The organism is Geodermatophilus sp. SYSU D01106 (assembly GCF_054049995.1).
In genome coordinates, this window is sequence record NZ_JBJGYM010000012.1 from 1 (window position 1) to 115,343 (window position 115,343).

Below are 115,343 nucleotides of genomic sequence, written 5' to 3' on the forward strand. Positions count from 1 at the left end.
GCCCCGCCCCCCCCGCACGCCGCCCCCGGCGCGGCGCTCCCCACGCGCCCGGCGGGGCCCGCGCGCCGCCCCCCCCGCGGCGGGGGCCGCCCGCCCCCCCCCCCCCCCCTCGGCGGGGCGTCGGTGGACTACTGGGCGGCGATCGCCGAGCGGCACCGGCTCGACCTCACCGTCGTCAACCCCCTGGTCGACCCCACGTGGCGGTTCATGACGCTCGACTGGGACGGCAAGATCCGGATGGACTGCTCCTCGCCGTCGGCGATGGCCTCGCTCATCGGGAAGCGGTCGGAGTACCAGGTGGCCACCGGCAACGACGCCGACGCCGACCGGCACGGCATCGTCACCCCGGACGCCGGGCTGATGAACCCCAACCACTTCCTCGCCGTCGCCATCTCCTACCTGTTCAGCCACCGCCCGCAGTGGGCCGACGACGTCGCCGTGGGCAAGACGCTGGTGTCCTCCTCGCTGATCGACCGGGTGGTCGAGGGCATGGGGCGGCGGCTGGTCGAGGTGCCGGTCGGCTTCAAGTGGTTCGTGCCCGGCCTGCTCGACGGCAGCGTGGGCTTCGGCGGCGAGGAGTCGGCCGGGGCGTCGTTCCTGCGCCGCGACGGCGGGGTGTGGACCACCGACAAGGACGGCCTGCTGCTGGCGCTGCTGGCGAGCGAGATCCAGGCGGTCACCGGGAGCTCGCCGTCGCAGCTGCACGCCGAGCTGGTGTCCCGCTACGGCGAGTCGGCCTACGCGCGGGTGGACGCCCCGGCCAGCCGCGAGCAGAAGGCGGCACTCGGGAAGCTGTCGCCCTCCGACGTCACCGCCACCGAGCTGGCGGGCGAGCCGATCACCGCCAAGCTCACCGAGGCGCCCGGGAACGGCGCGGCCGTCGGCGGCCTCAAGGTGGTCACCGAGAACGCCTGGTTCGCCGCCCGCCCCTCGGGCACCGAGGACGTCTACAAGGTCTACGCCGAGTCCTTCCGCGGCCCCGAGCACCTGGCCCGGGTGCAGGAGGAGGCGCGCGCCGTCGTCTCCGCCGCGCTGGGCGCATGACCCTCGACGCGGCCGGGCTGCTGCGGGAGCTGGTGCGCCGGCCCACGGTCTCCGGCGACGCCGCCGCCCAGCGCGACCTCCTCGGCCTGCTCACCGACGTGCTGCGCGAGCGGGCGCCGCACCTGCAGGTGACCGAGGGGCGCGACCGCGACCAGCCGTGGACGCTGCTGCGCACCCCCGCCGACCCCGGCCGGCCGGTGCTCCTGCTGGCCTGCCACGTCGACACCGTGCCGGTGCCCGACCCCGGCGCGTGGACCCGCGACCCCTTCGGCGCCGACCTCGACGACGGCCGGGTGTGGGGGCGCGGGGCCAGCGACATGGAGGCAGGGGTGGTCGCGGCCGCCCTGGCGCTGGCCGCCGCCGACCCGCAGACGCCCGCCGCGCTGCTGCTCACCAGCGACGAGGAGACCGGCTCGCGGGGCGCCGCCGCCGCGGCCGCCACGGTCGCCGAGCTGCCGGTGGGCGCCGTCGTCGTCCCCGAGGCCACCGGCAACCAGGTGGTGCTCGGCCACAAGGGCGCGCTGTGGCTCGCCGTGCGCACCGCCGGGCGGGCCGCGCACGGCAGCACGCCCGAGCGCGGGCACAACGCCGTCCTCGACCTCGCGACGCTGCTCGGCCGCGCCGCCGCCGGCCTGCCCTTCCGCACCGACCCGTTCCTCGGCACCGAGACGTGGAACCCCGGCGTCGTCAGCGGCGGCACCGTGCCCAACGTCGTCCCCGACCGGGCCGAGGTCGTCGTCGACATGCGCACCGTCGCCGACGGCGGGGACCTGCTGCGCTGGTGGCGGGAGCAGCCCGAGGCCGCCGACGTCGAGGTGCGCGTCGACCTGCCGCCGGTGGGCACGCCGGCCGACGACCCGTGGGTTGCCACGCTGCCCGCGCCGGTGCTGCCCACCCCGGCCACCTACTTCACCGACGCCTCGGTGCTCGGCCAGGTGGTGGGCGGCGCCCCGGTCGTGGTGTGGGGACCGGGCACCCCGGCGGTCATGCACGCCGCCGACGAGTACGTGGAGCTGGCCGAGCTCGAGCAGGCGGCGCAGGCCTACACCGCCGTGCTGGCCCGCTGGGGCGGCTGACCCCTGCGGGGGGCGACACGCCCCCGGACGGCAGCGCGGGACGGCGACGGCCCCAGACTGGGGGCATGACCGACCAGCCGTACGAGCAGGAGTGGGACGCCGTCCCGCCGGGGTCCGCGCCGCCCTCCGGCGCTCCCGGGCAGCCGTACGGCGCCGCCCAGCCGTACGGCGCCGTGCCCCCGTACGGCGCCGCTCCCCCGTACGGCGCGGCTCCCCCGTACGGGACGCCGCAGTACGGGGCGCCGTACGGGGCCCAGCCCTACGGGGCGGCTCCGTACGGTGCACCGACCGCTCACGGCCAGCCCGCCTACGGGCCCGCGCCCGGCTACGGCCCGCCGCCGGGGTACGGCTGGGGCGTCCCGCCGACGCCGGTCTGGCCGGCCGGTCCCGGGCGCCCCGGCGTGGCCACCACGGCCGGCGTGCTCGGCATCGTCACCGGTGCGCTGTCCGCGCTGGTCGCCCTGGTCTTCACGATCGCGGTGCTCAGCGGCGAGGAGGACGGGCCGAGCGTCGTGCTCATGCTCGGCCTGCCCGTCGGGGCCGCGCTGATCGCGGGCGGCATCCGGCTGCTCGGCCGGCGCTCCCCCACGTTCGTCTTCGCCGCGGCGCTCGCGGCGGTGGTCGTGCTCTTCCTGACGTTGGTGGTCGCGGCGACCACCCTCGACAGCAGCGGCGTCGTCGGGGTGTCGGTGTTCCTCGTCTTCGCGCTGCCGCTGCCGGTGCTCACCGCCGTCTTCGCCCGCCTGCCCGCGACCGTCGGCTGGGCCGCCGCCCGCACCTGACGCCGGCGGGCGGGCCGGCTCAGCGGAGCCTGGCCTTGTCGGCGTACATCGCGGTGTCGGCCTCGCGGACCACCGCCTCCTGCGCGTCCTCGGGGTCGGTGCCGCCGTCGACCGAACCGATGCCGATGCTCAGGCCCACCTCGACGGTCGTCGTCCCCAGCGTCAGCGTGCCCGGCAGCGCCTCCCGCAGCCGGTCGGCGAGGTGCTCGGCGGCGTCCCGCTCGGTGTTCTCGCAGACGACGGCGAACTCGTCGCCGCCCAGCCGGGCCGCGGTGTCGCTGGCCCGCAGCACCGACGTCAGCCTCGCCGCGACGGCGACCAGGACCGCGTCGCCGGTCGGGTGACCGAAGCGGTCGTTGACCGCCTTGAAGCCGTCGAGGTCGAGCACCAGCACGCAGGTGGGCGTGTGCTCGCGGTGCCCCCGCTCGAGCGCGTGCCGCAGCCGGTCGCGGAACAGCAGCCGGTTCGGCAGCCCGGTGAGCGGGTCGTGCGCCGACAGGTGCAGCAGCCGCGCCTCCAGCGCCTTCCGGTCGGTGACGTCCTCGACCACCATCACCAGGTGCTCGGGCGGGCCGTCGACCCACGACGTCGTCACCTGCACCGGGACCACGGTCCCGTCGGGGCGCAGGAGCCGGCACTCGTGCCGCGCCCGCCCGTGGCTCTGCTGCAGGGCGGTGCACGTCGAGACGGCGCCCGCGACGTCCTCGGGGTGCGTGACGTCGAACAGCGTCGTCCCGCGCAGCTCCTCCGGCGCCCGGCCGAGCAGCTCACCGAGGGCGTGGTTCGCCGCGAGGAGCCGGCCGTCGGGCGTGCAGAGCGCGACGCCCATGGGCGAGTTGGTGAACGCGCTGCCCAGGTCGGGGACGGGCACCGTGCCCACGCCTCCGCCGTCGTCCACCGACCACCTCCGATCCTCCCCCGTCGGTCCGCCTGACCTGCTCATTCCCTCCCGGTTCCACGTGGAACCCCTGATCGGGGCAGGATGACCCGGGAGAGTGGGCGAGAGGGAGGGCTGTCATGCCGTCGGACTTCGACCTGGTGCTGCCGACGGAGATCGACGTCCGCGAGGTCGGCATGCGCGACGGCCTCCAGCTGGAGGCGCCGGTCCCCCTCGAGGGCAAGCTGGCGATGCTCGACGCCCTCGTGGCCACCGGGGTGCGCCGCATCGAGGTGACGTCGTTCGTGTCCCCGAAGGCCGTGCCCGCGCTGGCCGACGCCGACCGCGTGGCCGCCGAGCTGTCGCGCTGGCCCGACGTGCACTGGTCGGCGCTCGTGGCCAACCCGCGCGGCGCGGTACGCGCGGTCGACGCCGGCATCGCCGAGCTGGAGCTGGTGGTGTCGGCCTCCGACGGGCACAGCCGCGCCAACGCCGGCCGCTCGACCGCCGAGGCCCTCGCCGGCGTCGGGGAGGTCGCCGACCTCGCGCACGGCGCCGGCGGGTCGCTGGAGGTCGTCGTCGCCACCGCCTGGGACTGCCCGTTCGACGGCCGCACGCCGATCGCGCGCACCGTCGACGTCTGCCGGGCCGCCGTCACCGCGGGCGCCGACGCGCTGTGCCTCGGCGACACGATCGGCACGACGACGCCGGCGCGCGTCGTGCGGCTGCTCGACGCCGTCCGCCGCGCCTGCCCCGGGACGCCCGTGGCCGTGCACTTCCACGACACCCGCGGCACCGGCCAGGCCAACGCGCTGGCCGCGGTGCAGGCCGGCGTCACCCAGCTCGACGCCTCCGTCGGCGGGCTCGGTGGCTGCCCGTTCGCGCCCGGCGCGAGCGGCAACATCGCCACCGAGGAGCTCGTCTACTGGCTCGAGGAGGCCGACGTGCGCACCGGCATCGACCTCGACGCGCTGCTGGCCGCGGCCCGGGTCACCGAGGAGGCGGTGGGCCACCCGCTGCCGAGCTCGCTGTACCGCGCCGGCGGCCGGTCGGTGCCCCGCACGGCTCTGGGCACGCCCGCGTGACCGGACCGGTGGAGGTCATCGACCCCCGGGTGATGCGCGACGTCCTCGGCCACTTCGCCTCCGGCGTCACCGTGGTCACCGCCCACACCGGCGAGGAGCCGATCGGGTTCACCTGTCAGTCGTTCAGCTCGCTGTCGCTCGACCCGCCGCTGGTGGCGCTGGCGCCGGCCCGCACGTCCACCACGTGGCCGCGGCTGCGCGACCTCGGCCGGTTCTGCGTCAACGTGCTCGCCGAGGACCAGTCGGGCCTGTCGGCGGCGTTCGCCCGCTCGGGCGCCGACAAGTTCGCCGGCGTGGGCTGGCGGCCGAGCCGGCAGGGCTCGCCCGTCCTCGACGGCGTCGTCGCCTGGATCGACTGCGCGCTGTGGGCGGAGTACGACGGCGGCGACCACACGATCGTCGCCGCCCGCGTGCTCGACCTCGGCGCCGACCCCGGCCGCCGGCCGCTGCTGTTCCACCGCGGCAGCTACGGCCGCGCGGAGACCCCGGCCGGCTAGGACCGGCCGAAGCGGACGGCGATGAGCGCGACGTCGTCGCGGCCGTCGAGGGTGCCGCTCACCGCGGCGTCGCACAGGTCCCGCGGCGCGGCGTCGGCCGGGGTGCCGGCCAGCCGCCCGACCAGGTCCCCGATGCCCTCGTCGAGGTCGCGGCCCGGGGTCTCCACCAGCCCGTCGGTGTAGCCGAGCAGCGTGGCGCCGGCGGGCAGCTCGACGGTGTGCACGACGCGGTGGGCCTCGACGTCGACGCCGACGAGCATCCCGGTGGCCCCGTCGACCGGGCGCACGTCGCCGTCCGGCGAGCGCAGCAGCAGCGGCGGGTGGCCGGCGCTCGCGACCTGCGCCGTCCACGTGCCACCCGGCTCCGCCGGCGGCAGGGCGCGGACGTAGGCCAGCGTGGCCATCGGGGTGACCTGCAGGCCCTGCACGAGCCGGTCGATGCGGGTGAGCACCGCCGCCGGGTGCGGGTCGGGCGCCTCCCAGGCGCAGGCCCGGATGAGCCCGCGGAGGTGGCCCATGACGGCCGCCGCGGCGACGTCGTGACCGACGACGTCGCCCACCACCAGCGCCACCGACCCGTCGGGCAGCTGCAGGAGGTCGTAGAAGTCGCCGCCGACGTCGGCCGCGGTCGAGGCGCTGACGTAGTGCGCCGCGACCTCGATGCCCGGGATGTCGGGCAGCTCGGGCAGCAGCGAGCGCTGCAGGGTGTCGGCCACGGCGTGCTCCTGCTGGTAGAGCCGCACGTTGTCCATGGCCATCGCCGCCCGCCGGGCGAGGTCCTCGACCAGGCTGACGTCGTCGGGCGTGAACGGCTGCTCGGGCGAGGAGCGCACCAGCGCGATCGAGCCGCGCGTGCGGCGCCGGGCCACCAGGGGCACCGCCAGCGCCGACGCCGCGCCCAGCCGGCCGGCGACCTCCTGCGCGACGGGCCCGGCGACCGTGCCGTCGAGGCGTTCGGGCAGCTGCTCGACGAGGACCGTCCGGCCGCCGCTGATGCTGCGCTGGCTCGGCGAGTCCGGCGGCAGCCGCAGCGCGTGCCCGGCGTCGTAGCGGCGCAGCTCGGTGCGGTCCCGCTCGCGGTCGCGGGACACCAGCTCGCGCACCTCGCCGCTCTCGTCGACGAGCGTGACGACGACCCAGTCGGCCAGCTGGGGCACGCAGAGCACCGCGAGCCGGTCCAGCAGGTCGCCGACGTCGAGGGTGGCGACCAGCGAGCTGGTGGCCTCGGCCATGAGCGCCAGGCGGGCCTGCGCCCCCTCGGCCTCCCGCTGGGCCCGCTCGGCGTCGGTCTTCGCCTGCTCGGCGATCGACCGGGCGAGCTCGGCCTCCTCGCGCGCGGTGCGCTCCGCGGCGAAGGCAGCCTCGCGCTCGGCCTCCACCCGCACGCGCTCGGTGACGTCGGTCTGGACGCCGACGAAGCTGACGAGCTCGCCCTCGCCGTCGAAGACCGGGCTGATCGCCAGCTGGTTCCAGAAGGCGGTGCCGTCGCGGCGGTGGTTGAGCAGCGTCACGGTGATCGCCTGCTGGTCCCGCAGCGCCTCGCGCAGCTCGGCGAGCGCGGCGGGGTCGGTGTTGGGGCCCTGCAGGAACCGGCAGTTGCGGCCGACGGACTCCTCGTACGAATAGCCGGTGATCCGGGTGAAGGACGGGTTGACCCAGACCAGCGGGTCGTCCTCCTGCCGGGGGTCGGTGATGGTGAAGGCGATGTCGGTGGCGACGACGGCGCGCTCGCGCAGCGCCTGCAGCTCTGCGTCGGCGTCGGCGGTGCCGCTCACGCCCTCCACCTCGAGCAGCACGACCAGCGCCAGCGACTGGCTGCTGCCCGGCTGCGACAGAGGAAAGCCGGTGACCCAGAGCAGCCGGTCGCCGTCGCCGTCGTCGTCCTCCGCGCGGCCGGCGTCGGTGCTGCGGCCCGGGGAGAGCCGCACGGCCTCGCCGGTGACCGGCTGGCCCTGCGCGACCAGGGACAGCGGGCCGCTGGTGCGCGCCAGCGGCGCGCCCGCGAGGTCGGTCAGGCCGGCGGCCGCACCCCACGCGTCGACCTCGACCGGCAGCCGCACGTTGCCGGCCATCTCCACCGCGGCGGTGTTGGCGTAGGTGACGGCGCCGGACTTCTGGTCGATGAGCAGGACGGCGACCGGGACGTCGGCGAGGACGGCGGGCAGCGCCTGGGAGGCCGCCGCGCCGCCGTGCTCGGTGACGACGGCCTCGGCGGCGGTGACGATCCCGGCCTGCCGCCCGCCGGCTGCCTCGCCGTCGACGGCGGTCCGGGACACCGCCGCGCGGGCCTCGGGAGGGACTCCGGCGTCAGCGGGTGTCGGCCGCTGCTGCGGCTGGGTCCCTTCCGGTCGCACGCAACGAATCTAACCGTTGGTGCTGGTCCGGTGCCCGCGGTCCCCGGCTTGCCTCCCCTGGACGGAGGGGAGGTGTGCCCGGCGCCCGTGCGGGCACCCTCCTGGCCAGCCACCCCGGAGGGAGACGTCATGGGACTGCTCGACCGGCTCCTCGGCCGACGCCGCGCACCGGAGCCCGCACCGTACGACGGCTACGCGTCACTGCCCCCGCCGCAGGCGCCGCCCGCGCGACCGGCAGCCGGGCAGCGCGCCCCGCTCACCGACCAGCAGGCCGTCGAGCGCTACCGCTACCTGCTGCGGACGGCGCCCCCGGACCAGATCGAGCAGGCGCACGCCGAGGCGTTCGGCCGGCTGACCCCGCAGCAGCGGCAGGAGGTGCTCACCCAGCTCGCGGCCGCCGTGCCGGCGTCGGAGCGGCCGCGGTCCGACGACGCGCAGACCCTCGCCCGGGTGGCCACCCGCGCCGAGCTGCGCCAGCCGGGGACCCTCGAGCGGACCTTCGGCGGCTTCGGCGCGGGCCCCGGCGCCGGCTACGGGCCGGGCTACGGCCCCGGGTACGGCCCGGCCTACGGCGGCGGGTACGGCGGCGGCTACGGGCCCGGCTACGGCTCGCGGATGGGCGGCTTCGGCGGCTTCGGCGGCTCGCTGGGCGGCAGCCTGCTCGGCACGATCGGCGGCCTGGTGGTGGGCACCGCGGTGGCCGACGCGCTGTTCGACACCGGGCTCGGCGACGGCGGCCTGTTCGGCGGCGGCGACGAGGAGGCCTACGCGGAGGGCTACCAGGACGGCGCCGAGGGCGGGGACGGCGGCGGGGACTCCGGCGGGGACTCCGGTGGCGGCGACTACGCCGCGGCCGGGGACGGCTACGGCGGCGACCCGGGCGCGGACTTCGCCGGTGGCGCCGACAACGGCTACGACGGCGGGGGTTACGACGGCGGCTTCGACGGCGGCGGCGGCGACTTCGGGGGCGGCGACTTCGGTGGGGACTTCGGCGGCGGGGACTTCTGACCGCTCAGCCGCCGGACCCGGGCGTCCCCCCGGCCGCCGGGGTCCGGCGGCGCAGCCACAGCAGGCCCAGCACCGGCAGCACCAGCGGCACGAAGCCGTAGCCGCGGCCGAACGCCGACCAGACCGTCTCGTCGGGGAAGGCGGCTGGGTCGGCCAGGGACAGCGTGCCCACCACGAGCACCCCGGCCAGCTCGACGACGATGGCTCCCAGCGCCGTCCGGCGTCCGGTGCGCCCGCCCCGGGCCAACCCGACGGTGGCCACCACGTAGACGGCCGCGGCCAGCGCCGACAGCAGGTAGGCGACCGGCGCCTCGGAGAAGCGGGTGGCCAGCTGGACGGCGGCGCGGGCGCCCGCGGCCAGGGCGAACACCGCGTAGACGGCGACCAGCACCCGGCCCGGACCCGCCGCCGTCCCGCCCGGCGCGGCGCCGGCCGGCTCGCGCTCAGACACCGGGCGCCTCCCAGAGCTGCACCAGCCGCCAGACCATCACCGCGGTGACCAGGCTGGCCACCGCGAGCACCGTGCCCGCCCAGCGGCTGGGCTCGGTGCGCGACCACAGCACGCCCGCCACCGGCAGCAGCACGACGCCGCCGAGGTAGCCGAGGAACGTCGCCGTCTCCGGCGGCCGCTCCCCGCCGGCCAGGGCCACCCCGGCGACGACGGCCTGCACCACGAGCAGCACCTCGAGCACCGCGGCGCCGGCGAGGTGGACCAGGCCGATCCGCCGCCGGGCGAGCGTGGAGGCCAGGCCGGCGAGCGCCACGGCCACCGCGACGGCGGTGGCCGACCAGACGAGGACGTCGTTCATCGCGCCCATGATCGCGCGCCCGGCGGGCGAGCCGGTTGCGGACCCGGGGTAAGGAGGAGGCATGACCGTCCGGGACCTCGTGGTCGACCTCTGCGCCGAGCACCTGGACGCCGTGACCGCGGAGCCGGTGCCCCTGCAGGCGCTGGTCGGCCTGCTCGCCGCGTGCGGCGTCGCCGAGCCCAGCGCGCGCCTGGCCGCCGCGGCGCTGCGCCGCGCCGGGTGGCTGAGCGGGTCGCGGCGCGGGCGGGAGACCCTGCTGGCCCCGGCCGCGCCGCTGCGGGCGTCCGTCGTCGCCCGTGCCGAGCGGATCGAGCGGCGGCTGGGCCCGTGGGACGGCCAGTGGCGGATGGTCGTCTACGGCGTCCCGGAGGCCGACCGCGCCGCCCGCGAGCGGGTGCGCCGCGGGCTGGTCCGCGCCGGGTTCGGCCCGCTCGCGCCGGCCACCTGGGTGTCGCCGCACCGCGACGCGCTCGACGAGGTGCACGCGGAGCTCGCCGGGGAGCCGACGTCGCGGCTGGACCTGCTCACCGCGCACGTCACCGACCCGCGGCTGTCCGACGGCGAGCTCGCGGCCCGCTGCTGGGACCTCCCCCGGCTCGCCGCCGGCTGGTCGCGGGTGCTCGAGCGGCTGCGCGGGGCCGCCGCGGACGCGCCGGAGGGGGTCGCCGCTCTGGCGGCGCACCTGCGGCTGCGCGCGGAGATGCGCGCCGTGCTGGCCGGCGACCCGCTGCTGCCCGCGGCGCTGCAGCCGGAGGGGTGGCCGGGCCGCGACGTCCGCGACGCCTGGGCCGACACCGGCGCCCGGCTGGCCGCGGCCGCCCGCGCGCACGTCGCCGACGTCCTCGGCGTCGTCCTCCCGCGGGCCGCCGTCGCCTAGGAGGGCCTTTGTAGCGCTATTGGCCGCCCGAGGGGGGCGGGTGCCCCCGCACCGCCGCCCCCGAGGGCCTGTGTCCCTCTGTCAGTCCGCCGTCAGCGGTGGACGGTGGACATGTCCGGGTAGCGGTCGCCGGCGGCGGCACCGACGGGAGCGGCCTCGTCGAGCCGGTGCAGGTCGTCGTCGGTGAGCGCGACTTCCGCGGCCGCCGCGTTCTCCTCCAGGTAGCGCACCCGCTTGGTCCCCGGGATCGGGACGACGGCGGGGTTGCCCGCGCGGCCGCTCTGCGCGATCACCCAGGCCAGCGCCAGCTGCGAGGCCGTCACGCCCTTCTCGTCGCCGATCTCGCGCACCCGGTCGACCAGCCGCAGGTTCTGCTCGAACGCCTCGCCCTGGAACCGCGGGTTGGACCGGCGGAAGTCGTCGGGCGCGAGGTCGTCCACGCTGCGGATCTGCCCGGACAGGAAGCCGCGGCCGATCGGCGAGTAGGCCACGAAGCCGATGCCGAGCTCCGCGCAGGTGGCGAGGACGCCGTCCTCCTCGGGGTCGCGGCTCCACAGCGAGTACTCGGTCTGCACGGCGGCCACCGGCTGCACGGCGTGCGCGCGGCGGATGGTCTCGGGCGCGGCCTCCGAGATGCCGGCGGCGCGCACCTTCCCCGCCTCGACCAGCTCGCGGATGGCGCCCCAGGTGTCCTCCACGGGCACCGTGGTGTCGACGCGGTGCTGGTAGTAGAGGTCGATGACGTCGACGCCGAGCCGCTGCAGGGAGGCGTCGCAGGCCTGCCGCACGTACTCCGGCCGGCCGTTGATGCCGCGGAAGGAGCCGTCCTCGCCGCGCTCGTTGCCGAACTTGGTGGCCAGCACGACCTCGTCGCGGCGACCGGCGATCGCCGCGCCGACCAGGCGCTCGTTGGTGAAGGGGCCGTACATGTCGGCCGTGTCGAGGAAGGTGACGCCGAGGTCGAGGGCGCGCCGGATGGTCGCCTCGGCCTCGGCCTGGTCACCGGTGCCGTAGAACTCACTCATCCCCATGCAGCCCAGCCCCATGGCCGGGACGGACAGGGACCCCAGGGTGCGTGTCTGCATGGCACCGAGCCTGCCCCTGCGGAGCGCGGCGCGAACCCCCTGAGGGTGGGGCTGCCGACCCCCCGCTCCGCTGTTCCGGAACCCGTGTGACAGGTTAGGGCCGCCTAACTCAGGGCAGCCTTGCCTCACCACCTGGAGAACCATGCGCACCGCGTCCCGGCCGCTGGCGGCCACCTCCCTGTCCCTCGCCGCTGCGCTGGCGCTCACCGCCTGCGGTGCCGACGAGCCCGCCGCCGAGGCCGCCACCGGCGCCGGCACGGTCACCTGGACCTGGGACCGCAACGTCGCCGCCGAGGACGCCGAGCCGGAGTTCGAGGAGACGTCGGTCGAGGTGCCGGTCGACCCGCAGCGCATCGTCGTCTTCGACATGGCCGCCCTCGACACCATCGGCGCCCTCGGCGGGGAGATCGCCGGCGCACCGCTGGACTCGGTGCCCGACTACCTGCGGGACCACCTGGCCGACGACGCCTTCGACGCGGGGACGCTGTTCGAGGCCGACCTGGTCGAGATCGAGTCGCAGCAGCCCGACCTCATCGTCATCGGCGGCCGCTCCTCGGCGCTGTACGAGGACCTCAGCGAGATCGCGCCGACCGTCGACCTGAGCATGCGCGGCACCTACACCGAGACGCTCGACCGCAACGCCACCTTCCTCGGCGAGGTGCTCGGCGCGGAGGACGAGGCGGCCGCCGCCGTCGCCGACCTCGAGGCGGGCATCGAGGAGGCGCGGGCCGCCACCGCCGACGCGGGCACCGGCCTGGGCCTCATGGTCTCCGGCGGCGAGCTGTCCGCCATGGCCCCGGCCGGCGAGGGCTCCGACGCCCGCGGCGCGCGCGGCGGGCTGATCTACGACGCGTTCGGCGTGCAGCCCGTCGTCGACGACCTCCAGGCCGCCACCCACGGCGAGCCGGTCTCCTTCGAGTTCCTGCTCGAGACCGACCCCGACCACCTGTGGGTCGTCGACCGCGACGCCGCCACCGGCGAGGAGGGCGCGCAGGCCGCCGCGGCGGTGCTCGACAACGACGTCGTCGCCCGCACGACCGCGGCCCGGCAGGACCAGGTCCACTACCTGGACCCGGTCGCCTGGTACGTCGTCTTCGGTGGCATCGACACCACCCGGATCATGATCGACGACGTCCTGCAGATCGCGGAGTGACCGTCCCGGTCCCCCGCTGCCCGTGACGGTGCTCTCCGCTCCCCCGGCGAGCACCCCCGCCCCGGCGCGCCCCCGGCGCACCGGGCTGGGGGTGCTCGCCGGCGTGCTGCTCCTGCTCCTCGCGGGGGCGAGCCTGTTCGTCGGCGTCTCCGACGTCTCCCCCGTCTCGGTGTTCAGCGACGGCCCGGCCGCGTTCCTGCTGGTCGCCAGCCGCGTCCCGCGGACGGTGGCACTGGTGCTGGCCGGCGCCTCGCTCGGCATCGCCGGGCTGATCATGCAGATGCTCGTGCGCAACCGCTTCGTCGAGCCCAGCACCACCGGGGTCACCGAGTTCGCCACCCTCGGCATGCTGGGCACGATCGTGCTGGCGCCCGGGATGCCCGTCGTCGGCAAGACCGCCGTCGCCGCGCTGTCCGGACTGCTCGGCACGTGGGTGTTCCTGCGGGTGGTGCGGGCGGTGCCGGTCCGCTCCCTCGTCCTCGTGCCGCTGGTCGGGATCATGCTCGGCGGCGTCGTCGGCGCGGTGACGACGTTCGGCGCCTACCGGCTGGACCTGCTGCAGTCGCTCGCGCAGTGGTCGCAGGGCAGCTTCGCCGGCGTGGTGCAGGGCCGCTACGAGTTCGTGTGGCTGGCCGGCGTCATGGTCGTCGTCGCGTGGCTGGCGGCCGACCGGTTCAGCGTCATCGGCCTCGGTGAGGAGTTCGCCACCAACCTCGGGCTGCACCACCGCCGGTGGGTGGCCGTCGGGATGGTCGTCGTCGCCGTCATCACCGCCTCGGTGCTGGTGACGGCGGGGCTCATCCCGTTCCTCGGGCTGGTCGTGCCCAACGTCGTGAGCCTGGTGGTCGGCGACAACGTGCGCCGGTCGATCCCGTGGGTGGCGGTGCTCGGGGCGGTGTTCGTGGTGGCCTGCGACGTGCTGGCGCGGGTCCTGCGCTTCCCCTACGAGATCCCGCTGTCGGTCGTCGTCGGGATCATCGGCGCCGCGCTGTTCCTCTGGCTGCTGCTGCGGAGGCGGAGCCGTGCTCACTGATCCCGCGCTCTCCGGACCCGCCCCGGCCGCCGTCCGCCCGCGGCCCCGCCTGCGCGGTTCCGTCCGCCGCGCCGGGCCGGGCGCCCGGCTGGCCGCGCTCGGCGGCCTCGTGCTGGCGCTGGCCGCCGCCTACCTGTTCACCGACGTGCCCGGGTCGCTGGCGTACGCGCTGGAGAAGCGCAGCCTCACTGTGGCCGCGATGGTCGTCGTCGCGGCGGCGGTCGGGGTGTCCACGGTCGTCTTCCACACGATCACGCAGAACCGCGTGCTGACGCCGTCGATCATGGGGTTCGACGCGTTCTACGTGCTCGTCTCGACCGCCGTCGTCTTCACCGCCGGCTCCGCCGCGTTCCTGGCCGCCGACCCGCTGGTCCTGTGGGCGGTGCAGGTGGCCGTGATGGTCGGCTTCAGCGTCGTGCTGTTCACCTGGCTGTTCGGCGGGAAGCGGCGCTCGATCCACCTCATGCTGCTGGTCGGCATCGTGCTCGGGACGTTCTTCCGCTCGTTCAGCGAGTGGATGCAGCGGATGCTCGACCCGCTGGACTTCCAGGTGCTCTCCGACGCGTTCTTCGCCTCGCTGACCCGGCCCGACGAGACCCTGCTGGCGCTCACCGCGGCGCTGGTCGCGCTGGGCTGCGCCGTCGTCGTGCCGCTGCTGCGCACCCTCGACGTGCTGACCCTCGGCGAGCCGGCCGCCGTCGGGCTGGGCGTCGACCACCGGCGGGTGGTGCTGACGCTGTTCGCCGTCGTCTCGGTGATGGTCGCGGCGTCGACGGCGCTGGTGGGGCCGATCCTGTTCCTCGGCCTGATCGTCGCCAACCTCGCCTACGCGTGGGCCGGGTCCTTCCGGCACGCGTGGACGGTGCCGACGGCGGTGCTGCTCGGCGTGGTGTGCCTGCTCGGCGGCCAGCTCGTGCTGGAACGGGCGCTCGGCTACGGCGGCACCCTGTCCACCGTCGTCGACTTCGCCGGCGGGCTGTTCTTCCTGTACCTCGTCCTGCGGAAGGGGGCGCGGTGATCGCGCTCGAGGGAGTCTCCAAGCGCTACGGCGGCCAGACGGTGGTCGACGACGTCTCCATCGCCTTCGGCGGCGAGGGGGTGACGGCGCTGATCGGCCCGAACGGTGCCGGCAAGTCGACGCTGTTCTCCCTCGTCGGCCGCCTCCTGCGGCCCGACACCGGCCGCGTGACGGTCGACGGCCTGGACGTGGCGACGACGCCGTCGGCGGAGCTCGCGCGGCGCCTGGCCGTGCTGCGCCAGGACAACCACGTGGCCGCCCGGCTCACCGTGCAGGACCTCGTGGAGTTCGGCCGCTTCCCGCACTCCCGCGGCCGGCTCACCGTCGACGACCGCGACGCCGTCGAGCGCGCCCTCGTCCACCTCGGGCTGGAGGGGTACCGGCGGCGGTTCCTCGACGAGCTGTCGGGCGGTCAGCGGCAGCGGGCGTTCATCGCGATGGTGCTGGCGCAGGACACCCGGTACGTGCTGCTCGACGAGCCGCTGAACAACCTCGACCTGCGGCACATGACCGAGATCATGCGGCTGGTGCGCGAGATGGCCGACGGGCTCGGCAAGCGGGTGGTCACCGTGCTGCACGACGTCAACTTCGCGGCCACCTGGGCCGACCGGATCGTGGCGATGCGCGACGGCCGCGTGGTGGCCGACGCCCCCGCCCGCGAGGTCATGCGCCCCGAGGTGCTGGCCGCCGTCTACGACACGACGGTCGACGTCCGCGAGATCGACGGCCGCCCGGTGGCCCTCTACTACTCCTGACGACGCGCGGCGGTGTGGTCGGCTGGACGTGGGCGATCCGGCCGCTGACCTGCCGTTTCTGTCGTACCCCGGCCGTAGGTTCGGGTCATGTCGGCGAACGCGGAGCACGTGTCGCCGATCGAGCGCGCGCTGGCCGGGTGGCTGATCGAGCAGCCGGTGGCGATTGAGCGGCTGCCGGTCGGGGTGCTGTCCGACGCGCAGGCCGCCGCGGAGCTGGCGCGGGTGCAGGCGCGCAAGGCGATGGACGCCGCCTACGAGGCCGAGCTGGTGCTGCGGCTGGCCGCGACCCGCCCCGCCGACCTCGACCCCCCGCCGGGCACGCCGGGTGCGCGGTCGGGGTCGTGGGCGCCGGACCCCGAGTTACCGGGGGTGTCGGAGTTCTTCACCGCCGAGCTCGCGGTCGTGCTCAACGTCGGCCGGCCCACCGCCTCCACGCTGGCGAAGCGGGCGTGGACCTACCGGGAGAGCCTGCCCGCCACGTGGGCGGCGCTGGCCGCCGGTCAGCTCGACGAGCGCCGCGCCATGGTCCTCGTGGACGTGCTGCAGTGGACCGCCCCGGCGCTGGCCCGGCGGGTCGAGTCCCGCCTGCTGCCTCGGGCTGCGGAGTGGACACTGCGCACGCTGCGGAAGCGCGCGGTCGAGGCGCTGCTGGAACTCGACCCCGACGCCGCCGAGCGGAAGAAGGACGACGCCACGCGCACCGCCGACGTCCGGATCGTGCCCTCGGCGCAGGACGGGATGGCGGTGATGATCGCCGAGCTGCCCGCCGAGGTCGCCGCGATGTGCATGGAGGTGGTGGAGCGGCTCGCGCGGCTGGCCGTGGACGCCGGTGACCGGCGGCCGATCGGGGTGATCCGCACCGAGGTGTTCACCGCCCTGTTCCTGGGCGCCGGCGACCCGACCCGGCCGCCGGTGACCGCGCACCTGCAGATCATCGCCACCCTGTCCGCGCTGGCCGGCCGGTCGGCCGAGCCCGGTGAGGTCAACGGTCTGCCGATCACCGCCGCGGTGCTGCGGGCGCTGCTCCGCGAACTCGACGCCCTCGGTGTCGGCGTGCCCGACGGCGGGTCGGTCACCGTCGCGGTCACCGACGACGACGGCACCCTGCGCGCCACCACGACCCTCGACCAGGCCCGCACGCTCGCCCGCCGCGGCTGCCCCGACCACCCGCCGACCGACGAGCATTCCGACGGCGACTGCGGCTGCCCGGTCCTCGACCGGCCCGAGCCCACCGACCGCTACACGCCCACCCGGCCGCAGCAGCGGTTCGTCCGCACCCGCGACCGCACCTGCCGCTTCCCCACCTGCGGCCAACGCGCCGGCTGGGCCGACGCCGACCACGTCATCCCCCACGCACACGGCGGCGCCACCGACTGCGCCAACCTCTGCTGCCTGTGCCGCAGCCACCACCGCCTCAAGACCTTCGCCCGCGGCTGGCACTTCTCCCTCTCACCGGACGGGGTGCTCACCGTGACCACGCCGTCCGGCGTCACCCGCACCACCCGCCCACCGGGCATGCGCCCACCACCGGAGCGCGACCCACCACCCGGCGCGATCGGGACACCCCCACCGGCCGACCCGGCCGACGACCCGCCACCGTTCTGACGCGCCGCCCGCTGGGTGCCCGCTACGCCCAGCGGGCCAGCGCGGTCGTCGTGCCCGGCTCGACCACGGTGAACCCGGCGTCCACGACCGCCACCGGGGCCGCCGCGCGAAGCCGCGCCCACCGCGTGACGTCGGGGTGCTCCACCGCCACCGGGTACCCGGCCGCCGCCCACGCCTCCAGCCGGCGGGGCGGCATCCGCAGCGCCGACAGCTGCGCGGCGTGCCCGCACGCGGCGGCCGCCTTGCCCAGCGGCAGGAACGGCTCCGGGCAGACGGAGACGACGAGCGGGCCGCCGGGCACCGGGTCGACGACCGGGAGCGAGTCCGGGTCGTGGAGCTCGCTGCCCGTCAGCTGCAGCTTCGCGACGTCGCGGGGCAGCGCGTCGAGCGCGGTGGGCACGAGGGCCCGCACCTCCGCGCCGGCCACCGAGGCGGTCACCCCCGGCAGCGCCCCGGCCCGCTCCCAGGCCACGCCGCGGGCCCGGCGGCAGTGCTTGCGGATCGCGCCGTCGGTCCAGCGCCGGACCGACGCCGACCACTCGCCGCCCTCCCCGGCCCGCTCGTCGCCGAGCAGCCGCACCACCGCCACGGCGGCCGCCGAGCACACCGCGGACCGGGACGGCGGCGACGTCCGTTCCACGCGCGCCACCAGCTGCATCGCCCAGGGCGACTCCCCCGCCGGGTCCTCGTACACGCGCCCACCCTGACCGACGGCCCGTGGCCACGGCCGGCGGGTCCCCGGGCGGCCGACGGCCGGCACCGGGGCGCACACGGGCCGGTTCCACGTGGAACCGGGCCGTGTGACCTTCCTGTGAACTGCGCCGACCCCGTTAGCGGAGCCCGTCGGCCCGGGGTTGGATGGACGCCATGTGCGGCCTCTCCGGCGAGATCAGGTTCGACGGCTCCCTGGCCGACACCACCGCGGTGGCGCGGATGGTCGAGGCGCTGGTCCCCCGCGGGCCGGACGGCCAGGGCCAGTGGAGCGCCGGCCGGGTGGCGTTCGGTCACCGCCGGCTGTCGGTCATCGACCTCTCGGCCAGCGGCTCCCAGCCGATGGTCGACAGCGAGCTCGGGCTCGAGGCGGTCTTCAACGGCTGCATCTACGACTACAAGGAACTGCGCGCCGAGCTCGAGGGCCACGGCTACCGGTTCTTCTCCACCAGCGACACCGAGGTGCTGCTCAAGGGCTACCACCACTGGGGCGTCGACTTCGTCGACCACCTGCACGGCATGTTCGTCGTGGTCATCCACGAGCGGGACACCGGCCGGGTCGTCATGGCCCGCGACCGGCTGGGCATCAAGCCGCTCTACCTGTCCGAGACGCCGGGCCGCCTGCGCTTCGCCTCGTCGCTCCCGGCCCTGCTGCGCGCCGGCGACGTCGACACCTCCATCGACCCGGTCGCGCTGCACCACTACCTGACCTGGCACGCCGTCGTCCCCGCGCCGCGCACGCTCCTCAACGGCGTCCGCAAGCTGCCCCCGGCCACCGTGCGGGTCATCGAGGCCGACGGCACCAGTCGCGAGCACCGCTACTGGGAGCCCACGTACGAGCGGCGCGCCGAGCACTCCGGCTGGTCGAACCGGGACTGGGAGGACGCGATCGAGGAGGCGCTGCGGGTCGCCGTCCGCCGCCGCCTGGTCTCCGACATCCCGGTCGGCGTGCTGCTGTCCGGCGGGCTGGACTCCAGCCTGATCGTCGGCCTGCTCGCCCAGGAGGGGCAGAGCGACCTCGCCACCTACTCGATCGGCTTCGAGACCGTCGGCGGGCACGCGGGCGACGAGTTCCGCTACTCCGACGTCATCGCCGAGCGGTTCGGCACTGACCACCACCGCATCCGGGTGTCCTCCGACGAGCTCGCCGCGGCCCTCGGCCACGCGATCGGCGCGATGGCCGAGCCGATGGTCAGCCACGACGTCGTCGCCTTCGACCTGCTGTCGGAGCGGGTCAGCCAGACGATCCGCGTGGTGCAGTCCGGGCAGGGCGCCGACGAGGTGTTCGCGGGCTACCACTGGTACCCGCCGCTGGCCGACGTCGACCGCGAGGAGGCCGTCGAGCGCTACGCCGCGGCTTTCTTCGACCGGGGGGCGCAGGACATGCGCGCGCTGGTCGGGGAGCGGTACGCCCTCGACGGCGACCCGAGCCTGGACTTCGTCCGCGACCACATGTCCCGGCCGGGCGCGCAGACCGCCGTCGACGCCGCCCTGCGCCTCGACAGCGAGGTCATGCTCGTCGACGACCCGGTCAAGCGGGTGGACAACATGTCCATGGCGTGGGGCCTGGAGGCCCGCGTGCCCTTCCTCGACCACGACCTGGTCGAGCTGGCGGCGCTGTGCCCGCCGGAGCTCAAGCTCGCCGACGGCGGCAAGGGCGTGCTCAAGGCCATCGGCCGCCGGATCATCCCGCCGGAGGTGATCGACCGGCCCAAGGGCTACTTCCCGGTGCCGGCGATCACCCACCTCGAGGGCAAGGTCCTCGGCCTGGTGAAGGACGCGCTGTCCAGCGAGGCGGCGCGCGAGCGGGCGCTGTTCCGGCCGGAGTACGTCTCGCGGCTGCTGGACGACCCGAACGCCGAGCTGACGCCGCTGCGGGGCAACAAGCTGTGGCAACTCGGGCTCCTGGAGCTGTGGCTGCAGAACCACGGGGTCTGAGGGGCACCCCGTGGCTCCTCCGCGGCTCGCGGGGCTGCGCCGCCGTCCGTCGGCGGCCGGCCCCACCCCCGACCTGACCCGGCGTTCCTGGGCCAAGCCCTCCGAGCACGAGCTCGAGGGCATGGACACCGACGTCGTCCTCGACCTGGCGTGGGGCCGGCTGGTGTTCGGCCAGACCTTCGCCGAGATGCGCGACATCCTCACCGCCCTGCGGGCGGAGGGGACCGGGCAGCGCGACATCTGCGTCTACGCCCGCGACCCGCACGTCCTGGTGGGCCTGGCGCCCGACGAGCTGTTCATCGACCCGAGCTACACCTACCGCCTCGACCTGTACCGCTACCGTCCCCGGCCCGAGCTCATCCGCGGCGTCTTCGTGCGCACGGTGACCGCGCTGGAGGAGATGCAGGCGATCAACCGGATCTACGCCCGCAACCGCATGGTCACCGGCGACCCGGAGACCATGTGGGCCAACCACCGGACCCGCTGCTTCACCTACCTGGTCGCCGAGGACCGGCGCACCGGCGAGATCGTCGGCACCGTCACCGGTGTCGACCACGTGCTGGCCTACGGCGACCCGGAGGGCGGCACCAGCCTGTGGTGCCTCGCCGTCGACGCGCAGGACGCCCCCGCCGGCACCGGGGAGGCGCTGGTGCGGGTGCTCGCCGAGCGCTACGTCGGCCGCGGCCGCTCCTACGTCGACCTCTCGGTCATGCACGACAACTCCGGGGCGATCGCGCTGTACCGCAAGCTCGGCTTCGCCCGGGTGCCCGCCGTCTGCGTCAAGCGCAAGAACCCGATCAACACCCCGCTGTTCGCCGCCCGCCCGCCGGGCCTGCAGCAGCTCAACCCCTACGCGCGGATCATCGCCGACGAGGCGCTGCGCCGCGGGATCCGCGTCGAGGTGACCGACGCCGAGTTCGGCGAGATGCGGCTGTCGCTCGGCGGCCGGCGGGTGCTCACCCGCGAGTCGCTGTCGGAGTTCACCACCGCCGTCGCCATGAGCCGCTGCGACGACAAGCGGGTCACCCGTCGCATCGTCGAGGCCGCGGGGGTGCGGGTGCCCCGCGGCGTCGCCGTCCCCGAGGGCGACCTGGGGCCCGCGCTGGAGCTGCTCGCCGAGGCCGGCGAGCTGGTGGTCAAGCCCGCCCGCGGCGAGCAGGGCAAGGGCATCACCGTCGGCGTCACCGACGAGGAGCAGCTCGAGCGGGCCGTGGCCGCCGCCCGGCTCTTCTGCCCCGACGTGCTGGCCGAGCAGCTCGTGCCCGGCGAGGACCTGCGCGTGGTGGTCATCGACCACGAGGTGGTCGCCGCCGCGGTGCGCCGGCCCGCCGAGGTGGTCGGCGACGGCCGCCGCACGGTCACCGAGCTGGTCCGCGAGACCAGCCGGCGCCGCGAGCGCGCCACCGGCGGGGAGTCGCGCATCCCGCTCGACGACGTCACCGCCGACGTCGTCCGCGCGGCCGGGCGGTCGATGGACGACGTCCTCCCCCACGGCGAGCGGCTGCGGGTGCGGCGGACGGCGAACCTGCACACCGGCGGCACCATCGACGACGTCACCGACCGGCTGCACCCCGAGATCGCGCAGGCGGCGATCCGGGCGAGCCGCGCCATCGGCATCCCGGTCACCGGCATCGACTTCCTGGTGCCCGACGTCGAGGGCCCCGACGCGGTGTTCGTCGAGGCCAACGAGCGGCCGGGGCTGGCCAACCACGAGCCGCGGCCGACCGCCGCGCGCTTCGTCGACCTGCTCTTCCCCGAGACCCGCCGGCGCTGAGCCGGGCTCAGTCCGGCCGGAAGAGGGCGAGCAGCCCGTCGACGTCGCGGTGCGCCGTGGCGGGGTGGCGGAACGGGCGGTGCGGCCGCACCTCGTAGTGGGTGCGCCGGCCGCGGCGGGCGCGGGTGACGTACCCGGCCTCCTCCAGGTCGGCGAGGATGCCGAGGGTCGCGCGGGTGCTGATGCCCACCCGCGCCGCGACGTCGGCCACCCGGGCGTCGGGGTCGGCGGCGACGGCGAGCAGCACGTGGCCGTGGTTGGTGAGGAACGTCCAGGACGGCCGCTCGTCGCTCACGGGCTCCTCCGGGTGGCGCGGACAGGTGAACCCTGCTTCACTGGTTACCGGGAGGGGAGTATCCCCACACGCTCCCGTCGTCAGTACGGCCCCTCGGGCGGGGTCCGGCGGAGCGGGCCCCGTGCGGGCCGGGAGAGACCTCCGGTTGGGAACCACCGACTGGAGGCCTGCTCGTGGACGTCCCCTTCTGGCTCTGGCTCGCCGTGCTCGGCGTCATCGTCGCCATGCTCGCCGTCGACCTGTTCGCCCACCGCCGGGCGCACGTGATCGGCGTGCGCGAGGCCGCCGCGTGGTCGGCGGTGTGGGTGGCGCTCGGCGTCGGGTTCGGCGCCTGGGTGTGGGCCGCGTACGGCGCCGAGTACGGCCAGCAGTACTACGCCGGCTACCTGATCGAGAAGTCGCTCGCCGTCGACAACGTCTTCGTCTGGGCGATCGTCTTCACCTTCTTCGCCGTGCCGCGGGAGTACCAGCACCGGGTGCTGTTCTACGGCGTGCTCGGCGCGCTCGTGCTGCGCGGAGCGTTCATCGCCGGCGGCGCGGCCCTGATCGAGGACTTCTCCTGGGTGCTGTACCTGTTCGCCGCGTTCCTGCTCGTCACCGGCTGGCGGATGCTCCGGCAGCGCGACGAGCACGTCGACCCGTCGCGCTCGCGCACCCTGCGGCTGTTCCGCCGCCTGGTGCCGATGACCGACGCGTACCACGGCCAGCGGTTCCTGGTCCGGCGCGGCGGCGTCCTGCTCGCCACTCCCCTGCTGGCGGTGCTGGTGCTCGTCGAGGTCACCGACGTCGTCTTCGCCGTCGACTCGATCCCGGCGATCTTCGCCGTCACCGACGAGCCGTTCCTCGTGTTCACCGCCAACGCCTTCGCGATCCTGGGGCTGCGGGCGATGTACTTCCTGCTGGCCGACCTCATCCACCGCTTCGTCTACCTGAAGACCGGCCTGGCGCTGGTGCTCATGTGGGTCGGCGTGAAGATGCTGCTCAAGGTCGACCTCTTCTACGTGCCGACCACGGTGAGCCTCGCGGTGATCACCACCATCCTCGCCGTCTCGGTGTGGGCCAGCCTGCGCGCCACCCGCGGGCAGGGCCGCCGCGCCGTCGAGGCGCCGGCCGAGCCGCCGTTCCGGACGGCCACCGAGGAGGAGTTGGCCGCGGTGGAGCCGCTGTGGCGGCGCCACGGGCGGGCGCGCACCCCCGCCTGACCGTCCCGCGGCGGCCAGGCATAGGAAGCTCTACGCACGTCCTGGGCGCCAGGACGTGGGTAGAGCTTCCACTGCCTCGGGGGACGGGTGACGTATCTGCTGGCGGCGCTCGGCGGGGCGCTCGGCGCGCTCGCGCGGTGGGGCGTTGCCGCGGCGCTCCCCTCCCCCGCCGGCGGCTGGCCGTGGGCCACGCTGCTGGTGAACCTCACCGGGTGCCTGCTGATCGGCGTGCTCGCCGGCGTCCTCGCCACCCGGGACCCCGAGCCCGCGTGGGCCCGGCCGCTCCTCGCCGTCGGCGTCCTGGGCGGCTACACGACGTACTCGGCGTTCGCCGTCGAGGTCGTCGCCCTGACCGACGCCGGCGCGCTCGCCACGGCGGGCGGCTACGTGCTCACCTCCGTCGTCGGCGGGGTGCTGGCCGTCGCGGCCGGCGTCACCGCCGTGCGCAGAACGCTGCGGACGGCGGCCCGGTGACGCCGCTGCTGGTCGTCGCGGGCGCCGTGGCCGGTGCCCCGCTGCGCCTGCTCGCCACGCGGCTGGCCGCCCGCGGCGGGCGCGACCCGGCGCTCGGCACGCTCGCCGTCAACGTCGCCGGCTCGGCGCTGCTCGGGGTGCTGCTCGGGCTCGGCGACGTCCCGGCGCCGGTGCTCGCACTGGTCGGCACCGGGTTCTGCGGCACCCTGACCACCTTCTCGAGCGCCGGGCTCGACGTCGTCCGGATGGTCGAGGAGCGCGCCGTCGCCCGCGCCGCGGCGTACCTGGCGGCCACCCTGGTGCTCGCCCTGGGGGCGGCCGCGGCGGGCTGGCTGCTGGCCCGCTGACCGCCCCTGCGGGTGCCGGTCCGGCGCCGTCTGGATAGGGTCGCCTCGGTATGGCCGGGAGCGACGCGGGAGACGTGCAGGCGGACAGCCCCGTCGTCGTCGTCGCCAACCGGCTGCCGGTCGACCAGGTCACCGACCCGGACGGGACGACGCGCTGGCAGCGCTCCCCCGGCGGCCTGGTCACCGCCCTGGAGCCCTTCGTCGCCGGCCGCGGCGGCGCCTGGGTGGGCTGGTCCGGATCAGCCGGCGAGGCGCCCGAGCCCTTCGAGTCCGGCGGCATCTCGCTCGTCCCGGTCGAGCTCTCCGAGGAGGAGGTCGACCGCTACTACGAGGGCATGTCCAACGCCTCGCTGTGGCCGCTGTACCACGACGTGGTCGAGAAGCCGGAGTACCACCGCACGTGGTGGGACACCTACGTGCAGGTCAACAAGCGCTTCGCCGACCGGGCCGCCGAGGTCGCCGCCGAGGGCGCGATCGTGTGGGTGCACGACTACCAGCTGCAGCTGGTGCCGGCGATGCTCCGCCAGCGCCGCCCCGACCTGACCATCGGCTTCTTCCTGCACATCCCGTTCCCGCCCTACGAGCTGTTCACCCAGCTCCCGTGGCGCTCGGCGATCGTGGAGGGCCTGCTCGGCGCCGACCTCGTCGGCTTCCAGCTGCCCAGCGCGGCGGCCAACTTCGTCCAGCTCGCCCGGCGTCTGCACGAGCTGCCCACCCGCGGCGCCACCGTCGAGTACGACGGCCGGGTGGTCACCGCCCGCGCCTTCCCGATCTCCATCGACGTCGCGTCCTTCGACGAGCTGGCGAGCTCGCCGGAGGTCGTGGCCCGCGCCAAGGAGATCCGCGCCGAGCTCGGCGACCCCGAGAAGATGATCCTGGGCGTCGACCGGCTCGACTACACCAAGGGCATCAGCGTCCGGCTCAACGCCTTCCAGGAGCTCCTGGAGGACGGCGTCGTCGAGGCCCCTGGCACCGTCATGGTGCAGGTGGCCACGCCCAGCCGGGAGCGCGTCGAGCACTACGTGCACATGCGCGAGACGATCGAGCAGCAGGTCGGGCACATCAACGGCGTCTTCGGCTCGATCGGCGGCCCGGCGGTGCACTACTTCAACCAGTCGATGCCGCGCGAGGAGCTCGCCGCCCTCTACCGCGCCGCCGACGTCATGCTCGTGACGCCCTACCGCGACGGCATGAACCTGGTGGCCAAGGAGTACGTGGCCGCCCGCGCCGACCTCGGCGGCACCCTCGTCCTGTCGGAGTTCGCCGGCGCCGCGTCGGAGCTCAAGCAGGCGTTCCTGGTGAACCCGCACGACATCACGGGCGTCAAGAACCAGCTGCTGCGCGCGCTGCGGGTCGAGCCCGCCGAGGGCGCCCGCCGCATGCGCGCCATGCGCCGGTACCTGGCCAAGCACGACCTCGACCACTGGGCGACGTCGTTCTTCGACGCCCTGCGCGCGCAGGCGTGACCGCCGACGCCGACGCGGGCCTCGACGGGGCGCTCGCCGCGCTGGCCGCCCGCCGACCGCTGCTCGTGGCGTCGGACTACGACGGCGTGTTCGCCCCGCTGGTCGACGACCCCTCCGCGGCGGTCCCCGCCCCCGGCATCGCCGAGGCGCTGGCGCGGGTCGCCGCCGCGGGCGGCGACGTCACCGTCGCGCTGGTGAGCGGGCGCGGCGTCGAGGACCTGCAGCGGGTCAGCGGCCTCACCGGCCCCTACCGCTGGGTCGGCAGCCACGGCGCCGAGTTCGGCGGCCCGCTCACCGGCGAGCTCGCCGGCCGCCGCGACGCGCTCGCCGAGGTGCTGGCGCCGCTGGTCGCCGCCGTCCCCGGGGCGCGGCTGGAGGTCAAGCCGGTCAGCGTCGCCGTCCACGTGCGGCAGGTCGCCGATCCGGCCGCGGCCGCCGAGCTGCTGGCGGCCGCCGATGCGGCGGCGGATCCGTCACTGACGAAGAAGCCGGGCAAGGCGGTCCTCGAGCTCGTCCTCGTCGACGCCGACAAGGGCAGCGCCGTGCAGCGCCTGCGCGAGGAGCTCGGCGCCGCCGCGGTGGTCTACCTCGGCGACGACCTCACCGACGAGGACGTCTTCCGCCTCCTCGGCCCGGGCGACGTCGGCATCAAGGTCGGCGAGGGCCCCACCGCCGCGGCGCACCGCGTGGCCGACCCGGACGCCGTCGTCGGCGTCCTCGGCCGGCTCGGCGACCTGCTCGCCTGACCTCCGCCGCGGCGCGTCGCGCCGGGCGCCCGGGTGACCGTCCGGCCCCGGGACGCCCACCCTGCCCTGCCGCGTCGACACGGCGACCCTCCCGCGCGTGCGCGCCCCGCCGGGGCCGCCGGTGACCGCGGGCGGGCGTCGACTCGGCGACGGCGCTGCGGGCGGTCACCGCCGGGTCCGCAACGATCCGCCCGCGGGTGTCCGACGAGCGCGGGCGCCGGGTCGCTGGAGCCACACCATTCTCCTCGCACGCCACCTCCCCGTCGACGCGTGCACGCAGCCCAGGAGGCCCCCGTGTCCGACCCGTCCCCCCGCAGCGGCGGCTGGTTCGCCGACCGCCCGCTCTCGGTCAAGTTCGGCGCGCTCGTCGCCGTCGGGACGCTGTCGCTGGGCGGGCTGCTCGGGGCGACGCTGCTGGGCAACGCCGCCGTCCGCGACGCCGACGAACGGTCCCGGGCGCTCAACGACGCGCAGGAGCTGGTGCTGCAGCTCGACACCCGGGCCAGCGAGCTCAAGGTGGACGGCTTCAAGGCGCTCGTCCGCCCGGTGCCGGCCGAGCAGCTGCCCGAGCTGGCCGACGACATCGCCACCCCCGAGGCGCTGCTCGACGAGCTGGCCGGCATCGAGCTGACCGGTGACAGTGCGGCGGCCGTGGCCGAGCTGCAGGACACCTACGGCGACTACACCGACGCCATCACCGCGTTCGTGAACACGGCGGTCGCCGACCAGGCCGGCGCGCGGCTGCGCTGGGAGGACATCCAGGTCGCCAACGACCTGACCGACGCCGCCGTCGGCACCGCCAAGGACACCCTCGCCGCGGAGGCCGAGGCGGCGGCCGCGGGGCTCGAGGACACGATCGCCCGCTGGGAGACGACGGCGATGGTGGTCGCCGTCCTCGGCTTCCTGCTCCTGGCGGCCCTCAGCTGGCGCACCGCCCGCTCGGTGATCCGGCCGGTGCGCAGCGTGCAGGCCTCGCTCGAGGCGCTGGCGCAGGGCGACCTGACGCACGCCTCCGGGGTCTCCTCCCGCGACGAGGTGGGCCGCATGGCCGACGCCCTCGACCGCGCCCAGGCCGGGCTGCGTGAGGTCCTCGACTCCGTCGCCGCCTCCGCCGACGCCGTGGCCGCCTCCAGCGAGGAGTTGTCCGCGTCGGCCGCGCAGATCTCCGCCTCCGCCGGCGAGACGTCCGCGCAGTCCGGCGTCGTGGCCGGCGCCGCGGACGAGGTGTCGCGCTCGGTGCAGACCGTGGCCGCCGGTGCGGAGCAGATGGGCGCCTCCATCCGGGAGATCGCCACCAACGCCGCCGAGGCGTCCGCCGTCGCCGCCCGCGCCGTGACCGCGGCCGAGACCACCACCGCGACCGTGGCGAAGCTCGGCGAGTCCTCGGCCGAGATCGGCAACGTGGTCAAGGTGATCACCTCGATCGCCGAGCAGACCAACCTGCTGGCGCTGAACGCGACCATCGAGGCCGCCCGCGCCGGCGAGGCGGGCAAGGGCTTCGCCGTGGTCGCCAACGAGGTCAAGGAGCTGGCGCAGGAGACCGCCAAGGCCACCGAGGACATCGCCCGCCGCGTCGAGGCGATCCAGAAGGACACCGGCGCCGCCGTCTCGGCGATCGGGGAGATCAGCTCGATCGTCGCCCAGATCTCCGACCGCCAGACCACCATCGCCTCCGCGGTCGAGGAGCAGACCGCCACCACGGCGGAGATGTCCCGCTCGGTGAGCGAGGCGGCCCAGGGCTCCGGCCAGATCGCCGACAACATCTCCGGCGTCTCGGCCGCCGCGGACTCCACCACGCAGGCGCTGTCCCAGACCCGGATGGCCGTCGACGAGCTGTCCCGCATGGCCGCCGGCCTGCGCACCAGCGTCGCCCGCTTCACCCACTGACCCCCTCCCTCCCCCGTACAGGAGCACCACACCCGTGAGCACCTCCCGAGCCGGACGACCCGGCGGCTGGTTCGGCGACCGGCCGCTGGGCGTCAAGATCGGCGCCGTCGTCGGCCTGCTGGCCGTCGTCGTCCTGGCCACCAACCTGCTGGCGGTCGTCCGCATCCAGGAGATGCGCGCGGACCAGGAGCGCATCTACACCGAGAACCTGGAGCCGCTCAACGCCCTGTCGGCGGTCCAGCGGGCCACCGCGGCGCACCGCGCCCGGGTGCTCGAGTACGCCGTCTCCGACCCGGCCCGCCGGGTGGAGCTGCGCGGCGAGATGCAGGAGAAAGACGCCGACATCGTCGCCGCGCTCACCGAGTACGAGCCCCACGTCGTCGACCAGGCGGCCATGGACCTCTACCTCGGGGCGCGTGAGCAGTTCCTCGCCACCAACGACAGCCAGCTCTTCCCGGCCGCCGACCGCGGCGACCTGGCCGGATACGCGCTGGTCTACCGCGAGGTGTCCAGCCCGCTGCTCACCGACATCGCCGACGGCCTGGAGGCCGAGGGCGTCGCCCAGTCGGCGCAGGCCGCCGCCCGCAACGCCGCGACCGACGAGCAGGCGGGCGGCGCGATCACGCTGCTGGTCACGACCTCGCTGGCCGCCGTCCTGGTCTCGATCGGCCTCACCGCGTGGGTGGTCCGGCGCATCCTGCGCGGCGTGCGCTCGGTGCAGCGCTCCGCCGAGGCGATGGCCGCCGGCGACCTGACTCTCACCCCGGAGGTGACCTCCCGCGACGAGGTGGGCCGCATGGCCGCCGCCCTGGGCGAGGCCCAGGGGAACCTGCGCGAGGTCCTGGCCTCCGTCGTGTCCTCGGCCGACGCCGTCGCCGCATCCAGCGAGGAGCTGTCGGCGTCGGCCGCGCAGATCTCCGCGTCGGCGGAGGAGACCTCGGCGCAGTCGGGTGTGGTGTCGGGTGCCGCGGAGGAGGTCTCCCGCAACGTGCAGACCGTCGCCGCGGGTGCGGAGGAGATGGGCGCCTCCATCCGGGAGATCGCCACGAACGCCGCGGAGGCGTCGGCGGTGGCCGCGCGGGCCGTGACCGCTGCGGAGACCACCACCGCGACCGTGGCGAAGCTCGGCGAGTCCTCGGCCGAGATCGGCAACGTGGTCAAGGTGATCACCTCGATCGCCGAGCAGACCAACCTGCTGGCGCTGAACGCGACCATCGAGGCGGCCCGCGCGGGCGAGGCCGGCAAGGGCTTCGCGGTCGTCGCCAACGAGGTCAAGGAGCTGGCCCAGGAGACCGCCAAGGCGACCGAGGACATCGCCCGCCGCGTGCAGGCCATCCAGGGCGACACCACCGCGGCCGTGACGGCGATCAGCGAGATCAGCTCGATCGTCGCGCAGATCTCCGACCGGCAGACCACCATCGCCTCGGCGGTGGAGGAGCAGACGGCCACGACCAACGAGATGTCCCGGTCGGTCCAGGAGGCCGCGCAGGGCTCCGGTCAGATCGCCGACAACATCTCCGGCGTCTCGACGGCGGCGGACTCGACCACGCAGGCGCTGACCCAGACGCGCACCGCCGTCGACGAGCTGTCCCGGATGGCCGCGGACCTGCGCAGCACGGTGGGCCGCTTCTCCTGGTGACCTCGACCATTCTGAGAATGGTCACCGGCGCGCGCTGACGCCATTCCTCCCGGCCCCGGCCCGGTCGTCGTCCCTCGACGTCCGGTTCCGGGGCCGGTGACGTTGCGCCGGCCAGCGACGATGCGATGACCACCGCCTCGACCAGCCAAAAGGCCCTTGTCGACATGTCCGTGGGGGCGATCCGGTGACCTGTGGGGCATTGTCGACAAAGAGCGATGAATGGTCCTGCCCGTTGCGCTCCGCAATCATTCCGCCCGTTTCCGGATCGTTACGGACACGCCATTTCCGGACGGCGTCAGTTCCTTTTCCGATGCGCCACTCTTCTCGGCGACGGCGCGACCAGCAGCCGCCGCACACGAGATGTGGAGAGACCCGATGACCGACCCGACCGACGCCCGCCCGACCGGCACCTCCTGGTGGGGCGACCGCGGCGTCACCACCAAGGTGCTGAGCACCGTGGCGCTCGGCGCGGTCGTGACCGGCACCGTCGGGCTCCTCGGCCTGCAGGCCCTCGGCGACACCGCCGACTCCGCCGACGCCCTGTACGAGGCGAACCTCCAGGGCGCGGTCGCCGCGGCCGACGTGGACGGGATCCTGAGCGACATCCGCGTCGCCTCGCGCAACGCGCTGCTGGTCGCCACCCCGCAGGAGACCCAGGAGACGCTGGCCGGCGTCGAGGCGCTCCGCGACGACTTCGGCACCGCGCTCGAGGCCTACGCGCAGGGAGACCTCGACCCGCAGCGGCAGGAGCTCGTGGACGGGATCGAGGCCACCATGGCCGACTACGCCACGTTCCAGGACACCGTCCTCTCGCCCCTCGCGCTGGCCAACGACGTGCCCGGCTGGATGGCGGCGAACAACGCCCAGGGGACCCCCGTGGTCACCTCGCTCACCGAGGACATCCAGGCGCTGCGCGACCTGGAGATGGAGGAGGCCGCCGCGGCCGCTGCCGCCATCCGCGCCGACTACGAGTCGCAGCGCACGCTGGCCCTCGTCCTCATGTTCGCGGGCATCGTGGTGACGGCCGGCCTGGGCTGGGTCGTCGCCCGGGGCCTGGCGCGCGGCGTGGCGCGGGTCCAGCACGTCGCCGAGGGCCTGTCGGCCGGCGACCTCACCCGCGCCGCCGGGCTGACCACCCGCGACGAGCTCGGGCGGATGGGCCAGGCGCTCGACACGGCGGTCGTCGAGCTGCGCGGCGTGATGGCCTCCGTGGTCGGCGCGGCCGACGCGGTGGCGGCCAGCTCGGAGGAGCTCAGCGCGTCCTCGGCGCAGATCTCGGCGTCGGCCGAGGAGACCTCGGCCCAGTCCGGCGTCGTGTCGGGCGCCGCCGAGGAGGTCTCCCGCAACGTGCAGACCGTCGCCGCGGGCGCCGAGCAGATGGGCGCCTCGATCCGGGAGATCGCCACCAACGCGGCCGAGGCCTCGGCCGTGGCCGCCCGCGCGGTCACCGCCGCGGAGACCACCACCGCCACCGTCGCCAAGCTCGGCGAGTCCTCGGCCGAGATCGGCAACGTCGTCAAGGTCATCACGTCGATCGCCGAGCAGACCAACCTGCTGGCCCTCAACGCCACCATCGAGGCCGCGCGGGCGGGCGAGGCCGGCAAGGGCTTCGCGGTCGTCGCGAACGAGGTCAAGGAGCTGGCGCAGGAGACCGCGAAGGCGACCGAGGACATCGCCCGGCGGGTGCAGGCGATCCAGGCCGACACCGGCGCCGCGGTGGGCGCCATCGGCGAGATCTCCCAGATCGTCGCCCAGATCTCCGACCGGCAGACCACCATCGCCAGCGCCGTCGAGGAGCAGACCGCGACGACGAACGAGATGAGCCGCTCGGTGCAGGAGGCCGCGCAGGGCTCCGGCCAGATCGCCGACAACATCTCCGGCGTCTCCTCGGCCGCCGACAGCACCACCCAGGCCCTGTCGCAGACCCGCGTCGCCGTCGACGAGCTCTCCCGCATGGCCGCCGACCTGCGCACCAGCGTCGCCCGCTTCACCTACTGATCCCCCGGCACGAGACCCCAGGAGCACACCCATGTCCACCACCCGTGCCGGCCGTTCCGGCGGCTGGTTCGCCGACCGCCCGGTCGCCGTCAAGATCGGCGCCGCCGTCGCCGTCCTCGCGGTCGTCGCCGTCGCCATGACCGTCCTCGCGGTCAACCGGCTGTCGGCCGTCGAGGCGGCCGCCGCCCGGATCAACGACAACGTCGTCCGGCTCGCCGACCTCGCCAACATCCAGCGCTCCTGGCAGGGCGACCGCTCGCGCTACAACAGCTACGCCCTGGTGGACCCGCAGACCCGCGTGGAGCTGCGCGCCGACCTGGCCGAGCGCCGCGAGACCATCGACGGCCAGCTCGACGCCTACGCCGAGGTGACGGTCAACAAGACCGCCTTCGAGGAGTTCCGCGCCACCGTCGAGGGCTACTACGCGGTCGCCGACACCCAGCTGCTCCCGGCCGCCGACGCCGGCCAGCTGCCCGTGGCCGCCGCGGTCGTCACCGGCCCGCTGCAGGACGCCTCCGACTCGATCATGGACCAGTACAACGCCATGCAGGAGCGGCGCGTGGCCGCCGGCCAGACCGACACCGACGACGCCGTCGACATCGTCTCCTCGGCCACCGTGACCCTGTGGACCTCGCTGGCGATCGGCATCGCCCTGGCCGGCGGGCTGACCCTCCTCGTCGTGCGCCGCCTGGTGGGCACCGTGCGCTCGGTGCAGGCCTCGGTCGAGGCGCTGGCCGCCGGCGACCTGACCGTCACCCCCGACGTGCGGGGCCGCGACGAGCTCGGCCGCATGGCCGCCGCGCTGGGCGACGCCCAGGTGACGCTGCGCGGCGTCATGTCCTCGGTGGTCGGTGCCGCCGACGCCGTCGCCGCGTCCAGCGAGGAGCTGTCGGCCTCGGCCGCGCAGATCTCCGCGTCGGCGGAGGAGACCTCCGCGCAGTCCGGCGTCGTGTCGGGCGCCGCGGAGGAGGTCAGCCGCAACGTGCAGACCGTCGCCGCGGGTGCGGAGGAGATGGGCGCCTCGATCCGGGAGATCGCCACCAACGCCGCCGAGGCCTCGGCCGTCGCGGCCCGCGCGGTCACCGCCGCGGAGACCACCACCGCCACGGTCGCCAAGCTCGGCGAGTCCTCCGCCGAGATCGGCAACGTCGTCAAGGTCATCACCTCGATCGCCGAGCAGACCAACCTGCTCGCGCTCAACGCCACCATCGAGGCGGCCCGCGCCGGCGAGGCTGGCAAGGGCTTCGCCGTGGTCGCGAACGAGGTCAAGGAGCTGGCGCAGGAGACCGCGAAGGCGACCGAGGACATCGCCCGCCGGGTGCAGGCCATCCAGGGCGACACGACCGCGGCCGTCACGGCGATCGGGGAGATCAGCTCGATCGTCGCCCAGATCTCCGACCGGCAGACCACCATCGCCTCGGCGGTGGAGGAGCAGACCGCGACGACGAACGAGATGTCCCGGTCGGTCCAGGAGGCCGCGCAGGGGTCGGGCCAGATCGCCGACAACATCTCCGGCGTCTCCTCCGCGGCCGACAGCACCACCCAGGCGCTGACCCAGACGCGCACCGCCGTCGACGAGCTGTCCCGGATGGCCGCCGACCTGCGCACCAGCGTCGCCCGCTTCACCTACTGAGCAACGCCCCGCCCGGAGCCGGCGCACGGTCGGCTCCGGGCGCGGGACTGCCGATGACACGACCCGACGACCGGCGACGCCCGGGGTTCGCCTCAACACGGACCGGGCCGACGTCGAAGACCCAGCGGGGCACCCGCCCCGGACAGCGAGAGAGAAGGCAAGCGGTGGACGGTCTGGACGACATCGTCGAGGAGTTCCTCGTCGAGAGCCACGAGAACCTCGACCAGCTCGACACGGACCTGGTCGCCCTCGAGCAGGAACCCGACTCCCGCGAGCGGCTCTCGAGCATCTTCCGCACGATCCACACGATCAAGGGCACCAGCGGCTTCCTGGCGTTCGGGCGGCTCGAGGAGGTCACGCACGTCGGGGAGAACATGCTCTCCCGGCTGCGCGACGGCGTCCTCGCGCTGACCCCCGAGCGCACCAGCGTGCTGCTGCGGATGGTCGACACGGTGCGCTCGCTGCTCGCCTCGATCGAGGCCACCGGTGGCGAGGGCGGCGTGGACGTGTCCGCCGTCGTCGCCGAGATCAGCGCCGCGATGGAGGACCGCCCCGCGCCCGCCCCCGCTCCGGCGCCCGTCGCCGCGCCGGCCGCCGTCGAGCCCGTGGCCGCCCCCGCGCCCGTCGCCGTCGAGCCCGTCGCCGGGGCCGCCGTCCTGGAGGCCGCCGAGGCCGTGGTCGAGGCCGCCGTCGAGGCCGCCGCGGAGGCCGTCGTCGAGGACGCCGCCGAGTCGGCCCACGACGACGCGCACGACGAGCACGCCGACGAGCACCCGGCCGACGAGCACCCCGCCGAGGACCACCCCGCCGAGGACCACCACGAGGACCAGCCCGCGGGCGCCGCGCGCGCCGAGGGCCAGGGCGGCCAGCAGGCCCGCCGCGCCGTCGCCGACTCGACCATCCGCGTCGACGTCGACCTGCTCGACTCGCTCATGCTGCTGGTCGGCGAGCTGGTGCTGACCCGCAACCAGATCGTCCAGTACGTGGGCCGCTCCACCGACACCGACCTGGTGCGCGCCTCCCAGCGGCTCAACCTCATCGCCAGCGAGCTGCAGGAGGGCGTCATGAAGACGCGCATGCAGCCGATCGACCACATCTGGTCCAAGCTCCCCCGCGTCGTCCGCGACCTCGGCATCCAGTGCGGCAAGACCGTCCGCCTGGAGATGGAGGGCAAGGACACCGAGCTCGACAAGACGCTGCTCGAGGCGGTCAAGGACCCGCTGACCCACCTGGTCCGCAACTCCGTCGACCACGGCATCGAGGCCCCCGACCGCCGTCGTGCCGCCGGCAAGCGCGCCGAGGGCGTGCTGACCCTGCGCGCGAGGCACGAGAGCGGCCAGGTCGTCGTCGAGGTGGCCGACGACGGCGCCGGCATCGACCCGGCCAAGATCGGCGCCAAGGCCGTCGAGCGCGGCCTGGTCACCGCCGACCAGCTCTCCCGCATGGGCCCGCAGGACGTCCTGCAGATGATCTTCGCGCCCGGCTTCTCCACCGCCGCCGCGGTCACCAACGTCTCCGGCCGCGGCGTCGGCATGGACGTCGTCAAGACCAACATCGAGTCGATCGGCGGCACGATCGAGGTCGAGTCCGAGCCGGGCCGCGGGACCGTCTGCCGGCTGCGCATCCCGCTGACCCTGGCGATCGTCCCGGCGCTCACCGTCGAGTGCGCCGGCGACCGCTACGCCATCCCGCAGATCAGCCTGCAGGAGCTCGTCAGCCTCGACGCCGAGAAGGCCGCCAACGCCGTCGAGGAGGTCGGCGGCGCGCCGGTCTACCGCCTGCGCGGCGAGCTGCTCCCCCTCGTCCGGCTCACCGACGTCCTGGGCCTGGCCTCCGACCGGCACGACGGCCACGTCGTCATCGCGGTGCTGCGCTCGGAGGGCCGGCGCTTCGGCCTCGTCGTCGACCGGGTCATCAACACCGAGGAGATCGTCGTCAAGGCCGTCGGTGGCCAGCTCAAGGCGATCGGCCTGTACTCCGGCGCCACCGTCCTCGGCGACGGCGCCGTCGCGCTCATCCTCGACGTCCAGGCGCTGGCCCGGCGGGCGCTGCGCACCGAGACCGCCGAGCGGCAGGAGGCCCGCGAGGCCGCGGCCCGCACCGTCGCCGTCGAGACCGACCGGCAGCGGATGCTGCTCGCCGCGATCGGCGAGGGCCGGCGCGTGGCCATCCCGCTGGACACCGTCACCCGCCTCGAGCAGGTGCGCACGGAGTCCGTCGAGCGGGTCGGCAACCGCGAGGTCGTGCAGTACCGCGGCGCGATCCTGCCGATCGTCCGCCTCGACCGGCACCTGGGCGCCTACGGCACCAGCGACCGCGAGGTGCTCGAGGTGATCGTCTACAGCGACCACGGCCGCAGCGTCGCGATCGTCGTGGAGGAGATCCTCGACATCGTCGACGGCGGGGCCGCCGTCCGCAGCGACATCGACGACCTGGGCCTGCTCGGCTCCGCCGTCCTCGGCGACAAGGTGACCGAGCTCCTCGACGTCCGCGCCGCGATCCTCGCGGCCGACCCGGCCTTCTACGCCACCGACCACTCCCCGTCCGCCCTGCTGGAGGTCTGACGTGACGACCGCGACCGACACCCCCGCCCGCGCCACCAGCGGGCAGCTGGCCACCTTCCGGCTCGACGGCGACCTCTACGGCGTCGAGGTGGAGCACGTGCAGGAGGTGCTGCGCAGCCAGAAGCTCACCCGGGTGCCGCTGGCGCCGCCGGCCGTCGCCGGCCTGATCAACCTGCGCGGGCAGGTGGTGACCGCGATCGAGCTGCGCGAGCGCCTGGGCCGCCGGCCCCGCCCGGCCGACACCGACGCCGTCGTCATCGTCGTGCGCCTGCACGGCGAGGCGGTGAGCCTGCTGGTCGACTCGATCGCCGACGTCGTCGACGTCGACGCGGCCGACTTCGAGGCCCCGCCGGACACCCTCGACGGCCAGGCCCGCGAGCTCATCCGCGGCGCCTACAAGCTCGACGGGCAGCTGCTGCTCGCCCTCGACGTGCAGAAGGCCGTCGGTGCGTGACTGAGAGTCACCTACGGTTCACCTGACGGAGCACGACACGCGGCCGTCACCCTCCGCCCCTCCGGCGATCGGGTGACGGCCGCGTGGCGTCGCGGGGTGATCACCTCCACCCTGGACGCGCTGCCCCCTTCCCGGGCGGCGCCGTCGGAGGGGGAGACGTGCCGTACACGCTGGTCAGTGCCGCCACGCTGGGCTTCGACCTGGTGCGCCTGCCCGGCGGCCGCGCCGCTGCCGACGTCCTGCTCACCGGCCTCGCCGCCGGGCCCGCCGAGCTGACCGCGCTCGCCGCCGGCGCCCGGTCCCGCGACGCCGACCGCGACCAGCGCGCCGTCCTGGCCGTGCGCTCGCGCCGCGCCCGCGAGCTCGCCGCCACCGTGCCGCAGCTGCGCTCGGTGACGCCCTCGGCCGGCGACCGCGCCGCCGTCCTCGTCACCCAGCTCGAGCGCGGCACCATCGGCACGGTCGCCGCCGTGGAGCGGGTGCTGCGCGAGGACGTGCTCGGCCCGGAGCACCGCGCCTACGCCGAGGCCGACCCCGAGGTGCGCGAGCGGGCCGCCGAGGTGCTCGCCGACGCCGTGGTGGGGGAGTGGGCGGCCGGGGTGCTGCCGCCGCTGGTGCGCCGCGAGCTGGTGACGCCGTTCGCCACCGCGGTCCCCGACGCCGCCGTGCGCGGTGCCGGCGCCGACCTCGGCCCGGCCACGCCCGAGCTGTCGTCGCTGCTGGCCACGTTCTCCTCGCTGGACGCCCGCGGCCGCGACCGCTGGCGCGCCGCCGTCGACGACGGGCGGCCCGAGCAGCGCCCGTGGGCCACGGCCATGCACGAGGCCTCGTGGGCCGCGCACGTCTCCGGCCGCACGCGCGCGCTGGCCACCGCCCAGCTGCTCGCCGTCCGCGCCTTCGCCGCGGGCGGCCTCGACGCCCGGGACGGCGCCTCCGGCTCGTGGAACGCCCTCGCCGGCGTCGTCCAGGGGGTGGCGATGGGCGACCTGCTCGACAGCAGCGCCCTCGGCGTCCTCCTGGCGCCCTGGCACCGCGTCACCGGCCGCTGACCCCGCCGCCGACGCCCCGCGCCGGCCCTCCCGCGCCGCCCCCCAGCGCCGCCGCCCTGTCGATCATCGGCTGCGTGCACGGGACACGCGTGGACACGCCGGGCCGGGCGGCAACCACCCGCATCTCGGGGCCCTCGGCGCCCCGCCGCGTTGATCATCGGCTGCGTGCACGGGACACGCGTGGACACGCCGGGCAGGCGTGCACGCATCCGATGATCACGACGGCGGCCGGGTCGTGGGCGGCCGTCCCGCGGGCTCCCCGTGACCGCCGGCAAGACGTGCCCCGTCCGGCGCACCCGCACGCGACCGTGCAGGTCAGCGCCGTGCCCACCGCCCCGCCCGCCGGCGGCCCTGTCGACATGGGAACGCCCGCCCGCCGCTGACCCGCCACCGCCGTAACGGTTGCGCGGGACGCGTCAACACGACGGGTGGGGCGGCCGACAACTCCTGGGACAGGCGATGCGGGTGGGATGCCCGAGGCCGTTCCGGATCAGCTCCGGAAGTGACCTTGACCCCCTCTCCCGCGGTGCCGAGACCCCGAGGAACGGCTCCCCCGCCGTTGCCGGCCGAGCAGGAGGACGTGTGGACCCGATCCGGGTGCTGGTGGTCGACGACTCGGTCGTCGTCCGCAAGATCGTGACGGACGTGCTGTCCTCCGATCCCTCCATCGAGGTCGTCGGGACGGCGGTGAACGGCAAGCTCGCCCAGGGCAAGGTCGACGCGCTCAAGCCCGACCTGATCACGATGGACATCGAGATGCCGGAGATGAACGGCATCGAGGCGGTGCGCGCGATCCGCGCCCGCCGCAACCGCGTGCCGATCGTCATGTTCAGCACGCTGACCGAGCGGGGTGCGTCGGCCACCCTCGACGCCCTCTCGGCCGGCGCGAACGACTACGTCACCAAGCCGGCGAACGTCGGCAGCGTCGCGCAGTCGATGGAGAGCGTGCGCGAGCAGCTCATCCCCAAGATCAAGGCGCTCACCGGGCGTCCGGTGGGCCTGCCCGGCCTCGCCGCCCGCCCGGTCGCCGCCCCGGTGGCCCCCCGCCCGCCGGCGCCGCGCACCGCCCCGCACAAGGCGCCCGCGGTCCTGGTCATCGGCTCGTCCACCGGCGGCCCCGAGGCGCTGGCCAAGGTCGTCCCCGCGCTGCCGGCGACCCTGCCCGTGCCCGTGCTCCTGGTGCAGCACATGCCGCCGGTGTTCACCCGCCAGTTCGCCCAGCGCCTGGACCGGCTGAGCGCCCTGCGCGTCGTCGAGGCCGTCGACGGCTCACCGCTGCTGCCCGGCACCGTGCACCTGGCCCCCGGCGACCACCACCTGACCGTGCGCGGCACCGGCCGTGGCGCCGTCACGATGCTGTCCCAGGGCCCGCCGGAGAACTTCTGCCGCCCCGCCGTCGACCCGCTGTTCCGCTCCGCGGTGGCCGCCTACGACGGCGCCGTCCTGTCGGTGGTGCTCACCGGCATGGGGTCCGACGGCCGCGCCGGCGCGGCCGTCATCCGCGACGCCGGCGGCACCGTGATCGCGCAGGACCAGGCCACCTCCGTCGTCTGGGGCATGCCCGGCGCCGTCACCCAGGCCGGCCTCGCCGACGAGGTCCTCCCGCTCGACCGCGTGGCCGAGGCCATCACCCGCCACCTGGCCTCCGCGCAGGCCCGCGCCCTCCCCGGCACCCCGCCGCAGCCCGCCCACCTGACCCTCGCGACGGGAGCCCACCGATGACCCTCACCGCCACCCGCTTCGACTGGGTGCGCCAGCTGGTGCACCGGGAGAGCGCCATCGTGCTCGCGCCCGGCAAGGAGTACCTCGTCGAGGCCCGCCTCCTCCCGCTGGCCCGCAAGATGGGCCTGTCCGACGTCGACCAGCTCGTCGACGCCGTGCGCAGCCGCCCGCGGCCCGACGACACGCGCCAGATCGTCGAGGCGCTCACCACCAACGAGACCTCGTGGTTCCGCGACGGCGACCCGTTCACCGCGCTGACCTCCACCGTGCTGCCGGCGCTGCAGTCGGCGCGCGGCCCGGCCGAGCGGCTGCAGATCTGGTCGGCCGCCTGCTCCAGCGGGCAGGAGGCCTACACGATCGCGATGCTGCTCGAGGACGCGATGCCGAACGCGGCGACGCGGGTCTCGATCACCGCCACCGACATCTCCCGCGAGATGGTCGAGCGCACGCGCGCCGGCCGGTTCAGCCAGCTCGAGGTCAACCGGGGGCTGCCCGCGCCGATGCTGGTGCGCCACTTCCAGCGGGCCGGCAGCGAGTGGGAGGTCTCGCCGACCCTGCGCCGCATGGTCGCCACCCGCGAGTGCAACCTGGCCGCCCCGCTGCCGCGGATGGGCCCGTTCGACGTCGTCTACCTCCGCAACGTCCTCATCTACTTCGACCTGCCCACCAAGCAGGCGATCCTCCGCCGGGTGCGCGAGCTCATGCGCCCCGACGGGTGGCTGTTCCTCGGTGCCGCCGAGACCACCCTCGGCGTCGACGACTCCTGGAGCCGCGTCGTCATCGGCCGGACCTCCGCCTACCGCCCGCTGAAGGGGGCATGACCGTGCGCGCTCTGGTGATCGACGACTCCCGCGCCATGCGGCGCATCGTGACCGGGACCCTCGAGGGGTTCGGCTACGAGACGCGGCAGGCCGGGCACGGCCAGGAGGCGCTCGACGTCCTCCACGAGGGCTGGGTGCCCGACCTGTGCACCATCGACTGGAACATGCCGGTGATGGACGGACTGCAGTTCGTCAACGCCGTCCGCACGAACCCGGCCTGGCGGGCGGTGACCCTCATGATGGTCACCTCCGAGAGCGAGCACGGCCAGATCGTGCGCGCGCTGGCCGCCGGCGCCCACGAGTACGTCATCAAGCCTTTCACCGCCGACGCCATCCGCGACAAGCTCGCGCTGCTCGGCCTGCTCCCGCAGGAGGTCTCCCTGTGACCGCGATCGACGCCGGGCCGCGCCGCCGCGCCGGCGACCGCCCGCCGGCCGTCGCCGAGCTGATCGACGAGGCCACCGTCACCGAGATCACCGAGCAGGCGTGGCTCGCCCTCGTCGGCGAGGACGAGGTGCTCGTGCCGCTCCCGGCGCCGCTGCCGGCCGACACGCTGAGCTCCTGGGTCGGCATCACCGGCCCCTGGACCGGCACCGTCGTCCTCACCACCGGCCGCGACACCGCCGTCGAGCTCACCCGCGCGCTCCTGCGCGAGCACGCCCCGGAGGTGCTCGAGGACGAGGACGTCGACGACGCCCTCGGCGAGCTCGCCAACGTGGTGGGCGGCAACGTCAAGGCCGTCCTCCCCGGACCGTCCGCCCTCGGCCTGCCCGAGGTCGGCGCCACCCCGCCCGCCGGCTCCCCAGCCGACACCCTCCGCGTCGACGTCCTGTGGCGCGGACAGCCGCTCACGGTCTCCGTGCAGTCCCCCCTGCACACCGAGGAAGAGAACGAGGTGCCCCTGTGAAGATCCTGGTCGCCGACGACAGCCGCGTCATGCGGCAGATCGTCATCCGCACCCTGCGGCAGGCCGGTTACGACGACCACGACATCGTCGAGGCCGAGGACGGCCGCGACGCCTACGAGAAGGTGCAGTCCGAGGGCCCCGACCTGGTCCTGTCGGACTGGAACATGCCGAACATGACCGGCCTGGAGTGCCTGCAGGCGCTGCGCGGCGCGGGCTCCTCGGTGCCGTTCGGGTTCGTCACCTCGGAGGGCTCGGCCGAGATGCGGGAGAAGGCCGCCGACGCCGGCGCGCTGTTCCTCATCGCCAAGCCGTTCACCGCCGACACCTTCTCCGAGCACCTCGACGCGGTGCTGGCATGACCGCCCCGCTCACGGTCGTCCTGCCGGACGCCAAGGCCGTCAAGGACATGCTCTCGGGTCTGGTCGGCAAGCCGGTCTCGGTGACGCCGGGCGCCCCGGTCACGCCCACCGAGAAGGACCCGGTCTCGGTCGCCGTCTACGTCAGCCCGACGATGGCCGTCAACGCCCTCTGCGTCATGGACCTGCCGCTCGCGGCGTGGACCGGCGGCGCGCTGGCCCTGCTCCCGCCCGGCGGCGTCCAGGACGTCGTCGAGGAGGACGGCGAGCTCACCGCGATGCTCACCGAGGCCCTGCACGAGGTCGTCAACGTCCTGTCGGCCCTGTTCAACGTGCCCGGCGCCCCGCACTCGAAGCTCTACTCGTCGTACGCCCCGGGCGACGACCTGCCGGGTGACATCGCCGGCATGCTCGCCGCCTTCAACCGGCTCGACCTCGCCGTCGAGGTCCCCGGCTACGGCAAGGGACGCCTCTCCCTGGTGATCCCGTAACCACGTCGTCCTACCGGACGACACCGCGGCCAGGAGCCGTCCCCGTCTGACGCGGAGCACCACCGTCGCGTCCGGCGGGGACCCTCCGGGCCCGCCACCGGCCACGACACCGTGACCGGTCGACATCGAGACTGCCCCGGGGCGGCGCAGGGACTCCCGTCCCCGCCGCCCCGGGCGCACCCGGACCCGCCGTCCGCCCGGACGGCACACTCCCCCCGTGACCCGGGACCTGCGCCTCTGCCTCGTCGGGGACTCCTTCACCGCCGGCGTCGGGGACGAGACCGGCGCCGGGTGGGTCGGGCCCGTGCTCGCCGCGCTGCGGGCCGACGGCACCGACGTCACCGGCTACCCGCTCGGGATCCGCCGCGAGACCTCCCTCGACATCGCCCGCCGGTGGTACCCCGAGGTCCGCGCCCGGCTCCGCGACGGCACCGACCACCGCGTCGTGTTCTCCCTCGGCGCCAACGACGTCTCCGCGCCCGCCGGGCGCCGCCGCGTCCCGCAGGAGCGCACGCTCGAGGTGGTCGCCGGCATGCTCGACGAGGCGCACGCCGCCGGCTGGCCCGCCTTCGTCACCGGACCGCCGCCCGGCGCCGACGCCGGCTGGACCGACCGGGCGCTGGCCCTGTCGGCCGCCATGGCGGAGGTGGCCGCCTCCCGCGCGGTCCCGTTCGCCGACCTCGCCGCCCCGCTCGCCGGCGACCCCGCCTGGGCGGAGGCCGTGCGCGCCGGCGACGGCGTCCACCCCGACGCGCGCGGCTACCGGCTGCTCACCGACGTCGTCCTGCCCCCGCTGCGCGCCTGGCTGACCTGACCGGCCGGCGTGGTCAGGCGGTGCTCAGTACGGCAGACGAGGGTGACGGCATGGGTCCTCATGCCCGCTCGAGCCTGGCTGCCCCGGGCGGCGGAGTCCCGGACGACGGCGGCTGCCGGCACGGGCGGTCGAGGAGGAGTGGGACGGCATGGACGGCGTGAGACTGCTCGAGACCGCGATGGAGAGCGCCGCTCAGCTCCCGGCGGTGACGCACGAGCACCCGTTCGGGCCCGAGTGGGAGGTGTTCAAGGTCGTCGGCAAGGTGTTCCTGCTCGCGACCGAGATGCCCGGCGAGCCGGTCGTGACCCTGAAGTGCGAGCCCGAGCACAGCAAGGCGCTGCAGCAGCAGTACGAGGAACTCGTCCCCGGCTACCACATGGACAAGCGGCACTGGCTGACCATCCGCGTCGGTGATGCGGTGACGCGGGAGCTCGTCGATGAGCTGGTGCGCAACTCGTACGAGCTGGTGGTGGAGGGGCTCCCCAGGGCGAAGCGCCCGACCGGTGCGAGGCAGGCGGACGGCGAGCCGTCAGGTGCCTGAACGAGGACGAGATGGACCCATCCGCCACCGCCGGCCGGCGTGGTCAGGCGGTGCTGACCGCGTGCTCCTCCATCGACGTCGGCAGGCACGCCCACACGTGCTTGCAGCCGTCGTCGACGTACCAGCCGTGGGCCACCGACAGCCGCGCCACGAGGTAGAGGCCCAGGCCGCCCTTCGCGGGGTCCCGGCCGACCGCGGGCGCCGGCATGGTGTCCGGGTCGCGGTCGCTGACGTCGAGCAGCCAGCCGCCGGTGCCGGCCACCACGGTGGCGACGACGGGCGACAGGCCGTGCCGCAGCGCGTTGGACGCCAGCTCGTCGAACGCCAGGATCAACCGGTCCGACGCCGCGTCCTCCGGGTCGCGCGGGAAGCCGAGCGAGCCCAGGTGGTCGCGCAGGCCGGCGCGCGCAGCCGGGAGCTCGGCGATGTCGCCCAGGTCCCAGCGCCACAGCTCACCGCGCCCGTCGGGCAGCGGTCGCAGGGGCCAGCTCGCTCGCGCCATGTCCTCTCTCCGCCGTCGTCCCGTTCTCGGACGGTCCCGGGGGTGCCCAGCCGGTGCGCTGCCCAACCGTTCCCGCCCCCGTGGTGTGAGGCGTCTCCCCCTCAGACGGGCGGCCGCACGGTGAACGCCACCACGGCGACGTCGTCCTGCGGAGTGCCCTCCAGCAGCCGGGCCAGCAGCTCGTCGCACAGCTGCGGCAGCGGCGCGCCGGCCAGCTCGGCCAGCGCCGCGTGCAGCCGCTCCGTGCCCTCGTCGAGGGTGCTGCCGCGCCGCTCGACCAGCCCGTCGGTGTGCAGCAGCACCGTCGTCCCGGGGGCCAGCGCCACCACGTCCTCCCGGCGCTCGGCCTCCGGGTCGACGCCGAGCAGCAGGTCGGCCTCCTCGTGCGCGAGCGCCTCGACCCGGCCGCCGGGCCACAGCAGGACCGGCGGCGGGTGCCCGGCGTTGGCCCACCGCAGCCGGGTGCCGCCGCGCTCCAGCCGGGCGACGGCGGCCGTGGCCAGCGTCCCGGCGTGCATGGTCGCCATCGCCTCGTCCAGGCCCCGCAGGACCTCGGCGGGGCCACCGCGGCTGGAGTGGGCGATGCCGCGGACCAGCCCGCGCAGCTGCCCCATCGCCGCGGCCGCCGCGGTGTCGTGCCCGACGACGTCGCCGATGACCACGACGGCGTCGCCGTCGGGGTGCCGGAACGCGTCGTACCAGTCGCCGCCCACGCGCGCGGCCTCCGCGGCCGGCACGTAGCGCACCACCACCTCGACGCCGGGGAAGTCCGGCGGGTCGGTGAGCAGGCTGCGCTGCAGCGCCTCGGCGAGCTGGATCTGGCGGCTCTGCCGGCCCACCCGGTCGATCGCGCGGCCGGCCTGCACGGCGACGGCGCGGGCGGTGGCGAGGTCCTCGGCCGACACCTGCCGGCCGGCGTCGAGGTAGAGCGACAGGACGCCGACGGTGCGCGACTCGGCCGGCAGCGGCAGCACCACCACCGACTCCGCCCGCAGCGCCCGCAGCATCTCCCGCGTGCCGTCGTCGGACATCAGCGCCAGGACGTCGGTCACGGCGGAGGACACCGGCTCGCCGGTGCGCAGCGCCCGCCCGACCGGCGACGACGGCGGCAGCGTGTCCAGCCGCACCCTGGCGTAGCGGGCGAGCAGGTCGCGGCGGTCGGGGTCGGCGTGCCAGGACCCGACGTCGCGGGCGCGGCCGTCCCGGTCGACGACGGTGACCACGCAGCCGTCGGTGAGGACCGGCACGACCAGGCGGGCGAGCCGGCCGAGGGCGGAGACGCCGTCGAGGGCGCCCGACAGCTCCGCGGCGACCCGCACCAGCAGCGTGGCGCGGGCGGCCGACCGGTCGGCGCGCTCCTGCACCGTGCGGCGGCGGGAGACGTCGGAGACGGTGAGCGCCAGCCCCTCCTCGGCCCGGGCGGCGCGCACCTCGTACCAGCCGCCGGCCGCCTGCACCGTGACCGGCTCCCCGGTGTCGGCGGCCTCGGCGCCGGCGGAGGCCAGCGCCCGCCCGGCGGTCCCCGGCACCTCGGCGAGCACCCGGCCCAGCAGCAGGGGCGACAGCGCGCCGAGCAGGCGCTCGGCGGCGGCGTTGAGCCAGGTGAGCCGGCCCGCGGGGTCCAGCGCGAGGACGGCGGCCGGCAGCCGGTCGACCAGCGCCGCGAGCGCGGCCGGGTCGCCCGGGGTGCGCCGGGTGAGCGGGACGGTGGGGAACGGCCCCGCGACGGGTTGGTCGGCCATCGCCCCTGGACCTCCCGGTGCCCTCCGGGGCGCTGCTGGCTCCCGCGGCCTCGACGGCGATCATGGCCCCCGCCGGCGCTCCTGCCAACGGTCCGGCGCGCGCGCCGCCTCACCGGGAGGGGGCGGGTCGGTACGGCAACCGAGACCGGGCCGCTCCGATGGGGCAGCATGTGTCCCCATGACCCCGGACGGCGCGGCCCCGCCGCCCGGCGACCTGCTCGTGCAGGCCGTCGAGGGCATGGACCGGCCGCTGTTCGTCCTCGACGGCGACTGGCGGTTCAGCTACGTCAACCCGGCCGGTGCCGCCGTCCTCGAGCGCACCGTCGCGGACCTCGTCGGGCACGCCATCTGGCAGGAGTTCCCCGAGGCCGTCGGCGGGCCGTTCGAGGAGCTGTACCGCCGGGTGCGCGCGACCGGCGTGGCCGGCGGCACCGAGGCCTTCTTCGCTCCGCTGGACCGGTGGTTCCGCGCCGACGCCTTCCTCACCCCCGCCGGCCTGGTGGTCACCTACGACGACGTCACGATGCGCCGGCGCACCGAGGAGGAGCGCGCGGCGGCGGTCGCGGCCCGCGAGCGGGCGGCCGCGGAGGCCGCCGCGTCCGCGGTGCTGGCCGCGACCTCGGCGCGGTACCTCGCCCTGCTCGGCGACATCAGCCAGGCGATGACCTCCACCACCGACGTCGACGAGGCGGTCGCCCGCTTCGCGTCCACCGTCGTCCCGGTGCTGGCCGACTGGTGCCTGGTGAGCGTGGTCGACCCCGACGGGACCCGCCGCGACGTCGGCCGCGCGCACAGCGACCCGGCGATGGTCGGGGCGATGCACCGCTACGCCGACCTGCGGGTGCGCACCAACCGGCCCAACGCCCCCGTGCCGACGGCGCTGTCGCAGGGCCGCCCGGTGGTCATCCCGCACCTCACGCCGGAGGACGTCGTCGCGATGACGGCCGACGAGGAGAGCCGGGCCGCCCTGGCGCCGCTGCGCCCCTCCGCCGTCGCCACCTTCCCGCTGCTCGCCCGCGGCGAGCTGTTCGGGGCGTTCACGCTGGTCAACGGGCCCGAGCGCGGGCCGCACACCGAGGCCGAGCTGCGCACCGCCGACATCGCCTCCCGCCGCGCCGCCCTCGCCCTCGACAACGCCCGACTGGCCACCGCCGCGCAGCAGGTGGCCGAGCGGATGCAGCACAGCCTGCTGTCCCCGCCGGTACAGCCCGACCACCTCGAGCTCGCCGTCCGCTACCGCCCGGCCACCCGCGGGGTGGCGATCGGCGGCGACTGGTACGACGCCTTCCTGCAGCCCGACGGCGACACCGTGCTGGTGATCGGCGACGTCATGGGCCACGACATCGAGGCCGCCGCGGCCATGGGCCAGGTGAAGACGCTGGTCCGCGCGATCGCCTTCGACCGGCTCGAGGAGCCCGCGGGCGTGCTGCGCCGGGTCGACCACGCGATCGTCGGGCTCGACGTCCCCGCGATGGCCACCGCGCTGGTCTGCCGCGTGGAGCAGGACCCGGCCGAGCGGGACGCCGGGGTGCGCCGGCTGCGCTGGTCGTCGGCGGGGCACCCCGACCCGATGCTGCTGCTGCCCGACGGCACCGTGCAGGACCTCAGCGCCCCGGTGGGACCGCCGCTGGGCATCGGCTGGCGCGGGCCGCGGGCCGACGGCGAGGCGGTCGTCCCCGAGGGCGCCACGCTGCTGCTGTTCACCGACGGGCTCTTCGAGCGGCGCGGCGTCCCGCTGGACGAGGGCCGCGACCGGGTGCGGGCGCTGCTGGCCGACGGCGGCGACCGGCCGCTGGCCGAGCTGTGCGACGACCTGCTCACCGAGATGCTCGCCGACGGCGCCGAGGACGACGTCGCGGTGCTCGCGGTGCGCGCCCACCCGATGCGGGAGGAGCGCCCCGCGGAGGCCGGGCCCGAGGTGCTGCCCCCGGTGGTCGGGCGCCCGGCCTAGCCGACGGTCCGCCTAGCCGCCGGTCCTCCTAGCCGACCGTCGCTGCCGCGGCCACCGCCGCGGCGATCTCGGCGACCCCCTCCTCGCTCCACAGGATCGAGTAGTGGTTGGTGCCGGGGACCTCCTGCGCGGCGATGCCGAGCCCGTCGAGGCCCATCCCGGCGAGCCGGGCGTCGTCGTAGAGGCCGGGCGTCTGGTCGAGCAGCCCGCGCGTGGCCCACAGCAGCGTGGCCGGGACCGGCAGCGCCCCGGTCGCCTCCAGCACCCGCTCGTTGAGCAGGACGTCGCCGCCGTCGACCCGGACCGCCTCGGGCACGCAGGCGCTGCGCAGCGGCGGCTCGCCGGGCGCGAGGTCGCGGGCGAGGTACGCGGCCACCGCGGGCTCGTCCACCCACGGGCCGACGGCGGGGTGCCCGGCCCAGAACGACCGGACGGCGGCCAGGTCGGGGAACGTGGTGCCGAGGCGGCCCAGCGACGGGCCGAGCAGCGCGGCGAGCTTCGCGTCGACGTCGGCCCCGGGCGGCTCGGGCAGCGCCAGCCCGCCGTCGACGAGCACCAGGCCGTGCACCCGGTCGCGGGCGGGGCCGGCGGCGGCCAGCGTGGCGACGAACGCGCCCATCGAGTGGCCGACGAGCACCGTGGCGTCGGCTCCGGCGTCGTCGTCGGCGCCGTAGCGGTCCAGCAGCGCGGCGACGTCGTCGGCGTGCCGCTGCAGGCCGTAGGGGCCGGGCAGGCCGGCGGAGCCGGCGCGGCCGCGCAGGTCGGGCGCGACCACCTCGAACTCGCCGGCGAGGGCGGCGGCCACCGGCGCCCAGACCATCGCGTTGGCGGTGATCCCGTGCACCAGCACGACGATGGGGGAGCCGGGGGCGTCGGCGGCCCAGTGCAGGGCGGAGAGCTCCCCGCCGTCGACCGGGACACGGACCTGCACGGGCTCGACCACGTCCCCAGCCTGCCCGGTCACGCGCCGAGCCGCTCGATGCCGAAGGCGACGAGGAAGCCGACGGTGGTGATGACGCCGGTCCAGGTGCGCGTGCGCTCGAAGGCCTCCGGGATCATCGTGTCGGCGATCATGGTGAGGATGGCGCCGGCCGCGACGGCGGTGATGACGGCGACCACCTCGGGGGACGCGCTGCCCAGCGCGACGTAGCCGAGGGCCGCGGCCAGGCCGCTGACCACCGCGATCCCGCCCCAGACGCCGAAGACGTAGCCGGCCCGCCGCCCGCTGGCCTTCATCCCGGCCGCGCTGGACAGGCCCTCGGGCACGTTGGAGATGAAGACCGCGGCGAGCACCGACGGGCTGACCGCGCCGCCGCCGAGCAGCCCGAGGCCGAGCACGACCGACTCGGGGACGCCGTCGAGCAGCGCGCCGACCGCGATGGCCGCGCCGCTGCCGGACTGCTCGTCCTCCGAGGGCTGCTGCTCCCCGCCCGCGCCGGAGCGCTTCCGGTGGCGGGCGCCGCGCCGGGCCAGCAGCGCGTTGGCGCCGACGTAGGCCAGCGCGCCGCCGAGGAAGCCGACGGCGGTGGCGGTGAGCCCGCCGGTGTCGGCGGCCTCGGCCATGAGGTCGAAGGCGACGGCGGAGATGAGGACGCCCGAGCCGAACGCCATCACCGAGGCGATGACCGCCTGGGGGACCCGGACGAACCAGGCGACCAGCGCCCCCAGCACGAGGGCCGCGCCGCCCAGCAGCCCCCACAGTCCCGCCTCGACAGCTCCCGGCACGGGCGTTCGGTGCCCCCGGTTGCGCCGCCCAACCGTCCGCCGACGACGAGGCATGGGATCCGATCCCCACGTCTCGGCGCCCAGGACGTGGGGAGAGGATCCGATGCCCGGGGTCCTAGTCGGGGTGGCGGAGCAGGTAGCGGCCGAAGTGCGGCACCGTGAACGCGATCTGGCCGCGCTCGGCGGAGTAGACGAGGCCCTTCTTGATCAGCGAGTCGCGCGCCGGGGACAGCGACGCCGGCTTGCGGCCCAGCGCCGCGGCCACCTCCGACGTCGCCACCGGGGTGCCGGCCGGCCCGCCGAGCTCCGCCATCGCGTGCATGTACTCGCGCTCCGCGGGGGTGGCGCGGTCGTAGCGGGAGCCGAAGAAGCCGACGGCGAGCTCGGCCTCGGCCACCGGGGCGGCCATGGCGACGTCGGCCGCGGTGATCGGGGAGGCCGCGGCGACGTCCCAGGTGACCTTCCCGTAGGCCTGCACGAAGTAGGGGTAGCCGTCGGCGGCGTCGTAGAGCGCGTCGAGGGCGGCCGGCTCGTAGCTGACCTCCTCGCGCTCGGCCGGCGCCAGCAGCGCGCGGTCGGCGGCGGGCCGGTCCAGGCGGTCGATGCGCAGGTAGCGGAACAGCCGCTCGGAGTAGCTCTTGGACGCCGACAGCACCGCGGGCAGGTGGGGGAGTCCCGCGCCGACGACGATCAGCGGCGCGCCCTGCTGCGACAGCTCGTGGCACGCCGCGCAGATGGCCGAGACGTCGGGGGCCTGCACGTCCTGCATCTCGTCGATGAACAGGGCGATGCCGCGGCCGACGTCGGCGGCCAGCCCCGCGGCGTCGCTGAGCAGCTCGACGAGGTCGATCTCCATGTCGCCGGAGTCGGCGCGGCCGCTGGTGGCCGGGACGTCGATGCCGGGCTGCCACCGGTCGCGCAGCTTCGCGTCGGCCGGCGTCTGCCGCTGCGCGAACGCCTTGAGGACGCCGAGCACGCTGTCCATCGACTCCTGGTCGGGGTGCCGGAGCTCGCGCAGCGCCATGTGCAGCGCCGAGGACACCGGCCGGCGCAGCGACTGGTCCGGCCGCGCCTCGATCTTCCCGGTGCCCCAGCCGCGGCCGATCGCCGCCGACCGCAGCTGGTTGAGCAGCACGGTCTTGCCCACGCCGCGCAGCCCGGTGAGCACCAGCGAGCGCTCCGGCCGGCCGCGCGCGATCCGCTCCAGCACGACGTCGAAGGCCGACAGCTCGTCGTCGCGGCCGGCCAGCTCGGGCGGGCGCTGCCCGGCGCCGGGGGCGTAGGGGTTCCGCACGGGGTCCACGTCGAGCACCGTATGGCCGCGTCTAGCCCGGACCGTAGAGATCCGTAGAACGGCGTAGCGCGTGTCGCGTCAGGCGCCCCCGTCCAGCTCGGCGCGCAGGCGGGCGGCCCGGCGCTCGGCCCGCTCGGCGGCGCGCAGGTGCTCCTCCCCGGCGGGGCCACCGGCGAGCCCGGCCAGCCGGCGGTGCACGGAGGCCGTCTCCAGCAGCTTGGACGCGGCGTTGTACAGCGCGTCCTCGACCGCCTGGCCCTGGGCCTGGAGGAGGCTCTGCGCGGACCACGAGTGGCCGACGTGGCAGGTGAAGCCCACGGCGCCGTCGGCGGTGCTCTCGTACATGCCGCCCTGGCAGTCGGGGCAGCCGAGCGCGGCGGGCGCTCCGAGGTCGGTCGCGGACGTCGGGCTGCTGGACATGAGCGGGCTCCTCGGGTCGGGCGGGGGAGCGGCGCCGGGCGCCGCCGGCAGGGGCCGCCGGACCAGGTCGGCGACCAGGGGGCCCAGCTCGGCGGTGGGCACGGCGCGGGCGCGGCGCACGGTGGTCAGCGCCGCCCGCGGCATGCCCGTCACCCGGGCCTCCGCGGGGTCCTGCACGAGCACGGTGCCGTCCTGTGCGGCGACGGCGGCCGAGCCGACGGCGCCGTCGTCGAGCGCGCCGGACAGCACGACGGCGACGACGCCGCCGGCGTGCGAGCGGGCGGCGCTGCGGAACAGGACGTCGACGGCCGGACGCTGCCGGTTGACCCGGGGCCCGCGCGACAGGTGGACCCGCCCGTCGAGCACCGTCAGGTGCCGGTCGGGCGGGGCGACGACGACGCTCCCGGCGGTCAGCGCCTCGCCCTCGGTGGCGTGCCGGGCGGCCAGCGCCCCGCCGCGGGACAGCAGCTCGGGCAGCCGGCTCTCGCCGGTGGGGGAGAGGTGCAGCACGACGGCGACGGCGGCCGGGAGGTCCCCCGGGAGCGCGGCGAGCAGCTCCCGCAGCGGCTGCAGGCCGCCGGCCGAGGCGCCCACGACCACGAGCCGGTCCACCACGCCGGACCACCTCCCGGGGACTGGTCCCCGTCCAGTGCCCGGATCGGGCCCGCCTACGCCTCTCGAGGTCCGTCTAGGGGGCTCTGCGGCCGACCCGAGAGAGCCCTAGACGGCGTCAGACGACAGGACCTCACAGGTCGCGCCGCTAGCGTGGCGGCCGTGATCAGGTTCGCGCTCAAGGTCGTCGTCATGGCCCTGGCCTTCTACGGCCTCACGCGGCTGCTGTCCGGCATCCAGATCGACGGCAACGAGGACGGGGCGCTGGGCATCAGCGGCACCTTCCTGTGGGTCGCACTCGTCTTCGCGGTGGTCAACGCGATCGTGGGGCCGATCCTGCGGTTCCTCTCCTTCCCGGCGATCCTGCTGTCGCTGGGGCTGTTCCTGCTGGTCGTCAACGCCGCGCTGCTCGGCCTGACCGCGGCGCTGTCGGACCGGCTGTCGGTCGACGGGTTCGGCACCGCGGTGCTCGGCGGCCTCGTGCTCGCCGTCGTCGGCTGGGCCGCCGACCTGGTGCTCGACCGCCGCTGAGCCCGTCCCCGACCCGCCGCAGGACGCGCCGCCATGACGCGGCCTGCCGCCCGCACTAGCGTCGGTGGTCATGAGCACCACCGGCGTGGACACCGTCGTCCCCGGCCGACCGGAGGACGCCGCCCCGCCCGGGCTGGTCGCCCTCGAGGCGGCGAACGACCGCAAGCGGGCACTGCTGGCCGAGGCGGCCGCCGCGGCGGGGGGAGCCCTCGACGGCGGCCCCGCCCTGCCGGCCGGCTGCCAGGTCACCGACCTCCCGGCCCTGCTGCAGCGGTACTACTGGTCCGAGCCGCCGGCCGAGGTCCTCGGGCACGGACCGGGTGACCTCGCGGCGCTGGCGCTGCGGCACCTGCGGGTGGCCGCCGTCCGGCCGCAGGGCTCGGCCACCGTCGTCGTCGAGCGGCTGACCGACGGCCGCGGGCTGCTGCTCGTCGTCACCGACGACATGCCCTTCCTCGTCGACTCCGTGACCGCCGAGGTGGTCCGCCAGGGCGTGGGCCTGCAGCACGTCGTGCACCCGGTGGTGGTGGTGCGCCGCGACGTGTCCGGCGCGCTGCGGGCGTTCTGCGACAGCGGCGGCACCGAGGTCGGCGACTGCGGTCCCGACGCGCTGGCCGAGTCGTGGATGGCCGTGGTCCTCGACGGGCCGCTCGACGACGAGGCCTCCGGGGACCTCGTCGCCGGCCTGCGCACCGCCCTGGCGGACGTGCGTGCCGTCGACGAGGACGCGCCGCGCATCGCCGCCCGCGCCCTGGAGCTGGCCACCCGGCTGGAGGAGATCGGCTCGCAGGCCACCGCCGACCCGGCCGACGACCCCGCCGAGGTGGCCGCGCTGCTGCGCTGGCTGGCCGACGGCAACCTCGTGCTGCTCGGCGCCCGCGAGGTCGAGGTGGGCGGCGACGGCGTGCGCGCCGTCCCCGGCTCCGGCCTCGGCGTGCTGCGCAGCGACTCCGGCGGCGCGCTCCCGGAGGCTGCGGGCGCGCTCGGGCCCGCGCTGGTCACCGTGACCAAGGCCGACATCCGCTCCACCGTGCACCGCCGCGCCTGGCTGGACCTCGTCGCCGTCACCCTCCCCGGCGAGGACGGCGGCCCGGCCCGCCAGCACCGCCTGGTCGGGCTGTTCCCGAGCACCGCGGCGGCCGCCGGCGTGCGCGACGTACCGCTGGTGCGCCGGAAGGTCGACGAGGTGGTCGAGGGCTCCGGCGTGCCCGCCGACAGCCACACCGGCAAGACGCTCGTCGGCGTCCTGGAGACGCTCCCGCGCGACGAGCTGTTCCAGGCGGCGGCCGGCGAGCTGCTGCCGGTCGCGATGTCCGTGCTCTACCTGCAGGAGCGCCGCCAGACGCGGCTGTTCCTCCGCCGCGACCCCTACGGCCGGTTCTGGTCGGCGCTGGTCTACCTGCCGCGCGACCGGTACACGACCGAGGTGCGCCTGGCGATGCAGCAGGAGCTGCTCTCCCGCCTGGGCGGCCGCGACATCGAGTTCAGCGCCCACGTCACCGAGTCGGTCCTCGCCCGGCTGCACTTCGTCGTCCGCGTGCCGGTGGCCCGCGGCGGGGTGCCCGCGCTGTCCGACGTCGACGTCGACGCGCTGCAGCACGGCCTGTCCGCCGTCGCCCGCAGCTGGACCGACGACCTCGCCGACGCCCTGGCCGAGCGCCACGGCGCCGACGCCGAGCAGGTGCTCGCCCGCGTCGCCGACGCCTTCCCGGCCTCCTACCAGGACGACTTCCCGGCGACGACGGCCGTGGAGGACCTCGCCCGCCTCGACGCCCTCGCCCCCGGGGAGCTCGGCCTGCGGCTGCGCCGCCCGCGCGGCGCCGCCGAGGGCGAGCCGCGGCTGACCGTCTACCGGGTGGGGGAGCGGCTGCTGCTGTCCGACGTGCTGCCGGTGCTGCAGCACATGGGCGTCGACGTCGTCGACGAGCGGCCCTACGAGATCGACCGGATCGGTGCCCGGCCGGCGTGGATCTACGACTTCGGCCTGACCGTGCCGCCGGCCACGCTGCCCGGCGGCGAGCTGCCGTTCCCCGGGTCGCTGCCCGAGCGGTTCACCGAGGCGGTCGCGGCCGTCTGGCGCGGCGACGCCGAGGACGACGGCCTGGGCGCGCTGGTGCTGCTGGCCGGGCTGAACTGGCGGCAGGTCACCGTGGTGCGCGCCTACGTGCAGTGGCTGCGCCAGGCCGGCCTGCCCTTCGGCCAGCGCTACGTGGAGACCACGCTGGCCGCGCACCCCGACGTCGTCGCCCGGCTGGTGGCGCTGTTCGAGACGCGGTTCTCGCCCGGTCGCGAGGCCGGCCGGGGCACCCGCCAGGAGGCGCTGGCCGCGTCGCTGCGCGAGGCGATCGGGCGGGTGGACTCCCTCGACGCCGACCGCGTGCTCACCAGCCTGCTGGCCGCCGTCACCGCCACCCAGCGGACCACCTACTACGCGGGCGGCCCGCTGGCCATCAAGCTCGACCCGCACGCCGTGCCCGACCTGCCCGAGCCGCGGCCCGCCCGCGAGGTGTTCGTCAGCAGCCCCCGGGTGATGGGCGTGCACCTGCGCTTCGGCGCGGTCGCCCGCGGCGGGCTGCGCTGGTCCGACCGCCGCGAGGACCTCCGCACCGAGGTGCTCGGCCTGGTCAAGGCGCAGATGGTGAAGAACACCGTCATCGTGCCCACCGGCGCCAAGGGCGGCTTCGTCGTGCGCAACCCCCCGCCCGACGGCGCCTCCCGCGAGGAGGTCCTGGCCGAGGGGCAGGCCTGCTACCGGCTGTTCATCGGCGCGCTGCTGTCGCTGACCGACGACCTCGTGGGCGGGGAGGTCGTGCCGCCGCAACGGGTGGTCCGGCACGACGGCGACGACCCGTACCTGGTGGTCGCCGCGGACAAGGGGACGGCGACCTTCTCCGACCTCGCCAACGCCGTCGCGCTCGAGCGCGGGTTCTGGCTGGGCGACGCCTTCGCCTCCGGCGGCTCGGTCGGCTACGACCACAAGGCCATGGGCATCACCGCCCGCGGCGCGTGGGAGTCGGTGACCCGGCACTTCCGCGAGCTCGACCTCGACGTGCAGAGCCAGGAGTTCACCGTCGTCGGCGTCGGCGACATGTCCGGCGACGTGTTCGGCAACGGCATGCTGCTGTCCGAGCACATCCGCCTGGTGGCCGCCTTCGACCACCGGCACGTGTTCGTCGACCCGACCCCGGACGCCGCGACGTCGTTCGCCGAGCGGCGCCGCCTGTTCGACCTGCCGCGCTCCTCGTGGGCCGACTACGACCCCGCGCTGATCAGCGCCGGGGGAGGGGTCTGGCCGCGCACGGCGAAGGCGATCCCCGTCAGCGGGCCGGTGCGCACCGCCCTGGGCCTGCCCGACGACGTCGACACGCTCTCGCCGGTGGAGCTCATCCGCGCGGTGCTGCTCGCGCCGGTGGACCTGCTGTTCAACGGCGGCATCGGCACCTACGTCAAGGCGGCGTCCGAGAGCCACCTCGACGTGGGCGACAAGGCCAACGACGCCGTCCGGGTCGACGGCCACCAGCTGCGCGTGCGCGTGGTGGGGGAGGGCGGCAACCTCGGCCTCACCCAGCGCGGGCGCGTGGAGTACGCGCTGGCCGGTGGCCGGGTGAACACCGACGCGATCGACAACTCCGCCGGCGTGGACACCTCCGACCACGAGGTGAACATCAAGATCGCGCTCAACGGGGTGGTCGCCGCCGGCGCCCTGGACGCCGACGGCCGCGCCGCGCTGCTGGGCGAGATGACCGACGAGGTCGCCGCCGCCGTCCTCACCGACAACCACGCCCAGAACGCCACCCTCGCCGCCGAGGTGACGTCCTCGCGCAGCCTGCTCGACGCCCACGAGCGGTTCCTCCGGCACCTGGAGCGCACCGGCCGGCTGGTGCGCGCGGTGGAGGCGCTGCCCGACGACCGCGCGCTCGCCCAGCGCCGCCGCGACGGGCACGCGCTGACCAGCCCGGAGCTGTCGGTGCTGCTCGCCTACGCCAAGCTCGAGGTCAACGACGCCGTCCTGCACGGCGACCTGCCCGACGACCCGGCGCTGGCCCGGCTGCTGCGCGACTACTTCCCGGCGCCGCTGCGCGAGCGGTTCGCCGCGGCCGTCGACGGCCACCCGCTGCGGCGGGAGATCATCGCGACCGCGCTGACCAACCGGGCGGTCAACACCGCCGGGGTCACGGGCCTGTACCGGCTCGCCGAGGAGACCGGCCTGGACCTCGCCGCCGTCGTGCGGGCGCACGCGGTGGCCCGGGCGGTGTTCGACGTCGACGGGCTGTGGGACGCCGTCCGGCCGCTGGACAACCGGGTGCCCGCGCCGGTGCAGGTGGAGCTGCGCACCGAGGCCACGCGCCTGTCGGAGCGGGCCGCGCGGTGGCTGCTGCGGCTGCCCGAGCTCCTGGTCCACCCGGCCGCGGGGATCACCGCGGTGACCGAGCGGTTCGCCGCGCCGGTGGCGGCGGTGCGCGCCGGCCTGCCCGGGTGGCTGCTGGGCGACGAGGCGGCGTCCTACGCGGCGCGGGCCGAGCGGCTGCGCGCGGCCGGGGTGCCCGAGGCGCTGGCGGGGGAGGTGGCCGCGGCGCCGCTGCTGCCGGCCGCGCTGGACCTCGCCGTCGTCGCCGAGCGCACCGGGGCGCCGATCGAGCTGGCCGGGCGGGTGGCGCAGGAGCTGGCCGAGCGGCTGGCACTGGTGCCGCTGCGCGAGCTCGTCATCGCGCTGCCGCGGGACCGGCGCTGGCCGTCGATGGCCCGCGCCGCGCTGCGCGACGACCTGGCCGCCGAGCAGGCCGAGCTCGCCGTCGAGGTGCTGTCCGCGCGGGGGAGCGGCGACGCCGCCGAGCTGGTGGGGGAGTGGGCGGAGGGCTGGGACGGCCCGCAGCGCCGCGCCGCCGCCCAGCTCGCCGACATCGCCGCCGGCGACCGGCACGAGCTGCCCGAGCTGGTGGTCGCGGTGCGCACCCTGCGCGGCCTCCGCCGCCGGTAGGGGTCCGCGCAACCGTCGATCATCGGATGCGTGCCGCTCGTCCCGGCGTGTCCGCGCGTGTCCCGTGCACGCATCCGATGATCGACACGAGAGGCCGCGCAGGCGCGCGTGCACCCGCACGGGTGGTCACCCGGGAGGGAGTGCACGGTCCCGACGGGGGATCTCCGCACGGCCGTCACCCGCAGGACACCTGAGCCGCCGACGCTGGCCCCCGGAGAGACCACACCGGGAGGCCCCGTGGACAACCCGACCGCCACCCTGACGCCCGCCGTCGCGAGCACGGTGGCCCGCACCGCCGTCCGCGCCGCCACCGCCTCGTGGGGCGGGGACCGCCGCCGCCGGCGCCTGCTCGTGTGCACCGCCGCCGACATCCTCTGTGCCCAGGGCGTGCGGGTGCGCGTCGTCTCGTCCCCGGTCGCCTGGCCGCGGGGCCCGCGCCTGGTCGTCGCCAACGCGGCCGGCTGGCTCGACGTGCTGGCGCTGGCCACCGTCGTCCCGGCCACCCCCGTCGTCGACGCCGCCCTGGTCGACACCCCCCTGCTGCGCTCGCTCGCCCGCCGCGGCGGCCTGCTCGTCGACGACGGCAGCGGCGCCGTGCGGGCCGAGGTCACCGCCTTGCTGCGCGCCGGCGTCAGCGTCGCCACGCACCCCGGCGGCGCCGCGGCCGACGGCGAGCCCGGCCGGTTCCGTGCCCGCGCGGTCGCCGCCGCCGTCGACGCGCAGGCGCCGGTCTGCCCGGTCGCCGTGCGGTCCGCGGAGGGCGGCCGCGTCGTCGAGGTGCACCTGCTGCCGACGCTGCAGCCCGGCACCGACGCCCGCCCGCTGGCCGCGCTCGCCGAGTACGCCGTCGCCCACGTGCTGGAGGCCGGCGACCCCGGCCCCGCGCGGCCCACGCCCGCATCCCGGAACAGGACTGTCCGCGCCCGTCCGGGGTACGGCCGCCAGCGTCCCTGACCACTCCCGGGAGGAGACGCCCCCGTGCAGCCCGACACCCTCGTCGACCGCAGCGAGGACGACGCCGACGGCGAGCCGGCCCCGCCGCCGGTCCGCGTGCCCCACAAGGCCGAGGTCCTCGACCTCACGAAGTGGCGGCTCAACTCCCTCCCCGACGAGAACAGCGACGAGGACTGGGACGACGACCGCGAGCTCTTCGGCCCCGACGGCGAGCGCGTCGAGACCTGGCGCGAGGGCTATCCCTACACCGAGCGCATGGAGCGCCGGGAGTACGAGATCGAGAAGCGCCGGCTGCAGATCGAGCTGCTGAAGCTGCAGGGCTGGGTGAAGGACACCGGCCAGCGGCTGGTCATCGTCTTCGAGGGCCGCGACGCCGCCGGCAAGGGCGGGACGATCAAGCGGTTCACCGAGCACCTCAACCCGCGCGGCGCCCGCACGGTCGCCCTCGACAAGCCGTCCGAGCGCGAGCAGAACCAGTGGTACTTCCAGCGCTACGTGCAGCACCTGCCGGCGGCCGGCGAGATCGTGCTGTTCGACCGGTCCTGGTACAACCGCGCCGGCGTCGAGCGGGTGATGGGCTACTGCACCGAGGAGCAGTACCAGCAGTTCCTGCTGCAGGCCCCCGAGCTCGAGCGGATGTTCGTCGACAGCGGGATCCGGCTGTTCAAGCTGTGGTTCTCGGTGTCCCGCGGCGAGCAGCGCTCGCGCTTCATCGTGCGGCAGATCGACCCGGTGCGGCAGTGGAAGCTCTCGCCCACCGACCTCGCCAGCCTCGACAAGTGGGACGCCTACACCGAGGCCAAGGAGGCGATGTTCCTGCACACCGACACCGCCCACGCGCCGTGGACGGTCATCAAGAGCAACGACAAGAAGCGCGCCCGACTCGAGGCGATGCGGCACGTGCTGTGCCGGCTGGACTACCAGGACAAGGACTGCGCCGTCGTCGGCGACCCCGACCCGCTGATCGTGGGCTCGGCGGCCGACGTCCTCGAGGAGCACTCCGACACCCCGGTGGCCCCGCCGCCGCCCCGGACCGGGCGCCGCTGAGGACGTCCATGTGCCCGTCTGTGGCTCTCTAGTCGGGGAACTAGAGAGCCGCAGACGGTCTCAGAGGACCGGGTGGCGGCGGCCGAAGCCGGTGGCCTGCTCGATCGCGTGCGCGACCTCGAGCAGCCGCCGGTCGGCCCGCGGCGCGGTGACGACCTGCAGGCCCACCGGCAGCCCGTCGGCGGTGAACCCGCCGGGCAGCGACAGCGCGGGGCAGCCGGTGGCCGACACGAGCGTGCAGGCGCGCATCCAGCCGAGGTAGTCGGCCTGCGGCACCCCGGCGACCTCCGTGGGGTACTCCTGCTCGACGGGGAAGGGCAGCACCTGCGTGGTGGGCGCGAGCAGCACGTCGTAGCGGTCGAAGAACCCGACGACGCGCTCGTACAGCCGGGTGTGCGCCACCTCCGCCCGGCCGACGTCGGCGCCGGTGAGCGCGGCGCCGATCGCCGCGTTGCCACGGATCGCCGCCTTCACCTTGTCCGGCGAGCGGCGCACGGCCTCGCCGAACGTCGCCTCGAACAGCCAGGCGCGCAGCGTGCCGAACACCTCGTCGGCCTCGCGCAGGTCCGGGCAGGCCTCCTCCACGGTGGCGCCGAGGGACTCCACCACCGGCAGCACCCCGCGCAGCACGGCGGGGATCGCCGGGTCGACCGGAACCAGCCCGCCGAGGTCGGGCGCCCAGGCCACCCGCAGGCCCCGCAGGTCCTCCGGCAGCGGCGCGGCGAGGCCGGCCGGGTCGTCGGCCAGCGAGATCGGCACCCGCGGGTCGGGCCCGGCGATCGCCGAGAGGGTCAGGGCGACGTCGGCCACCGTGCGCCCCATCGGCCCCTGCACCGACAGGGTCGAGAACCCCATCGCCGCGGGCCAGGTGGGCACCCGGCCGGGGGTGGGCCGCAGCCCGACGACGTTGCAGAAGGCCGCCGGGTTGCGCAGCGAGCCGCCCATGTCGCTGCCCTCGGCCAGCGGCACCAGCCCGGCGGCGAGCGCGGCCGCGGCGCCGCCGCTGGACCCGCCGGCCGACAGCCCGTGCCGGTAGGGGTTGTGGGTCGCGCCGAACAGGGTGTTGAACGTGTGCGAGCCCGCGGCGAACTCCGGCACGTTGGTCTTGCCCACCCGGATCGCCCCGGCGAGCCGCAGCCGCTCGACGACGAGCTCGTCGCGCGCGGGGACGGTGTCGGCGTGCAGCGGCGAGCCCCACGTGGTGCGCATGCCGCCGGTGGCGTGGGTGTCCTTGTGGGCCACGGGCAGCCCGTGCAGCGGCCCGACCGGCTCCCCGGCGGCGAGCGCCGCGTCGGCGGCGTCCGCGGCGGCCCGCGCGCCCTCGGCGTCGAGCGTGACGATCGCGTTGACCTGCGGGTCGACCCGCTCGATGCGCGCGAGGTGCGCGTCGAGCAGCTCGCGGGCGGACACCTCCCTCTTCCGCACGAGGGCGGCCAGCTCGGTGGCCGGCCGGAGGCAGAGGTCTGCGTCGGGGGCGGGGTCGGCGGTCGCGGGGGTCACCCGGGGAGGGTGCCACGTCGGGCCGGGCGGGCACATGGCCGACACTGGACGGGTGGACGGCGAGACGAGCGGCCAGGCGACCGAGCACGACGAGCAGGCGGTGACCTTCGCCGACCTCGGGCTGCGCGAGGAGCTGCTGGCGGCGCTGACGCGGCTGGGCTACGAGGAGCCCACGCCGATCCAGCGGGAGGCGGTGCCGCCGATGGCCGCCGGCCGCGACCTCCTCGGCCAGGCGGCCACCGGCACCGGCAAGACCGCCGCCTACGCGCTCCCGGTGCTGCAGCGGCTGCCCGACGAGCGCCCCGGCGGCGACCCGCTGGCCCTGGTCCTCGTGCCCACCCGCGAGCTCGCCATCCAGGTGTCGGAGGCGCTGCACCGCTACGGTCGCGACCTCGGCGCCCGCGTGGTGCCCGTCTACGGCGGCCAGCCGATCCCGCGCCAGCTGCGCGCGCTGGAGGCCGGCGTCGACGTCGTCGTCGCCACCCCCGGCCGGGCGCTGGACCTGCTGCAGCGCGGCAGCCTGCACCTGGGCGGGGTCGCCACCGTGGTGCTCGACGAGGCCGACGAGATGCTCGACATGGGCTTCGCCGAGGACCTCGAGGCGCTGCTCGACGAGGTGCCCGAGGAGCGGCAGACGGTGCTGTTCAGCGCCACCATGCCCCGCCGCCTGGACGCGATGGCCCGCCGCCACCTGCGCGACCCGCTGCGCATCCAGGTGGCCCGCGAGGTGCCCACCGAGGGCGAGGCGCCGCGGGTGCGCCAGACCGCCTTCGTCGTCTCCCGCGCGGCCAAGCCGGCGGCGCTGGGGCGCGTGCTCGACGTCGAGAGCCCGACGGCGGCCATCGTCTTCTGCCGCACCCGCGACGAGGTCGACGACCTCACCGAGACGCTCAACGGCCGCGGCTACCGGGCCGAGGCGCTGCACGGTGGCATGAGCCAGGAGCAGCGCGACCGCGTCATGGGCCGGCTGCGGGGCGGCACCGCCGAGCTCCTGGTCGCCACCGACGTCGCCGCCCGCGGCCTCGACGTCGAGCAGCTCACCCACGTCGTCAACTACGACGTCCCGGCCGCGGCGGAGACCTACGTGCACCGCATCGGCCGCGTGGGCCGGGCCGGGCGCGAGGGCGTGGCGATCACGCTGGTCGAGCCGCGGGCGCACCGGATGCTCAAGACCATCGAGCGCGTCACCGGCGCCCCGATCAAGGTCGAGCGGGTCCCCACCGTCGCCGATCTGCGCGCCCGCCGGCTCGAGCTCACCCGCGCCGCGCTGCGCGAGAGCCTGCTCGGCGACGACCTCGAGCGCTTCCGCGCCGTCGTCGAGACGCTCACCGACGAGTTCGACGTCATGGAGGTGGCGCTCGCGGCGGTCAAGCTCGCCCACGAGGCCACCACCGGCCCGGACGACGACGAGGAGATCCCCGAGGTCACCCTCCGGCCGGAGCGCCCGCAGCGCGACGGCGACCGCGGTCAGGGCCGCGCGCCCAGGTCCCGGTCGGGCGGCTCCGGCGACGGCGTCCGGCTGTTCATCGGCGCCGGCCGCAGCGCCGGCGTGCGGCCCGGCGACCTCGTCGGCGCGATCGCCGGGGAGACCGGCCTGCGCGGCCGCGACGTCGGCGCGATCGAGATCGCCGAGCGCTTCAGCCTGGTCGAGGTGCCCGCCGCCGCGGCCGAGGAGGTCATCGCCGCCCTCAAGGCGAGCTCGGTCAAGGGCAAGAAGGTGACCGTGCGCCGCGACAAGGGCCGCGACTGAGGAGGCGGGCGGTCAGGCCGTGGCGGTCCGCACCAGCCCGACCACCCGCTCCTCCACCGCCGGGCCCCACGCGCGCAGCGCGAACGACACCGGCCACAGGTCGCCGTCGTCCAGGGTCGCGGCGTCGTTGAAGCCGAGGGTCGAGTAGCGGGTGCCGAACTTGCCGGCGTCCTGGAAGAAGACGACGACCTTCCCCTCGGCGTTCGTGTAGGCGGGCATCCCGTACCAGGTCTTCGGCGCCAGGTGCGGGGCGTGCGTGGTGACGACGACGTGCACCCGCTCGGCCAGCGCCCGGTCCTCCGGCGCCATCTCCGCGATCCGGTCGAGGACCGCCGTCAGCCCGTCGGCCTTCTTCGCGCCCTTCCGCCCCTCGGCGCGCAGCTCGGCCGCGCGCTCCCTCATGGCCGCGCGCTCCTCGGCGCTGAAGCCGGTGCTCTCCTCGACGTCGCTTCTGGTCACGTCCCGCTCCCTCTCGTCGTCCGGTGTCCTGGCGACGATCCTGGGGCCCGGCCGGCTCCGGGGGCTTCTCGATTCCTGACCGGTCAGCGGGGGGCCGTACTCGCGGGGTCGTCGGGGACGACGTCGGGCACCCGGTTGGGGCCGGCGTCCAGCGGCCGCGGCCGGTCCTGGCGGTGCAGCCGGACGGCGACCAGCGCGACGTCGTCCTCCGGGCGGCCGTCCACCAGCCGGTCGAGCACCTCGTCGAGCACCTCGTCCAGCGGCCGGCCGGCGAGCTCGCGCAGCGCCTCGCGCAGCCGGGCCATGCCGGCGTCGAGGTCGGCGTCGCGCCGCTCGATGAGCCCGTCGGTGAACAGCAGCACGGTGGCGCCGCGGTCGAGCGTGACCACCGACTCCTCCCGGCGTGCCTCGGGGTCGACGCCGAGCAGCAGGTCGCCGCGCCAGGAGGCCAGCTCGGCCACGCTGCCGTCGGGGTTGATGACCAGCGGCGGCAGGTGCCCGGCGTTGGCCCAGCGCATCCGGGTGACGCCCCGCTCGAGCTCGTCGGCGGTCTGCTCGAAGCGGGCGACGGTGGCGGTCGCCATCACGTGGGTCTGCAGCAGCGCCATGGAGGCGTCCAGGCCGCGCAGCACCTCGCCGGGGCCGGCGTCGCTGTAGGTGGCGATGCCGCGCAGCAGGCCACGCAGCTGGCCCATCGCCGCGGCGGCCTCGGTGTCGTGGCCGACCACGTCGCCGATGACCAGCATCGTGGCGCCGCCGGGCTGCAGGAACGCGTCGTACCAGTCGCCGCCGACCCGCGCCGCCTCGGCCGCCGGCAGGTAGCGGACGGCGATCTCGGCGTGGTCGGGCTCCGGCGGCTCCGTGAGCAGGCTGCGCTGCAGCCCCTCGGCCAGCGCCTGCTGCTGCCCGTAGAGCCGGGCGTTGTCCAGCGCCAGGCCGGCCCGGTCGGCGACGTCCTGGGCGGTGGCGAGGTCCTCCTCCCGCGGGGCCCAGCCCCGGCGGAAGTAGAGGGTCATGACGCCGAGGGTCCGGTCGCGGCCGCGCAGGGGGAGCGCGACGGCGGACTCCGGCGCGAGCGCGGTGAGCAGGTCGCGGGCCTCGCCCTCGGGCAGCAGGTCGACGACCGCGCGGGTGCGCTCCATGACGGCCTCGCCGGTGAGCAGGGCCCGCATGAGCGGCGCGGTGACCGGCATGGCGTCGATCCGGGCGCCTGCGTACCGGTCGACCAGCGGGCGGGCCGCCGGGTCGGCGTGCCAGTGGCCGACGTCGCGGGGGCGGCCGTCGGGGTCGACGACGGTGACGATGCACCAGTCGGCCAGCGCGGGCACGACCAGCCGCGGCAGGTGCGCGGTGGCGGTCTGGGCGTCCAGCGCACCGGCGAGCTCGGCGCTGACCTGGGCGAGCAGCGCCAGCCGCTGCGCGCCCCGCTCGGCGCGGTCCTGCACGCGGCGGCGCTCGGTGACCTCGAGGAAGTACACCGACAGGCCCTCGGGGCTGGGCCACGCGCGGACCTCGTACCAGCCGTGCAGCGGCGCGGGGTAGTGCGCGTCGAACTGCACCGGCTTCCCGGTGCGCACCGCCTCCCGGTAGTGCGTCTCGAAGGCGCCGTCCATGGCCGCCGGGAACGCCGTCCACAGCTCCTGGCCGAGGAGGTCGTCGCGGCCGCGGCCCAGCAGGCGCTCGGCCTCGGCGTTCACGTGGGTGAAGCGCCACTCGCGGTCGAGGGAGTAGAAGCCGGCCGGCATGGCCTCGAGCACGCGGGTGACCCGCAGGCCGGCGGCGCGCTCGGCGGTGGTGTCGTAGGCGGCGCCGAGGACCCGGGCGGCGCCGCCGTCGCCGTCGCGCAGCGTGCGGCCGCGGGCCTGCACCCAGCGCGTCTCGCCGTCGGGCCACACGACGCGGTACTCGGCCTCGTAGTCGCCGAGCGCGGCGATGCTGGCCTGCAGGGCGTCGGTGACGCGCGGCAGGTCGTCGGGGTGCACGCGGTCGTTGAAGGCCTCGATGGTGCCGCCGAAGGACTCCGCGTCGTAGCCGAACATCTCGATGAGCCGGTCGTCCCAGGTGAGCTCGCCGGTGCGCAGGTCCCAGTCGAAGGTGCCGATGCCGGCGGCGTCGATCGCCAGGCCGTAGCGCAGCCGGTCGCCCTCGTAGGCGGTGCGCAGCGCGGCCAGCTCGAGCTCGGTGACGGCGGCGGCGGCGAGCTGGCGCAGGGTGGCGACGTCGGTGTCCGACCACGGCCGCGGCGTCGGGGCGGCCACGCAGACGACGCCGACGACGAAGCCGTCGGAGTCGACCATCGGCGCTCCCAGGTAGGAGCCGACGATGCCCGCCCGCACCTGCGGCAGGTCGGTGGCGCGGGGCTCGGCGTGCACGTCGGGGACGACGACGGGCATGCCCTCGGCGGCCGGGACCGCGCACGCGGTGGCGTCCAGCGGTGCCTCGCGGCCGACCGTGCCCGGGGGCAGCCCGGCGCCGGCGACGATTACCTCGACGTCGTCGAGCAGGGAGATCTGCGCGATGGGGGCGCCGAGCAGCCGGGCGGCGAGCTCGGCCAGCCGGTCGAGGGCGGCGCTGGCGTCCCGCAGGCGGAGCCGGCGCGCCGCGCGCGTGCGGGACCGGTCGGCCTGCAGGACCTCGGCCGCGGCGCGCGTGCTCGCGACCGGCCCCGTGCCGTGGGGCCGGGTCGTGTCGTCCACCGAACCTCTCCGTCCGGCTCGGGGCCGACTCGTACCACCGCGCCTCCGGCCGTGTCTCGGTCCGGGCGCGCGTACATCGTAAGCGCCGCCCGTTGTGGGCAACAGGGCTCACGCGGGGTGCGTCACGTCTCACCCGGCGTGGCGACGCGCGTTCAGGCGGGCGGCAGCACCAGCGTCAGCGCCGTCCCGCCGTCGTGTTCCACGTGCAACCCGGCACGGCGCAGCAGCGCCCGCAGCCGGACGGCGGAGTCCGGCTCGGCGGTGGTGGTGGCCAGCAGCCGCGCCACCCGGCCCTTGTGCGCCTTGTTCGCGTGGCTGACCACGGTGCGGCTGCCGTCGGGTCGCTCGCTGAGGACGTCGACGGTCACCGCGCCGGGCACCGGGGCCAGCGCCTGGTAGGCGCCACTGCGCAGGTCGACGACGAGCTCGCCGCTCGCCGCCAGCACCGGGCCGAGCACCGGCCGCCACAGCGCGCGCAGGGTGGGCAGCCCGGGCAGCGCGGAGCCCGCCGACAGCCGGTACGCGGGGATGGCGTCGCCGGCCCGGACGAGCCCGAACAGCGCCGAGCCGACCGCCAGCCGCCGGTCGGCGCGGGCCCGTTGCGCGCGGGTGAGCGTGCGGATGCCGAGGGCGTCGTAGAGGACGCCGGTGTAGCGCTCGATCGCGGGTTTCGTCGGGCTGGTGCACAGCGCCGCGTTGCGCGCGACCTCGACGTCCTGGGCGGGGGAGAGGCCGAGCGCGGCGCGGGCGGCGGGCGGGTCGGCGGCCAGCCGGACGACCGCGCCGACCAGCCGCTCGCGGACCGGCGTCAGCTCCGGCGTGGACAGCGCGGCCAGGTCCAGCGGGGCGCCGTCGCCGTCGGGCGACTTGGTCTCCGACGGGGGCAGGAGCACGAGCACGAGGGGCCAGGCTACGGAGCGCTCAGGTCCAGTAGAGGAGGCGGGCGCCGGGCAGCCGCTCGGCGACCTCGCGCTCGAACCAGCCGCGCAGCTCGGCCATCGTCTCCCTGGGGTAGACGTGCTTGACCGAGCCGAACCTGCCCCGCTTGGTGGTGCGGCGGGACTCGTCCATGTCGAGCTTGGTGCGCGGGTACCAGTCGAGCAGCGTCTCCTTGCTGCCCGGCGTGAACCGGTGGGTGATGCACTCGACGGTGAGGTCGTGGCCGGCCGGGACGGCGGCGGCGATGCCGTCGAGGAGCTCGGCGTACTGCTCGCGCCAGCCGTCCACCGGCATGATCGGCGCGATGGTGACGCCGACCGGGTAGCCGGCCGCGGCCACCGCCGCGAGCGCGCCGAGCCGGGCGGGCACCTTCGCCGTCGCGCCCTCGAAGCGCCGGTCGACGGCCGTGGCGTTCACCGAGAAGCGCAGCCGGGTGCGGCCGCCGTGGGCGAGGTCGAGCAGGCCCGCGACGTCGTCGAACTTGGTCGTGGCGCGCAGCTGCACGGGGCCGGGCCACGCGTGCGTGCCGAAGTGCTCGACCATGCGGGACAGGCCGCCGGTGAGGTGCTCGATGGCCAGCGGGTCGGTGTAGCAGGACGCCTCGAACGTCGTGCCCTCGCCGCCGCGCTCGAGCGTGCCGGAGGTGACGGTCCCCCGGCCGACGTGGTCGTCGAGGCCCTCGAGCACCTCGTCGAGGTCGGCCCACACGCGGGTGATCGGCGGGCCGGACAGGGAGCCGGCGAGGTAGCAGTACTGGCAGTGCGCGGGGCAGCCCTCGGCCAGGTCGAGGCGGAAGTCCGCCGACGGCGGGATCGGCTGCAGCTTGCGCTTGGACGGCGGCGGGACGACGAGGGCCATCGTGTCCTTGGCGGCCATGAACGCGGCGCGGTCGTCGTCGCCGCGCAGCGACGGGAGCCGGTCGCCGGGGAGCAGCTCGATCGCGTCGACGCCGGCGGCCTCGAGCCGGGACAGCACGCGCCGCCCGTGCGGGCGCTCGGCGGCCGAGCGGGTGACCAGGACGCGCTTCGGCGTCCACAGGCGGGACGGGGCGGGGACGGCGGGCGCGGCGGCGGTGTCGGGCGCGGTGAGGAGGGCTGGCGCGGTCATCACCAGGGAGAACGCCGGGCCGGGGCTCCCGCTGCCCCGGCCCGGCATGACGACGGTCACGGTCAGACGACCGCGGCGAGCCCGCCCAGGCCGCAGTAGACGACGGCGGTGGTCCGCTGCAGCACCGGCCGCCCCGACGCGGGCCGGGCGACCCGGTTCCGCAGCGCCGCAGCGGTGAGCGCGTAGGCGCTGTCGGTCGCCGTCGCCATGACCACGAAGAGCAGGCCGAGGACCAGCACCTGGAGTGCCACCGGCCCGGCGGCCGGGTCGACGAACTGCGGGAGGAAGGCCAGGAAGAACAGCCCGGTCTTCGGGTTGAGCAGGTCGACCAGCACGCCGTCGCGGAACAGCCGCCGGCGGGACGCCGGGGTGGCCGCGGGGCCGGCGCCGGCCGGGCGGCGGCGGGACAGCAGCTGCCGCACGCCCAGCCACAGCAGGTAGGCCGCGCCGCCGTACCTGAGCACCGCGAAGGCCCACTCGGAGGAGGCCAGGACGGCGGTCACGCCGCCCGCGGCGAGCAGCACGTGCAGCAGGGCGCCGGTCTCCAGGCCGAGGACGGACACCAGGCCCGCCGCGCGGCCGTGCTCGACGGCCCGGGCGACGACGTAGACGACCGACGGGCCGGGGACGGCGAGCAGCGCCGCGGTCGACAGCACGTACAGCAGCAGGGTGGCGGAGGCGGGCATGCAGCGGAGGCTGCTCGGCGTGCGTGCGGGCAGCGTGCGTCCCGCGTCAGTGCACCGTGGGGACCGCGTGCGCGCTGCGTGCGAACAGCTCCGGGTCCGCGCCGAGGGCCCGCAGGGCCGCGCGGGCGGCGGCGCGGTGGGCGGCCGCGGCGCCGGGGCGGCCGGCGGTCTCGGCGAGCTCGGCGAGACGGGCGTCGGTGGTGCCCCAGACGGCACCGCCGGCCCCGAGGACGACGGTGCGCCCGGCCAGCGGCTCCAGCAGCCGGTACAGGTGCGCGGCCCGCTCGCGGTCACCGAGCGCCGTGACGGCCATCGCGAGGAAGACGAGGCCGGGGAGCAGGACGGCGTCCACGGGCAGCCGCTCCTCGGGCGGCCACAGCGCGTCGACCTCCGCCTGCGCCTCGTCCGTCCGGCCGGCCACGGCGAGCGCGTAGGCGGCGGCGCCGCCCCAGGCCGGCAGCGCGGGGTAGGCGCGGGCGAAGCCGAGCAGTGGGTCGGCCATCGCGGCGAGGCCGCCGGCCAGGGAGGCCAGCGTCAGCGCGTGCACCCCGCCGAACTGCACCGCGTCCGCGCCGCCGCGCAGCTCGGCGAAGGTCCGCACGTGCTCGGCGGACGCCTGCGCGTCGGCGAGCCGGCCCTCCAGCAGCGCGCGCATCGTCGTGAAGACGGCGACGTACATCAGCTCGTAGGGCATCCGCAGCCGGCCCGCCTCCTCGGCGTGCCGGGCGGTCTCCGGCCACACCTCCTCGATGCGCCCGGCCTCCAGCAGTGCGACCACCCGCCAGCGCCGGGCGACCGCGGCCGTCTCGGGGGCGTCCTCCCGCCGGGCGACGTCGAGCAGCTCGTCGGCCAGCGCGATCCGCTCGGCCACCCCGTGCGGGTGCCAGGTCGCCCACAGGCGGGCCTCCAGGGCGGCGGCCAGCACCGGGCCCTCGCCGAGGCCGCGGGCGGCGTCGAGGGCCGCGGCGGTGAGCTCCTGCACGCGCTCGGGGCGGCGCGCGAAGGACAGGGCCACCGCCAGCCGCGCCTGCAGCCGCGCGCGCAGCGCCGGCCGGTCGGGCGGGACGACGGCGAGGGCGTCCTCCAGCAGGCCGATGACCTCGGCGTCGACGGTGCCGAAGCCCTGCCAGGAGGGGCCGGCGAGCCCGAGGGCCGCGGTACCGAGCCAGGCGGGGTCGCCGACGGCGCGGGCGGCCTCGGCGGCCTCGGTGAACGTCTCCCGCGCCGCGGCGGTGTCGGCGGCGCGGGACAGCGCCTCGCCCAGTTCGAGCAGCAGGGGGCCGAGCCGGTGCGGGTCGGCGCCCAGGACGGCGGTGACGGCGTCGACGGTCCGCCGCAGCACGGCGGCGGCCTCTGCGTAGGCGGCCTGGGCCACGGCCTCGGCGGCGGCCTGCCGGGCATAGCCGACCGCGCGGTCGACCGAGGCGGGGTCGCCGGCACCGAGGAGGTGGTGGGCGATCTCGGCGGCACCGGCCGCACCGCGTCGCTCCAGCGCGTCGGCCACGCGGGCGTGCAGCCGGGCGCGCCGGGTGCGCGAGAGCCCGTCGGAGAGGGCGGAGCGGACCAGCGCGTGCGGGAAGGACCAGCGGCCGATGCCCTGCTCGGTCAGCAGGCCGGACGCGGTGGCGGCGTCCAGTGCGTCGACGAGGTGGTCCGGGGCCCAGGTCCCGACGGCCTCCAGGGTCCCGAGGTCGACGTCGCGGCCCACGACCGAGGCGAGCGTCAGCACGTCCTGGGCCACCGGGTCCAGCCGCCGCAGCCGGCGCTGCAGCAGCTCCCGCACGCCGTCGGGCACGTCGAACCCGCCGGCCGGCGGCAGCGGCGCGCTGTCGGGCGTGGTCGGCAGGTTGCGCAGGATCTCGCGCACGAAGAACGGGTTGCCCTCGGTCTCGGCGTGCAGCGCCCGCACGAACCGCGACCAGTCGCTGCCGCCGCGGTGCCGGCGGGCCAGCCGGCCGACGTCGGCCTCGCTCAGCCCGGCGAGGTCCACCTCGGTGAGCCGCCGTTCCCGGCGTTCCTGGGTCAGCAGCGCCGGGAGCAGCGCCTCCTCGCCGGCCTCCTCCGGGCGGGCCGTCACCAGCACGGCGCAGGCCGTCTCCTGCGAGGTGCGCAGCACGTGGCGCAGGAGCAGCAGGGTGGAGCGGTCGGCCCAGTGGACGTCCTCCAGGACCAGCAGCACCGGCGCCCGGGCGGCCAGGCCGGCCAGCAACCGGGCGACGGCCTCGAAGAGCCGCCAGCGCTCGGTGTCGGCGTCCTCGGTGACCTCCGGTCCCTGCCGCCCCCGCCGCAGCCGCGGGAACAGCCGCACCAGCCCGCCCCCGCCGTCGTCGACGACCCGGGCGGCGGCGCGGTCGTCGAGTCCGTCGACCACCGGCCCGAGGGCCTCGACCCACGCGCAGTAGGGGACGATCGACTCCTCGTCGCAGCGGCCGTGCAGCACCGTCCAGCCCTCGGCGACGGCCTCGCGGGCGGTGACGGCGGCCAGCGCGGTCTTGCCGATGCCGGCCTCCCCGCGCACCAGCACCATCGCCGGCAGCGGGGCGCGGCGGGCGGCGCGCACGGCGGCCAGCGGCCCGTCCCGCCCGACGAACTCCGCCGGCGCGAGGTCGCCCAGCGCCGGGGCGGTCGGCCCGGAGACGGCGTCGTCACCGGCCGGGGCGGCCCGCGCGCGGCGCAGGCCGTCGAGCAGCGCCGCGGTCTCGCGGTCCGGCGGCACACCCAGCTCCCGCTGCAGCCGCTCGGCCAGCGCCCGGCCGGCATCCAGGGCGGCCGCCCGGTCGCCGGCAGCGGCCAGCAGCCGGACGAGCTCGCGGCCGGCCTGCTCCGACAGTGGGTCCGCGCGCACCCGGCGGGCGGCCAGCTCCGCGGCCTCCCGCAGCCGCCCGGCCGCCTCGTGACCGGCCGCGGCCTCGGCCAGGACCTGCAGCAGGGACCGGGCGTGCTCGGCGCGGACCTCCTCGGCCCACTCCGCCTCCAGCCCGGGCAGCAGCGTGCCGCGGTCCCACGCCAGCGCCTCGGCCCAGCGCCCGGCGTCCGCGGCGGCCCGGAACCCGCGGAGGTCGACCCGGACGGCGGCCGGGTCGAGGCCCACGTCGTCGCGGCCGGCTCGCACCACGGCGGCGTGCGGCCCGAGCCCGCGCCGCAGCTCGGCGAGCGCGCCGCGCAGACCGGTCCGGGCGCCGGCCTCGGGGACGTCCGGCCACATCCGCGCGGCCAGCAGCCCGCGGGAGCAGCGCCCGGGAGTGACGGCCAGCAGCGCCAGGAGCTCACGGGCCCGGCGGCTCCCCGGCGGCTCCAGCGGCTCGCCGGCGTGCTCCAGTGCGAGTCCGCCGAGGACGCGCACCACCAGCACGGCGGGACGATAGCGCCGTCCCGGCCGCCTGGGGAGACGTCTGCGCAGGTCAGCGGGGACAGGAGGCCGGCGCCCGCCCGTTAGGCTGCGCGACCGTGCCGCTGTTCTCCTTCGAGGGCCGATCGCCGCAGGTGCACCCCGACGCGTGGGTGGCGCCGACGGCCACGCTGGTGGGCGACGTCGTCGTCGAGGCGGGTGCCTCCATCTGGTACGGGGCGGTGCTGCGCGCCGACTTCGGCGCGATCGTCGTCCGCGCCGGCGCCAACGTGCAGGACAACTCCGTGCTGCACGGCGGCGACGACCCGGTCACCGAGGTCGGCCCCGGCGCGACCGTCGGGCACGTGTGCGTCGTCCACGGCTCGGTGATCGGTGCCGAGGCGCTGATCGGCAACGGGACGACCGTGCAGGACGGCGCCCGCATCGGACGGCGGTCGCTGATCGGCGCCGGCAGCCTCGTGCCGCCGGGCATGGTCGTGCCCGACGAGGTGCTCGCCTTCGGTGCCCCCGCCAAGGTGCGCGGCCCGCTCACCGAGGGCGCCGCGGTGTGGGTCGACGGCAACCCGTCGATCTACCAGGAGCTCGCCCGCCGGCACGCGGCGACGGTGGAGCGCCTGCCCGATCCCGGCGTCTGACCCCTCGGGGTGACGACGGCCACACCGCCCGGCCCCACCCTGTGCGCCATGGCGACCTACTGGGCGGTGACGGCACTGCGGCGCAGGCACGGTCGACGGGCGGCGGGAGCGCTGCGCGACCAGCTGGACCGCTGCCTGGCGGACGCCGGTGACGACGGCGAGCCGGACGGGGCGGGGCTGCGGGTGTCCGCGCCCCGGCGCGAGCGCGACACCCGGGGCCGGGTGTGGTGGTGCTACGAGGCGTCGGTGACGACGTCGCCGCCCCCGGCGCCGGAGGCCGCCGGGACACCCGCGCCGCGGGCCGCCGGGGCCGTGCCCGCCGCGGGGTGACCGGCCGTCGTGCCACGGGCACCCGCTCCCCGACGGGCTACCGGGGCTCCCGGGACCCGTCCCGGGGTGCGGGGACGACCGGCAGGTCCCCGGTGTAGACGACCTGGTCCGCCACGTCTCGCAGCTTGACGTTGCTCCGCTGGCTGACCTGGCGCAGGCGGGTGAAGGCCTCGTCCTCGTGGACGCGGTACCGGCTCATGACGATGCCCACGGCCATCGCGATCCGGCGGTTGCTCAGGAGGGCCCGTTCGAGGTCGTCCGCGCGCGAGACGGCCGCGGCGAGCTCCTCGCGGAGCCGGACCACGTCGGTCGCCGCGTCACCCCCGCCGCACACGGAAGCAGTTTACAGAGTAAACCGGCGACGTCGCGCCTCACCGCCACTCCGGGAGATCGGCCCGAGCCGGGGCAGCTCGCCCGACGGTCGGCCGACCTACTGGTCGGACAGCTCGACGACCACCGGCGCGTGGTCGCTGGCGCCCTTGCCCTTGCGCTCCTCGCGGTCGATGAGCGCGGCGGTGACCCGGCCGGCCAGCGCGGGGGAGCAGAGCTGGAAGTCGATCCGCATGCCCTCGCGGCGCGGGAAGCGCAGCTGCGTGTAGTCCCAGTACGTGTAGACGCCGGGACCGGGCGCCAGCGGGCGGACGACGTCGGCGTAGCCGGTCTCGACGACGGCGCGGAACGCGGCCCGCTCGGGCTCGGAGACGTGCGTGGAGTGCGAGAACACCGACATGTCCCAGACGTCGTCGTCCTGCGGGGCGATGTTCCAGTCGCCGACCAGCGCCACCTGCGCCGCGGGATCGGCGGCCAGCCAGCCGCCCGCCGCGGTGCGCAGCGCCGAGAGCCACTCGAGCTTGTAGTCGTAGTGCGGGTCGCCGAGCTGGCGGCCGTTGGGCACGTAGAGGCTCCACACCCGCACCCCGTCGCAGGTGGCGCCGACGGCACGCGCCTCGGCGGCGGGCTCGGCGCCCTCCTTGGTCGCCCAGGTGGGCATGCCGGGGAACCCGGCCTCGACGTCGGCCAGCCCCACCCGGGACACGACGGCGACGCCGTTCCACTGCGAGTGGCCGACGTGCGCGACCTCGTAGCCGAGCTCGCGGAACCGCTCCTCGGGGAACTGGTCGTCGCGGCACTTGGTCTCCTGCAGCGCCAGGACGTCGACGTCGCGGCGCTGCAGCCAGGCGGCCACCCGGTCGACGCGGGTGCGGATCGAGTTCACGTTCCAGGTGGCCAGTCGCACGGCACCCGAGCCTAGGAGACAGCGCCGACACCCTCTCCCCGGTGGTGACCGTCACGGGCGGCCCCCGGCCGGATACCGCCCGTGACCTGGGGAGACGCATCTCACGTCCGATCGGGTGCGCGGTCGGTCCGCGGGGTACGGAACCGGCGTGACCGCCTCCAGGCAGTGGGATCATGACCGGGTGACCGGAACCCGGACGAGCCGAGCTCAGGAGAGCGGACACGTCCCGTCCCGGGTGCGTGCGTGACCGACGACCAGGACCTCACCCGCCCGATCGGTGAGGCCCCCGAACTGCCGCCCGTCCCCGCGGGCCGCTCCGCCACCGCGAGCGGGCACGCGGCGCGGCACGGGCGTCGCGAGTCCCGGTCGATGGCCTCCGTCCTCGGGCTCACGGCCCTCAACGCCGCCCTCCCCGGCACCGCCTTCCTGGCCTCGGGACGGCGCCGCATCGGCGCGGCCGTGCTCCTCGTGGCCCTGCTGCTCGTCGGCGGGGCCGTCTGGCTGGCCACCGCGGGCCGGCGCAGCGCGGTGCAGCTCGCCGTCGACTCCACCGGGCTCGTCTGGCTGATCGCCGGCATCGCCGTGCTCGCCGTCGCCTGGGTCGCGGTCATCGTCACCGGCTACCGGTCGCTGCTGCCGCGCCGCAGCAGCCGCCCCCGGCACCTGCTCGGCGGGCTGCTCGTCGCCGCGCTCGTCGCGGCCGTCGCCTACCCGGCCTACCGGGTCGGCACCGTGGCCGCCGCCCAGCGCGGGCTGCTCGAGGGCGTCTTCGCCGAGGACCGCGAGTCGGCCACCGTCGTCGACACCCCGGATCCCTTCGGCGACCAGGAGCGGGTCAACGTGCTGCTCTTGGGCGGCGACGGCGGTGAGGGCCGGGAGGGCGTGCGCACCGACACGGTCATCGTCGCGAGCATCGAGACCGAGACCGGCGAGACGACGCTGTTCAGCCTCCCCCGCAACCTCGAGGACCTGCCCTTCCCGGCCGACAGCCCGCTGGCCGGGATCTACCCGGAGGGCTTCGAGTCCGGCAACGAGAGCGAGAGCCTGCTCAACGCCGTCTACCGCAACGGCCCGGCCGACCACCCCGACGTCCTCGGCCCGACCGACGACCCCGGCGCCGACTTCCTCAAGCTCGGCGTCGGCGAGGCCCTCGGCCTGCCCATCGACTACTTCGTGCTGGTCAACCTCGACGGCTTCAGCCGGCTGGTCGACGCGCTCGGCGGGATCACCGTCAATGTCAACTACTACGTGCCGATCAACGGCGAGCCGACGCTCGGCATCCTGCCCGACGGCTACATCGCGCCGGGGCCGGACCAGACGATGAACGGCGAGACGGCGCTGCACTTCGCCCGCGGGCGGTTCGGCCTCACGGACTACGACCGGATGGCCCGCCAGCGCTGCACCATCGACGCGATCATCGACGCCGCCGACCCGATCACCCTGCTCGAGCAGTACCAGGAGCTGGCGGCGACGACGCAGGACATCGTCAGCACCGACATCCCGCGCTCGGCGCTGGACGACTTCGTCGACCTGGCCTTCCTGGTCAAGGACGCCGAGGTGCGCAGCGTCGTGTTCGACACCAGCCTGATCGACCCGGCGTACCCCGACTTCCCGAAGATGCGCCAGATCGTCCAGGACACCCTCGCCGGCACGGCGACGTCGACCCCGGCGCCGGCGCCCGCCCCGGGCACCAGCGCCTCGGGCGCCGAGGTGCCCAACGGGTCGCCGCCGCAGCCGGTCGAGGGCGCGGCACCGGCCTCCGACATCGCCGACGCCTGTGCCTACGACCCGGCCCAGGCACAGGCCGCGCTCGCGGCCGGCGAGCCCCCCACCCGCCGCGGCTGAGCGCCGCGGCGGGCTGACCGCTCAGGCCGCGGGCACGCTCGCGATCTGGATCAGGTTGCCGCAGGTGTCGTCGAAGACGGCGGTGGTCACCGGGCCCATGGCCAGCGGCTCCTGGGTGAACCGGACGCCGAGCGCCCGGAGCCGCTCGGCCTCGGCGTGCACGTCGTCGACGGTGAACGAGGTGAACGGGATGCCGTCGGCGACCAGCGCCTCCTTGAACGGCGGCACCGCCGGGTGGGCGCCGGGCTCCAGGACCAGCTCGACACCGTCGGGCGCGTCCGGCGAGACGACGGTCAGCCAGCGGTGCTCACCGAGGGGGACCTCGGTCTTCTTCACGAAGCCCAGCACCTCCGTGTAGAAGCGCAGCGCCTTCTCCTGGTCGTCGACCAGGACGCTGGTCAGGGTGATCCGCACGGGCCCTCCTCGGGGTCGATGCGCCATCGCTCGGTGATGGCGCGCAGCGGCGAGGTGTCCAGGGAGTGGAAGGTGTAGCGCCCCTCCCGCCGCCGCCGGACCAGCCCCGCCTGCTCGAGCACGTCGAGGTGCTGGGAGACGGCCTGACGCGACGAGGAGACGCCCCGGTGCAGCAGCCGGGTGCACAGCTCGAACAACGTCTGGCCGTCCCGGTCCTGCAGCTCGTCGAGCAGCGCGCGGCGGGTCGGGTCGGCGAGGGCCTTGAACACGTCGCCCACGCCCGGACCATACGCAAGTGAGCGCTTGCCTGTCGAGACCTCGCGCACACCGGTGGCGGCGTCTGGTTGGCTCGGGGAGGCCGCGGCGGGCGCCCGGCCGGAGCGGAGGCGACATGACAGGGGCACCGCGGGGCAGTGACGGTCGCGGCGCCGGCCACGGTGGCGGCCGGGACGGCGGCCGGGTGGCCGGGCGCGAGCGGCTCGTGGCGCTGCTGGTGCTCGGCATCGGCGCCGTGCTGCTGCTGACGTCGGTCACCTGGTTCGGCAGCGGCCGGTCCGGCGTGGGCGCGGGGCAGCTGGTCCTCGCCGCCGGACTGCTGGTCGCGGGCGCCGTGCTGCTGCGGCGGTCGCGCGCCCGCTGAACCGGATCGCCCGTTTGCGACGGCCGCGTGACCGGCACCACACTCCCGGGGGACGCAGGGTCCGACGACGGGAGACGCGCGTGAAGATGAGCAAGCAGGAGCTCGTGAAGGTGCTGCGGGCCGAGGGCGACAACGACCGGGCCGACGCCGTCGACGCGCAGCTGCCCGACGAGATCGACACCGACGCCCACGCCGACGCGCTCGAGGCGGCCGGCCTGGACCGCTCGACGCTGCAGGCCAAGCTCGCCGGCGGCGCGATCGGCGGCAACCTGCAGATCTAGCCGGACGACGACGGGCCCGGCACCTCCGCGAGGTGCCGGGCCCGTCGCGTGCGGGGCCTAGCCCACCCAGGGGCGCTCGCGCGCGAGCTCCTCCTTGGCCACGCCGCGGATGTGCACCGCGTCGGGGCCGTCGACGATCCGCAGCGTGCGGGCGCTGGCGTAGAAGCGGGCGAGCACCGTGTCGTTGCTGACGCCGGCGCCGCCGTGCACCTGGATGGCGCGGTCGATGACGTCGAGCGCGACCTGCGGCGCGGCCACCTTGATCGCCGAGATCTCGGTGCGCGCGCCCTTCGCGCCGAAGCGGTCGATGAGGTCCGCCGTCTTGAGCACGTACAGGCGGGCCTGGTCGATCTCGATGCGCGAGCGCGCGATGGCGTCACGCACGGTGCCCTGGTCGGCCAGCGGGCGGCCGAACGCGACCCGCTGCTTGGACCGCTCGACCATGAGCATCAGCGCCCGCTCGGCCATGCCGATGGCGCGCATGCAGTGGTGGATGCGGCCGGGGCCGAGCCGGGCCTGGGCGATCATGAACCCGTCGCCCTCGCCGGCCAGGACGTTGGTGACCGGCACCCGGACGTCGGTGAAGCGCAGCTCGGAGTGGCCGTGCTGGTCCTGGTACCCGAACACCGGCAGGTGCCGGACGATCTCCAGGCCCGGGGTGTCGCGGGGCACCAGCACCATCGACTGCTGCCGGTGCGGCGGGCCGTCGGGGTCGGTCTTGCCCATGACGATGAAGATCTGGCAGCGCTCGTCGGCGGCGCCGGTGGTCCACCACTTGCGGCCGTTGATCACGTACTCGTCGCCGTCGCGGACGATCGACGTCTGGATGTTGCGCGCGTCGGAGGAGGCGACGTCCGGCTCGGTCATGGCGAAGCCGGAGCGGATCTCGCCCTCCAGCAGCGGGTCGAGCCAGCGCTGCTTCTGCTCGGGCGTCCCGAACAGCATCAGCGTCTCCATGTTGCCCGTGTCGGGGGCGCCGCAGTTGATCGCCTCGGGCGCGATGGTGGGCGACCAGCCGCTGATCTCGGCGACCGACGCGTACTCGAGGTTCGTCAGCCCCGCGAGCTCGTGGTGGAAGAGGTTCCACAGGCCCCGGGAGCGGGCCTCCTTCTTGAGGTCCTCGAGGACCGGCGGGTGACCGTGGTCGTCGTGGCCGCGCTCGGCGCGCCACGCGTCGTAGACGGGTTCGGCGGGGAAGACCTGCTCACGCATGAAGTCCCACATCCGGCCGCAGACGTCCTCGGCTCGGGCGGAGAGGGCGAAGTCCATGCGTCGGAAGGTAGACCGCGGCGGACGGGTCGTCGCGCCGGGGTGCGGCTCCCCTGCGGCGTCCTCTCGGGGGCCGGACGCAGCGGAGCCGGCCCCCCGCGGACGGGGGACCGGCTCGTGTGAGGTGCTGCAACGGCCCTCCCGCAGGGTCCCGCCGCGAGCGTGCGAGCGGTGGGGGGCAGGAGGGCCCTCCGACTAGGCGCGCGTGGGGCGGGCGACCGTGTTGTTCACGGGCCCGAGGGCGATCACCAGGCCGATGACGGCGGTGGCGATGTGCAGCACGTTGTCGGCGGCGTTGATGTTCAGGAAGTCCCAGTCCTGGCCGGCGGCGATGAGGCCGTAGACGAAGGCCGCGCCGTAGCCGACCGCGAGCAGCCAGCCGTAGGTGCGGGCGCCGGCCAGCGTGCGGGACAGGACGATGCCCGCCAGGCCGATGACGATGTGCACGATGTTGTGCAGCGGGTTGATCATGAAGAAGAGCAGCATGTCGTCGTTGCCGTCGGCCGTGCGGTTGCTGACGAACCCGTCGAAGCCGGTGATGAAGAAGCCGACGATGCCGACGAGCAGGTAGACGACGCCGAAGGCCAGTGCCAGCATCTGCGGCCAGGTCATGCCCGGCCGGGCTCCGGTGTTGCCTGTGGTAGCCATCGTGTGCGTTCCTCCGTGTCCGTGGTGCGCCCGCCGTCGCGGCGGGCGCCTGGGGTGGCTACCCCCGGTGGGCAGCCCGGAACGCCGGACCCCCGTTCGGGGGACCGCCGATGCCGGATCGTTGCCGGGGGCGGCGTGCACACGGGGTTCGCAGCCGATGGCGATCCGGTTCGCCCCTCCCCCGGCCGGGGAGGGGCGGACCGCTGTGGGGACTACTCGGGGCGGGGCGTGCGCACCGGACGGCGGACGACGAACGGGCCGATGGCCAGCAGGTCGACCGGCGCGGAGCCGAAGCACTCGAGGGCGTCGCGGGGGTCGTCGACCATCGGGCGCCCGGCGGTGTTGAGGCTGGTGTTGACGACGACCGGCAGGCCCGTGCGCCGCTCGAACGCGGCGATCATCCGGTGCACCAGCGGCTCGGTGTCCGGGTCGATCGTCTGGATGCGCGCCGTGCCGTCGACGTGGGTGACCGTGGGGATGCGGTCCCGCCACTCGGGGGCGACGTCGTGCACGAAGAGCATGTACGGCGAGGGGATCGGGCCCCGGCTGAAGATCTCCGGCGCCCTCTCCAGCAGCACCATGGGCGCCACGGGGCGGAACTGCTCGCGGCCCTTGACGTCGTTCATCCGCTCGAGGTTGGCCTCGAAGCCGGGGTGGGCCAGCAGCGAGCGGTGGCCGAGCGCCCGCGGGCCGTACTCGCTGCGGCCCTGGAACCAGGCGACGATCCCGTTGTCGGCGAGCACCTCGGCCACGGCCTCGGCGACGTCGTCGGGACGCTCGTAGTCGATGGCGGCGGTCTGCAGCCAGCGCTCGATCTCGTCGTCGCTCCAGCCGCGGCCCAGGGCCGCGCCCGGCATCGGCTCGGTGCGCTCGCCGAGCTCGGCGGCCACGTGCAGGGCGGCGCCGAGGGCGGTGCCGGCGTCGCCGGCGGCCGGCTGCACCCACACGTGCTCGAACGGGCTCTCGGCGAGGATCCGGGTGTTGGCCACGCAGTTGAGCGCGGTGCCGCCGGCCATCGTGAGGGTCGTCGAGCCGGTCTGCTCGTGCACCCAGCGGGCGAGGTCGACCAGCACCTCCTCCAGCCGCGTCTGCACGCTGGCGGCGAGGTCGGCGTGGTCCTCGGTCCACTGCTCGTCCCGCCCGAGGCGGGGGGCGAACTCGGAGAAGTCGATCCGCTCGGTGCGGAAGCCGCCGTCGCCGGTGGCGCGGATGAGCTCGGACAGCTCGCCGAGGAAGCGCGGCTTGCCGTAGGAGGCCATCGCCATGACCTTGAACTCGTCGGAGCTGCGCAGGAAGCCCAGGTGGTCGGTGAGCTCCTCGTACATGAGGCCCAGCGAGTGGGGGAGCGACTGCCCGGCCAGCACCTCGAGCTGCCCGTCGACGTAGCGGCCGGCGAGGTGGCTGTGCGCCTCGCCGCGGCCGTCGAGCACCAGGACGGCGTTGTCGCGCTGCGGGGCGGCCTTGCCGGCCGAGGCGGCGTGCGCGACGTGGTGCTTGACGAAGCGGACCTTCGCGGGGTCCAGCCCGGGGAGGGCGTGCGCGAGGAAGTCCGGCGCCATCTCGGCGTACTTCTTCCGCATCGTGTCGCCGTCGTCGAACAGCCCGGAGTCCTCCGGCGTGCCCATGAGCGCGGGGTCGAAGGAGTAGGCGACGGCGTCGAGCTCCTCGGGGCGGATGCCGGCCTCCTTCAGGCACCACGCCGCCGACAGCTCGGGCAGCTCCCAGGCGCTCCACGGCAGCGGGCGCTTGCCGTGCTTGCGCCGGCTGAAGCGCTCCTCCTCGGCCGCGGCCACGACCCTGCCGTCGACGACGAGCGCCGCCGCGGGGTCGTGGTAGATGGCGTTGATGCCGAGGACCTTCACGTGCGCTCTCCTCCCGCACCGGGCGACGTGCCCGGCTCTCTGCGGCTGATCTTCGGCGCGCGGCGGCGGTCCCGCAGGGCGAGCGGGCCGGGGGAGCCCGGTCGGGCGACCTAGACGCAGGACCCCGCGGGGGGCGCGGCGCTGGCGAACCGGCCGGCGGCGAGCCGGTGGAGGGTGCGCACGAGGTGCTCGCGGTCAGCAGCGGGGAGGTCGGCGAGCAGCTCGTCCTCGACCCGCGTGAGCTCGGGCTCGACGGCGGCCAGCCACTCGCGGCCGGCGTCGGTGATCTCGGCCAGCCGGACGCGGCGGTCGTGCGCCGACGGGCGGCGCACCGCCCAGCCGGCGCGCTCGAGCGCGTCCAGGGCGGAGGTGACCGTCGTCTTGTCCAGGCCCGCGGACGAGCCGAGCGCGAGCTGGGTGGCCGGCGGGCAGGCGGCCAGCAGCCGCAGGACGACGACGCTGCGCAGGCTGCCGCCGTGCACGCGGGCGACGTGGTCCATCGCGCCGACCAGGCCGCTGCCCACGCGCTGCACCAGCCAGGTCAGGTCGCCGGACAGGGCCGAGTGCACGGACGCGGGGCTCGCGTCGTCCTCGGTCGCGGTCACGCCCTCCACGGTACCGAGGCGGCCAAGGACACGTCCGCCCTGAGAACTTCTTGACACAGAACATCTCACAGCGGAACGTATGGGAGCCCCGCCGGCAGCGCCGCCACCCGGGGACGCCCCCGCACCTCCTCCCTGGGAGACCGCCGTGACCCTGTTCCGCCTGGACGCCACCATCCGCCCCGAGGGCTCCGCCAGCCGCGAGATCGCCGACGTCGTCGAGGCCGAGTGGCGGCAGTCCCACCCCGGCGACGACGTCGTCCGCCGGCACGTCGGCCTCGACCCGCTGCCCTCCGGCGCGTGGGCCGCCGCCGTCTCGGGCGCCCAGACCCCGGAGGAGCTGCGCAGCCCCGAGCAGCGCGCCGCGGTCGCGCTGAGCGCCGCGCTCGTCGATGAGCTCACGGGCGCCGACGCCGTGCTGCTCGCGGTCCCGCTCTACAACTTCGGCGTCTCGCAGCACGTGAAGGCGTGGATGGACCTGGTCATCGCCGACCCGCGCGCCGCCGGCGGCTCCGCGCCGCTGCTGGCCGGCACGCCCACCGTGCTGGCCACCGTCCGCGGCGGGGCCTACGGCGCCGGCACCCCGCGCGAGGGCTGGGACCACTCCACCGCCTACCTGCGGCGGATCCTGGCCGACGTCTGGGGCGCCGACCTGACCGTCGTCGAGCGTGAGTTCACGCTGGTCGGCGTCAACCCGGCGCTGGACGCGTTCACCGACACCGCCGCCGAGATGCACGTGGCGGCCCTGAGCGCCGCCCGCGAGGCCGGCCGGGCGCTGGGCGCGCTGCCGGTCGGCTGACGTCCCGGGCGCCGGCGTCCTCCTACAGCGGGGGGCGCCGCGCGCCCCAGTCGGTCGCGGACTCGTAGGCCTGCCCCACGCGGAGCACGCCCGCCTCGTCGAACGGGCGGCCGATCACCTGGAGCCCGATCGGGAGCCCGGCGGAGGTGAAGCCGCACGGGACGGACAGCGCCGGCAGGCCGGTGACGTTGCCGGGGGCCGAGTGCCCGACCCAGGCGTCGATGACCGCCTTCTCCGTGCCGCCGGGGAAGGCGAAGGTCTGCTGCCCCACCGCGGCCGCCGCGGCGGGCAGGGTCGGGCACACGAGCGCGTCGATGCCCTCGAACGCGCGGCGGAAGGCCTGCTGCACCAGCGTCCGGACGCGCAGCGCCTTGATGTACTGCGTGGCGAGCACCGTCTCGCCGGCCTCGAGGAAGACCCGGACGTCGTCGGTGTAGAGGTCCCCGGACTCCCGCAGCATCTCCTGGTGGTAGGCGCTGGCCTCGGGCACGAGGACCCCGAACTCGACGGCCATCATCTGCTCGGCGTAGGGGATCTCCACCTCCCGCAGCCGCGCCCCCCGGGCCTCGAGGACGCCGATCGCCTCCCGGACGGCCGCCTCCACCTCGGGGTCGACGTCGTCGAAGAAGTAGTTGGCCGGGACGCCGAGCACCAGGCCGGCGACACCGGCGTCGAGGCCGGCCGTGAAGTCGGGGACCGGCTCCTTCGCCGAACCCGGGTCGCGGGCGTCGAACCCGGCGATCGCCTGCAGCGTGAGGGCCGCGTCGCGCACGGTGCGCGTGAGCGGCCCGGCATGGTCGAGCGACCAGCACAGCGAGGTGACCCCGGCGCGGGACACCCGGCCGTAGGTCGGCTTGAGGCCGACGGTGCCGCACACGGACGCCGGGATGCGGATCGAGCCACCGGTGTCGGTGCCCATACCCATCAGGCACTCCCCGCCGGCCACCGCGGCCCCGGACCCGCCGCTGGAGCCGCCCGGCACGCGCCCGGTGTCCCAGGGGTTGCGGGTGGTCGGCGTGAGCACCCCGTAGGCGAACTCGTGGGTGTGCGTCTTGCCCACCACCACCGCCCCGGCGTCGCGGAGCCGGGCCACGCAGGCGGAGTCCTCCGTGGCGACGTGCCCCGAGCGCACCGCGGAGCTGGACGTGGTCGGGAGGCCGGCCACGTCGTAGAGGTCCTTGATGCCCACGGGGATGCCGTGCAGCGGGCCGCGGTGTCCGCCGTCGCGGATCTCCTGCTCCGCCCGGCGGGCGGCCTCGAGCGCCTCGTCGGCGGTCACGACGACGAAGGCGCCCAGGCGGTCCTCGACCTCCGCGATGCGGTCGAGCGCGGACTGCACGAGCTCGACCGGGGATAGCGCGCGCCGCTCGATCTGCCGGGCGGCCTCGGCGATGCTCAGCTCGAAGGGCTGCACGTCCTCACTCCCACCGCGCGTCGAAGCCGGTGGCCGGCGGGGTCTCGCCCACCGCGATCGCGTCGAGGCTGTCGTAGAGCCCCAGGACCATGGTCACGGCGGGGGTGGCGGCCGTGCGCCGGTCCGGGCCGAGCTCCAGGCGGGCGTGGGCGAGCAGCTGGTCGAGCGCCTCGTCGCCGAGCGGCGACCGCGGGGTCGAGGCCATGGGCTCCCTCTTCCGGTCGAGGTGTGACGTGCCGCACAGCATGCCCGGGTCCCCGCGCTCGCGCAGGGGCCTCCGCCCGCCCCCGCCGCCCCGTCAGGCGCCGCGGACCTGCAGCAGGTCGTTGGCCTCGACCGCCTTGAGCGCCAGGGTCTTGTAGCCGACCTCCTCGAACAGCACGACGACGCGGTCGTCCTCCACCCGCATGACCACGCCGGGCCCCCACTCGGTGTGGGTCACCGGCGTCTCGGGCGGGAAGGGCGTGTCGGTGTCGTCGCCGACGTGCTGCTCGTGCGAGGTGCCGGCCGAGCAGGTGTCGCAGTTGCCGCACGGCTCCTCGAGCTGCTCGCCGAAGTAGCCGAGCAGGTACTGGCGGCGGCACTCGGTGGTCTCGGCGTAGCCGCGCATCATCTCGACGCGGCTCTGGTCGACGCGCTCGTGGTGCTCGGCGAGCTCCCGCGCGGCGGCCGCGGCGTCCCCCGGGGCGGGGGCGCCCTCGGCGGGGTGGGCTGCGCCCTCGTCGTCGAGGACCACGGCGGACACCTGCTCGAGCAAGTTGAGGTCCCGGGCCAGCGGGGTGGCGCCGCGGCCGGTCTCCTCGCGCAGCGTCCTGACGTCGACGCCGTCGTCGAGGCCGGCCGCCGGCGCCGCGGCGACGAGGCCGGCGACCTGCTGCAACTCCTCCTCGGCGGGGGCGCCGGCGGCGAAGAACCGGCGCAGGCCGAGGTCCTCCTGGCGGTAGACGAGCACCGCGAGGGCGGGCTCGCCGTCGCGGCCGGCCCGGCCGATCTCCTGGTAGTAGCTGTCGACGGAGTCCGCCGGCTCGGCGTGCACGACGAAGCGGGTGCCGGGCTTGTCGATGCCCATGCCGAAGGCGGTGGTGGCGACGACGACGTCGAGCTCGTCGTCCATCCACGCGCGCTGGGTGTCCTCGCGCTCGCTCTTCCTCAGGCCCGCGTGGTACGGCCGGGCGCGCAGGCCGCGCTCGGTGAGGGCGTCGGCGAGGTCGACGGTGCCCTTGCGGGTGGCGCTGTAGACGATGCCCGGGCCGCGGCCGGCCTCGACCTCGCCCGCGGCCCGGTCGAGGACGGCGGCGCGCTTGCCGTGCGCGTCGGCGTGGTGGTCCACCTCCAGGCGGATCTCGGGACGGTCGAACCCGGCGACGACGACCTCCGGGTCGCGCATGGACAGCCGCTCGACGATCTCCGCGCGCACCGGGGGCGCGGCGGTGGCGGTGAGCGCGAGCACGGTCGGGTGGCCGAGCTGCTCGACGACCTGGCCGAGCCGCAGGTAGTCGGGCCGGAAGTCGTGGCCCCAGGCGGAGACGCAGTGCGCCTCGTCGACGACGAACAGCGCCGGGCCGGCGTCGCGGACGGCGTCGACGACCTCGGGCTTGGTCAGCTGCTCGGGCGCGAGGAAGAGGAAGCGGACCGTTCCGTCCGCCAGGCCCTCGAGGGCGGCGCGCTGGTCGCCGGCCGACAGGCTGGAGTTCAGCTGGGCGGCGCGGCCGGCCCGCTCGCCGAGCTCCGCGAGCCGCTCGACCTGGTCGCGCTGGAGGGCGATCAGCGGCGAGACGATCACCACGGGGCCGTCGACGAGCTGCCCGGCGACCTGGTAGACGGCGCTCTTGCCGGCGCCGGACGGCAGCACCGCCAGGGTGTCCCGCCCGGCGAGGACCGCCTGCATGGCGCGCTCCTGGCCCGGCCGGAACTCCTCGAAGCCGAGGACGTCGCGGGCCTTCTCGCGCAGCCGGCGGGTGCGGACGGACGCCGAGCCGCCGGCGGGGTTCTCGCTGGGGGTGCGTGACACCGGCTGCCACTCCCCGGGTGCCGTGATCGGCAAACGGAACGCAGGTGGCCCGACCCTGGGAGGGTGGCGGCGTCCCCGCGCGCCCGTCCGGCCCGCGCCCTGTGCACGCAGCGCGCTCGCACGGGCTCCCCGGGCGCGGTGCCTGCACACCGCGTGCCCGTCCCTCCGCGGGACGGGTCAGCGGACGGCGGCCCGGCGACTAGGGTCGCCCGGCGTGAGCGCGAGCTACCGGATCGCCGAGGCCGCGGCGCTGCTCGGGGTCAGCGACGACACGGTGCGCCGGTGGATCGACAGCGGCCGCCTCCCCGCCTCCCGCGAGGGCGGCGGGCCGGCGCACGTCGACGGCGCCGACCTCGCCCGCCTGGCGACCGAGCTGCACGAGGCGCCCGAGCCCGGCACCACCCGGGGCTCCTCGGCGCGCAACCGGCTCGCCGGCATCGTCACCCGCGTCCTCCGCGACACCGTGATGGCCCAGGTCGAGATCCAGGCCGGCCCGTTCCGGCTGGTCTCGCTCATGTCCCGCGAGGCCGCCGACGAGCTCGGCCTCGAGGTCGGCGTCCGCGCCGTGGCGACGGTCAAGGCGACGCAGGTGAGCGTCGACGTCCCGTAGCTGTTCCGCACCAGCGGACCGGCAGGGGCTAGGGTCCCGCGCATGCGGAGCGGACGCGTCCTCGCGGGACTGACGGCAGTGGCCCTGGCGGCGTCGGCCTGCGGAGGCGGCGACGACGGCGCGGCCGCCACGACGCCGACCGGCGGGAACGGCGGGCCCACCGGCACGCTCACCGTCTTCGCCGCCGCCTCGCTCACCGACGTCTTCACCGCCCTCGGCGAGCAGCTGGAGGCGGAGAACGACGGGCTGACCGTGCAGTTCAACTTCGCCGGCAGCTCGGCACTGGCCACCCAGCTCACGCAGGGCGCCCCGGCCGACGTCTTCGCCTCCGCCAACGGCGCCCAGATGTCGGTCGTGACCGACGCGGGCCTGGCCGACGGCGACCCCACCGTCTTCACCGCCAACGTCCTGCAGATCGCCGTGCCCGCCGGCAACCCCGCCGGCGTCACCGGCCTCGCCGACTTCGCCCGTGAGGAGCTCGCCCTCGCCGTCTGCGCGCCGGACGTGCCCTGCGGCGCCGCGGCCGAGGACGTCTTCGCCGCGGCCGGCGTCACCCCGCGCCCGGACACGCAGGAGGAGGACGTCCGGGCCGCGCTGACCAAGGTCGAGCTCGGCGAGGTCGACGCCGCGCTGGTCTACGCCACCGACGTCGTGGCCGCCGGCGACGCCGTCGAGGGCATCTCCGTCCCCGAGGCCGAGGACGCCGTCAACGACTACCCGCTCTGCACGCTGGCCGGCGCGCCCAACCCCGACGCCGCCCGCGCCTTCGTCGACCTGGTGCTCTCCGACGAGGGGCAGCAGGCCCTGCAGGACGCCGGCTTCCGGGCACCGTGAGGCGCGCCCGCACCCCGGCGCCGCTGCTGGTCCCGGCGGCCCTCGCCGTCGCCTTCCTGGTGCTGCCGCTGGCCGGGCTGCTGGTCCGCACGCCCTGGTCGCAGCTCGGTGCCCTGCTCACCGCGCCCGGCGTCGGGCAGGCGCTGCGGCTGTCGCTGGTCTCGGCGACGCTCGCCACGCTCGTCTCCGTCGTCCTCGGCGTGCCGCTGGCCTGGGTGCTCGCCCGCTCCCGGGCGCGCGGGCGGTCGGTGCTGCGCGCGCTGGTCACCGTGCCGCTGGTGCTGCCGCCGGTGGTCGGCGGCGTCGCGCTGTTCCTCGTGCTCGGCCGGCAGGGGATCGTCGGCAGCTGGCTCGACGACGCCTTCGGCATCACCATCCCGTTCACCACGACGGCGGTGGTCATCGCCGAGACGTTCGTGGCCATGCCGTTCCTCGTCATCAGCGTCGAGGGCGCGCTGCGGGCCGCCGACGTCCGCTACGAGGACGCCGCCGCCACCCTCGGCGCCGACCGCTGGACGACCTTCCGCCGCGTCACCCTGCCGCTGGTGGCGCCGGGCGTCGCCGCGGGCGCGGTGCTGTGCTGGGCCCGCGCGCTCGGGGAGTTCGGCGCCACGATCACCTTCGCCGGCAACTTCCCCGGCACCACGCAGACGATGCCGCTCGCCGTCTACCTGGCCCTGCAGCGCGACCCGCAGGCGGCGATCGTGCTCTCCCTCGTCCTGCTCGTCGTCTCGGTCGCCACCCTGCTGCTGCTGCGCGACCGCTGGCTCGGCCGGGGCGCCGCCGCGTGAGCGTGGACGCGCACGTCGTCGTCCGCCGGGGGCCGCTGACCGTCGACGTCGCCCTGGAGGTGGCCGACGGCGAGGTGCTCGCCGTCCTCGGCCCGAACGGCGCGGGCAAGTCCACGCTGCTGCGCGTGTTCGCCGGGCTGCTCGCGCCCGACGGCGGCCGGGTCGCCGTCGACGGCACCCCGTGGGACGACGTCGCCGCCCGCGTGCACCTGCCCGCCCACCGCCGGCCGCTCGGGATGGTGTTCCAGGACCACCTGCTGTTCCCCCACCTGTCGGTGCTGGAGAACGTCGCCTTCGGCCCGCGGACGCGCGGCGTGCCGAGGCGGGAGGCGCGTGCCGCCGCGGCCGCGTGGCTGGCGCGGGTGGGGCTGGCCGAGCACGGGCCGCGGCGGCCCGGGCAGCTCTCCGGCGGGCAGGCGCAGCGGGCGGCGCTGGCCCGGGCGCTGGTCGGCGACCCCGCGCTGCTGCTGCTCGACGAGCCGCTGTCGGCGCTGGACGCCCGCACCCGCCTGGCCGTCCGCGCCGAGCTGCGGCGCCACCTCGCCGACTTCGCCGGCAGCACCGTGCTGGTCACCCACGACCCGGTCGACGCGATGGCGCTGGCCGACCGCGTGCTCGTCGTCGAGGACGGCGCCGTGGTGCAGGCCGGCCCGCCCGCCGACGTCGCCCGGCACCCGCGCACCGACTACGTGGCCCGGCTGGTCGGGCTGTCGCTGCTGCCCGGCACGGCGGAGGGGACGACGGTGCGCCTGGACGGCGGGGGAGCGGTCACCGTGGCCGAGCCCGCGAGCGGGCCGGTGCTGGTCGCCGTCCGCCCGGAGTCGGTGGCGCTGTACCCCTCGCGGCCCGAGGGCAGCCCGCGCAACGCCTGGCCCGCCACCGTGGCCGGCGCGACGCCGCACGGCTCCACGGTGCGCTGCGAGCTCGACGGCGAGGTGCCGCTGCTCGCCGACGTCACCGCCACCGCGTTCGCCGAGCTCGGCCTCGCGCCGGGCTCACCGGTGTGGGCGGTGGTGAAGGCCTCCGAGGTCGCCGTCTACGCCCGCTGAGGGGTCGGCGCATGATCAGGCGGGATCACCGGGACGCGTCCTGGCTCACCGTGGGACGTGAGCCAGGACGCGACACGACCAGGCCGGCTGATCATGCGGGGCAGGGGAGGGAGGGGCATGAGCACGGTCGCCGGGCTGGTCCTCGCCGCGGGCGGGGGCCGCCGCTACGGGATGCCGAAGGCGCTGGTCGAGTACGACGGCAGCCTGCTGGTCGAGCGGGCGGTGCGGACGGCGCGCGCGGCCTGCGACCCGGTGCTGGTCGTCCTCGGCGCCCGCGCGGTCGACGTGTGGCAGGCCGCGGACCTCACCGGCGCCACGGTGCTGGCCAACCGCGACTGGGAGAGCGGCATGGCCTCCAGCCTGCGCACCGGCCTCGACGGCCTGCGCGGCTGGCCGGGCCGGGTCGACGCGGCCCTCGTCACGCTCGTGGACATGCCGGGCATGACGCCGGAGGCGCTGCGGGCGGTCGCCGCGCACGCCTCCCCCGGCGCGCTCGCCGTCGCCACCTACGACGGCGTCCGCGGGCACCCGGTGCTCCTCGGCCGGGAGCACTGGGCCGGGGTGGCGGCGACGGCGGCCGGCGACGAGGGCGCCCGCCGGTACCTCGCCGCGCACGACGTCACGGAGGTCGACTGCACCGGCCTGGCCGACCCGGTCGACCTCGACGTGCCCCCGGCCGGGTCCGGCGACGGGGTAGCTTCGGGCCCGTGATCGCCGGGCACCTGGTCGCCAGAGTCGTCGACGAGCCGCTGTCCGTCGCCGAGCACGAGCAGGCCGTCGCCGACGCGGGCGCGGGTGCCGTCGTCTCCTTCTCCGGCGTCGTCCGCGACACCGACGGCGGCCGCTCGGTGACCGAGCTCGAGTACGTCGGCCACCCGACCGCGGAGCGGGTCATCACCGAGCTGGCCGAGGAGTTCGCCGCCCGGCCCGGCGTGCGCGCGGTCGCCGTCTCCCACCGCGTCGGCCTGCTCGGCATCGGCGACGTCGCCCTGGCCTGCGCGGTCAGCTCCGCCCACCGCGGCGAGGCGTTCACCGCGTGCGCCGAGCTCGTCGACGAGGTGAAGAAGCGGCTGCCCATCTGGAAGCGCCAGGTCTTCACCGACGGCGACGAGGAGTGGGTGGCCTGCCCCTGAGGCGGCCGGCCGCCGGCCGGTGACACACCGGCCCGGCGGCTGAGCGGACTCAGCCGACGGTGCGGCCGTCCTCGTCCGTCGGGCGCGCGGTGCCGTGCCCGTGGGCGGCCTCCTCGGCGCGCTCCTCCTCGAGCTCGACCTCGGCCTCGAGGCGGTGCGCCTCACCGGCCACCTGCGCGGCGGCGTCGCCGTGCGACTCGCCGTAGACCTCCTCGGCCCGGCCCAGCAGCTCCTCGGCCTTCGCCTTGGCCTTGTCCACGAAGCTCATCGCGTTCCCGTCCTCTCCGTACCCCTGTGTGCAGCATCCCGGATCTCGCCGACCAGCTCCTCGAGGATGTCCTCCAGGGCCACGACGCCGACCACCCGGCCGCCGTCGGTCACCGCCGCGAACTGTGCCCGTCCGGCCTGCATCACGCCCAGCGTGCGCCGCAGGTCGTCGGCGGCGGCCACCCGCGGCAGCGGCCGGGTGATGTCGCGGACCCGCGGCTCCGGCGCGCCGTCGGCCACCAGGACGTCCTTCACGTGCACGTAGCCGAGCAGCCGGTCGCCGTCGGCCACGGGGAACCGGGAGAAGCCGGTGGCCGCGGCCGCCCGCTCGACGGCGTCGGTCCCGTCGCCGGGCGCCACCGTGGTCAGCGCCGCGCGGGGGATGAGCACCGAGCGGGTGTCGCGGTCCTCCAGCTGCAGCGCGCCGGTGAGCAGCTCGTGCCCGCGCTCGTCGAGCAGGCCGCCGGCGCGGGACTCGTCGAGCAGCCCGGCCACCTCGTCGCGGGTGAACGCGCTGGTCACCTCGTCCTTGGGCTGCACGCGCAGCAGCCGCAGGACGCCGTTGGCCAGCGCGTTGAGCGACACGATGACCGGCTTGAGCACGGTGACGACGGCGCGCAGCGGGGGGGCGAGCGCCAGCGCGGCGCGGTCGGGGCCGGCCAGCGCCAGGTTCTTCGGCACCATCTCGCCGATCACCACGTGCAGCGCCACGACGACGGTCAGCGCGATGACGAACGAGATCGGGTGCACGAGCGCCTCGGGCACCGACAGCGCCGCGAAGACCGGCTCCAGCAGGTGCGCCACGGCGGGCTCGCCGATGGCGCCGAGGCCCAGCGAGCAGACGGTGATGCCCAGCTGCGCGCCGGCCATCATCAGCGAGACGCGCTCCATCGCCGCGAGCGTCGTGCGGGCGCGGCGCGACCCCGCCTCGGCCAGCGGCTCGATCGACGAGCGGCGCGCGGAGATCAGCGCGAACTCCGCGCCGACGAAGAAGGCGTTGGCCAGCAGCAGGACGACGGCGACCAGGACGCCGAGCCAGTCACCCACGGTCGTCCTCCTCGTCGTCGCCGGTGGTGGCGGGCACGCCGCCGACGACGGCGCGCTCCACCCGGGTGCCGTCGACCCGCTCGACCTGCACCCACACCCCGGCGGGCAGGCCCTCGGCCTCGGCGGCGAGTTCCGGCGGCAGGGTCGGGCGGGCCTCGATGCGGTCGCCGACCTCGGGGATCCGGCCGAGCACGTGCAGGACGAGCCCGCCGAGGGTCTCCCAGTGGCGGTCCGACGGCACGGCCAGGCCGGTCGCGGCGGCCACCTCGTCGGGGCGCAGCAGGCCCGACACCGACCAGGTGCCGTCGCCGCGGTCGACGACGTCGTCGCCGCCCTCCTCGTCGTACTCGTCGACGAGGTCGCCGACCAGCTCCTCGACGAGGTCCTCGACGGTCACCACGCCGTCGGTGCCGCCGTACTCGTCGACGACGACGGCCATCTGCAGGCCGCCGCGGCGCAGGTCGCCCAGGAGGTCGTCCAGCCGGCGCGAGGTGGGCACGAACAGCGCCGGCAGCATCACCGCCGACACCGCGGTGGCGGCGCGCCGGTCGCGCGGGACGGCCAGGGCGTGTTTCACGTGGACCATGCCGACGACGTCGTCGATGCCGGCGCCGGAGACGACGGGGAAGCGCGAGTGGCCCGAGTCGCGGGCCGCGGTGAGCACCTCGTCGACGGGCGCGCCGGCGGGCACGGTCGTCATGCGGGTGCGCGGCGTGGCGGCGTCGCTGGCGCGCAGCTCACCGAAGGCCAGCCCGCGCTCGAGCAGCGTGGCGGTCTCCGTGGGCAGCGTCCCCTGCCGGCCCGAGCGGCGGACCAGCGAGGTCAGCTCCTCCGGCGAGCGGGCGGAGGCCAGCTCCTCCTGCGGCTCGACGCCGAACAGCCGGCGCAGCAGCGCGTTGGCCCAGCCGTTGAGGAAGCGGATGACCAGGGCGGTGGCCCGGGTGAAGCCGCGCTGGAAGCCGGCGACCGCGCGGGCGGTGCGCAGCGGTTCGCTGATCGCCACGTTCTTGGGCACCAGCTCGCCGAACACCATGGTCAGCACGGTGGCGAGCACCAGCGCGAGCGTGATCGACACCGACCGGGCGGCCGCGCCGGACAGCCCGGCCGACTCCAGCGGCCCGCGTAGCAGCTCGGCGATGGACGGCTCGGCGACGAAGCCGATCGCCAGGTTGGTGACGGTGATGCCGAGCTGGGCGCCCGAGAGCTGCGTGGACAGCGTCCGCAGCGCGGCGAGCACCCCGCCGGCCCGGCGGTCACTGGCGTCGGCGGCGCGCTCGACGGTGGGCCGGTCGACGGTCACCAGGGCGAACTCGAAGGCCACGAACGCCGCACAGGCGGCGACCAGCAGGACGCCGACGAGGACGAGCAGCCACTCGGTCATGGGGTGACCTCGGCGGAGCGGAGCGGACGGGGACGGCTCGTATGGTGAGGCGAGCTCACGAGGGGGCGGTCATCCTCCGGCGAAGGGGGGCAGCACGTCGACGACTGCCCCGGGTCCGAGTGCCAACGCGCGGTCCCGCGTCTGGGTTCCGTCGACCAGGAACGAGCAGGCGGTGAGCACCCGCTCGAGACGCTCGCCGTGGGACTCGACGATCCGGCCGACCAGCTCCTCGAGCGTGGTGGCCTCACAGGTCTCGGTGTCGACGCCGGCGGCCGCGCGGGCGCCGGCGAAGTAGCGGACGGTCACCGCCACCGGGTCATCCCCCGATGGCCGACATCGGCCGGCTCGGCTGCAGGAAGCTCGGGTCGTCGATGCCGTGGCCGGGGAGCTTGGCCAGCGTGGCGATCCGCCACCGGTCGGCCAGCTCGGCGTCGGTGGCGCCCTCGCGCATCGCCGTCCGCAGGTCGGACTCGTCGCGGGCGAACAGGCAGTTGCGGATCTGGCCGTCGGCGGTGAGCCGGGTGCGGTCGCAGGTGCCGCAGAACGAGCGGGTGACCGACGCGATGACGCCGACCGTGGCGGGGCCGCCGTCGACCAGCCACCGCTCGGCCGGGGCCGAGCCGCGCTCCTCGGTGTCGGGCGTGAGCACGTGCGCCGCCGACAGCCGTTCCAGGATGTCCTCGGCGGTGACCATCTCGCCGCGGGTCCACGCGTGGTGGGCGTCGAGCGGCATCTGCTCGATGAACCGCAGCTGGTAGCCGTGCTCCAGGCAGTAGTCCAGCAGCGGGACGGCGTCCTCCTCGTTGACGCCCCGCAGCAGGACGGCGTTGACCTTCACCGGCGTGAGCCCGGCGTCGTGCGCGGCCCGCAGGCCCGCCAGCACGTCGTCGAGCCGGTCGCGGTGGGTGAGCCGCTTGAAGCGCTCGCGGTCGAGGGTGTCGAGGCTGACGTTGATGCGGTCCAGCCCGGCCTCGGCGAGCGCGGGGGCCACGCGGGACAGCCCGATCGCGTTGGTGGTCAGGCTGACCTCGGGACGCGGGGTGAGCGCGGTCGCGGCCGCGACGATGCCGGGCAGGCCCGGGCGCAGCAGCGGCTCGCCGCCGGTGAAGCGGACCTCGCGGATGCCGAGCTGCTCGACGCCGATGCGCACCAGCCGGACGACCTCGTCGTCGGTGAGCTGCTCGACCTTGGGCAGCCACTGCAGGCCCTCGGGCGGCATGCAGTAGGAGCAGCGCAGGTTGCAGCGGTCGGTGAGCGACACCCGCAGGTCGGTGGCCACGCGGCCGTGCCGGTCGACCAGGCCCCCGGTGCCCGGGGCCGCACCGCCCTCGACCGCGTCGGCGCGACGGGGCCGGGGGTCGGGCAGCGGGGTGGCACTCACGCTGGCGAATGTAGCCGCGGGAGGCCCGGCCGTCCCCGGTCCCGCGGCACCGGGGCCCCGGAACGCCGCATCCGCGGACGCCACCGGGGAGTCCCGGCCGCGCCCGCGGATGCGGGTGCTGCACCGACGTTGCACGCCGGCGGGGTGGTCAGCCGATCGGGGTGGGGGAGGTCGGGTCCGGCGGGACGGGGACCGAGCCCTGGATGCGGTTGCGGGCCTGGCAGTCGCTGGTGCAGTTCGTCGCGCCGGCGGACAGCTCGACGGCGTCCTCGCCGAGCACGCCGCCCATGCGCCCGCCCGAGGCCACCGACCAGCGGGACGTCGTCGCCGACAGCGACAGCCGGGTGGCCACCTGCGGGCTGTCCTTGCCGAGCAGCATCTGGTGCGTGGCGTCGCCGGCGACGCCGTTGCCGAGGTTGACCTTCCCGGTGAACTCGTTGACGAAGTAGAAGAGGCCGGGGCCCAGGGTGTGCACGTACTCGACGGCGACGCCGAACTCCTGCTCCATCTGGAAGATGCCCCCCTGCGGGGCGTCCTTCGCCTGCACCTTGAGCTTGCCGCCGGAGGCGGTCGTGAAGGTGACGACGAGGACGTCGTCGCGCAGCCGCAGCTCACCGATCCGCACGCCGCGCAGCTGGGCGGCGGTGAGCACCGGCACCTTCGAGGAGAAGACGACGGTCGGGGCGGTGACCATGCGCTGCGGATCGGGGGCGCCGGTGAGCGCGTAGTCGTACACGCCGAGGGTGGCCGGGTCGATCGTGAAGGTGACGTGCCGGCCGCGGACGGCGACCGGGCTCGTGGGCGTCGTGTCGCGGAGGCGGTACTCGCTGCCCGCGCCGGGGTTCGTGGTCCGGCCGTTGACGGTGACGGCGAAGTCGCCGCCCGCCGCGGCGCCCTGGGTGCCACCGTCGTCGCCGCCGGAGGCCCGGGCGGTGCCGGGGGACAGCAGGGCGGTGAGGGCCAGCAGCAGGACGAGCAGCAGGCGCAGGGGCAGCGGGCGGGTGGCGCGCTGGGCGGTCGGGGCCACGGGGCTCCTCGGGAGAGGTGTGCGGGACGCCACGGAGGGTCCTCGCAACGCCCCTGAGTGACGACGTCGACACGCTCGGTCGCGAGGAAACCGGGACGACGGAGTCCCCGTCCGTTGTTACGGTCGCGTCGCCACCCGAGAGTCCGGCGGGCAGACCCGCACTCGCCTGTGGCCAGGAAGCGCGAGAAGCCCGTGTCACCCCGCACCCTCCTCGGTCCCTACGGACGCCTGTTCACCGTCCCCGGAGCCGCCTGGTTCTCCCTCGCCGGCTGGGTCGCCCGCCTGCCGCTGCCGATGCTCGGCCTCGGCGCGGTGCTGCTCGTCGAGGGCGAGTCCGGCAGCTACGCCCTCGCCGGCGCCGTCTCGGGCACCCTGGCGCTGACCGCCTCGGTCGCCGGCCCGCAGTGGGCGCGCGCCATGGACCGCCGCGGCCAGGGCCGGGTGCTGCAGGTGGCGATGGCGGCCTACCTGCTCACCGGCCTGGCGTTCGTCGGCGTCGTCGTCGGCGACGCGCCGCGCTGGACCTGGTTCGGCCTCGCGGCGCTCACCGGCGCCAGCCTGCCCAACATCGGCGCGCTGGTCCGCGCCCGGTGGGTGGCGGCCCTGGAGGACGCCGAGCGCCGCCAGACCGCGTTCGCCTTCGAGTCCGTCGTCGACGAGGTCGTGTTCGTCGTCGGCCCGCCGCTGGTGACCGTGCTCGGCACGCTGGTGGCCCCCGCCGCCGGCTTCACCACCGGCATCGTGCTGGGCACGGTGGGCGGGCTGTGGCTGGCGCGCCAGCGCGCCACCGAGCCGGTCGTCACGCCGGCCGGCGAGGGCGGCGGGTCGCAGCGCCTGGCCGCCCTCGGGCCCGCGGTGCTGCTCGTGTGCGCCGCCTACCTGGGCGTGGGCACCGTGTTCGGCGCCATGGACGTCGTCGTCGTGGGGTACGCCGAGTCCCTCGGGGTGCCCGCGCTGGCCGGCGTCGCGCTGGCGCTGTACGCCGGCGGCAGCCTGGTCGCGGGTCTCGCCTACGGCGTCGCGCGGCTGCCCGGCACGCTCGCCGCCCGGTTCCTCGGCACCGCCGTCTTCTTCGGCGTGGCCGCGCAGGGGCTGTGGGCGGTGTCGTCGCTGCCGCTGCTCATCGGCGCCGGGTTCCTCGCCGGCCTCGCCGTCGCCCCGGTGCTGGTGTCGGGCGCCTCGCTGATCGAGTCTCGGGTGCCGCGCGCGGCGCTCACCGAGGCGCTGTCGTGGTCCAACACCGGGCTGACCGTCGGCGTCACCGCGGGCTCGGCGCTGGCCGGCGCCGCCGTCGACTCCTGGGGCGCGCAGGCCGCGTTCGCCGTGCCCGCGGTGGCCGCCGCCTCGGCGGCGCTCATCGCGCTGGCCGGTGCGCCGCTGCTCCGGCGCGGCGCCTCCGGGCCTGTGACGCAGCCCGCGTCGCGGGTTGAGGACGCGGTCGGCGGGTAGCGGCCCCCGACGGGAGAGGCGCGCGCCATGGAGTGGCGCGCCGCCCACCGTCCACGACGAGAGGGAGCACCCGTGGCCACCGTGCCCACCATCCGCCTGAACAACGGCGTCGAGATCCCGCAGCTGGGCTTCGGCGTCTACCAGGTCGAGCCGGAGAACACCGTCGAGGCCGTGCGCACCGCGCTCGAGGTCGGCTACCGGCACATCGACACCGCCGAGATGTACGGCAACGAGAAGGAGGTCGGGCAGGCGATCCGCGAGTCGGGCATCGACCCGTCCGAGGTCTTCGTCACGAGCAAGCTGAACAACGGCTTCCACCGCCGCGACGACGCGCTGCGCGCCTTCGACCAGACGATGACCGACCTCGGCCTGGAGCAGCTCGACCTGTTCCTCATCCACTGGCCGCTGCCGACCATCGACGTCGACTACGTCGAGACGTGGAAGGCGATGGAGGAGATCTACGCCGGCGGCCGCTGCCGCGCGATCGGCGTCTCCAACTTCAACCCGCACCACCTGCGCCGGCTGTTCTCCGAGACCGACGTGCGCCCGGCGGTGAACCAGATCGAGGTCCACCCGTACCTGGCCAACGACGAGGTGCGGGCCTTCGACGCCGACCACGAGATCGTCACCGAGGCCTGGTCGCCGATCGCGCAGGGCAAGGTGCTCGACGACCCGGCGATCACCGCGATCGCGGAGACGGTGGGCCGCACCCCGGCCCAGGTCGTGCTGCGCTGGCACGTGCAGCGCGGGGACGTCGTCTTCCCGAAGTCGGTGACCCGCAAGCGCGTGGAGGAGAACTTCGCGCTGTTCGACTTCGAGCTCGACGAGGGCCAGATGGCCACCATCAGCGGCCTCGACCGCGGCGAGCGCACCGGCCCGGACCCGGACACGTTCGACTACGTGCCGAGCTGACCGGAGCACCACCACGACGGCCGCCGTCCCCTCCCGGGGCGGCGGCCGTCGCCGTGCGGCGGGGGCGCAGCGACACGCGAGCCGCCCTGCGAGGCGGCGGGAGGAGTGGGGCCCGGAGGGTCCCGCGACCGAGCGCCGGGAAGGGCTCAGCGCGTCGACCGGCCTCGGTGCAGGGGCCCGCGCCGAGCGTGCGAGGTGTGGGGGGCACCGAGGTCCTTCCGGGCACCTGGCCGCGGTGTGATCCGGAGGATCACGGTGTCGCGATCACTCGGTCACGAAGTCGATGAGCTCCTCGACGCGGCCGATGAGCGCGGGCTCGAGGTCGGTCCAGGTGCGCACGCGGGCGAGGATGCGCTGGGCCCACACGTAGCCGGTGTCGTCCTCCCAGCCGAGCCGCCGGCAGACGCCGGTCTTCCAGTCCTCGCCCCGCGGCACCTCCGGCCAGGCGCGGATGCCGACGACGGAGGGCTTGACGGCCTGCCAGATGTCGATGAACGGGTGCCCGACGACGAGCGCGTGCTGCCCGGTCACCTGCTCGGCGATCCGCGACTCCTTCGACCCGCGCACCAGGTGGTCGACCAGCACGCCGAGCCGCCGGCCCTGGCCCGGGCGGAACTCGCGGACGATGGCCGGCAGGTCGTCGACGCCGTGCAGCGGCTCCACGACGACGCCCTCGATGCGCAGGTCGTGGCCCCAGACCTTCTCGACCAGCTCGGCGTCGTGCTTGCCCTCGACGTAGATGCGGCCCTCGCGGGCGACGCGGGCGCGGGCGCCGGCCACGTAGGTCGAGCCCGAGGCGCTGCGGGTCGGCGTCGCGGGGCCCTTCGGCGTCGGGCGCACGAGCACCACCGGCCGGCCGTCGACCCAGAAGCCGGGGCCGAGGGGGTAGGCGCGGACCTTCCCGAACCGGTCCTCGAGGTGGACGACGTCCTTCTCGCAGCGCACGACGGCGCCGACGAAGCCGGACGACGGGTCCTCGACGACGAGGTCGCGCTCGGCGGCCACCTGCGGCGGCGGCTTCTTCACCGTGCGGGGGTGCACCAGGTTGTCGTAGGGCGAGCGGGGCGGCACGCCTCCAATAGAGCCGATGACGGCGCGCCAGCCGTGGAGACGCGCCGGGCGGGACGAGCGCGACACGCCCGGGCGACCGGACGGTCACGTACCGCTACGAGTCGTCGCTCGTCGAGCGATACGGCGACGTCCTCCGACACACCGCGCTGACCTGGACGGACGTCGTCCCGCCGGGGGGAGGGGCGCGGTTGCCGGAACGAGGACGGACGGTGACGGGCGGACGAAGATCCGATCCGGTCGTTTCGGTCCGCCGACCTCGGTCACCCATTGAGTCGACCGTTACACCAGAGCTCAGATGGGAGCGCGAAACGACGATGATCGGCACCGACACCATCAGCCGTGTGATCGGACAGGACGTCTACGACCAGTCGGGCGAGAAGATCGGGTCCGCCTCCGAGGTCTACCTCGACGACGAGACCGGTCAGCCGGAGTGGGCCACGGTGCGCACCGGTCTGTTCGGCACCAAGGAGTCCTTCGTCCCGCTGCGTGACGCCGACCTGACCAACGACGGCCTGCGCGTGGGCGTCACCAAGGCCCAGGTCAAGGACGCGCCGAAGGTCGACACCGACGGCCACCTCTCCCCGCAGGAGGAGCAGGAGCTGTACCGGTACTACGGCCTCGGCTACGGCTCGGGCACGCAGACCACGCAGACCACGACGACGGACACCGGCACCGCCGGCACCTACTCGATGGACCAGACCCGCGGCCAGCAGGACCTGACCACCGCCGGCACCGGCGTGGCCGGCACCGCGGGCATGGACCGCGACCGCGACGGCGTCCGCGACGACCTCGAGACCCGCGGCACCGTGGGCCACGACACCTCCGGCCCGACCACCGACAACGCGATGACCCGCTCCGAGGAGCACCTCGCCGTGGGCACCCAGCGGGTCGAGGCCGGCCGGGCGCGGCTGCGCAAGTACGTCGTCAGCGAGAACGTGACGCAGACCGTGCCGGTCTCCCACGAGGAGGTCCGGGTCGAGCGCGAGCCGATCACCGACGCCAACTACGGCGACGCCATGGACGGCCCGGCCATCTCCGAGGAGGAGCACGAGGTCGTCCTGCACGCCGAGCGCCCCGTCGTGGAGAAGGAGGCCGTGCCGGTCGAGCGCGTCCGCCTGGACACCCAGACGGTGACCGAGCAGCAGCAGGTCAGCGAGCAGGTGCGCAAGGAGGAGATCGAGGTCGACGGTGGCACCACCGGCGTCGCCGGCACCGGCACCACGACCGGCACCACCGGCCGGGACGACCGCGGCTTCGTGCAGAAGGCCAAGGACGCCCTCGACCGCGACAACGACGGCAAGATCGGGCGGTGACGCCCTCCCGCCCGTAGGGGCGGGACGCACCACAGTCGGCGGTGGCCGGCCGGAGACCTCGACTCCCGGCCGGCCACCGTGCTGTCGGGGGACCCCCGGTCGGGGGCGGCCGGCCCCGCGGCCAGGTGGGATGCTCGGCGGCGTGAGCGAGACCACGGCCGCCGTCCTCCGCACCGACGGGCTCCCCGGCAGCCCCGAGGAGCTGGCCGCCGCCCTGCAGGACACCGGCTACCTGCCCGACGAGGGACTGGCGACCGCCGCCTACCTGGCCCTGGTCATGCGCCGCCCGCTGTTCCTCGAGGGCGAGGCCGGCGTCGGCAAGACGGCGCTGGCCCGGGCGCTCGCCCAGGTCACCGGCCGGCCGATCTACCGCCTGCAGTGCTACGAGGGCCTCGAGGCCAGCCAGGCCCTCTACGACTGGGACTTCGGCCGCCAGCTGCTGCACCTGCGGGCCGCCGAGGCCGCGCACGCCACCGGGGACACCCAGGCCCTGGAGGCCTCCCTCTACGACCGCCGCTTCCTCCTCGCCCGGCCGCTGCTGCAGGCGCTCGAGGACTCCCCGAGCGTGCTGCTGGTCGACGAGGTCGACCGCGCCGACGACGAGTTCGAGGCGTTCCTCCTCGAGGTGCTCTCGGACTTCACGATCTCCATCCCCGAGCTCGGCACCGTGCACGCCGACGTCCCGCCGCTGGTCGTGCTCACGTCCAACCGCACCCGCGAGGTGCACGACGCCCTCAAGCGCCGCTGCCTCTACCACTGGCTGCAGCACCCCGACTTCGAGCGCGAGGTCGCCATCCTGCGCACCCGGCTCCCGGAGGTCACCGAGCAGCTCGCCCGCGAGGTGGCCCGGGCGACGGCGAAGCTGCGCAGCCTGGACCTGCTCAAGCCGCCGGGGGTCGCGGAGGCGATGGACTGGGCCAGCGCGCTGCACGCCCTCGGCGCCCGCGACCTCGACCCCGACCTCGCCGCGCGCACCCTCGGGGCGGTGCTCAAGTACCGCGAGGACACCGACCGGGTGCACGCCCTGGCCCGCGGGGCGCTGTTCGGTGGCGGCTGAGCGCGCCGGGGACGTCGTCGGCGTCGTCCTCGGGTTCGCCCGCACGCTGCGCGCCGCCGGCGTGGCCGCCTCGCCCGACCGGGTCGAGGCGATGCTGTCCGCGGTCGCGGCCCTCGACGTCCTCGACGCCACCGCCGTCTACTGGGCCGGTCGCCTGACGCTGTGCTCCGGGCCCGACGACCTCGACCGCTACGACGCCGCCTTCGCCGCCTGGTTCGGCGGGGAGGCGCCCCGGCGCCGGCCCGCGACCGCGCAGGAGCCGCCGCCGCTGGTGTCCACCGCCGCGCCCCTGGAGGAGGGCGGCGGGACGGGGGAGCGGGGCGAGGACCCCGCGGACCTCGCCGTCGCGGCGTCCGGCGACGAGGTGCTGCGCCACCGCGACGTCGCGGACCTGACGCCGGCCGAGCGCGAGCACCTGCGCCGGCTGTTCGCGCTGGTCCGCCCGGCCGCGCCGATGCGGCCGTCCCGGCGGCGGCGCGCGGACACCCACGGCGTGGTGCACCCCGCGCGCACCGTCCGGCGGGCGCTGCGCGACGGCGGCGAGGTCACCCGGCTGATGCACCGGCGGTCCCGGCCCCGGCCGCGGCGGGTGGTGCTGCTGGTCGACGTCTCCGGCTCCATGAGCCCCTACGCCGACGCGCTCATGCGCTTCGCGCACGCGGCGGTGCGCGCCCGGCCGGCGTCCACCGAGGTGTTCACGATCGGCACCCGGCTCACCCGCGTCACCCGGGAGATGCGGCTGCGCGACCCCGACCGGGCGCTGACCGCCAGCGGCGACGCGATCCCCGACTGGTCCGGCGGCACGCGGCTCGGGGAGGTGCTCAAGGCCTTCCTCGACCGGTGGGGGCAGCGCGGCACCGCGCGCGGCGCGATCGTGGTCGTGTGCAGCGACGGGTGGGAGCGGGGCAGCCCCGACCTGCTGCGCGAGCAGATGGCCCGGCTGCGCCGGCTCGCCCACGCCGTCGTCTGGGTCAACCCGCACAAGGGGCGGGCCGGGTACGAGCCGCTCACCGGCGGGATGCAGGCGGCGCTGCCGTCGGTTGACGCGTTCGTGTCGGGCCACAGCCTGGCCGCCTTCGAGGAACTGTCAGGGGTGATCTCGCGTGCGTGAAGTCCTGGACGACCTGGTCGGGTGGTGGCAGGCCGGGGAGACGGTCGGCATGGGGACCGTGGTCGCCACGTGGCGCTCGGCGCCGCGGCCGGCCGGCGCGGCCATGCTCGTCGGCCCCGACGGGACGGCGGTCGGCAGCGTGTCCGGCGGCTGCGTCGAGGGCGCGGTCTACGAGGAGGCCAAGGACGTCGTCGAGTCCGGCGTCCCGACGCTGGAGCGCTACGGCGTCAGCGACGACGACGCGTTCGCCGTCGGGCTGACCTGCGGCGGGATCCTCGACGTCTTCGTCGAGCCGGTGTCGCGCGAGTCGTTCCCCGAGCTCGGGGAGATCGCCGAGTCCGTCGGCCGGCACGAGCCGGTCGCCGTCGTCACGGTCGTCCGCGGCCCGGAGGACCGCATCGGACGGCGGCTGGTGCTCTGGCCCGACCGGTCCTCCGGCACGCTCGGCCTGCAGCGACTCGACGACGCCGTCGCCGACGACGCCCGCGGCATGCTCGCCGCCGGGCGCACCGGCACGCTGACCTACGGCCACGACGGCGAGCGGCGCGGCGACGAGCTGACGCTGTTCGTCTCCTCCTTCGCCCCGCCGGCGCGGATGGTGGTGTTCGGCGCGATCGACTTCGCCGCGGCGGTGGCGCGGGTGGGCGCCTTCCTCGGCTACCGGGTCACCGTCTGCGACGCCCGCCCCGTGTTCGCCACCGCCCGCCGGTTCCCCGACGCGCACGAGGTCGTCGTCGAGTGGCCGCACCGCTACCTGCAGGCCGAGGTCGACGCCGGCCGGATCGACGAGCGCACCGTGCTGTGCGTGCTCACCCACGACCCGAAGTTCGACGTCCCGCTGCTGGAGGTCGCGCTGCGGCTGCCGGTGGCCTACGTCGGCGCGATGGGCTCGCGGCGCACGCACGACGAGCGGCTGGAGCGGCTGCGGGAGGCCGGGCTGTCCGACGCCGAGCTGGACCGGCTGTCCTCGCCGATCGGCCTGGACCTGGGCGCCCGCACGCCCGAGGAGACCGCCGTGTCCATCGCCGCGGAGGTCATCGCCGGGCGCTGGGGCGGCACGGGGGAGCGGCTGACCGGGACGGAGGGCCCCATCCACCGCACCGCCGAGCGGTGACGGGGCTCCCGCACACCTACGACGTCGAGGTCGTCGGGCTGGTGGTCTCGCCGGTGCACCGCTACGACGGGCGCCCCGCGGGGGCCGTCCCGCCGCAGGACGGCGACCGGGTCGGCCGGGTCGAGGTGCGGGCCGGGCACGGCGTCGTCGGCGACCGCTACGCCGGCCGGCCCGCGCACCGCGACGCCGCCGTCACGGTGCTCGCCGCCGAGTCGGTGGAGGCGCTGGCCGCCGAGCTCGGCGCCGGGGCGCTGGACCCGCTGCTCACCCGCCGCAACGTCGTCCTGCGGGGCGCGGAGGTGGAGGCGCTGCGCGGCGAGACGTTCTCCCTCGACTGCGGGGAGGGCGTCGTCGTCCTGCGCGGCGGGCGCCCGGCCAACCCCTGCGCGTGGCTGGACACCGTGCTCGCGCCCGGCGCCCACCGCGGCATGCGCGGCCGCGCGGGCGTGCGCTGCGCCCCGCTGAGCGACGGCGTCCTGCGGCTCGGCCCGGCGGTGCTGGCGAGCGCGGTGCCGCTGGACCCGGCGCGCGCGGGCGAGGTCCACCGGGTGCTGCCCCGCCCGCGCGGCTGAGCATCCCCCCGTCCGGGGGTGGCCCCGGTCACACCGGCGTCACGACGATGGCCCGCGCCGGGAGGTGCCGCCGAGTCGCGGCGGCCGACGACGGGAGGGTCGATGAGGACCAGGGCAGCCGTACTGCGCGACGTCGGGAAGCCGTTCGAGATCACCGAGCTCGAGCTCGACGAACCCAAGGCCGGGGAGGTGCTCATCCGCTACGTCGCCGCCGGCCTGTGCCACTCCGACGAGCACCTGCGGCACGGCGACATCGTCCCCCAGTTCCCCATCGTGGGCGGGCACGAGGGCGCCGGGGTGATCGAGAAGGTGGGCCCCGGGGTGACCCGGCTGCAGCCCGGCGACCACGTCGTCTGCTCGTTCCTGCCGGTGTGCGGGCACTGCCGCTGGTGCTCCACGGGCAAGTCCAACCTCTGCGACATGGGCGCGTCGATCCTGGTCGGCAACCTGCCCGACGGCACGTACCGCTTCCACGACGACGACGGCAACGACTACGGCGGCATGTGCATGCTCGGCACGTTCTCCGAGCGCGCCGTCATCAGCGAGAACTCCGCCGTCAAGGTCGACCCCGACCTGCCGCTGGACAAGGTCGTGCTCATCGGGTGCGGCGTCCCGACCGGCTGGGGGTCGGCGGTGCACGCGGCGGCCACTGAGCCCGGCGACACGATCGTCATCTACGGCATCGGCGGCATCGGGATCAACAGCGTGCAGGGCGCGGCGCTGGCCGGGGCGCGCAACGTCGTCGCCGTCGACCCGCTGCCCAACAAGCGGGAGGCCGCCGAGCAGCTCGGCGCCACGCACAGCTGCGAGACCGCCGAAGAGGCGATGGAGCTCGTCCAGGAGCTGACCCGCGGCGTCGGCGCGGACAAGGCGATCATCACCGTCGGCGTCGTCGACGCGAAGGTCGTCACCGACGCGGTCAACACCATCCGCAAGGGCGGGACAGCGGTGATCACCGGCCTGGCGGACCCCACGAAGAACAACATCGAGCTGTCCAGCTCGCTGCTCACGCTGTTCGAGAAGACCGTGAAGGGCAGCCTGTTCGGCTCGGGCGACCCGTTCCACGACATCCCGAAGATGATCGAGCTGTACCAGTCCGGCGACCTCAAGCTCGACGAGCTGATCACGAAGACGTACACGCTCGACCAGGTCAACGAGGGCTACGAGGACCTGGTCAACGGGAAGAACATCCGCGGCGTCATCGTCTACGACACCCCGCCGCTGGAGGGCGCGCCGGCCTGAGCCGCTCGCCGTCCACCGACCCGGGACCTGCGCACCCGCCCCCCTCGGATGCGCAGGTCCCGCACCACGAGAGGAGCCGCGTGAGCGCACCGTCCGCGCCCCACCCGGTCATCGGGCTGCGTCGTGAGCGGGAGGTGCTCACCGTCGCGCTGCGCACCAACCGGCACGTCGTGCTCGAGGGGCCGCCCGGCACGGGCAAGTCCACGCTGCTGCGCTCGATCGCGGCGGAGACCGGCCAGGAGGTCGTGTTCGTCGAGGGCAACGCCGAGCTGACGCCGGCCCGCCTGATCGGCCAGTACGACCCCGCCGCCGTCCTCGCCGACGGCTACGTGCCGGGCAGCTTCACCGACGGACCGCTGCTGACGGCGATGCGCGGGCACGGGCTGCTCTACCTCGAGGAGCTCAACCGGATCCCCGAGGAGACGCTCAACGTCCTCATCACCGTGCTCACCGAGGGGGAGATCACCGTGCCGCGGCTCGGGCACGTGCGCGCCGCCGCGGGGTTCCGGCTGATCGCGGCGATGAACCCGTTCGACGCGATCGGCACGGCGCGGGTCGGGCAGGCGATCGCCGACCGGATGTGCCGCGTCGTCCTCGGCTACCAGGACGCCGCGGCCGAGCGGGCGATCGTCACCGCGGTGACCGGGGCGCCGCCGGCGCTCATCGGCCTCGCCGTCCGGCTGGTGCGGGCCTCGCGCGAGCACCGCGACGTCCGGATGGGCTCGTCGGTGCGCGGCGCCACCGACCTGGTGCTGCTGCTGGGCGGGCTGCTCGACGTGCGCGGGCAGTCGGGGCTCGGCGCCGAGGGGGCGCGGGAGACCGCCCGGGACGCCGCCTACGCCGCCCTGTCGGGGCGGATCCGCATCGCCGAGGGCGTCGAGCGCACGCCCGAGGCGGTCATCGACGAGATCCTCGACGGCGTCTGGCCACCGGACGGCTCGCCCCCGCCACCCGACGAGCAGCCCCCCGCCGACGCCGCAGGTGGTGACGACCCGGGAAAAGGTGAGGGCCCGCCGGAGTCCCCGGCGGGCCAGGACTCGGCCTCGTCCCTGCGCCGCGACCGCCGCTCCGGGGGCGGGCGCCGGCAGACCAGCCGCCGTGAGATGGCGGCGCGCCACGACGCGTTCGAGGAGGTCAGCCCGGAGGTCGGCGAGCTCGACGAGGAGGCGTTCGCCGCGCTGATGGCCGAGGACGCCGACGCCGCGGCCGCGCTGCTCACCGACCTCGCCGCCGCCACCGACCGGGACCTGCGCTCGGCGGCCCAGCGGCTGGCCGCGCGGGTGTTCGTGCAGGTGGGGCGGGTCGGCCGCGTCCGGACACGGGGGACGCGGCGGCTGGTGCCCGACCGGCGGGGCGACGGCGACCTGGACCTCGACCGCACGCTCGACCGCTGGGAGGTCGGCTCGCCGCTGGCGCCGGAGGACCTGGTCACGCGCACGTGGACCGGGCACCGGCGGTCGGTGTGCCTGGCCGTGGACACGTCGGGGTCGATGACCGGGCTCGGCGTGGCGATCGCGGCGGTGGCGGCGGCCGGCGTCGTCCTGACCGGGGACGACAAGCTGCGGACCAGCCTGATCACCTTCGGGCGGGAGGTCGACGTCGTGCAGCGGCCGGGGCAGCGGCGGGCCGCGGAGGACGTCGTCACGCACCTGATCGGCCTGCGCGGGCACGGGATGACCGACCTGGCCGGCGCGCTGCGGGCCGCCCGCCGCCAGCTCCACGCCGAGGTGGCCGACGAGCGGCGCGTCGTCCTGCTGTCGGACTGCCTGCACACCACCGGCGACCCGCCGGAGACCGCGCTCGCCGGCCTGGACCGGGTGGACGTGCTGTGCCCGCTGCCGACGGCGGAGGCGGAGGCGGCCGCCCGGGCGCTGGCGGCGCGCGGCGGCGGGAGCGCGCAGATGGTGCGGACGGTGCGCGACCTCGGCCCGGCGCTCACCCGCCTGCTCGGCTGACGGGTCCGCCGGGTGCCAGCCAGTTGATCATCGGATGCGTGCACGGCCGGCCGGCGTGTCGTCGCGTGTCCCGTGCACGCGTCCGATGATCGACGCGAGGAGTGCCTACGGGAGCAGGCCGAGCCTCCGGGCCTGGACGACGGCCTCCAGGCGGGTGTGCGCGTCGAGCTTCGTCATCGCCGAGCCGAGGTAGCTCTTCACCGTCTCCGGGCGCAGCGACAGCCGGGTCGCGGTCTCGCGGTTGCTGCAGCCCAGCGCCACCTGCGTGAGGACGTCGACCTCGCGCGCCGACAGCCGCACGGCCGGCCGGGTCCCGCGCGGGGCGCCCAGCGCCGCGAGCCGCCCGCACGCCGACAGCAGCCGGTCGCGCAGCGCGGCGTCGTCGGTGGCCTGCGCGGCGAGCCGGAGGTCGGCGTGCACCGCGCGCACCTCCTCCCACCGCGCCGGGTCCTCCGCGGCGGACGGGCCGGCCGGGGCGGCGGCCATCAGCGCCACGCGGCGGTCCACCTCGTCGCGGACGGCGAGCTCGGCGCCCATCCGCCCGGCCGCGCGGGCCAGCGCGTCGCGCACCCGGTCGCCCACCGAGCCGCCCTCCCGGCTGGCCGCGTACAGCACCGCCCGCGCCCGCCCGTCGACCAGCACCGGCACCGCGGCCACCGTGCGCAGCCCCTCGGCGAGCACCGGCCCGTCGTACTCGTGCGTGATGTCCAGCGCCCGCTCGTAGTCCTCGACGCCGGCCGGACGGCCCTCGCTCAGCACCCGCCCGCCCAGGCCCGCGCCCGTGCGCACCTGCAGCCCGTGCAGGTACCGCGTGCGCCCGCCCACCATCTCCTCGATCCGCATGGCCGCGCCCTGCACCGGGCCGGCGAACACCACGCCCATCCCCGACCGGGCGTGCACCTCGCGGACGGCGGCCCGCAGGACGTCGCGGTCGTCGGGCCGGGCGGTGGCGGGGAGGGACACGGGGGACCTCCTCGGGCAGGGCGGACGGCGGTGACCCGCGTCACGGTAGCGCCGCGCGCGCCGGGGGCCGTCCTCGCCTGCAACGTGCGGCAACGCCCGGCGCGATCGGGGGTGGTGGTGCCGGACGGGCGCGTCCGACCATGCCGGGGCCCACGACCGCACGACCGAGGGAGCCCCCGCATGCCCGGCACCGCCACCACCGCCTACCGGGAGGCCCGCGACCGGCTGCTCGCCCTCCGCGGCGACCCCGCCACGGCGGCCGCCGAGTTCGCGTTCCCGCGGGTGGCGGGCCCGTTCAACTGGGCGGTGGACTGGTTCGACGAGGTCGCCCGCGGCGTGGAGCGGCCCGGGCTGCGCATCACCGAGGAGGACGGCACCAGCGGCAGCTGGTCGTTCGCCGAGCTGTCCCGCCGCTCGGACCAGGTGGCCGCGTGGCTGCGGGAGCGCGGCGTCGGGCGCGGCGACCGCGTCGTCCTCATGCTCGGCAACCAGGTCGAGCTGTGGGAGGCGATGCTCGCGGTGATGAAGCTCGGCGCGGTGATCATGCCGACCACCACCGCGCTCGGCCCCGACGACCTCGCCGACCGGATCGGCCGCGGCGGCGCCCGGCACGTCGTCGTCAACGCCGTCGACGCCGCCAAGTTCGACGCCGTGCCGGGCGACTACGGCCGGATCGCCGTGGGCGACGCGCCGTCCGGGTGGGCGCCCTACGCCGACAGCGCCGGCGCCCCCGACGCGCCGCTCGGCCACCCCGGCACCGAGCCCGGCGACCCGCTGCTCCTGTACTTCACCAGCGGCACCACCAGCCGGCCCAAGCTGGTCGAGCACACGCAGGTCAGCTACCCGGTCGGGCACCTGTCGACGATGTACTGGCTGGGCCTGCGGCCCGGCGACGTGCACCTCAACATCAGCTCGCCCGGCTGGGCCAAGCACGCGTGGAGCTGCTTCTTCGCCCCGTGGGCCGCCGAGGCCACCGTCGACCTGTTCAACTACACGCGGTTCGACGCCGCGCGCGTCCTCGGGCACGTCCGCGGCACCGGCGTCACCACCTTCTGCGCGCCGCCCACGGTCTGGCGGATGCTCATCCAGGCCGACCTCTCCGGCGGCCCCGGCGCGCTGCGCGAGGTGGTCGCCGCCGGCGAGCCGCTCAACCCCGAGGTCATCGAGCAGGTCCGCCGGCACTGGGGGCTCACGCTGCGGGACGGCTACGGGCAGACCGAGACGACGGCGTCGGTGGCCAACGCCCCCGGCGCGGAGGTGCGCCCGGGCTCCATGGGCCGCCCGCTGCCCGGCGTCCCCGTGGTGCTGGTCGACCCGCTCACCGGGCAGCAGGGCAGCGAGGGCGAGATCTGCCTGGACCTCTCGCAGCGGCCGGTCGGGCTGATGACCGGCTACCAGGGCGACCCGGAGCGGGCGGCCGAGGCGATGGCCGGCGGGTACTACCACACCGGCGACGTCGCGACCCGGGACGCCGACGGCTACATCACCTACGTCGGGCGCACCGACGACGTCTTCAAGGCCAGCGACTACAAGATCAGCCCGTTCGAGCTGGAGAGCGTGCTCATCGAGCACCCCGCGGTGGTCGAGGCCGCCGTCGTGCCGGTGCCCGACCCGGTCCGGCTGGCCGTGCCGAAGGCCTACGTGACGCTCGCCCCGGGCTGGGAGGCGGGGGCGGAGACGGCGCTGGCGGTGCTGCGGCACGCGCGCGAGCGGCTGGCGCCCTACCTGCGGGTGCGGCGGATCGAGTTCGCGGAGCTGCCCAAGACGGTCTCGGGGAAGATCCGCCGGGTCGAGCTGCGGCAGCGGGAGGAGCAGGCGGCCCCGGCCGGCACGGGCACCGACTGGGCCGATACCGACTTCCCGGAGCTGCGCGGCACCTGACCCGTCCCCGGACGCGGTCGTGCTCTGCCCACATCCGTGGGCAGAGCACGACCGCGTCGGAGGAGAGGACGGCTCAGCGGTCGGCGTCGGTGTAGACGACCATCCCGCGGATGTTCTTGCCGTCGCGCATGTCCTGGTAGCCCTGGTTGATGTCCTCCAGCTTGTACTTCGTGGTCGCGAGCTCGTCGAGCTTGAGCTGGCCCTCCTGGTAGAGGCTGAGCAGCTCGGGGATCGCCGCCCGCGGCGCCAGCCCGCCGAAGATCGCGCCCTGCAGGTCCTTCTGCAGCAGCGTGAGCTCGAAGAGGCTGAGCTTGACGTCGGTGTTCGCGGCGTTGCCCATGCCGGTGACGACGGCGCGGCCGCCCTTGCCGGTGAGGCTCAGCGCGGTCTGGATGTCCTCTCCCTGGATGTCGCCGACGGTGATGATCGTCTTGTCGGCCATCCGGCCCCAGGTCAGCTCGTTGACCTTCTCGGTGGCCTCCTCGGCCGACTCGAACACGTGCGTCGCGCCGAGGTCCATCGCCCACTCGCGCTTGCGGGCGACCGGCTCGATGACCATGACCCGCTTCGCCCCGGCCGCCGCGGCGCCCTGGACGGCGTTCATGCCGACGCCGCCGGCACCCATGACGACGACGTTCTCGCCGGGCCGGACGTCGGCGACCTTGGTGGCCGAGCCCCAGCCGGTGGTGACGCCGCAGCCCACCAGCGCGGCGATCTCCAGCGGGATGTCGGGCTCGATCTTCACCACCGATGCCTGGTGCACGGTGATGTAGGGGGAGAAGGTGCCGAGCAGGCACATCGGGATGACGTCCTGGCCCTTGGCCTGGACCCGGTAGCTGCCGTCGGAGATCGCGGTGCCGGCCAGCAGGCTGGCGCCGAGGTCGCAGAGGTTCTGCATCCCCTTCGAACACGGCGGGCACTGGCCGCAGGCGGGGATGAAGGCGGTGACGACGTGGTCGCCCTCCTGCAGCCCGGTCACGCCGGGGCCGACCTTGGTGACGACGCCGGAGCCCTCGTGGCCGCCGATGACCGGGTAGAAGGCGACGGGCGTGCCGCCGGTGACCAGGTGCTCGTCGCTGTGGCACAGGCCCGACGCGGCGAGCTGGACCTGGACCTCACCCTCCCTCGGGTCGCCCAGCTCGATCTCCTCGATCGACCAGTCCTCGCCGACGCCCCACAGGATCGCGCCCTTGGTCTTCACCCGGTGTGCCTCCGTCCGTCCGCGCGCGGTCGCCGCCCGTCGCCGTCGACGGGCCGCCGCTGCGACTGTGCGCCGCGCCACAGACTGTGCGCGGCACCGGGTGCCGTCAAGGGGACGCAACCGTTGCGGCGGGCGGCCCTCAGCGGCCGGGGTCGACCGTCACCGAGGTGAACGGCAGGTGCGGCTCGACGGCGGGGAAGACGACGAACAGCAGCAGCGCGCAGGCGGCGAGCGCCAGCAGCAGCGACAGCGCCGCGCGGGTCGCCGTCCCCCCGGGGAGGTGGCGCCAGATCCAGCGGTACACGGCTCAGTCCTCGGTCAGGGCCGGCGGCCCGTCGGGGGCGTCGGCCCGGGTCACGCCCGGGCCCTCCAGCACGGCGTGCACGACCAGGCGCTGCCGCGCCGAGTACCGCGGGTGGCAGGTCGTGAGCGTCAGGTAGGCGCCGGCGGGGGCGGCGTCCGCGGCGCCGGGGACGGGCGCGACGACGTCGACCCGGTCGGGCGTCACGATCTGCCGCCCGGGGACGCCGTTGGGATCGGGTGCGGCCAGGTCGTCGCCGGCGCCGAGCATCCGGTAGGTGAACCAGCCGTCGGCCACCTCGACGACGACGGCGTCGCCCGGCCGCAGCGCGTCGAGCTCGAGGAACGGCGAGCCGCGGCCCACGCGGTGGCCGGCGACGGCGAGGTTGCCCTGCTCGCCGGGCATCGCCGTCCCGACGTAGTGGCCCGGGCCCTGGGCGAGCTGGTCCTCGGTGGTGCCCTCGAGCACGACCCGCGACCAGTCCTCGCCCAGGCGCGGTACGTGCAGCACCGCGAACGGCTCGCCCACGCCGGGCGCGGCCGGGGAGGTGGGCGTCCCGACGACGGGCGCGTCCGCACCGGGTGAGCCGCCGGACCACTCGGTGGCCAGCTGGTCGGCGAGCCGGTCCTGGTCGTGCGCGGTGAACAGGCCGGTCACCCACAGCTCGTAGGCGACGAACAGCAGCAGCACGACGCCGGCCGTGACCAGCGTCTGGCCCAGGCCGCTGACGAGGGTGCGCCAGCGCTCTCCGGCGGGCCGGCCGTGGCGGCGCCACTCGCGCGGCGGCGCGGGGGCGGACGTCGGGGCCATGGCGGGACCACGATGCCAGGACGGGCGCCGGCGCCCGGTCCGCGACACTGGGCGGCGTGTCGCAGCTGCCGGTGGTCGTCGTCGGCGCCGGGCCGGTGGGCTGCACCGCGGCGCTGCTGCTCGCGCGGCGGGGGATCGACGTGCTGCTGCTCGAGCGCCGGCCCGCGCCGCCCGCCGTCCCCCGGGCCGTGCACCTCGACGACGAGGCGCTGCGCGCGCTGGCCGACGCCGGGGTCGCGGAGGAGTTCCTCGCCGTCAGCCGGCCGATGGCGGGGCTGCGGCTGCTCGACGCCGGCCACCGGGTCCTCGCCGAGTTCGCGCGCGACCCCGGCGCCGGCCGGCACGGCTGGCCGCAGGCGTCGATGTTCCACCAGCCCGACCTCGAGGCGGTGCTGCGCGCCGCCGTCGACCGGGCGCCGCGGGTCACGCTGCGCGCGCCCGCCGAGGTGACCGGCCTGACGGAGCGGCCGGACCGGTCCGTCACGGTCGCGCTGGCCGGCGGGGCCCGGCTCGACGCCGCGGCCGTGCTCGGCTGCGACGGGGCGCACAGCACGGTGCGGCGGCTGACCGGCGCCCGCATGCGCACCCTCGCCCGGCCCGACCGCTGGCTGGTGGTCGACCTGCGCGCGCCGTCCCCGCTGCCGGTGTGGCCCGGCGTGCACCAGGTCTGCGACCCGGCCCGCGCGGCGACGTTCATGCCGGTCAGCGGCGACCGGTACCGCTTCGAGACCCGGCTGCTCGACGGCGGGACGGCGGCCGCGCTCACCGCGCCGGAGGTGCTGCGGCCGCTGCTGGCGCCGTTCGGGGCCGACGGCGCCGAGGTGGTCCGCGCCGCGGAGTACGTCTACCGCGCGGAGGTGGCCGACCGGTGGCGGCGCGGGCGGGTGCTGCTGGCCGGCGACGCCGCGCACCTGACCCCGCCCTTCGTCGGCCAGGGGCTCGGCCTCGGCCTGCGCGACGTGCACCAGCTCGCGTGGAAGGTCGCCGCCGTCGTCACCGGTGGCGCGGACGACGCGCTGCTCGACACCCACGGCGCCGAGCGGGGGCCGCACGCCCGGGCGCTGGTGCGGCTGGCCGCGCTGGTCGGCGGGTTGATGACCGGCGGGGGAGCGGGCGCGGTGCCGGTGCGGCGCGCGGTGCTGGCCGCCGTCGGTCGGGTGCCGGCGCTCGCCGCCTACGCCACCGACAGCCGCACACCGCCGCTGCGCCGCGGGCCGCTGGTCGACCGCGGCGGGCCGGCCGGGCGGCGGCTGGCGGGGACGCTCGTGCCGCGCGCCCGGGTCCGCGTCGACGGCCGGGAGTGCCGGCTCGACGACGTCCTCGGCGCCGGCACCGCCGTCCTCGCCCTGGCGCCGTCCGGTCTCACGCTCACCGCGGGCGGCCGGCGGGCGCTGCTCGACGACGTCGACGGCACCCTCACCGCATGGCTGGGCGGGGGCCGGGCCCGCTGGGTCGTCGTCCGTCCCGACCGGGTGGTGAGGGCGGCGGGTTGAGTGGGTACCGGCCCGCCCATGCAGATCGACAAGGCACAGATCCTCCAGCTGCTCCAGTCGCAGGGTGACGACGCCAAGGCGCAGCAGGCCGACCAGGAACTGCCCGGTCAGGTCGACACCGACCAGCACGCCGGCCTCCTCCAGAAGCTCGGCATCGACCCGATGGACCTGATCAAGATGCTCGGCGGCGGCGGCGGCGGCGGTGGCGGCCAGGGCGGCGGCCTCGGCGGCGCCATCGGCGGCATCCTCGGCCGCTAGTCCGCCCGCGCGGTCCCGTCCGTTGGTGGCGGACGGACCGGTCCCCCTACGGTGTGACGCACGTCACTCGGACGGGGGACACCGTGAGGAGCCGCCATGACCTCTCCCACCACGCCCCGGGCGGGACGCCGCCGGGCCCTCCTGGCCGCCGCCGTCGGCGTCCTCGTCCTCGGCGCGGCCCCCGCGGAGGCGAACGCCCCCGTCGGAGGCCCGCCGGAGGGCGCGGACCAGGCGCCCGGGTACCCGGGTGAGGCGGCCGACTGGTCGCCGGGGGACAAGGACGGCTTCGGGACGGCGATCGGCGCCCTCGACAGCACCGCCTGGTACACGCTCAACGACGGGACGCTGAGCGAGGTCTTCGCCCCGCGGATCGACACCCCGAGCTCCCGGGACACCCAGTTCGTCGTCTCCGACGGCACCACGTTCGCCGAGCGCGAGGACGAGGCCACCGACTCCGTCGTCGAGCTGGTCGACGAGCGGGCGCTGGTGTACCGCCAGGTCAACACCGCCACCAGCGGCCGGTACCGGATCACCAAGACCTACACGACCGACCCCGACCGCCCGGCCGTGCTCGTGGACGTGCGCTTCGAGTCCCTCGACGGGCAGCCCTACGACGTCTACCTGCTGCACGACGCCGCCCTCGGGCTCAACGCCAACGACGACACCGGCCGCTCCGACGGCGGGCGGCTGCTGGCCACCGACGGCGCGCTGAGCAGCGCCGTCGTCGCCTCCGCCGGCCTGACCGACACCTCCAGCGGCTACCTCGAGCGCAGCGACGGCTGGGCCGACCTGCGCGACGACTTCGTGCTCGACGACGCGTGGGAGGCGCGGACCCCCGGCAACGTGGTGCAGATCGGGCGGACCGCCCTCACCGGGGTCGAGGGCGGGCAGGACCTGACCCTCGCCCTCGGCTTCGGGACGACCGAGGACGACGCCGCGCAGGCCGCCGACGCCGCGCTCGACCGCGGCTTCGACGACGCGCTGGCCGCCTACAGCGAGGGCTGGCACGGCTACCTCGACGGCCTGGCGCCCGTGCCGGCCAGCGCCGGGCAGTGGCGCACGGAGTACCTCGTCTCGGCGATGGTCGTCGCGGCCAGCGAGGACAAGACCTTCCGCGGCGGGTTCATCGCCTCCCCGGGCAAGCCGTGGGCCTGGGCGAACGAGCTGCAGCACTTCCCCGTGTACCACGAGGTCTGGTCCCGGGACCTGTACCAGCACGCGACCGCCCTGATCGCGATGGGCGACGAGGCGGCCGCCGAGCGGGCGCTGGACCACCTGTGGACGGTCCAGCAACGTCCCGACGGGTCGTTCCCGCAGAACGCCCGGCTCGACGGCGAGGCCGTCTTCGGCGGGCTGCAGATGGACGAGGTCGCGCTGCCGATCGTGCTGGCCTGGCAGCTCGGCCGCACCGGCCCTGAAGACTGGGAGCGGGTGCGGCTGTCGGCGGACTTCATCGTGGCCGAGGGCCCGGACACCGAGCAGGAGCGCTGGGAGAACCTGGCCGGCTGGTCGCCCAACACCATCGCGGCCGAGATCGCGGGCCTGGTCACCGCGGCCGACATCGCCCGCGACAACGGCGACGACGCCCGCGCGGGCACCTACCTGGCCACCGCCGACGACTGGCGGGCGCGGCTGGCCGAGTGGACGGTGACGACCACCGGCCCGCTCTCGCCCGAGCCGTACTACCTGCGCATCACCGACGACGGGGACTCCGACGCCGGCACGCAGATCCAGATCGCCGACGGCGGCCCGCTGGTCGACCAGCGCGAGGTGCTCGACCCGAGCTTCCTCGACCTGGTGCGGCTCGGGATCGTGCCGGCCGACGACCCGGTCGTGGCGAACACCCTGCGCCTGGTCGACGAGCAGCTGGGCTACGACACCGCCAACGGGCGGTTCTGGCACCGGTCGAGCTTCGACGGGTACGGCGAGCGGGCCGACGGGACGCAGTGGGAGCCGGTGGACCCCGGCTCGCGCGAGACCATCGGCCGCGGGTGGCCGCTGCTG

General features: G+C 75.9%; 107 protein-coding genes and 1 pseudogene (1 of these 108 running past the window's edge). 66 read left to right on the forward strand and 42 right to left on the reverse strand.

Annotation, left to right across the window (positions count from 1 at the left end; all coding sequences use genetic code 11):
* The first annotated feature begins 123 nt into the window (after nt 1-123).
* From ACI78R_RS13850 to ACI78R_RS13860, 3 genes are all read left to right on the forward strand, one after another.
* A complete protein-coding gene (locus ACI78R_RS13850; protein ID WP_457041136.1) occupies nt 124-1,044 on the forward strand; it encodes a hypothetical protein in 921 nt (306 codons plus the stop codon).
* Nucleotides 1,041-2,120 (forward strand): M20 family metallopeptidase, encoded by a 1,080-nt coding sequence (locus ACI78R_RS13855; RefSeq protein ID WP_457041137.1) that lies wholly within the window; start codon nt 1,041-1,043, stop codon nt 2,118-2,120. The genes ACI78R_RS13850 and ACI78R_RS13855 overlap by 4 nt, the downstream gene beginning before the upstream one ends.
* Before the next feature lie 65 nt (nt 2,121-2,185).
* Nucleotides 2,186-2,902, forward strand: coding sequence for a hypothetical protein (locus ACI78R_RS13860; RefSeq protein ID WP_457041138.1), 717 nt, complete (start codon nt 2,186-2,188; stop codon nt 2,900-2,902).
* Between the two features lie 19 nt (nt 2,903-2,921).
* On the opposite strand, the gene ACI78R_RS13865 is transcribed toward ACI78R_RS13860, so the two are convergent.
* A complete protein-coding gene (locus ACI78R_RS13865) occupies nt 2,922-3,800 on the reverse strand; it encodes a diguanylate cyclase domain-containing protein (protein ID WP_457041139.1) in 879 nt (292 codons plus the stop codon).
* A gap of 119 nt (nt 3,801-3,919) precedes the next feature.
* On the opposite strand from ACI78R_RS13865, the gene ACI78R_RS13870 reads away from it, so the two are divergent.
* Together ACI78R_RS13870 and ACI78R_RS13875 are read left to right on the forward strand one after the other, a co-directional pair.
* Nucleotides 3,920-4,864 (forward strand): hydroxymethylglutaryl-CoA lyase, encoded by a 945-nt coding sequence (locus tag ACI78R_RS13870; protein WP_457041140.1) that lies wholly within the window; start codon nt 3,920-3,922, stop codon nt 4,862-4,864.
* The gene (locus tag ACI78R_RS13875) at nt 4,861-5,361 is read left to right on the forward strand and encodes a flavin reductase family protein (RefSeq protein ID WP_245794899.1); all 501 of its coding nucleotides are present in this window, start codon (nt 4,861-4,863) and stop codon (nt 5,359-5,361) included. Before ACI78R_RS13870 ends, ACI78R_RS13875 begins: the two co-directional genes overlap by 4 nt.
* On the opposite strand, the gene ACI78R_RS13880 is transcribed toward ACI78R_RS13875, so the two are convergent.
* A complete protein-coding gene (locus ACI78R_RS13880; protein ID WP_457041141.1) occupies nt 5,358-7,637 on the reverse strand; it encodes a SpoIIE family protein phosphatase in 2,280 nt (759 codons plus the stop codon). The genes ACI78R_RS13875 and ACI78R_RS13880 overlap by 4 nt on opposite strands.
* Before the next feature lie 207 nt (nt 7,638-7,844).
* On the opposite strand from ACI78R_RS13880, the gene ACI78R_RS13885 reads away from it, so the two are divergent.
* Nucleotides 7,845-8,723, forward strand: a complete 879-nt coding sequence (locus ACI78R_RS13885) for a hypothetical protein (RefSeq protein WP_457041142.1) — start codon at nt 7,845-7,847, stop codon at nt 8,721-8,723.
* A 4-nt stretch (nt 8,724-8,727) separates the two neighbouring features.
* Here the strand turns inward: ACI78R_RS13885 and ACI78R_RS13890 are convergent, their stop codons facing one another.
* Together ACI78R_RS13890 and ACI78R_RS13895 are read right to left on the reverse strand one after the other, a co-directional pair.
* Nucleotides 8,728-9,174, reverse strand: a complete 447-nt coding sequence (locus ACI78R_RS13890; protein ID WP_457041143.1) for a hypothetical protein — start codon at nt 9,172-9,174, stop codon at nt 8,728-8,730.
* On the reverse strand, nt 9,167-9,532 hold the full coding sequence (locus ACI78R_RS13895) for a hypothetical protein (RefSeq protein WP_073422764.1): 366 nt from the start codon (nt 9,530-9,532) through the stop codon (nt 9,167-9,169). The genes ACI78R_RS13890 and ACI78R_RS13895 overlap by 8 nt, the downstream gene beginning before the upstream one ends.
* A 61-nt stretch (nt 9,533-9,593) precedes the next feature.
* Between ACI78R_RS13895 and ACI78R_RS13900 the strand changes: the two genes are divergently transcribed.
* Complete coding sequence (locus tag ACI78R_RS13900) at nt 9,594-10,409, forward strand: PaaX family transcriptional regulator C-terminal domain-containing protein (RefSeq protein WP_073422744.1); 816 nt, start codon at nt 9,594-9,596, stop codon at nt 10,407-10,409.
* Between the two features lie 92 nt (nt 10,410-10,501).
* On the opposite strand, the gene ACI78R_RS13905 is transcribed toward ACI78R_RS13900, so the two are convergent.
* Nucleotides 10,502-11,494: an aldo/keto reductase gene (locus tag ACI78R_RS13905; protein ID WP_457041144.1), complete on the reverse strand. Its 993-nt coding sequence runs from the start codon at nt 11,492-11,494 to the stop codon at nt 10,502-10,504.
* A 142-nt stretch (nt 11,495-11,636) separates the two neighbouring features.
* On the opposite strand from ACI78R_RS13905, the gene ACI78R_RS13910 reads away from it, so the two are divergent.
* The 5 genes from ACI78R_RS13910 (at nt 11,637) to ACI78R_RS13930 (ending at nt 17,058) form a co-directional block, all read left to right on the forward strand.
* The gene (locus tag ACI78R_RS13910; protein ID WP_457041145.1) at nt 11,637-12,647 is read left to right on the forward strand and encodes a siderophore ABC transporter substrate-binding protein; all 1,011 of its coding nucleotides are present in this window, start codon (nt 11,637-11,639) and stop codon (nt 12,645-12,647) included.
* Between the two features lie 22 nt (nt 12,648-12,669).
* Nucleotides 12,670-13,680, forward strand: coding sequence for an ABC transporter permease (locus ACI78R_RS13915; RefSeq protein ID WP_457041146.1), 1,011 nt, complete (start codon nt 12,670-12,672; stop codon nt 13,678-13,680).
* On the forward strand, nt 13,670-14,698 hold the full coding sequence (locus ACI78R_RS13920) for an iron chelate uptake ABC transporter family permease subunit (RefSeq protein WP_457041147.1): 1,029 nt from the start codon (nt 13,670-13,672) through the stop codon (nt 14,696-14,698). The genes ACI78R_RS13915 and ACI78R_RS13920 overlap by 11 nt, the downstream gene beginning before the upstream one ends.
* Complete coding sequence (locus ACI78R_RS13925; RefSeq protein ID WP_457041148.1) at nt 14,695-15,453, forward strand: iron ABC transporter ATP-binding protein; 759 nt, start codon at nt 14,695-14,697, stop codon at nt 15,451-15,453. Before ACI78R_RS13920 ends, ACI78R_RS13925 begins: the two co-directional genes overlap by 4 nt.
* An 87-nt stretch (nt 15,454-15,540) precedes the next feature.
* Complete coding sequence (locus tag ACI78R_RS13930) at nt 15,541-17,058, forward strand: DUF222 domain-containing protein (protein ID WP_457041149.1); 1,518 nt, start codon at nt 15,541-15,543, stop codon at nt 17,056-17,058.
* 22 nt (nt 17,059-17,080) lie between these two features.
* On the opposite strand, the gene ACI78R_RS13935 is transcribed toward ACI78R_RS13930, so the two are convergent.
* Nucleotides 17,081-17,752 (reverse strand): hypothetical protein, encoded by a 672-nt coding sequence (locus tag ACI78R_RS13935; protein ID WP_457041150.1) that lies wholly within the window; start codon nt 17,750-17,752, stop codon nt 17,081-17,083.
* A 173-nt stretch (nt 17,753-17,925) separates the two neighbouring features.
* On the opposite strand from ACI78R_RS13935, the gene ACI78R_RS13940 reads away from it, so the two are divergent.
* Nucleotides 17,926-19,707: an N-acetylglutaminylglutamine amidotransferase gene (locus ACI78R_RS13940; protein ID WP_457041151.1), complete on the forward strand. Its 1,782-nt coding sequence runs from the start codon at nt 17,926-17,928 to the stop codon at nt 19,705-19,707.
* 10 nt (nt 19,708-19,717) lie between these two features.
* Nucleotides 19,718-21,481, forward strand: coding sequence for an N-acetylglutaminylglutamine synthetase (gene ngg, locus ACI78R_RS13945; protein WP_457041152.1), 1,764 nt, complete (start codon nt 19,718-19,720; stop codon nt 21,479-21,481).
* A 7-nt stretch (nt 21,482-21,488) separates the two neighbouring features.
* Here ngg and ACI78R_RS13950 read toward each other — a convergent pair whose 3' ends face one another.
* Complete coding sequence (locus ACI78R_RS13950) at nt 21,489-21,776, reverse strand: helix-turn-helix transcriptional regulator (protein ID WP_457041153.1); 288 nt, start codon at nt 21,774-21,776, stop codon at nt 21,489-21,491.
* A gap of 173 nt (nt 21,777-21,949) precedes the next feature.
* On the opposite strand from ACI78R_RS13950, the gene ACI78R_RS13955 reads away from it, so the two are divergent.
* The 20 genes from ACI78R_RS13955 to ACI78R_RS14050 all read left to right on the forward strand — a co-directional run bounded on the left by ACI78R_RS13955 (nt 21,950) and on the right by ACI78R_RS14050 (nt 42,887).
* On the forward strand, nt 21,950-22,978 hold the full coding sequence (locus ACI78R_RS13955; protein WP_457041154.1) for a TerC family protein: 1,029 nt from the start codon (nt 21,950-21,952) through the stop codon (nt 22,976-22,978).
* A gap of 87 nt (nt 22,979-23,065) precedes the next feature.
* Nucleotides 23,066-23,452, forward strand: coding sequence for a fluoride efflux transporter CrcB (gene crcB, locus ACI78R_RS13960; protein ID WP_457041155.1), 387 nt, complete (start codon nt 23,066-23,068; stop codon nt 23,450-23,452).
* Nucleotides 23,449-23,799 carry a fluoride efflux transporter FluC gene (locus ACI78R_RS13965; protein WP_457041156.1) on the forward strand — a complete coding sequence of 117 codons (351 nt, stop codon included), beginning with the start codon at nt 23,449-23,451 and terminating at the stop codon, nt 23,797-23,799. The genes crcB and ACI78R_RS13965 overlap by 4 nt, the downstream gene beginning before the upstream one ends.
* A gap of 50 nt (nt 23,800-23,849) precedes the next feature.
* Entirely contained in the window at nt 23,850-25,265 is a 1,416-nt protein-coding gene (locus ACI78R_RS13970) for an alpha,alpha-trehalose-phosphate synthase (UDP-forming) (RefSeq protein WP_457041157.1), read from the forward strand.
* Complete coding sequence (gene otsB, locus ACI78R_RS13975) at nt 25,262-26,011, forward strand: trehalose-phosphatase (protein WP_457041158.1); 750 nt, start codon at nt 25,262-25,264, stop codon at nt 26,009-26,011. The genes ACI78R_RS13970 and otsB overlap by 4 nt, the downstream gene beginning before the upstream one ends.
* Before the next feature lie 294 nt (nt 26,012-26,305).
* A complete protein-coding gene (locus tag ACI78R_RS13980) occupies nt 26,306-27,898 on the forward strand; it encodes a methyl-accepting chemotaxis protein (RefSeq protein ID WP_457041159.1) in 1,593 nt (530 codons plus the stop codon).
* Between the two features lie 34 nt (nt 27,899-27,932).
* Nucleotides 27,933-29,537: a methyl-accepting chemotaxis protein gene (locus ACI78R_RS13985; protein ID WP_457041160.1), complete on the forward strand. Its 1,605-nt coding sequence runs from the start codon at nt 27,933-27,935 to the stop codon at nt 29,535-29,537.
* A 375-nt stretch (nt 29,538-29,912) separates the two neighbouring features.
* Nucleotides 29,913-31,535, forward strand: a complete 1,623-nt coding sequence (locus ACI78R_RS13990; RefSeq protein WP_457041161.1) for a methyl-accepting chemotaxis protein — start codon at nt 29,913-29,915, stop codon at nt 31,533-31,535.
* Between the two features lie 31 nt (nt 31,536-31,566).
* Complete coding sequence (locus ACI78R_RS13995) at nt 31,567-33,168, forward strand: methyl-accepting chemotaxis protein (protein ID WP_457041162.1); 1,602 nt, start codon at nt 31,567-31,569, stop codon at nt 33,166-33,168.
* A gap of 164 nt (nt 33,169-33,332) precedes the next feature.
* Nucleotides 33,333-35,732, forward strand: coding sequence for a chemotaxis protein CheA (locus ACI78R_RS14000; RefSeq protein ID WP_457041163.1), 2,400 nt, complete (start codon nt 33,333-33,335; stop codon nt 35,730-35,732).
* A 1-nt stretch (nt 35,733) separates the two neighbouring features.
* Nucleotides 35,734-36,186, forward strand: coding sequence for a chemotaxis protein CheW (locus ACI78R_RS14005; protein ID WP_217651365.1), 453 nt, complete (start codon nt 35,734-35,736; stop codon nt 36,184-36,186).
* Nucleotides 36,187-36,344: 158 nt separating this feature from the next.
* Complete coding sequence (locus ACI78R_RS14010) at nt 36,345-37,235, forward strand: hypothetical protein (RefSeq protein ID WP_073422774.1); 891 nt, start codon at nt 36,345-36,347, stop codon at nt 37,233-37,235.
* A 582-nt stretch (nt 37,236-37,817) separates the two neighbouring features.
* Nucleotides 37,818-38,957: a protein-glutamate methylesterase/protein-glutamine glutaminase gene (locus tag ACI78R_RS14015; RefSeq protein ID WP_073422773.1), complete on the forward strand. Its 1,140-nt coding sequence runs from the start codon at nt 37,818-37,820 to the stop codon at nt 38,955-38,957.
* Nucleotides 38,954-39,778, forward strand: coding sequence for a CheR family methyltransferase (locus ACI78R_RS14020; RefSeq protein ID WP_454553884.1), 825 nt, complete (start codon nt 38,954-38,956; stop codon nt 39,776-39,778). Before ACI78R_RS14015 ends, ACI78R_RS14020 begins: the two co-directional genes overlap by 4 nt.
* Nucleotides 39,775-40,164 (forward strand): response regulator, encoded by a 390-nt coding sequence (locus ACI78R_RS14025; protein WP_245794901.1) that lies wholly within the window; start codon nt 39,775-39,777, stop codon nt 40,162-40,164. The genes ACI78R_RS14020 and ACI78R_RS14025 overlap by 4 nt, the downstream gene beginning before the upstream one ends.
* Nucleotides 40,161-40,685: a chemotaxis protein CheX gene (locus tag ACI78R_RS14030; RefSeq protein ID WP_073422771.1), complete on the forward strand. Its 525-nt coding sequence runs from the start codon at nt 40,161-40,163 to the stop codon at nt 40,683-40,685. Before ACI78R_RS14025 ends, ACI78R_RS14030 begins: the two co-directional genes overlap by 4 nt.
* The gene (locus ACI78R_RS14035) at nt 40,682-41,044 is read left to right on the forward strand and encodes a response regulator (RefSeq protein WP_336030516.1); all 363 of its coding nucleotides are present in this window, start codon (nt 40,682-40,684) and stop codon (nt 41,042-41,044) included. The genes ACI78R_RS14030 and ACI78R_RS14035 overlap by 4 nt, the downstream gene beginning before the upstream one ends.
* On the forward strand, nt 41,041-41,532 hold the full coding sequence (locus tag ACI78R_RS14040; RefSeq protein WP_336030518.1) for a hypothetical protein: 492 nt from the start codon (nt 41,041-41,043) through the stop codon (nt 41,530-41,532). Before ACI78R_RS14035 ends, ACI78R_RS14040 begins: the two co-directional genes overlap by 4 nt.
* A gap of 217 nt (nt 41,533-41,749) precedes the next feature.
* On the forward strand, nt 41,750-42,346 hold the full coding sequence (locus ACI78R_RS14045) for a GDSL-type esterase/lipase family protein (protein ID WP_457041164.1): 597 nt from the start codon (nt 41,750-41,752) through the stop codon (nt 42,344-42,346).
* A 148-nt stretch (nt 42,347-42,494) separates the two neighbouring features.
* Nucleotides 42,495-42,887, forward strand: a complete 393-nt coding sequence (locus ACI78R_RS14050) for an MmcQ/YjbR family DNA-binding protein (protein ID WP_457041165.1) — start codon at nt 42,495-42,497, stop codon at nt 42,885-42,887.
* Between the two features lie 43 nt (nt 42,888-42,930).
* On the opposite strand, the gene ACI78R_RS14055 is transcribed toward ACI78R_RS14050, so the two are convergent.
* Nucleotides 42,931-43,389, reverse strand: coding sequence for an ATP-binding protein (locus ACI78R_RS14055; protein WP_454553880.1), 459 nt, complete (start codon nt 43,387-43,389; stop codon nt 42,931-42,933).
* 101 nt (nt 43,390-43,490) lie between these two features.
* Nucleotides 43,491-45,131 carry a SpoIIE family protein phosphatase gene (locus ACI78R_RS14060; RefSeq protein WP_336030525.1) on the reverse strand — a complete coding sequence of 547 codons (1,641 nt, stop codon included), beginning with the start codon at nt 45,129-45,131 and terminating at the stop codon, nt 43,491-43,493.
* Between the two features lie 178 nt (nt 45,132-45,309).
* On the opposite strand from ACI78R_RS14060, the gene ACI78R_RS14065 reads away from it, so the two are divergent.
* Nucleotides 45,310-47,082, forward strand: coding sequence for a SpoIIE family protein phosphatase (locus ACI78R_RS14065; RefSeq protein WP_457041166.1), 1,773 nt, complete (start codon nt 45,310-45,312; stop codon nt 47,080-47,082).
* A gap of 28 nt (nt 47,083-47,110) precedes the next feature.
* Here ACI78R_RS14065 and ACI78R_RS14070 read toward each other — a convergent pair whose 3' ends face one another.
* The 4 genes from ACI78R_RS14070 to ACI78R_RS14085 form a co-directional block, all read right to left on the reverse strand.
* Entirely contained in the window at nt 47,111-48,025 is a 915-nt protein-coding gene (locus ACI78R_RS14070) for an alpha/beta fold hydrolase (RefSeq protein ID WP_457041167.1), read from the reverse strand.
* Between the two features lie 17 nt (nt 48,026-48,042).
* The gene (locus ACI78R_RS14075) at nt 48,043-48,807 is read right to left on the reverse strand and encodes a ZIP family metal transporter (RefSeq protein WP_073422687.1); all 765 of its coding nucleotides are present in this window, start codon (nt 48,805-48,807) and stop codon (nt 48,043-48,045) included.
* A 115-nt stretch (nt 48,808-48,922) separates the two neighbouring features.
* Nucleotides 48,923-50,110 carry an AAA family ATPase gene (locus ACI78R_RS14080; RefSeq protein WP_457041168.1) on the reverse strand — a complete coding sequence of 396 codons (1,188 nt, stop codon included), beginning with the start codon at nt 50,108-50,110 and terminating at the stop codon, nt 48,923-48,925.
* 69 nt (nt 50,111-50,179) lie between these two features.
* The gene (locus ACI78R_RS14085; protein WP_457041169.1) at nt 50,180-51,136 is read right to left on the reverse strand and encodes a chemotaxis protein CheB; all 957 of its coding nucleotides are present in this window, start codon (nt 51,134-51,136) and stop codon (nt 50,180-50,182) included.
* A 159-nt stretch (nt 51,137-51,295) separates the two neighbouring features.
* Here ACI78R_RS14085 and ACI78R_RS14090 point away from each other — a divergent pair, with 159 nt between their 5' ends.
* The 4 genes from ACI78R_RS14090 to ppk2 all read left to right on the forward strand — a co-directional run bounded on the left by ACI78R_RS14090 (nt 51,296) and on the right by ppk2 (nt 58,643).
* Nucleotides 51,296-51,664, forward strand: coding sequence for a phage holin family protein (locus ACI78R_RS14090; RefSeq protein WP_083629036.1), 369 nt, complete (start codon nt 51,296-51,298; stop codon nt 51,662-51,664).
* A 70-nt stretch (nt 51,665-51,734) separates the two neighbouring features.
* Entirely contained in the window at nt 51,735-56,642 is a 4,908-nt protein-coding gene (locus ACI78R_RS14095) for an NAD-glutamate dehydrogenase (protein WP_457041170.1), read from the forward strand.
* Between the two features lie 237 nt (nt 56,643-56,879).
* Nucleotides 56,880-57,596 carry a 1-acyl-sn-glycerol-3-phosphate acyltransferase gene (locus tag ACI78R_RS14100; protein WP_457041171.1) on the forward strand — a complete coding sequence of 239 codons (717 nt, stop codon included), beginning with the start codon at nt 56,880-56,882 and terminating at the stop codon, nt 57,594-57,596.
* A gap of 24 nt (nt 57,597-57,620) precedes the next feature.
* Nucleotides 57,621-58,643, forward strand: coding sequence for a polyphosphate kinase 2 (gene ppk2, locus ACI78R_RS14105; protein WP_457041172.1), 1,023 nt, complete (start codon nt 57,621-57,623; stop codon nt 58,641-58,643).
* A gap of 60 nt (nt 58,644-58,703) precedes the next feature.
* On the opposite strand, the gene ACI78R_RS14110 is transcribed toward ppk2, so the two are convergent.
* A complete protein-coding gene (locus ACI78R_RS14110) occupies nt 58,704-60,143 on the reverse strand; it encodes an amidase (RefSeq protein WP_457041173.1) in 1,440 nt (479 codons plus the stop codon).
* A gap of 52 nt (nt 60,144-60,195) precedes the next feature.
* Here ACI78R_RS14110 and ACI78R_RS14115 point away from each other — a divergent pair, with 52 nt between their 5' ends.
* Nucleotides 60,196-61,893 carry a DEAD/DEAH box helicase gene (locus tag ACI78R_RS14115; RefSeq protein ID WP_457041174.1) on the forward strand — a complete coding sequence of 566 codons (1,698 nt, stop codon included), beginning with the start codon at nt 60,196-60,198 and terminating at the stop codon, nt 61,891-61,893.
* Between the two features lie 12 nt (nt 61,894-61,905).
* Here ACI78R_RS14115 and ACI78R_RS14120 read toward each other — a convergent pair whose 3' ends face one another.
* The 6 genes from ACI78R_RS14120 to ACI78R_RS14145 form a co-directional block, all read right to left on the reverse strand.
* The gene (locus ACI78R_RS14120) at nt 61,906-62,352 is read right to left on the reverse strand and encodes an iron chaperone (RefSeq protein ID WP_457041175.1); all 447 of its coding nucleotides are present in this window, start codon (nt 62,350-62,352) and stop codon (nt 61,906-61,908) included.
* Nucleotides 62,353-62,435: 83 nt separating this feature from the next.
* Nucleotides 62,436-65,048, reverse strand: a complete 2,613-nt coding sequence (locus ACI78R_RS14125; RefSeq protein ID WP_457041176.1) for a SpoIIE family protein phosphatase — start codon at nt 65,046-65,048, stop codon at nt 62,436-62,438.
* A gap of 152 nt (nt 65,049-65,200) precedes the next feature.
* Nucleotides 65,201-65,947: a peroxide stress protein YaaA gene (gene yaaA, locus ACI78R_RS14130; RefSeq protein ID WP_457041177.1), complete on the reverse strand. Its 747-nt coding sequence runs from the start codon at nt 65,945-65,947 to the stop codon at nt 65,201-65,203.
* 22 nt (nt 65,948-65,969) lie between these two features.
* Entirely contained in the window at nt 65,970-67,154 is a 1,185-nt protein-coding gene (locus tag ACI78R_RS14135) for a spore photoproduct lyase family protein (RefSeq protein ID WP_457041178.1), read from the reverse strand.
* Nucleotides 67,155-67,156: 2 nt separating this feature from the next.
* Nucleotides 67,157-67,780 carry a LysE family translocator gene (locus ACI78R_RS14140; protein WP_457041179.1) on the reverse strand — a complete coding sequence of 208 codons (624 nt, stop codon included), beginning with the start codon at nt 67,778-67,780 and terminating at the stop codon, nt 67,157-67,159.
* A 46-nt stretch (nt 67,781-67,826) separates the two neighbouring features.
* A complete protein-coding gene (locus ACI78R_RS14145) occupies nt 67,827-71,132 on the reverse strand; it encodes an ATP-binding protein (protein ID WP_457041180.1) in 3,306 nt (1,101 codons plus the stop codon).
* A 95-nt stretch (nt 71,133-71,227) separates the two neighbouring features.
* Here ACI78R_RS14145 and ACI78R_RS14150 point away from each other — a divergent pair, with 95 nt between their 5' ends.
* Both ACI78R_RS14150 and ACI78R_RS14155 read left to right on the forward strand, forming a co-directional pair.
* Nucleotides 71,228-71,764, forward strand: a complete 537-nt coding sequence (locus tag ACI78R_RS14150) for a gamma carbonic anhydrase family protein (RefSeq protein WP_073422678.1) — start codon at nt 71,228-71,230, stop codon at nt 71,762-71,764.
* 48 nt (nt 71,765-71,812) lie between these two features.
* Complete coding sequence (locus ACI78R_RS14155) at nt 71,813-72,094, forward strand: hypothetical protein (protein ID WP_457041181.1); 282 nt, start codon at nt 71,813-71,815, stop codon at nt 72,092-72,094.
* A gap of 37 nt (nt 72,095-72,131) precedes the next feature.
* Here the strand turns inward: ACI78R_RS14155 and ACI78R_RS14160 are convergent, their stop codons facing one another.
* Nucleotides 72,132-72,428 carry an ANTAR domain-containing protein gene (locus ACI78R_RS14160; RefSeq protein WP_073422676.1) on the reverse strand — a complete coding sequence of 99 codons (297 nt, stop codon included), beginning with the start codon at nt 72,426-72,428 and terminating at the stop codon, nt 72,132-72,134.
* A 96-nt stretch (nt 72,429-72,524) separates the two neighbouring features.
* Entirely contained in the window at nt 72,525-73,331 is an 807-nt protein-coding gene (locus tag ACI78R_RS14165) for an exodeoxyribonuclease III (protein WP_457041182.1), read from the reverse strand.
* A gap of 243 nt (nt 73,332-73,574) precedes the next feature.
* On the opposite strand from ACI78R_RS14165, the gene ACI78R_RS14170 reads away from it, so the two are divergent.
* Complete coding sequence (locus ACI78R_RS14170) at nt 73,575-75,176, forward strand: LCP family protein (protein WP_457041183.1); 1,602 nt, start codon at nt 73,575-73,577, stop codon at nt 75,174-75,176.
* Nucleotides 75,177-75,197: 21 nt separating this feature from the next.
* Here ACI78R_RS14170 and ACI78R_RS14175 read toward each other — a convergent pair whose 3' ends face one another.
* Both ACI78R_RS14175 and ACI78R_RS14180 read right to left on the reverse strand, forming a co-directional pair.
* Nucleotides 75,198-75,590 carry a VOC family protein gene (locus ACI78R_RS14175; RefSeq protein WP_073422674.1) on the reverse strand — a complete coding sequence of 131 codons (393 nt, stop codon included), beginning with the start codon at nt 75,588-75,590 and terminating at the stop codon, nt 75,198-75,200.
* Nucleotides 75,575-75,868: an ArsR/SmtB family transcription factor gene (locus ACI78R_RS14180; RefSeq protein WP_073422673.1), complete on the reverse strand. Its 294-nt coding sequence runs from the start codon at nt 75,866-75,868 to the stop codon at nt 75,575-75,577. Before ACI78R_RS14180 ends, ACI78R_RS14175 begins: the two co-directional genes overlap by 16 nt.
* Nucleotides 75,869-75,981: 113 nt before the next feature.
* Here ACI78R_RS14180 and ACI78R_RS14185 point away from each other — a divergent pair, with 113 nt between their 5' ends.
* Nucleotides 75,982-76,230: a hypothetical protein gene (locus ACI78R_RS14185; protein ID WP_457041184.1), complete on the forward strand. Its 249-nt coding sequence runs from the start codon at nt 75,982-75,984 to the stop codon at nt 76,228-76,230.
* Between the two features lie 86 nt (nt 76,231-76,316).
* On the forward strand, nt 76,317-76,511 hold the full coding sequence (locus tag ACI78R_RS14190; RefSeq protein WP_245794889.1) for a hypothetical protein: 195 nt from the start codon (nt 76,317-76,319) through the stop codon (nt 76,509-76,511).
* A 57-nt stretch (nt 76,512-76,568) separates the two neighbouring features.
* On the opposite strand, the gene ACI78R_RS14195 is transcribed toward ACI78R_RS14190, so the two are convergent.
* The 4 genes from ACI78R_RS14195 to ACI78R_RS14210 all read right to left on the reverse strand — a co-directional run bounded on the left by ACI78R_RS14195 (nt 76,569) and on the right by ACI78R_RS14210 (nt 80,895).
* A complete protein-coding gene (locus ACI78R_RS14195; RefSeq protein ID WP_073422671.1) occupies nt 76,569-77,780 on the reverse strand; it encodes an acyl-CoA dehydrogenase family protein in 1,212 nt (403 codons plus the stop codon).
* A gap of 195 nt (nt 77,781-77,975) precedes the next feature.
* Nucleotides 77,976-78,392 carry a DUF4383 domain-containing protein gene (locus ACI78R_RS14200; RefSeq protein WP_245794884.1) on the reverse strand — a complete coding sequence of 139 codons (417 nt, stop codon included), beginning with the start codon at nt 78,390-78,392 and terminating at the stop codon, nt 77,976-77,978.
* A gap of 248 nt (nt 78,393-78,640) precedes the next feature.
* Entirely contained in the window at nt 78,641-80,290 is a 1,650-nt protein-coding gene (locus tag ACI78R_RS14205; RefSeq protein ID WP_457041185.1) for a carbamoyltransferase family protein, read from the reverse strand.
* 110 nt (nt 80,291-80,400) lie between these two features.
* A complete protein-coding gene (locus ACI78R_RS14210) occupies nt 80,401-80,895 on the reverse strand; it encodes a MarR family winged helix-turn-helix transcriptional regulator (protein ID WP_217651356.1) in 495 nt (164 codons plus the stop codon).
* A gap of 145 nt (nt 80,896-81,040) precedes the next feature.
* Between ACI78R_RS14210 and ACI78R_RS14215 the strand changes: the two genes are divergently transcribed.
* Nucleotides 81,041-81,691: an FMN-dependent NADH-azoreductase gene (locus ACI78R_RS14215; protein ID WP_073422668.1), complete on the forward strand. Its 651-nt coding sequence runs from the start codon at nt 81,041-81,043 to the stop codon at nt 81,689-81,691.
* Between the two features lie 22 nt (nt 81,692-81,713).
* On the opposite strand, the gene ACI78R_RS14220 is transcribed toward ACI78R_RS14215, so the two are convergent.
* From ACI78R_RS14220 to ACI78R_RS14230, 3 genes are all read right to left on the reverse strand, one after another.
* Entirely contained in the window at nt 81,714-83,105 is a 1,392-nt protein-coding gene (locus ACI78R_RS14220) for an amidase (RefSeq protein WP_457041186.1), read from the reverse strand.
* A 4-nt stretch (nt 83,106-83,109) separates the two neighbouring features.
* On the reverse strand, nt 83,110-83,310 hold the full coding sequence (locus ACI78R_RS14225; protein ID WP_073422666.1) for a hypothetical protein: 201 nt from the start codon (nt 83,308-83,310) through the stop codon (nt 83,110-83,112).
* A 93-nt stretch (nt 83,311-83,403) separates the two neighbouring features.
* Complete coding sequence (locus tag ACI78R_RS14230) at nt 83,404-85,116, reverse strand: RecQ family ATP-dependent DNA helicase (RefSeq protein WP_073422665.1); 1,713 nt, start codon at nt 85,114-85,116, stop codon at nt 83,404-83,406.
* A gap of 214 nt (nt 85,117-85,330) precedes the next feature.
* Between ACI78R_RS14230 and ACI78R_RS14235 the strand changes: the two genes are divergently transcribed.
* The 7 genes and pseudogenes from ACI78R_RS14235 to ACI78R_RS14265 all read left to right on the forward strand — a co-directional run bounded on the left by ACI78R_RS14235 (nt 85,331) and on the right by ACI78R_RS14265 (nt 89,533).
* The gene (locus tag ACI78R_RS14235; RefSeq protein WP_073422664.1) at nt 85,331-85,726 is read left to right on the forward strand and encodes a TOBE domain-containing protein; all 396 of its coding nucleotides are present in this window, start codon (nt 85,331-85,333) and stop codon (nt 85,724-85,726) included.
* Nucleotides 85,727-85,768: 42 nt separating this feature from the next.
* Nucleotides 85,769-86,560, forward strand: coding sequence for a molybdate ABC transporter substrate-binding protein (modA, locus tag ACI78R_RS14240; protein WP_457041187.1), 792 nt, complete (start codon nt 85,769-85,771; stop codon nt 86,558-86,560).
* On the forward strand, nt 86,557-87,351 hold the full coding sequence (locus ACI78R_RS14245) for an ABC transporter permease (RefSeq protein WP_073422662.1): 795 nt from the start codon (nt 86,557-86,559) through the stop codon (nt 87,349-87,351). Before modA ends, ACI78R_RS14245 begins: the two co-directional genes overlap by 4 nt.
* A gap of 29 nt (nt 87,352-87,380) precedes the next feature.
* Nucleotides 87,381-87,824 (forward strand): annotated as a pseudogene (locus ACI78R_RS14250) (ATP-binding cassette domain-containing protein); the annotation flags it as partial.
* Between the two features lie 120 nt (nt 87,825-87,944).
* Entirely contained in the window at nt 87,945-88,400 is a 456-nt protein-coding gene (locus ACI78R_RS14255; protein ID WP_457041238.1) for a TOBE domain-containing protein, read from the forward strand.
* A gap of 117 nt (nt 88,401-88,517) precedes the next feature.
* Nucleotides 88,518-89,111, forward strand: a complete 594-nt coding sequence (locus tag ACI78R_RS14260; RefSeq protein ID WP_457041188.1) for a nucleotidyltransferase family protein — start codon at nt 88,518-88,520, stop codon at nt 89,109-89,111.
* A complete protein-coding gene (locus tag ACI78R_RS14265) occupies nt 89,108-89,533 on the forward strand; it encodes a molybdenum cofactor biosynthesis protein MoaE (protein ID WP_457041189.1) in 426 nt (141 codons plus the stop codon). Before ACI78R_RS14260 ends, ACI78R_RS14265 begins: the two co-directional genes overlap by 4 nt.
* 49 nt (nt 89,534-89,582) lie before the next feature.
* Here the strand turns inward: ACI78R_RS14265 and ACI78R_RS14270 are convergent, their stop codons facing one another.
* The 6 genes from ACI78R_RS14270 to ACI78R_RS14295 form a co-directional block, all read right to left on the reverse strand.
* Nucleotides 89,583-89,801 carry a hypothetical protein gene (locus ACI78R_RS14270; protein WP_457041190.1) on the reverse strand — a complete coding sequence of 73 codons (219 nt, stop codon included), beginning with the start codon at nt 89,799-89,801 and terminating at the stop codon, nt 89,583-89,585.
* Nucleotides 89,798-90,847 (reverse strand): hemolysin family protein, encoded by a 1,050-nt coding sequence (locus tag ACI78R_RS14275; RefSeq protein WP_073422658.1) that lies wholly within the window; start codon nt 90,845-90,847, stop codon nt 89,798-89,800. The genes ACI78R_RS14270 and ACI78R_RS14275 overlap by 4 nt, the downstream gene beginning before the upstream one ends.
* On the reverse strand, nt 90,840-92,228 hold the full coding sequence (locus ACI78R_RS14280; RefSeq protein WP_457041191.1) for a hemolysin family protein: 1,389 nt from the start codon (nt 92,226-92,228) through the stop codon (nt 90,840-90,842). The genes ACI78R_RS14275 and ACI78R_RS14280 overlap by 8 nt, the downstream gene beginning before the upstream one ends.
* Before the next feature lie 69 nt (nt 92,229-92,297).
* Nucleotides 92,298-92,540: a MoaD/ThiS family protein gene (locus tag ACI78R_RS14285; protein ID WP_073422656.1), complete on the reverse strand. Its 243-nt coding sequence runs from the start codon at nt 92,538-92,540 to the stop codon at nt 92,298-92,300.
* A gap of 4 nt (nt 92,541-92,544) precedes the next feature.
* The gene (gene moaA / locus ACI78R_RS14290) at nt 92,545-93,609 is read right to left on the reverse strand and encodes a GTP 3',8-cyclase MoaA (RefSeq protein WP_083629024.1); all 1,065 of its coding nucleotides are present in this window, start codon (nt 93,607-93,609) and stop codon (nt 92,545-92,547) included.
* Between the two features lie 148 nt (nt 93,610-93,757).
* Nucleotides 93,758-94,636, reverse strand: a complete 879-nt coding sequence (locus ACI78R_RS14295) for a hypothetical protein (protein ID WP_073422655.1) — start codon at nt 94,634-94,636, stop codon at nt 93,758-93,760.
* Between the two features lie 192 nt (nt 94,637-94,828).
* On the opposite strand from ACI78R_RS14295, the gene ACI78R_RS14300 reads away from it, so the two are divergent.
* Nucleotides 94,829-96,085, forward strand: a complete 1,257-nt coding sequence (locus tag ACI78R_RS14300; protein WP_457041192.1) for an MFS transporter — start codon at nt 94,829-94,831, stop codon at nt 96,083-96,085.
* 72 nt (nt 96,086-96,157) lie between these two features.
* Entirely contained in the window at nt 96,158-96,997 is an 840-nt protein-coding gene (locus ACI78R_RS14305) for an aldo/keto reductase (protein WP_457041193.1), read from the forward strand.
* Between the two features lie 264 nt (nt 96,998-97,261).
* Here ACI78R_RS14305 and ACI78R_RS14310 read toward each other — a convergent pair whose 3' ends face one another.
* On the reverse strand, nt 97,262-98,134 hold the full coding sequence (locus ACI78R_RS14310; protein WP_245794882.1) for a DUF3097 domain-containing protein: 873 nt from the start codon (nt 98,132-98,134) through the stop codon (nt 97,262-97,264).
* A 275-nt stretch (nt 98,135-98,409) separates the two neighbouring features.
* On the opposite strand from ACI78R_RS14310, the gene ACI78R_RS14315 reads away from it, so the two are divergent.
* The 7 genes from ACI78R_RS14315 (at nt 98,410) to ACI78R_RS14345 (ending at nt 106,432) form a co-directional block, all read left to right on the forward strand.
* On the forward strand, nt 98,410-99,381 hold the full coding sequence (locus ACI78R_RS14315; RefSeq protein ID WP_457041194.1) for a PRC and DUF2382 domain-containing protein: 972 nt from the start codon (nt 98,410-98,412) through the stop codon (nt 99,379-99,381).
* Between the two features lie 142 nt (nt 99,382-99,523).
* Nucleotides 99,524-100,438: an AAA family ATPase gene (locus ACI78R_RS14320; RefSeq protein ID WP_336030627.1), complete on the forward strand. Its 915-nt coding sequence runs from the start codon at nt 99,524-99,526 to the stop codon at nt 100,436-100,438.
* Nucleotides 100,428-101,549, forward strand: a complete 1,122-nt coding sequence (locus tag ACI78R_RS14325; protein ID WP_073420850.1) for a vWA domain-containing protein — start codon at nt 100,428-100,430, stop codon at nt 101,547-101,549. The genes ACI78R_RS14320 and ACI78R_RS14325 overlap by 11 nt, the downstream gene beginning before the upstream one ends.
* On the forward strand, nt 101,542-102,663 hold the full coding sequence (locus ACI78R_RS14330; protein ID WP_073420851.1) for an XdhC family protein: 1,122 nt from the start codon (nt 101,542-101,544) through the stop codon (nt 102,661-102,663). Before ACI78R_RS14325 ends, ACI78R_RS14330 begins: the two co-directional genes overlap by 8 nt.
* Nucleotides 102,660-103,235, forward strand: a complete 576-nt coding sequence (locus ACI78R_RS14335; RefSeq protein ID WP_457041195.1) for an MOSC domain-containing protein — start codon at nt 102,660-102,662, stop codon at nt 103,233-103,235. The genes ACI78R_RS14330 and ACI78R_RS14335 overlap by 4 nt, the downstream gene beginning before the upstream one ends.
* 102 nt (nt 103,236-103,337) lie before the next feature.
* Nucleotides 103,338-104,477 (forward strand): NDMA-dependent alcohol dehydrogenase, encoded by a 1,140-nt coding sequence (locus ACI78R_RS14340; protein WP_073420853.1) that lies wholly within the window; start codon nt 103,338-103,340, stop codon nt 104,475-104,477.
* 80 nt (nt 104,478-104,557) lie between these two features.
* Nucleotides 104,558-106,432: an AAA family ATPase gene (locus tag ACI78R_RS14345; protein ID WP_457041196.1), complete on the forward strand. Its 1,875-nt coding sequence runs from the start codon at nt 104,558-104,560 to the stop codon at nt 106,430-106,432.
* A 105-nt stretch (nt 106,433-106,537) separates the two neighbouring features.
* Here ACI78R_RS14345 and ACI78R_RS14350 read toward each other — a convergent pair whose 3' ends face one another.
* Nucleotides 106,538-107,395 (reverse strand): helix-turn-helix transcriptional regulator, encoded by an 858-nt coding sequence (locus tag ACI78R_RS14350; protein WP_336030640.1) that lies wholly within the window; start codon nt 107,393-107,395, stop codon nt 106,538-106,540.
* A 180-nt stretch (nt 107,396-107,575) separates the two neighbouring features.
* Between ACI78R_RS14350 and ACI78R_RS14355 the strand changes: the two genes are divergently transcribed.
* A complete protein-coding gene (locus ACI78R_RS14355; RefSeq protein WP_457041197.1) occupies nt 107,576-109,276 on the forward strand; it encodes an AMP-binding protein in 1,701 nt (566 codons plus the stop codon).
* A gap of 73 nt (nt 109,277-109,349) precedes the next feature.
* Here the strand turns inward: ACI78R_RS14355 and ACI78R_RS14360 are convergent, their stop codons facing one another.
* The 3 genes from ACI78R_RS14360 to ACI78R_RS14370 all read right to left on the reverse strand — a co-directional run bounded on the left by ACI78R_RS14360 (nt 109,350) and on the right by ACI78R_RS14370 (nt 111,588).
* Nucleotides 109,350-110,477, reverse strand: a complete 1,128-nt coding sequence (locus tag ACI78R_RS14360) for an NDMA-dependent alcohol dehydrogenase (protein ID WP_073420857.1) — start codon at nt 110,475-110,477, stop codon at nt 109,350-109,352.
* Between the two features lie 139 nt (nt 110,478-110,616).
* On the reverse strand, nt 110,617-110,781 hold the full coding sequence (locus ACI78R_RS14365) for a hypothetical protein (protein ID WP_336030643.1): 165 nt from the start codon (nt 110,779-110,781) through the stop codon (nt 110,617-110,619).
* 3 nt (nt 110,782-110,784) lie between these two features.
* A complete protein-coding gene (locus ACI78R_RS14370; protein WP_457041198.1) occupies nt 110,785-111,588 on the reverse strand; it encodes a class E sortase in 804 nt (267 codons plus the stop codon).
* A 56-nt stretch (nt 111,589-111,644) separates the two neighbouring features.
* Between ACI78R_RS14370 and ACI78R_RS14375 the strand changes: the two genes are divergently transcribed.
* The 3 genes from ACI78R_RS14375 to ACI78R_RS14385 form a co-directional block, all read left to right on the forward strand.
* The gene (locus ACI78R_RS14375) at nt 111,645-113,081 is read left to right on the forward strand and encodes a bifunctional 3-(3-hydroxy-phenyl)propionate/3-hydroxycinnamic acid hydroxylase (RefSeq protein WP_457041199.1); all 1,437 of its coding nucleotides are present in this window, start codon (nt 111,645-111,647) and stop codon (nt 113,079-113,081) included.
* An 18-nt stretch (nt 113,082-113,099) separates the two neighbouring features.
* The gene (locus tag ACI78R_RS14380) at nt 113,100-113,339 is read left to right on the forward strand and encodes a hypothetical protein (RefSeq protein WP_457041200.1); all 240 of its coding nucleotides are present in this window, start codon (nt 113,100-113,102) and stop codon (nt 113,337-113,339) included.
* 96 nt (nt 113,340-113,435) lie between these two features.
* Nucleotides 113,436-115,343 carry the 5' portion of a glycoside hydrolase family 15 protein gene (locus tag ACI78R_RS14385; RefSeq protein ID WP_457041201.1) on the forward strand. It continues 312 nt past the right edge of the window, so 1,908 of the gene's 2,220 nt are visible here — the first part of the coding sequence; the start codon lies at nt 113,436-113,438; its stop codon lies off the right edge, out of view.

Coding starts and splice junctions, on each gene's coding strand:
- ACI78R_RS13855 (WP_457041137.1), top strand. CDS start 1,041: ATGACCCTCGACGCGGCCGGGCTGCTGCGGGAGCTGGTGCGCCGGCCC.
- ACI78R_RS13860 (WP_457041138.1), top strand. CDS start 2,186: ATGACCGACCAGCCGTACGAGCAGGAGTGGGACGCCGTCCCGCCGGGG.
- ACI78R_RS13870 (WP_457041140.1), top strand. CDS start 3,920: ATGCCGTCGGACTTCGACCTGGTGCTGCCGACGGAGATCGACGTCCGC.
- ACI78R_RS13885 (WP_457041142.1), top strand. CDS start 7,845: ATGGGACTGCTCGACCGGCTCCTCGGCCGACGCCGCGCACCGGAGCCC.
- ACI78R_RS13895 (WP_073422764.1), bottom strand. CDS start 9,532: ATGAACGACGTCCTCGTCTGGTCGGCCACCGCCGTCGCGGTGGCCGTG.
- ACI78R_RS13900 (WP_073422744.1), top strand. CDS start 9,594: ATGACCGTCCGGGACCTCGTGGTCGACCTCTGCGCCGAGCACCTGGAC.
- ACI78R_RS13905 (WP_457041144.1), bottom strand. CDS start 11,494: ATGCAGACACGCACCCTGGGGTCCCTGTCCGTCCCGGCCATGGGGCTG.
- ACI78R_RS13910 (WP_457041145.1), top strand. CDS start 11,637: ATGCGCACCGCGTCCCGGCCGCTGGCGGCCACCTCCCTGTCCCTCGCC.
- ACI78R_RS13930 (WP_457041149.1), top strand. CDS start 15,541: ATGTCGGCGAACGCGGAGCACGTGTCGCCGATCGAGCGCGCGCTGGCC.
- ACI78R_RS13940 (WP_457041151.1), top strand. CDS start 17,926: ATGTGCGGCCTCTCCGGCGAGATCAGGTTCGACGGCTCCCTGGCCGAC.
- ACI78R_RS13970 (WP_457041157.1), top strand. CDS start 23,850: ATGGCCGGGAGCGACGCGGGAGACGTGCAGGCGGACAGCCCCGTCGTC.
- ACI78R_RS13990 (WP_457041161.1), top strand. CDS start 29,913: ATGACCGACCCGACCGACGCCCGCCCGACCGGCACCTCCTGGTGGGGC.
- ACI78R_RS13995 (WP_457041162.1), top strand. CDS start 31,567: ATGTCCACCACCCGTGCCGGCCGTTCCGGCGGCTGGTTCGCCGACCGC.
- ACI78R_RS14020 (WP_454553884.1), top strand. CDS start 38,954: ATGACCCTCACCGCCACCCGCTTCGACTGGGTGCGCCAGCTGGTGCAC.
- ACI78R_RS14025 (WP_245794901.1), top strand. CDS start 39,775: ATGACCGTGCGCGCTCTGGTGATCGACGACTCCCGCGCCATGCGGCGC.
- ACI78R_RS14040 (WP_336030518.1), top strand. CDS start 41,041: ATGACCGCCCCGCTCACGGTCGTCCTGCCGGACGCCAAGGCCGTCAAG.
- ACI78R_RS14050 (WP_457041165.1), top strand. CDS start 42,495: ATGGACGGCGTGAGACTGCTCGAGACCGCGATGGAGAGCGCCGCTCAG.
- ACI78R_RS14055 (WP_454553880.1), bottom strand. CDS start 43,389: ATGGCGCGAGCGAGCTGGCCCCTGCGACCGCTGCCCGACGGGCGCGGT.
- ACI78R_RS14060 (WP_336030525.1), bottom strand. CDS start 45,131: ATGGCCGACCAACCCGTCGCGGGGCCGTTCCCCACCGTCCCGCTCACC.
- ACI78R_RS14065 (WP_457041166.1), top strand. CDS start 45,310: ATGACCCCGGACGGCGCGGCCCCGCCGCCCGGCGACCTGCTCGTGCAG.
- ACI78R_RS14095 (WP_457041170.1), top strand. CDS start 51,735: ATGAGCACCACCGGCGTGGACACCGTCGTCCCCGGCCGACCGGAGGAC.
- ACI78R_RS14140 (WP_457041179.1), bottom strand. CDS start 67,780: ATGCCCGCCTCCGCCACCCTGCTGCTGTACGTGCTGTCGACCGCGGCG.
- ACI78R_RS14155 (WP_457041181.1), top strand. CDS start 71,813: ATGGCGACCTACTGGGCGGTGACGGCACTGCGGCGCAGGCACGGTCGA.
- ACI78R_RS14185 (WP_457041184.1), top strand. CDS start 75,982: ATGACAGGGGCACCGCGGGGCAGTGACGGTCGCGGCGCCGGCCACGGT.
- ACI78R_RS14190 (WP_245794889.1), top strand. CDS start 76,317: ATGAGCAAGCAGGAGCTCGTGAAGGTGCTGCGGGCCGAGGGCGACAAC.
- ACI78R_RS14195 (WP_073422671.1), bottom strand. CDS start 77,780: ATGGACTTCGCCCTCTCCGCCCGAGCCGAGGACGTCTGCGGCCGGATG.
- ACI78R_RS14200 (WP_245794884.1), bottom strand. CDS start 78,392: ATGACCTGGCCGCAGATGCTGGCACTGGCCTTCGGCGTCGTCTACCTG.
- ACI78R_RS14225 (WP_073422666.1), bottom strand. CDS start 83,310: ATGGCCTCGACCCCGCGGTCGCCGCTCGGCGACGAGGCGCTCGACCAG.
- modA (WP_457041187.1), top strand. CDS start 85,769: ATGCGGAGCGGACGCGTCCTCGCGGGACTGACGGCAGTGGCCCTGGCG.
- ACI78R_RS14255 (WP_457041238.1), top strand. CDS start 87,945: ATGGCGCTGGCCGACCGCGTGCTCGTCGTCGAGGACGGCGCCGTGGTG.
- ACI78R_RS14260 (WP_457041188.1), top strand. CDS start 88,518: ATGAGCACGGTCGCCGGGCTGGTCCTCGCCGCGGGCGGGGGCCGCCGC.
- ACI78R_RS14270 (WP_457041190.1), bottom strand. CDS start 89,801: ATGAGCTTCGTGGACAAGGCCAAGGCGAAGGCCGAGGAGCTGCTGGGC.
- ACI78R_RS14280 (WP_457041191.1), bottom strand. CDS start 92,228: ATGACCGAGTGGCTGCTCGTCCTCGTCGGCGTCCTGCTGGTCGCCGCC.
- ACI78R_RS14340 (WP_073420853.1), top strand. CDS start 103,338: ATGAGGACCAGGGCAGCCGTACTGCGCGACGTCGGGAAGCCGTTCGAG.
- ACI78R_RS14355 (WP_457041197.1), top strand. CDS start 107,576: ATGCCCGGCACCGCCACCACCGCCTACCGGGAGGCCCGCGACCGGCTG.
- ACI78R_RS14370 (WP_457041198.1), bottom strand. CDS start 111,588: ATGGCCCCGACGTCCGCCCCCGCGCCGCCGCGCGAGTGGCGCCGCCAC.
- ACI78R_RS14380 (WP_457041200.1), top strand. CDS start 113,100: ATGCAGATCGACAAGGCACAGATCCTCCAGCTGCTCCAGTCGCAGGGT.